At 62.4% G+C, this 110,342-nt stretch carries 123 protein-coding genes and 1 tRNA gene (1 of these 124 only partly in view); 63 read left to right on the forward strand and 61 right to left on the reverse strand.

All coding sequences use genetic code 11. The annotated features are described in order from the left end of the window. Positions 1-619, reverse strand: partial view of an ATP-dependent DNA helicase gene (locus tag LJF34_RS14020; RefSeq protein WP_231186325.1) — the start only. Its footprint begins 1,565 nt before the window's first position; 619 of the gene's 2,184 nt are visible here — the first part of the coding sequence; the start codon lies at positions 617-619; the stop codon falls past the left edge of the window. 89 nt (positions 620-708) lie between these two features. Then, complete coding sequence (locus LJF34_RS14025; RefSeq protein WP_231185635.1) at positions 709-1,677, reverse strand: cation diffusion facilitator family transporter; 969 nt, start codon at positions 1,675-1,677, stop codon at positions 709-711. A 144-nt stretch (positions 1,678-1,821) separates the two neighbouring features. Here LJF34_RS14025 and LJF34_RS14030 point away from each other — a divergent pair, with 144 nt between their 5' ends. After that, positions 1,822-2,340, forward strand: a complete 519-nt coding sequence (locus tag LJF34_RS14030; protein WP_231186326.1) for a metallophosphoesterase — start codon at positions 1,822-1,824, stop codon at positions 2,338-2,340. Positions 2,341-2,435: 95 nt separating this feature from the next. On the opposite strand, the gene LJF34_RS14035 is transcribed toward LJF34_RS14030, so the two are convergent. Continuing rightward, positions 2,436-3,080 (reverse strand): winged helix-turn-helix domain-containing protein, encoded by a 645-nt coding sequence (locus tag LJF34_RS14035; protein ID WP_231185636.1) that lies wholly within the window; start codon positions 3,078-3,080, stop codon positions 2,436-2,438. 84 nt (positions 3,081-3,164) lie between these two features. Between LJF34_RS14035 and LJF34_RS14040 the strand changes: the two genes are divergently transcribed. Next, complete coding sequence (locus LJF34_RS14040) at positions 3,165-3,317, forward strand: hypothetical protein (protein ID WP_231185637.1); 153 nt, start codon at positions 3,165-3,167, stop codon at positions 3,315-3,317. A gap of 243 nt (positions 3,318-3,560) precedes the next feature. On the opposite strand, the gene LJF34_RS14045 is transcribed toward LJF34_RS14040, so the two are convergent. Then, the gene (locus LJF34_RS14045) at positions 3,561-4,577 is read right to left on the reverse strand and encodes a low specificity L-threonine aldolase (protein ID WP_231185638.1); all 1,017 of its coding nucleotides are present in this window, start codon (positions 4,575-4,577) and stop codon (positions 3,561-3,563) included. 105 nt (positions 4,578-4,682) lie between these two features. Here LJF34_RS14045 and LJF34_RS14050 point away from each other — a divergent pair, with 105 nt between their 5' ends. Beyond that, positions 4,683-5,777, forward strand: a complete 1,095-nt coding sequence (locus LJF34_RS14050; protein ID WP_231185640.1) for an aminopeptidase — start codon at positions 4,683-4,685, stop codon at positions 5,775-5,777. Positions 5,778-6,194: 417 nt separating this feature from the next. After that, a complete protein-coding gene (locus LJF34_RS14055) occupies positions 6,195-6,344 on the forward strand; it encodes a hypothetical protein (protein ID WP_231185642.1) in 150 nt (49 codons plus the stop codon). A 134-nt stretch (positions 6,345-6,478) separates the two neighbouring features. Here LJF34_RS14055 and LJF34_RS14060 read toward each other — a convergent pair whose 3' ends face one another. Beyond that, entirely contained in the window at positions 6,479-6,820 is a 342-nt protein-coding gene (locus tag LJF34_RS14060) for a hypothetical protein (RefSeq protein WP_231185645.1), read from the reverse strand. A gap of 113 nt (positions 6,821-6,933) precedes the next feature. Between LJF34_RS14060 and ligA the strand changes: the two genes are divergently transcribed. Further along, positions 6,934-8,991 (forward strand): NAD-dependent DNA ligase LigA, encoded by a 2,058-nt coding sequence (gene ligA, locus LJF34_RS14065; RefSeq protein WP_231185647.1) that lies wholly within the window; start codon positions 6,934-6,936, stop codon positions 8,989-8,991. Here ligA and LJF34_RS14070 read toward each other — a convergent pair. From LJF34_RS14070 to LJF34_RS14080, 3 genes are read right to left on the reverse strand one after another with little or no spacing between them, the layout of a single operon-like run. Next, positions 8,988-9,875: an ABC transporter permease gene (locus LJF34_RS14070; protein WP_231185649.1), complete on the reverse strand. Its 888-nt coding sequence runs from the start codon at positions 9,873-9,875 to the stop codon at positions 8,988-8,990. The two genes, ligA and LJF34_RS14070, sit on opposite strands and share 4 nt — an antisense overlap. Further along, a complete protein-coding gene (locus tag LJF34_RS14075; protein WP_231185651.1) occupies positions 9,872-10,786 on the reverse strand; it encodes an ABC transporter ATP-binding protein in 915 nt (304 codons plus the stop codon). The genes LJF34_RS14070 and LJF34_RS14075 overlap by 4 nt, the downstream gene beginning before the upstream one ends. A 44-nt stretch (positions 10,787-10,830) precedes the next feature. Then, the gene (locus tag LJF34_RS14080) at positions 10,831-11,085 is read right to left on the reverse strand and encodes a hypothetical protein (RefSeq protein ID WP_231185653.1); all 255 of its coding nucleotides are present in this window, start codon (positions 11,083-11,085) and stop codon (positions 10,831-10,833) included. Positions 11,086-11,174: 89 nt separating this feature from the next. Here LJF34_RS14080 and LJF34_RS14085 point away from each other — a divergent pair, with 89 nt between their 5' ends. Beyond that, positions 11,175-11,783, forward strand: a complete 609-nt coding sequence (locus LJF34_RS14085) for a hypothetical protein (RefSeq protein ID WP_231185655.1) — start codon at positions 11,175-11,177, stop codon at positions 11,781-11,783. A 9-nt stretch (positions 11,784-11,792) separates the two neighbouring features. Further along, positions 11,793-13,526 (forward strand): excinuclease ABC subunit C, encoded by a 1,734-nt coding sequence (locus LJF34_RS14090; RefSeq protein ID WP_231185657.1) that lies wholly within the window; start codon positions 11,793-11,795, stop codon positions 13,524-13,526. A 51-nt stretch (positions 13,527-13,577) separates the two neighbouring features. Here the strand turns inward: LJF34_RS14090 and LJF34_RS14095 are convergent, their stop codons facing one another. Beyond that, entirely contained in the window at positions 13,578-13,889 is a 312-nt protein-coding gene (locus LJF34_RS14095) for an antibiotic biosynthesis monooxygenase (RefSeq protein WP_231185659.1), read from the reverse strand. Positions 13,890-14,029: 140 nt separating this feature from the next. Between LJF34_RS14095 and LJF34_RS14100 the strand changes: the two genes are divergently transcribed. Next, positions 14,030-15,154 carry an SPFH domain-containing protein gene (locus LJF34_RS14100; RefSeq protein WP_231185661.1) on the forward strand — a complete coding sequence of 375 codons (1,125 nt, stop codon included), beginning with the start codon at positions 14,030-14,032 and terminating at the stop codon, positions 15,152-15,154. Positions 15,155-15,648: 494 nt separating this feature from the next. Here the strand turns inward: LJF34_RS14100 and uvrB are convergent, their stop codons facing one another. From uvrB to LJF34_RS14130, 6 genes are all read right to left on the reverse strand, one after another. Continuing rightward, the gene (gene uvrB / locus LJF34_RS14105; RefSeq protein ID WP_231185663.1) at positions 15,649-17,706 is read right to left on the reverse strand and encodes an excinuclease ABC subunit UvrB; all 2,058 of its coding nucleotides are present in this window, start codon (positions 17,704-17,706) and stop codon (positions 15,649-15,651) included. 275 nt (positions 17,707-17,981) lie between these two features. Then, positions 17,982-18,680 carry a hypothetical protein gene (locus tag LJF34_RS14110; protein ID WP_231185665.1) on the reverse strand — a complete coding sequence of 233 codons (699 nt, stop codon included), beginning with the start codon at positions 18,678-18,680 and terminating at the stop codon, positions 17,982-17,984. Positions 18,681-18,759: 79 nt separating this feature from the next. Then, positions 18,760-19,890: an ORC1-type DNA replication protein gene (locus tag LJF34_RS14115; protein WP_231185666.1), complete on the reverse strand. Its 1,131-nt coding sequence runs from the start codon at positions 19,888-19,890 to the stop codon at positions 18,760-18,762. Between the two features lie 72 nt (positions 19,891-19,962). After that, entirely contained in the window at positions 19,963-20,121 is a 159-nt protein-coding gene (locus tag LJF34_RS14120) for a DUF1059 domain-containing protein (protein ID WP_231185668.1), read from the reverse strand. Positions 20,122-20,234: 113 nt separating this feature from the next. Beyond that, a complete protein-coding gene (locus tag LJF34_RS14125) occupies positions 20,235-20,432 on the reverse strand; it encodes a hypothetical protein (RefSeq protein WP_231185670.1) in 198 nt (65 codons plus the stop codon). Positions 20,433-20,581: 149 nt separating this feature from the next. Next, a complete protein-coding gene (locus LJF34_RS14130) occupies positions 20,582-22,555 on the reverse strand; it encodes an endonuclease MutS2 (RefSeq protein WP_231185672.1) in 1,974 nt (657 codons plus the stop codon). Positions 22,556-22,681: 126 nt separating this feature from the next. Between LJF34_RS14130 and larE the strand changes: the two genes are divergently transcribed. Next, on the forward strand, positions 22,682-23,623 hold the full coding sequence (gene larE / locus LJF34_RS14135; protein WP_231185674.1) for an ATP-dependent sacrificial sulfur transferase LarE: 942 nt from the start codon (positions 22,682-22,684) through the stop codon (positions 23,621-23,623). 213 nt (positions 23,624-23,836) lie between these two features. On the opposite strand, the gene LJF34_RS14140 is transcribed toward larE, so the two are convergent. Then, positions 23,837-24,688, reverse strand: a complete 852-nt coding sequence (locus LJF34_RS14140) for a twin-arginine translocase subunit TatC (RefSeq protein WP_303646681.1) — start codon at positions 24,686-24,688, stop codon at positions 23,837-23,839. Positions 24,689-24,782: 94 nt separating this feature from the next. Between LJF34_RS14140 and LJF34_RS14145 the strand changes: the two genes are divergently transcribed. The 3 genes from LJF34_RS14145 to LJF34_RS14155 are packed head-to-tail and all read left to right on the forward strand — an operon-like array spanning position 24,783 to position 27,951. Beyond that, positions 24,783-27,017 carry a twin-arginine translocase subunit TatC gene (locus tag LJF34_RS14145; RefSeq protein WP_231185676.1) on the forward strand — a complete coding sequence of 745 codons (2,235 nt, stop codon included), beginning with the start codon at positions 24,783-24,785 and terminating at the stop codon, positions 27,015-27,017. 36 nt (positions 27,018-27,053) lie between these two features. After that, the gene (locus LJF34_RS14150; RefSeq protein ID WP_231185679.1) at positions 27,054-27,227 is read left to right on the forward strand and encodes a ribbon-helix-helix domain-containing protein; all 174 of its coding nucleotides are present in this window, start codon (positions 27,054-27,056) and stop codon (positions 27,225-27,227) included. Beyond that, entirely contained in the window at positions 27,220-27,951 is a 732-nt protein-coding gene (locus tag LJF34_RS14155; protein WP_231185681.1) for a queuosine precursor transporter, read from the forward strand. Before LJF34_RS14150 ends, LJF34_RS14155 begins: the two co-directional genes overlap by 8 nt. A gap of 9 nt (positions 27,952-27,960) precedes the next feature. On the opposite strand, the gene LJF34_RS14160 is transcribed toward LJF34_RS14155, so the two are convergent. Beyond that, on the reverse strand, positions 27,961-28,725 hold the full coding sequence (locus tag LJF34_RS14160) for a 23S rRNA (uridine(2552)-2'-O)-methyltransferase (RefSeq protein ID WP_231185684.1): 765 nt from the start codon (positions 28,723-28,725) through the stop codon (positions 27,961-27,963). Positions 28,726-28,817: 92 nt separating this feature from the next. Beyond that, on the reverse strand, positions 28,818-28,973 hold the full coding sequence (locus tag LJF34_RS14165) for a hypothetical protein (protein ID WP_231185686.1): 156 nt from the start codon (positions 28,971-28,973) through the stop codon (positions 28,818-28,820). Between the two features lie 169 nt (positions 28,974-29,142). On the opposite strand from LJF34_RS14165, the gene LJF34_RS14170 reads away from it, so the two are divergent. After that, a complete protein-coding gene (locus LJF34_RS14170; protein WP_231185688.1) occupies positions 29,143-29,886 on the forward strand; it encodes a DNA polymerase sliding clamp in 744 nt (247 codons plus the stop codon). 23 nt (positions 29,887-29,909) lie between these two features. On the opposite strand, the gene LJF34_RS14175 is transcribed toward LJF34_RS14170, so the two are convergent. Further along, entirely contained in the window at positions 29,910-30,497 is a 588-nt protein-coding gene (locus LJF34_RS14175; protein WP_231185690.1) for a hypothetical protein, read from the reverse strand. A gap of 144 nt (positions 30,498-30,641) precedes the next feature. Between LJF34_RS14175 and LJF34_RS14180 the strand changes: the two genes are divergently transcribed. Beyond that, the gene (locus LJF34_RS14180; protein WP_231185692.1) at positions 30,642-31,706 is read left to right on the forward strand and encodes a DNA primase large subunit PriL; all 1,065 of its coding nucleotides are present in this window, start codon (positions 30,642-30,644) and stop codon (positions 31,704-31,706) included. A 52-nt stretch (positions 31,707-31,758) separates the two neighbouring features. Here the strand turns inward: LJF34_RS14180 and LJF34_RS14185 are convergent, their stop codons facing one another. After that, on the reverse strand, positions 31,759-31,962 hold the full coding sequence (locus LJF34_RS14185; protein ID WP_069450295.1) for a transporter: 204 nt from the start codon (positions 31,960-31,962) through the stop codon (positions 31,759-31,761). Positions 31,963-32,288: 326 nt separating this feature from the next. On the opposite strand from LJF34_RS14185, the gene LJF34_RS14190 reads away from it, so the two are divergent. Next, the gene (locus LJF34_RS14190) at positions 32,289-32,972 is read left to right on the forward strand and encodes an SWIM zinc finger family protein (RefSeq protein WP_231185694.1); all 684 of its coding nucleotides are present in this window, start codon (positions 32,289-32,291) and stop codon (positions 32,970-32,972) included. Between the two features lie 5 nt (positions 32,973-32,977). On the opposite strand, the gene LJF34_RS14195 is transcribed toward LJF34_RS14190, so the two are convergent. After that, positions 32,978-33,529, reverse strand: coding sequence for a hypothetical protein (locus LJF34_RS14195; protein ID WP_231185696.1), 552 nt, complete (start codon positions 33,527-33,529; stop codon positions 32,978-32,980). Positions 33,530-33,703: 174 nt separating this feature from the next. Between LJF34_RS14195 and LJF34_RS14200 the strand changes: the two genes are divergently transcribed. Further along, positions 33,704-34,117: a winged helix-turn-helix domain-containing protein gene (locus LJF34_RS14200; protein WP_231185698.1), complete on the forward strand. Its 414-nt coding sequence runs from the start codon at positions 33,704-33,706 to the stop codon at positions 34,115-34,117. Positions 34,118-34,126: 9 nt separating this feature from the next. Here the strand turns inward: LJF34_RS14200 and hjc are convergent, their stop codons facing one another. The 4 genes from hjc to LJF34_RS14220 form a co-directional block, all read right to left on the reverse strand. Continuing rightward, entirely contained in the window at positions 34,127-34,615 is a 489-nt protein-coding gene (gene hjc, locus LJF34_RS14205; protein WP_231185700.1) for a Holliday junction resolvase Hjc, read from the reverse strand. Positions 34,616-34,685: 70 nt separating this feature from the next. Further along, positions 34,686-35,630, reverse strand: a complete 945-nt coding sequence (locus tag LJF34_RS14210) for an alpha/beta hydrolase (protein ID WP_231185702.1) — start codon at positions 35,628-35,630, stop codon at positions 34,686-34,688. An 89-nt stretch (positions 35,631-35,719) separates the two neighbouring features. Further along, the gene (locus LJF34_RS14215) at positions 35,720-37,003 is read right to left on the reverse strand and encodes an adenosylhomocysteinase (protein WP_231185704.1); all 1,284 of its coding nucleotides are present in this window, start codon (positions 37,001-37,003) and stop codon (positions 35,720-35,722) included. A 53-nt stretch (positions 37,004-37,056) separates the two neighbouring features. Then, entirely contained in the window at positions 37,057-38,349 is a 1,293-nt protein-coding gene (locus tag LJF34_RS14220; protein WP_231185706.1) for an amidohydrolase, read from the reverse strand. A gap of 128 nt (positions 38,350-38,477) precedes the next feature. Between LJF34_RS14220 and hisG the strand changes: the two genes are divergently transcribed. Beyond that, the gene (gene hisG, locus LJF34_RS14225; RefSeq protein ID WP_231185708.1) at positions 38,478-39,326 is read left to right on the forward strand and encodes an ATP phosphoribosyltransferase; all 849 of its coding nucleotides are present in this window, start codon (positions 38,478-38,480) and stop codon (positions 39,324-39,326) included. Positions 39,327-39,422: 96 nt separating this feature from the next. Further along, the gene (locus LJF34_RS14230; RefSeq protein WP_231185710.1) at positions 39,423-40,199 is read left to right on the forward strand and encodes a nucleoside phosphorylase; all 777 of its coding nucleotides are present in this window, start codon (positions 39,423-39,425) and stop codon (positions 40,197-40,199) included. A gap of 38 nt (positions 40,200-40,237) precedes the next feature. Here LJF34_RS14230 and LJF34_RS14235 read toward each other — a convergent pair whose 3' ends face one another. Together LJF34_RS14235 and LJF34_RS14240 are read right to left on the reverse strand one after the other, a co-directional pair. Then, the gene (locus LJF34_RS14235; protein WP_231185713.1) at positions 40,238-41,287 is read right to left on the reverse strand and encodes an AAA family ATPase; all 1,050 of its coding nucleotides are present in this window, start codon (positions 41,285-41,287) and stop codon (positions 40,238-40,240) included. Between the two features lie 100 nt (positions 41,288-41,387). Next, positions 41,388-43,469 (reverse strand): hypothetical protein, encoded by a 2,082-nt coding sequence (locus LJF34_RS14240; protein WP_231185715.1) that lies wholly within the window; start codon positions 43,467-43,469, stop codon positions 41,388-41,390. 359 nt (positions 43,470-43,828) lie between these two features. Between LJF34_RS14240 and rnz the strand changes: the two genes are divergently transcribed. After that, positions 43,829-44,755 carry a ribonuclease Z gene (rnz, locus tag LJF34_RS14245; protein ID WP_231185717.1) on the forward strand — a complete coding sequence of 309 codons (927 nt, stop codon included), beginning with the start codon at positions 43,829-43,831 and terminating at the stop codon, positions 44,753-44,755. Positions 44,756-44,822: 67 nt separating this feature from the next. On the opposite strand, the gene LJF34_RS14250 is transcribed toward rnz, so the two are convergent. The 3 genes from LJF34_RS14250 to LJF34_RS14260 form a co-directional block, all read right to left on the reverse strand. Then, positions 44,823-45,992 carry an alanine--glyoxylate aminotransferase family protein gene (locus tag LJF34_RS14250; RefSeq protein ID WP_231185719.1) on the reverse strand — a complete coding sequence of 390 codons (1,170 nt, stop codon included), beginning with the start codon at positions 45,990-45,992 and terminating at the stop codon, positions 44,823-44,825. Positions 45,993-46,114: 122 nt separating this feature from the next. Continuing rightward, positions 46,115-46,774 carry a TIGR00266 family protein gene (locus tag LJF34_RS14255; protein ID WP_231185721.1) on the reverse strand — a complete coding sequence of 220 codons (660 nt, stop codon included), beginning with the start codon at positions 46,772-46,774 and terminating at the stop codon, positions 46,115-46,117. A 513-nt stretch (positions 46,775-47,287) separates the two neighbouring features. Next, positions 47,288-47,362, reverse strand: a tRNA-Arg gene (locus LJF34_RS14260). A gap of 93 nt (positions 47,363-47,455) precedes the next feature. Here LJF34_RS14260 and LJF34_RS14265 point away from each other — a divergent pair. Both LJF34_RS14265 and LJF34_RS14270 read left to right on the forward strand, forming a co-directional pair. Further along, positions 47,456-48,037, forward strand: a complete 582-nt coding sequence (locus tag LJF34_RS14265; RefSeq protein WP_231185723.1) for an AAA family ATPase — start codon at positions 47,456-47,458, stop codon at positions 48,035-48,037. Next, on the forward strand, positions 48,034-48,453 hold the full coding sequence (locus LJF34_RS14270; protein ID WP_231185725.1) for an RNA-binding domain-containing protein: 420 nt from the start codon (positions 48,034-48,036) through the stop codon (positions 48,451-48,453). Before LJF34_RS14265 ends, LJF34_RS14270 begins: the two co-directional genes overlap by 4 nt. A gap of 12 nt (positions 48,454-48,465) precedes the next feature. Here LJF34_RS14270 and LJF34_RS14275 read toward each other — a convergent pair whose 3' ends face one another. From LJF34_RS14275 to fer, 4 genes are all read right to left on the reverse strand, one after another. Then, complete coding sequence (locus tag LJF34_RS14275) at positions 48,466-49,023, reverse strand: magnesium transporter (protein ID WP_231185727.1); 558 nt, start codon at positions 49,021-49,023, stop codon at positions 48,466-48,468. Continuing rightward, entirely contained in the window at positions 49,024-49,602 is a 579-nt protein-coding gene (locus LJF34_RS14280; protein WP_231185730.1) for a magnesium transporter, read from the reverse strand. 97 nt (positions 49,603-49,699) lie between these two features. Next, a complete protein-coding gene (locus LJF34_RS14285; RefSeq protein ID WP_231185732.1) occupies positions 49,700-51,091 on the reverse strand; it encodes a signal recognition particle protein Srp54 in 1,392 nt (463 codons plus the stop codon). Between the two features lie 56 nt (positions 51,092-51,147). Next, positions 51,148-51,810: a ferredoxin Fer gene (fer, locus tag LJF34_RS14290; RefSeq protein WP_231185734.1), complete on the reverse strand. Its 663-nt coding sequence runs from the start codon at positions 51,808-51,810 to the stop codon at positions 51,148-51,150. A 126-nt stretch (positions 51,811-51,936) separates the two neighbouring features. Between fer and thpR the strand changes: the two genes are divergently transcribed. The 9 genes from thpR (at position 51,937) to LJF34_RS14335 (ending at position 58,223) form a co-directional block, all read left to right on the forward strand. Further along, a complete protein-coding gene (gene thpR, locus LJF34_RS14295) occupies positions 51,937-52,494 on the forward strand; it encodes an RNA 2',3'-cyclic phosphodiesterase (RefSeq protein WP_231185736.1) in 558 nt (185 codons plus the stop codon). Between the two features lie 53 nt (positions 52,495-52,547). Beyond that, positions 52,548-52,700: a 50S ribosomal protein L39e gene (locus LJF34_RS14300; RefSeq protein ID WP_026177798.1), complete on the forward strand. Its 153-nt coding sequence runs from the start codon at positions 52,548-52,550 to the stop codon at positions 52,698-52,700. After that, positions 52,700-52,978, forward strand: a complete 279-nt coding sequence (locus tag LJF34_RS14305; RefSeq protein WP_231185738.1) for a 50S ribosomal protein L31e — start codon at positions 52,700-52,702, stop codon at positions 52,976-52,978. Before LJF34_RS14300 ends, LJF34_RS14305 begins: the two co-directional genes overlap by 1 nt. Before the next feature lie 4 nt (positions 52,979-52,982). Continuing rightward, positions 52,983-53,648, forward strand: a complete 666-nt coding sequence (locus tag LJF34_RS14310) for a translation initiation factor IF-6 (protein ID WP_231185739.1) — start codon at positions 52,983-52,985, stop codon at positions 53,646-53,648. A 106-nt stretch (positions 53,649-53,754) separates the two neighbouring features. Then, positions 53,755-54,213 (forward strand): prefoldin subunit alpha, encoded by a 459-nt coding sequence (gene pfdA, locus LJF34_RS14315; RefSeq protein ID WP_231185741.1) that lies wholly within the window; start codon positions 53,755-53,757, stop codon positions 54,211-54,213. 6 nt (positions 54,214-54,219) lie between these two features. Beyond that, the gene (ftsY, locus tag LJF34_RS14320; RefSeq protein WP_231185743.1) at positions 54,220-55,359 is read left to right on the forward strand and encodes a signal recognition particle-docking protein FtsY; all 1,140 of its coding nucleotides are present in this window, start codon (positions 54,220-54,222) and stop codon (positions 55,357-55,359) included. A gap of 363 nt (positions 55,360-55,722) precedes the next feature. Then, on the forward strand, positions 55,723-56,691 hold the full coding sequence (locus LJF34_RS14325; protein WP_231185745.1) for a methyltransferase domain-containing protein: 969 nt from the start codon (positions 55,723-55,725) through the stop codon (positions 56,689-56,691). A gap of 63 nt (positions 56,692-56,754) precedes the next feature. Continuing rightward, complete coding sequence (thyA, locus tag LJF34_RS14330) at positions 56,755-57,747, forward strand: thymidylate synthase (protein ID WP_231185747.1); 993 nt, start codon at positions 56,755-56,757, stop codon at positions 57,745-57,747. Further along, positions 57,744-58,223, forward strand: a complete 480-nt coding sequence (locus LJF34_RS14335) for a dihydrofolate reductase (RefSeq protein ID WP_231185749.1) — start codon at positions 57,744-57,746, stop codon at positions 58,221-58,223. The genes thyA and LJF34_RS14335 overlap by 4 nt, the downstream gene beginning before the upstream one ends. Here LJF34_RS14335 and LJF34_RS14340 read toward each other — a convergent pair. From LJF34_RS14340 to LJF34_RS14355, 4 genes are all read right to left on the reverse strand, one after another. Continuing rightward, positions 58,211-58,594, reverse strand: a complete 384-nt coding sequence (locus LJF34_RS14340; RefSeq protein WP_231185751.1) for a hypothetical protein — start codon at positions 58,592-58,594, stop codon at positions 58,211-58,213. The genes LJF34_RS14335 and LJF34_RS14340 overlap by 13 nt on opposite strands. Continuing rightward, positions 58,595-58,969, reverse strand: coding sequence for a hypothetical protein (locus LJF34_RS14345; RefSeq protein WP_231185753.1), 375 nt, complete (start codon positions 58,967-58,969; stop codon positions 58,595-58,597). 43 nt (positions 58,970-59,012) lie between these two features. Beyond that, positions 59,013-59,372, reverse strand: coding sequence for a hypothetical protein (locus LJF34_RS14350; RefSeq protein WP_231185755.1), 360 nt, complete (start codon positions 59,370-59,372; stop codon positions 59,013-59,015). Positions 59,373-59,454: 82 nt separating this feature from the next. Next, positions 59,455-60,015 carry a TATA-box-binding protein gene (locus LJF34_RS14355; RefSeq protein WP_231185757.1) on the reverse strand — a complete coding sequence of 187 codons (561 nt, stop codon included), beginning with the start codon at positions 60,013-60,015 and terminating at the stop codon, positions 59,455-59,457. Between the two features lie 201 nt (positions 60,016-60,216). On the opposite strand from LJF34_RS14355, the gene LJF34_RS14360 reads away from it, so the two are divergent. Together LJF34_RS14360 and LJF34_RS14365 are read left to right on the forward strand one after the other, a co-directional pair. Continuing rightward, a complete protein-coding gene (locus LJF34_RS14360; RefSeq protein WP_231185759.1) occupies positions 60,217-60,948 on the forward strand; it encodes a tetratricopeptide repeat protein in 732 nt (243 codons plus the stop codon). Continuing rightward, positions 60,945-61,235, forward strand: a complete 291-nt coding sequence (locus tag LJF34_RS14365; protein ID WP_231185760.1) for a DUF424 family protein — start codon at positions 60,945-60,947, stop codon at positions 61,233-61,235. The genes LJF34_RS14360 and LJF34_RS14365 overlap by 4 nt, the downstream gene beginning before the upstream one ends. Positions 61,236-61,266: 31 nt before the next feature. On the opposite strand, the gene LJF34_RS14370 is transcribed toward LJF34_RS14365, so the two are convergent. Together LJF34_RS14370 and LJF34_RS14375 are read right to left on the reverse strand one after the other, a co-directional pair. After that, positions 61,267-61,611, reverse strand: a complete 345-nt coding sequence (locus tag LJF34_RS14370; protein ID WP_231185762.1) for a DUF6176 family protein — start codon at positions 61,609-61,611, stop codon at positions 61,267-61,269. A 71-nt stretch (positions 61,612-61,682) separates the two neighbouring features. Next, positions 61,683-61,862 carry a hypothetical protein gene (locus LJF34_RS14375; RefSeq protein WP_231185764.1) on the reverse strand — a complete coding sequence of 60 codons (180 nt, stop codon included), beginning with the start codon at positions 61,860-61,862 and terminating at the stop codon, positions 61,683-61,685. Positions 61,863-61,977: 115 nt separating this feature from the next. Between LJF34_RS14375 and LJF34_RS14380 the strand changes: the two genes are divergently transcribed. From LJF34_RS14380 to LJF34_RS14410, 7 genes are all read left to right on the forward strand, one after another. Then, the gene (locus LJF34_RS14380; RefSeq protein ID WP_231185766.1) at positions 61,978-63,222 is read left to right on the forward strand and encodes a cysteine desulfurase; all 1,245 of its coding nucleotides are present in this window, start codon (positions 61,978-61,980) and stop codon (positions 63,220-63,222) included. A 100-nt stretch (positions 63,223-63,322) separates the two neighbouring features. Further along, entirely contained in the window at positions 63,323-63,859 is a 537-nt protein-coding gene (locus tag LJF34_RS14385; protein WP_231185768.1) for a DsbA family protein, read from the forward strand. Between the two features lie 68 nt (positions 63,860-63,927). Then, positions 63,928-64,572, forward strand: a complete 645-nt coding sequence (locus LJF34_RS14390; protein WP_231185770.1) for an HD domain-containing protein — start codon at positions 63,928-63,930, stop codon at positions 64,570-64,572. 112 nt (positions 64,573-64,684) lie between these two features. Further along, positions 64,685-65,533: a helix-turn-helix domain-containing protein gene (locus tag LJF34_RS14395; RefSeq protein WP_231185772.1), complete on the forward strand. Its 849-nt coding sequence runs from the start codon at positions 64,685-64,687 to the stop codon at positions 65,531-65,533. A 91-nt stretch (positions 65,534-65,624) separates the two neighbouring features. Then, positions 65,625-66,980 (forward strand): MFS transporter, encoded by a 1,356-nt coding sequence (locus LJF34_RS14400; RefSeq protein WP_231185774.1) that lies wholly within the window; start codon positions 65,625-65,627, stop codon positions 66,978-66,980. Between the two features lie 27 nt (positions 66,981-67,007). Next, positions 67,008-67,424, forward strand: a complete 417-nt coding sequence (locus LJF34_RS14405) for an iron-sulfur cluster assembly scaffold protein (RefSeq protein WP_231185776.1) — start codon at positions 67,008-67,010, stop codon at positions 67,422-67,424. A gap of 195 nt (positions 67,425-67,619) precedes the next feature. After that, positions 67,620-68,156, forward strand: a complete 537-nt coding sequence (locus LJF34_RS14410; RefSeq protein ID WP_231185778.1) for a hypothetical protein — start codon at positions 67,620-67,622, stop codon at positions 68,154-68,156. A gap of 70 nt (positions 68,157-68,226) precedes the next feature. Here LJF34_RS14410 and radA read toward each other — a convergent pair whose 3' ends face one another. Continuing rightward, on the reverse strand, positions 68,227-69,258 hold the full coding sequence (gene radA / locus LJF34_RS14415; protein ID WP_231185780.1) for a DNA repair and recombination protein RadA: 1,032 nt from the start codon (positions 69,256-69,258) through the stop codon (positions 68,227-68,229). A gap of 133 nt (positions 69,259-69,391) precedes the next feature. Next, on the reverse strand, positions 69,392-69,997 hold the full coding sequence (locus LJF34_RS14420) for a hypothetical protein (RefSeq protein WP_231185782.1): 606 nt from the start codon (positions 69,995-69,997) through the stop codon (positions 69,392-69,394). An 87-nt stretch (positions 69,998-70,084) separates the two neighbouring features. Here LJF34_RS14420 and LJF34_RS14425 point away from each other — a divergent pair, with 87 nt between their 5' ends. Next, a complete protein-coding gene (locus tag LJF34_RS14425) occupies positions 70,085-70,615 on the forward strand; it encodes a DsrE family protein (RefSeq protein ID WP_231185784.1) in 531 nt (176 codons plus the stop codon). Between the two features lie 14 nt (positions 70,616-70,629). On the opposite strand, the gene htpX is transcribed toward LJF34_RS14425, so the two are convergent. After that, positions 70,630-71,520 (reverse strand): zinc metalloprotease HtpX, encoded by an 891-nt coding sequence (gene htpX, locus LJF34_RS14430; RefSeq protein WP_231185786.1) that lies wholly within the window; start codon positions 71,518-71,520, stop codon positions 70,630-70,632. A 198-nt stretch (positions 71,521-71,718) separates the two neighbouring features. On the opposite strand from htpX, the gene LJF34_RS14435 reads away from it, so the two are divergent. Genes LJF34_RS14435 through LJF34_RS14445 form a run of 3 tightly spaced genes read left to right on the forward strand, consistent with a single transcriptional unit; the run spans position 71,719 to position 74,746 of the window. Then, on the forward strand, positions 71,719-72,600 hold the full coding sequence (locus LJF34_RS14435) for an NAD(P)-dependent oxidoreductase (protein ID WP_231185788.1): 882 nt from the start codon (positions 71,719-71,721) through the stop codon (positions 72,598-72,600). Between the two features lie 42 nt (positions 72,601-72,642). Next, positions 72,643-73,752, forward strand: a complete 1,110-nt coding sequence (locus tag LJF34_RS14440; RefSeq protein ID WP_231185790.1) for a 60S ribosomal export protein NMD3 — start codon at positions 72,643-72,645, stop codon at positions 73,750-73,752. Continuing rightward, positions 73,745-74,746 (forward strand): class I SAM-dependent methyltransferase family protein, encoded by a 1,002-nt coding sequence (locus tag LJF34_RS14445; RefSeq protein WP_231185792.1) that lies wholly within the window; start codon positions 73,745-73,747, stop codon positions 74,744-74,746. Before LJF34_RS14440 ends, LJF34_RS14445 begins: the two co-directional genes overlap by 8 nt. Before the next feature lie 177 nt (positions 74,747-74,923). Here the strand turns inward: LJF34_RS14445 and LJF34_RS14450 are convergent, their stop codons facing one another. From LJF34_RS14450 to LJF34_RS14460, 3 genes are all read right to left on the reverse strand, one after another. After that, a complete protein-coding gene (locus LJF34_RS14450; protein WP_231185795.1) occupies positions 74,924-76,747 on the reverse strand; it encodes an ATP-dependent DNA helicase in 1,824 nt (607 codons plus the stop codon). Between the two features lie 80 nt (positions 76,748-76,827). Continuing rightward, positions 76,828-77,988, reverse strand: coding sequence for a hypothetical protein (locus LJF34_RS14455; RefSeq protein WP_231185797.1), 1,161 nt, complete (start codon positions 77,986-77,988; stop codon positions 76,828-76,830). A 67-nt stretch (positions 77,989-78,055) separates the two neighbouring features. Next, positions 78,056-78,265, reverse strand: a complete 210-nt coding sequence (locus LJF34_RS14460; protein ID WP_231185799.1) for a hypothetical protein — start codon at positions 78,263-78,265, stop codon at positions 78,056-78,058. A gap of 425 nt (positions 78,266-78,690) precedes the next feature. On the opposite strand from LJF34_RS14460, the gene LJF34_RS14465 reads away from it, so the two are divergent. Beyond that, positions 78,691-79,986, forward strand: a complete 1,296-nt coding sequence (locus LJF34_RS14465; protein ID WP_231185800.1) for an MFS transporter — start codon at positions 78,691-78,693, stop codon at positions 79,984-79,986. 73 nt (positions 79,987-80,059) lie between these two features. Here the strand turns inward: LJF34_RS14465 and LJF34_RS14470 are convergent, their stop codons facing one another. From LJF34_RS14470 to LJF34_RS14480, 3 genes are all read right to left on the reverse strand, one after another. After that, entirely contained in the window at positions 80,060-81,385 is a 1,326-nt protein-coding gene (locus LJF34_RS14470; protein WP_231185802.1) for an ABC transporter substrate-binding protein, read from the reverse strand. A 290-nt stretch (positions 81,386-81,675) separates the two neighbouring features. Beyond that, positions 81,676-84,096 (reverse strand): DUF4350 domain-containing protein, encoded by a 2,421-nt coding sequence (locus tag LJF34_RS14475; protein ID WP_231185804.1) that lies wholly within the window; start codon positions 84,094-84,096, stop codon positions 81,676-81,678. 116 nt (positions 84,097-84,212) lie between these two features. Beyond that, positions 84,213-84,491 (reverse strand): hypothetical protein, encoded by a 279-nt coding sequence (locus LJF34_RS14480; protein WP_231185806.1) that lies wholly within the window; start codon positions 84,489-84,491, stop codon positions 84,213-84,215. Positions 84,492-84,564: 73 nt separating this feature from the next. Between LJF34_RS14480 and LJF34_RS14485 the strand changes: the two genes are divergently transcribed. Further along, positions 84,565-85,419 (forward strand): YkgJ family cysteine cluster protein, encoded by an 855-nt coding sequence (locus tag LJF34_RS14485; RefSeq protein ID WP_231185808.1) that lies wholly within the window; start codon positions 84,565-84,567, stop codon positions 85,417-85,419. Positions 85,420-85,442: 23 nt separating this feature from the next. Here the strand turns inward: LJF34_RS14485 and LJF34_RS14490 are convergent, their stop codons facing one another. Continuing rightward, the gene (locus LJF34_RS14490) at positions 85,443-85,616 is read right to left on the reverse strand and encodes a DUF5786 family protein (protein WP_231186327.1); all 174 of its coding nucleotides are present in this window, start codon (positions 85,614-85,616) and stop codon (positions 85,443-85,445) included. A gap of 215 nt (positions 85,617-85,831) precedes the next feature. On the opposite strand from LJF34_RS14490, the gene LJF34_RS14495 reads away from it, so the two are divergent. Further along, positions 85,832-86,842, forward strand: a complete 1,011-nt coding sequence (locus tag LJF34_RS14495) for a DUF5784 family protein (protein ID WP_231185810.1) — start codon at positions 85,832-85,834, stop codon at positions 86,840-86,842. Positions 86,843-86,846: 4 nt separating this feature from the next. On the opposite strand, the gene LJF34_RS14500 is transcribed toward LJF34_RS14495, so the two are convergent. Then, on the reverse strand, positions 86,847-87,131 hold the full coding sequence (locus LJF34_RS14500; RefSeq protein ID WP_231185812.1) for a DUF2795 domain-containing protein: 285 nt from the start codon (positions 87,129-87,131) through the stop codon (positions 86,847-86,849). Positions 87,132-87,296: 165 nt separating this feature from the next. Here LJF34_RS14500 and LJF34_RS14505 point away from each other — a divergent pair, with 165 nt between their 5' ends. Further along, the gene (locus tag LJF34_RS14505) at positions 87,297-88,085 is read left to right on the forward strand and encodes a PHP domain-containing protein (protein WP_231185814.1); all 789 of its coding nucleotides are present in this window, start codon (positions 87,297-87,299) and stop codon (positions 88,083-88,085) included. A gap of 56 nt (positions 88,086-88,141) precedes the next feature. After that, complete coding sequence (locus LJF34_RS14510) at positions 88,142-88,330, forward strand: DUF6757 family protein (RefSeq protein ID WP_231185816.1); 189 nt, start codon at positions 88,142-88,144, stop codon at positions 88,328-88,330. On the opposite strand, the gene LJF34_RS14515 is transcribed toward LJF34_RS14510, so the two are convergent. Together LJF34_RS14515 and LJF34_RS14520 are read right to left on the reverse strand one after the other, a co-directional pair. After that, positions 88,327-88,707, reverse strand: coding sequence for a hypothetical protein (locus LJF34_RS14515; protein WP_231185818.1), 381 nt, complete (start codon positions 88,705-88,707; stop codon positions 88,327-88,329). The two genes, LJF34_RS14510 and LJF34_RS14515, sit on opposite strands and share 4 nt — an antisense overlap. A 104-nt stretch (positions 88,708-88,811) precedes the next feature. After that, positions 88,812-89,132 carry a ferredoxin family protein gene (locus LJF34_RS14520; RefSeq protein WP_231185820.1) on the reverse strand — a complete coding sequence of 107 codons (321 nt, stop codon included), beginning with the start codon at positions 89,130-89,132 and terminating at the stop codon, positions 88,812-88,814. A gap of 207 nt (positions 89,133-89,339) precedes the next feature. Between LJF34_RS14520 and LJF34_RS14525 the strand changes: the two genes are divergently transcribed. Together LJF34_RS14525 and LJF34_RS14530 are read left to right on the forward strand one after the other, a co-directional pair. Then, entirely contained in the window at positions 89,340-89,807 is a 468-nt protein-coding gene (locus LJF34_RS14525) for a cupin domain-containing protein (protein WP_231185822.1), read from the forward strand. Positions 89,808-90,213: 406 nt separating this feature from the next. Then, positions 90,214-91,005 carry an aldo/keto reductase gene (locus LJF34_RS14530; RefSeq protein ID WP_231185824.1) on the forward strand — a complete coding sequence of 264 codons (792 nt, stop codon included), beginning with the start codon at positions 90,214-90,216 and terminating at the stop codon, positions 91,003-91,005. Here LJF34_RS14530 and LJF34_RS14535 read toward each other — a convergent pair. Beyond that, positions 91,002-91,922, reverse strand: a complete 921-nt coding sequence (locus LJF34_RS14535; protein WP_231185826.1) for a DUF4352 domain-containing protein — start codon at positions 91,920-91,922, stop codon at positions 91,002-91,004. The genes LJF34_RS14530 and LJF34_RS14535 overlap by 4 nt on opposite strands. A 162-nt stretch (positions 91,923-92,084) precedes the next feature. Here LJF34_RS14535 and LJF34_RS14540 point away from each other — a divergent pair, with 162 nt between their 5' ends. Then, on the forward strand, positions 92,085-92,444 hold the full coding sequence (locus tag LJF34_RS14540; RefSeq protein ID WP_231185828.1) for a DCC1-like thiol-disulfide oxidoreductase family protein: 360 nt from the start codon (positions 92,085-92,087) through the stop codon (positions 92,442-92,444). Between the two features lie 9 nt (positions 92,445-92,453). On the opposite strand, the gene LJF34_RS14545 is transcribed toward LJF34_RS14540, so the two are convergent. Next, complete coding sequence (locus LJF34_RS14545) at positions 92,454-92,909, reverse strand: MOSC domain-containing protein (protein WP_231185830.1); 456 nt, start codon at positions 92,907-92,909, stop codon at positions 92,454-92,456. Positions 92,910-93,034: 125 nt separating this feature from the next. On the opposite strand from LJF34_RS14545, the gene LJF34_RS14550 reads away from it, so the two are divergent. Genes LJF34_RS14550 through LJF34_RS14560 form a run of 3 tightly spaced genes read left to right on the forward strand, consistent with a single transcriptional unit; the run spans position 93,035 to position 94,038 of the window. Further along, positions 93,035-93,241: a hypothetical protein gene (locus tag LJF34_RS14550; protein ID WP_231185832.1), complete on the forward strand. Its 207-nt coding sequence runs from the start codon at positions 93,035-93,037 to the stop codon at positions 93,239-93,241. A gap of 52 nt (positions 93,242-93,293) precedes the next feature. Continuing rightward, positions 93,294-93,578, forward strand: a complete 285-nt coding sequence (locus tag LJF34_RS14555) for an AbrB/MazE/SpoVT family DNA-binding domain-containing protein (RefSeq protein ID WP_231185833.1) — start codon at positions 93,294-93,296, stop codon at positions 93,576-93,578. Beyond that, a complete protein-coding gene (locus tag LJF34_RS14560; protein WP_231185835.1) occupies positions 93,571-94,038 on the forward strand; it encodes a hypothetical protein in 468 nt (155 codons plus the stop codon). Before LJF34_RS14555 ends, LJF34_RS14560 begins: the two co-directional genes overlap by 8 nt. 135 nt (positions 94,039-94,173) lie before the next feature. Here the strand turns inward: LJF34_RS14560 and LJF34_RS14565 are convergent, their stop codons facing one another. The 5 genes from LJF34_RS14565 to LJF34_RS14585 form a co-directional block, all read right to left on the reverse strand. Further along, positions 94,174-95,337, reverse strand: a complete 1,164-nt coding sequence (locus LJF34_RS14565; protein ID WP_231185837.1) for an acyl-CoA dehydrogenase family protein — start codon at positions 95,335-95,337, stop codon at positions 94,174-94,176. Between the two features lie 144 nt (positions 95,338-95,481). Further along, positions 95,482-95,904, reverse strand: coding sequence for a hypothetical protein (locus tag LJF34_RS14570; protein ID WP_231185839.1), 423 nt, complete (start codon positions 95,902-95,904; stop codon positions 95,482-95,484). Between the two features lie 80 nt (positions 95,905-95,984). Beyond that, the gene (locus LJF34_RS14575; protein ID WP_231185841.1) at positions 95,985-96,677 is read right to left on the reverse strand and encodes a type 1 glutamine amidotransferase; all 693 of its coding nucleotides are present in this window, start codon (positions 96,675-96,677) and stop codon (positions 95,985-95,987) included. A 103-nt stretch (positions 96,678-96,780) separates the two neighbouring features. Next, the gene (locus LJF34_RS14580; RefSeq protein WP_231185843.1) at positions 96,781-98,199 is read right to left on the reverse strand and encodes an AMP-binding protein; all 1,419 of its coding nucleotides are present in this window, start codon (positions 98,197-98,199) and stop codon (positions 96,781-96,783) included. 318 nt (positions 98,200-98,517) lie between these two features. Next, a complete protein-coding gene (locus tag LJF34_RS14585) occupies positions 98,518-99,309 on the reverse strand; it encodes an alpha/beta hydrolase (RefSeq protein ID WP_231185845.1) in 792 nt (263 codons plus the stop codon). A 655-nt stretch (positions 99,310-99,964) separates the two neighbouring features. Here LJF34_RS14585 and LJF34_RS14590 point away from each other — a divergent pair. The 9 genes from LJF34_RS14590 to LJF34_RS14630 all read left to right on the forward strand — a co-directional run bounded on the left by LJF34_RS14590 (position 99,965) and on the right by LJF34_RS14630 (position 107,182). Then, on the forward strand, positions 99,965-101,515 hold the full coding sequence (locus LJF34_RS14590) for a hypothetical protein (RefSeq protein WP_231185847.1): 1,551 nt from the start codon (positions 99,965-99,967) through the stop codon (positions 101,513-101,515). Positions 101,516-101,610: 95 nt separating this feature from the next. Then, positions 101,611-102,012: a helix-turn-helix domain-containing protein gene (locus LJF34_RS14595; protein ID WP_231185849.1), complete on the forward strand. Its 402-nt coding sequence runs from the start codon at positions 101,611-101,613 to the stop codon at positions 102,010-102,012. A 146-nt stretch (positions 102,013-102,158) separates the two neighbouring features. Further along, entirely contained in the window at positions 102,159-103,139 is a 981-nt protein-coding gene (locus LJF34_RS14600; protein WP_231185851.1) for an ATP-binding cassette domain-containing protein, read from the forward strand. Continuing rightward, on the forward strand, positions 103,136-103,969 hold the full coding sequence (locus LJF34_RS14605) for an ABC transporter permease (protein WP_231185853.1): 834 nt from the start codon (positions 103,136-103,138) through the stop codon (positions 103,967-103,969). Before LJF34_RS14600 ends, LJF34_RS14605 begins: the two co-directional genes overlap by 4 nt. 104 nt (positions 103,970-104,073) lie before the next feature. Beyond that, positions 104,074-104,619 carry a halocyanin domain-containing protein gene (locus LJF34_RS14610; protein ID WP_231185855.1) on the forward strand — a complete coding sequence of 182 codons (546 nt, stop codon included), beginning with the start codon at positions 104,074-104,076 and terminating at the stop codon, positions 104,617-104,619. Positions 104,620-104,631: 12 nt separating this feature from the next. Beyond that, positions 104,632-105,246 (forward strand): hypothetical protein, encoded by a 615-nt coding sequence (locus LJF34_RS14615; protein ID WP_231185857.1) that lies wholly within the window; start codon positions 104,632-104,634, stop codon positions 105,244-105,246. Between the two features lie 87 nt (positions 105,247-105,333). Continuing rightward, positions 105,334-106,002 (forward strand): SCO family protein, encoded by a 669-nt coding sequence (locus LJF34_RS14620; RefSeq protein WP_231185859.1) that lies wholly within the window; start codon positions 105,334-105,336, stop codon positions 106,000-106,002. Next, positions 105,999-106,520: a TlpA disulfide reductase family protein gene (locus tag LJF34_RS14625; protein ID WP_231185861.1), complete on the forward strand. Its 522-nt coding sequence runs from the start codon at positions 105,999-106,001 to the stop codon at positions 106,518-106,520. The genes LJF34_RS14620 and LJF34_RS14625 overlap by 4 nt, the downstream gene beginning before the upstream one ends. After that, on the forward strand, positions 106,517-107,182 hold the full coding sequence (locus LJF34_RS14630; RefSeq protein ID WP_231185863.1) for a cytochrome c biogenesis protein CcdA: 666 nt from the start codon (positions 106,517-106,519) through the stop codon (positions 107,180-107,182). Before LJF34_RS14625 ends, LJF34_RS14630 begins: the two co-directional genes overlap by 4 nt. A gap of 308 nt (positions 107,183-107,490) precedes the next feature. Here LJF34_RS14630 and alaS read toward each other — a convergent pair whose 3' ends face one another. Then, complete coding sequence (alaS, locus tag LJF34_RS14635) at positions 107,491-110,271, reverse strand: alanine--tRNA ligase (RefSeq protein ID WP_231185865.1); 2,781 nt, start codon at positions 110,269-110,271, stop codon at positions 107,491-107,493. Positions 110,272-110,342 lie beyond the last annotated feature (71 nt).

A 110,342-nucleotide genomic window follows, 5' to 3' on the forward strand; every position in this document is an offset into this window, starting at 1 on the left:
TGTCGTCGGGCGTTCGAACCCCGTCGTAGAGCCACTGATAGAACTCCTCGGTATTTTGGGTGAGGTTGTTGTAGTAGTGTTCACAGACGTTCTTCTCCTTCAGATTCTCGACCTCGTCCTGAATCTGCTCGAGTTCGTCCATCACCGCGCTTCTGGCCTCGGCGGCGGTCGAGTCACCTTCCTGCATGTCCGAAAGCAGTTCGCTCTGGCGCTGTTCGAGTTCCTGCTTGTCGCGTTCCTTGTCGACGACTTCGTAGGTGTTGTCCCGGAGCACCTGACACTCCTGATAATCCACGTCGATGTGGCACATCGACCCCTTCCCCCGAAAGACGACCGCACGAAGCGGTTCCTTGCGCGTTATCTCGCGCGCTTCCGTGACGAACTGGCGCATCTGCTGGTGGACGTTGGTCGTGATGACGACGGTTTTGTCCTCCTCGCGCGCGAACTCCAGTGCGGGAACGAGCGACGAGAGCGTCTTTCCCGTTCCGCACGCGCCCTCGAAGAGTACGTCCTGTCCGCGTGAAAGTCCGTTGTAGATGCGGTCCATCGCCTCCTGCTGATTGTCGTAGGGGGCGTCGTACGGGAAGAACCGCATGTACTCGTTCGTCGTGGACACGATACGGGATATTCGCGGCTTGGTTCAAAAACCCTTGCCTACGTGAGAGAAACGCGTGTTTTCCACCCGAAGCAAACCGTTTTCGAGTGGACTTAGACCACCGATTCCGATGGCGTCTTCAGCACTTCCGGTTCGATGTACACCTTCTTCACGCTCTCGTTGGTTTCGAACAGTTCGTTTTCGATGTCGGTGATGTGTTCGTCGATTTCGCCGGTGTCGAGCGTCGGGTCGAAGGCCACGTCGGCAGTGACGATGATTCGGTCCGGGCCGAAGTAGACGGTTCGGAAGTCGATGATTTCGGTGACGCCGTCCCATCCCTCCAACTGGGAGCGCAGTCGGTCCTCGTCCTCTTTCGGGAGACTTTCGCCGAGCAGGAGGCGCTTGTTCTCCCACGCCAGCGCGATGGCGAAGGACATCAACAGAATCCCGATGAGGAGCGCCGCGCTGGCGTCGTAAATCGGATTCTCGGTGACCTGCGACAGCCAAATCCCGACCAAGGCGATACCGGCCCCGCTGAGGGCGATGGTATCCTCCGTGAGCGCCGTCAGCGTCGAGACGTTGCTCGTCTTGTGGAACGCCTCACGAAACCCGCTCCACTCCCGGCGTTCTATCTCCAGTTTCATCGAGCGATACGCCTGCAGAAAGGCGTAGGATTCGAAGATGATTGCCCCGATGAGGACTGCGTAGTTCACGTAGACCGGTGGGAACGACTGACCGAACAAGTGGACCGTTTCACCTGTGACCGTCTCGTGGTGAACCAGCGCTTCGTAGCCGTGTTTCGCGCTCTCCCACCCCGCAATGCCGAAGAGCAGGACGCTCACCAGAAAACTGTAGAAGAACTGCGCCTTGCCGTAGCCGAAGGGATGGGCACGGGTCGGTTTCCGGTCGCCGAACCGGATACCGAAGAGGAGAAACACCTGATTTCCGGTGTCTGAGATGGAGTGAAAGGTCTCCGAGAGCATGGCAGGACTCCGGGTGAGAACGAAACCGACGAACTTCATCACGGCAATCGCAGCGTTCGCCACGAGAGCGGCGATCACGACGGACTTGCTTTCGGCCATTATCCCACTAGCGGCGTGGAGGTGTCAAAGTCCTTACGACGGAGCGACGGGATGGGGGGGCAGCAGTTCAGTGATGTAGCGCTGAGCCAGCGGACGGCGGGGTTCGACGCAAGAGGGAAAGCGAACGGCTTCCAACGTCGTCCCGTGATAACGATAGTTTCGGATACGCACAGCGCGACGGGCCACGAGTTGACGGGGCGAACGCTCAACGCCGTTCGGAACGCGGACCTCGTCGTCCACGCGGGCGACTTCACGACGGCGGCGGCGCTCGACGCGTTCGAAGCTGAAAGCTCGCGGTTGGTAGCAGTCCGGGGCAACAACGCGAGCGAAGCAGTCGAGGACCGCCTTCCGGCGGACCGAACGTTCGAGGAGAACGGGGTTCGGTTCGCGCTCACGCATCGGCGACGGGGCGGAGGCACGGGACTCGAACTGTTCGGGAGGGAGCGGGGAGCGGATGTGGTGGTGTCCGGGCACACGCACCGATACCTCGCCGAGAAAGCCGGTGAGGTGTTGTTGTTGAACCCGGGGAGCCACGCACAACCACGAGGGCATCGGCCCACGCACATCGAACTCGAACCGACCGCGGAGGGCTTTGCTGGGAGGGTGTACGATCGGAATGGGGAAATCGTGGAGGAGTTCCCCGTTGAAGGGCTGGAAAGTTGATGGCGTATCGGGGGAGGGCCGAAGCAGGGCGGCTCCGTTTCATCCGATGCGGGGAGACATAATGTACTCACCGTAAGCTCAAAAAAGCGTTTTAGTTATCGATTTCGCACGAAATACACCCACGCAGAACCGAGCGCGAGGACGACCAGACCGCCAGCAAAGAACAGCACGCCCGGCGGAATCGTCGCCAGCACGTTGCCCGTGGCGTCCGCCGCGGTGGCCGTCGATTCGGACGACGTTGAGAAGGTCCCCATCCCTCCACCGGACGATTCGGCGGCCCTCTCGCCGATTCGCAACAGGCCTTCGGAGACGGCGAACTGAACCGCGGCGCTGATGAGTCCGAGGAGGACGGCGACGCCGAGGACGCGCGAGAGGACGTCTTTCAGTCCGGTCGTCTCTTCTTCCTTGCCGGCGAAGAGGATGAGCGGGCCGTCGGACGGGGCGTACACCGTCATCTCGCGGCCCTTCTCGGAGTAGATGGTATCGAGAGGGGAGATGAGGTCCGCATCTTCGAGCTTTTTCAGGTGATACTGAGCGTTCTGAAGCGACGTATCGGCACGGTCGCTCAGCTCGGACGCCGTCGCGGGTTCGTCGTGCAGTTCGGAGAGGAGGCTTCGCGCCGTGTCGGACGAGAGCGCGCTGAGTAAATCGTCGGCGTCATCACTGTCCACCCCGAGCACTCGGGGAGTTCCACCCGAAGGAGGTTCCACGTCGGAACTGGAGGGCAAGAGGTCGGCCATATTTGTGCATATGAATCCGCTCGTCAATCAACTTTGTCACTAGGACGGCGAAACGAATTTGGTTCGTGGACTGATAGACGTTGTATGGAACCACTCGGAATCATCGGGAACACGCTGAACGACCCGCTGTTCGTCGCGCTTCTCGTCATTTTGCTCGGATTCGTCTTCTTCGTCTACCTCTTCATTCGCCGGACGCTCACGGGGTTTCAGGAAGGGATGCAAAAGGGTCAACGATAGACATTTGTCTGACAGTTTTCATCGGTTCGCCTATCGGCTGGTCGAAACGAATTCGTCGTAAACTGTCCCACCGATACCCACGACGAGTCCGATCCACATCATCGCCACCGCCCATTCGGCGGAAAGAACGGCGTGGCCGAGAAGTGCGATTCCGCCGAACAGAGTCAACGAGATTCCGAGCAAGGGATAATCGGTCGTTTGCCTACACCGACGTCATATTCCGACGGTAAACGTTTTTGGAGGTTAGAGCGCGTCTCGAACCCGTTCCGCCGCCGTCTCAACATCCTCGCGGTTCACGTTCCAGTGGGTACAGAACCGGACGACGTACGTACCGAACTCCGACCCGAGAACGTCGCGTTCTTCGCATGCGTCGAGGAGTTCCGCGGCGGTGAGTCCCGCGTCCTCGGTGTCCACGAGGACGATGTTGGTTTCCGGGGATTGGACCGTGAGGCCGTCCACGTCGGCGAGATGCTCCGCGAGAACGCGGGCGTTCTCGTGGTCCTCTTCGAGCCGAGAAACGTTTTCGAGTGCGAGCAGACCCGGCGCGCCCACCACGCCCGCCTGTCGCATCCCGCCGCCGAGCAGTTTGCGCACCCGCCGGGCACGAGCGATGAACTCCTCGTCCCCGGCGAGCATCGACCCGACGGGCGCTCCCAACCCCTTCGAGAGACAGAACATCACGGAATCGACGTTCTCGACGATTCGGGACGGCGGCACGTCTAGCGCCACCGCTGCGTTGCACACGCGGGCACCGTCGAGGTGGATCGGAACGTCGAGTTCGTGAGCCGCCTCCGCCGCGGAATCGATTTTCTCGGGGGCGATTGCGACCCCGCCCTTGCTGTTGTGCGTGTTTTCGAGGGTCAGCAGGCCGGTTCCGGGTCGGTGGGCGTCCTCCTCGACGTAGCCGTCGCGGACCTGCTCGGGCGTCGGAATCCCGCGCTCGCCACCGTCGAGGGTCCGCACCTGAAGCGCCGAGTGTTGGGCTAATCCGCCGAGTTCCCATTTGTAGATGTGGCTCTCGCGTTCGACCAGTATTTCCTGCCCCCGTTCAGTATGAACGCGTGCCGCGATCTGGTTGCCCATCGTCCCCGTCGGCACGTAGAGGGCCGCCTCCGTTCCCATCAGTTCGGCCGCCGCCGCTTCCAACTCGTTTATCGTCGGGTCCTCGCCGTACACGTCGTCGCCGACGTCGGCCTCGCTGGCCGCGTTTCGCATCTCCTCGTTCGGTTTCGTTACCGTGTCGCTCCGCAAGTCTAGCATGTCCGCTCCTTTCGCACCGCCGGACAAATAGTCGTGGGTAGGAGCAGAGTATCCCCGAAGAAATCACATCGAAAGTGGTACCCAGTATTGGCGAAATTTTCCACCATGGACCAACGAATTCGGGACCACGCCGAGACGATAGTTGACCATTCCCTCGACATCGAAGCGGGCGATACGGTCGTCGTTCGTGCACCCTCGGGAACGGACGACCTCGCCGTCGCACTCTCGGAACTTCTCGGAAAACGCGGCGCGTTCCCGCTCGTCACCGCCGGTCGGCGGGACAGGAAACGGGCGGCGTTCCTGCGCTCCATCGACCCGGACGACCTCGAAACGCCCGAACACGAGCGCGCGCTGTTCGAAGCGGCGGACGCCATCGTCCACATCCGCGCACACGAGAACGCCTCCGACATGAGCGACGTGGACGCCGAAACGCACGCGGCGTACAATCAGGCGTACCAGCCCATACAGCAGGAGATCCTCTCGTCCCGCTGGTGTCTCACGCAGTACCCGTCGCCCGGAAGCGCGCAGCTCGCCGAGATGAGTACGGAGTCCTTCGAGGAGTTCGTCTACAGCGCGATGAACAAGGACTGGGACGAACAACGCGAGTTCCAAGCGCAGATGGTCGAGATTCTCGACCCCGCCGACGAGGTACGCATCGTCTCCGGCGACACGACGGACCTCACCATGTCCGTCGAGGGAATGAAAACCATCAACGACGAAGGGAAGAACAACCTCCCCGGCGGGGAAGTGTTCACCGCGCCGGTCCCCGATTCCGTCGAGGGCGAGGTGCTGTTCGACAAACCGCTGGTCCACCAAGGCAACATCGTGGAGAACGTGTGGCTGAAGTTCGAGGAGGGCGAGGTCGTCGATTTCAGCGCCGAGAAGAACGAGGAGGTCCTCTCCGGGGTCCTCGATACCGACGACGGCGCGCGGCGACTCGGCGAACTCGGTATCGGCATGAACCGCGACATCGACAGATTCACCTACAACATGCTCTTCGACGAGAAGATGGGCGACACCGTTCACCTCGCCGTCGGCATGGCCTACGACATCTGTGTGCCCGACGACCGGGAACCGAACGAGAGCGCGGTCCACGTGGACATCATCGTCGACATGAGCGAGGACTCGTTCATCGAAGTCGACGGCGAAATCGTCCAGCGAAACGGCACGTTCCGGTTCGAAGACGGGTTCGAGGGATAGTTCCGCGAGGGAGCACCGTGACCGAGCGGGGAGTTTCTAGTGTCTCCGTGAGCGACGAAGGAGCGAACGGATGGCTCGTCAGAGCACTGCTCTGACGGTGCAGGTTTTTACGAGGAGTGGTCAGCGAGCATTTATATACTAAGCCGGAACCAACTCCGGCGTGACCTGACAACCGCCGCGCGAGTGGTCGAGGCGGGAGTGTGGCGCTCCCTCGCGCGAAGCCAACTGTGCCATCTGTTCGCATCCGTTTACTGATAGGACACTCACGAGTACGACGGACGAAAAACGTCGTTTCGACTCACCGGGACGGCCGTCGAAACGTCCGCTCGACGCCGTGTCGCGGCGCGCGATAGCTACAACCTATATATCTGTTGTGGCCCTGTGAAGTTAAGTGGATACGGTCGGAACGCAACAAACGTGCCAAAAGTATCCTGTCCGGATTGCCGGCGGAAAATCGGGTTCCACGAACTGGAAACGAGAACCGTCGCCCAGTCCAGCGGATTCTCGACGAACTATCGCTGTCCGTTCTGCCGGAACGCTATCGAGAACGTCGCCGAGTTGCTGTGACTACGCTCCCGAAAACGGACGTTTCAGGTGACTGCGAACCGGTTCGTTCGCACGCAAACATGCCTCGTCAGTTCCGTAGTGTTTGCTTCGCACTGAATTCGCTGGACAGTGATCGGTGATACTCGACGGGCCGCTCAGTCGTCCAAATCCAGATCGTCGAAATGGTCCGCGAGGTCCGAGAGTACGTCTTTTGCATCCGATTTCGTGTCGTCGTCGATGCCGTCCATCTGCTCGACACTGTGGCCGCCGCTGTAGGCGGTTTGGATGGCGTTCTCGTTCAACTGACCGTCCGGACCGACAACGGGGAGGTTCAGGTCCTTGTACCGTTCCGGGTCGTCGAAACCGGACGCGGAGAGTACGAAGTGACTGGCGATGTCGGACAAGTCGTCGGTGTCGAAATCATTCTCTTCCGGAGCGCTCCAGTCGTCCCGGGTCGTTCCACCGAACATCGGTTCGTGAACGCTGTAGTCCGTCATCATCCATCGTTCCAACGAGGAGGCGTGTGAGAACGAGGGTTGCTACTGCAGGCCCGTTTCCCGTACGGTGGAGGCACCGAGGTATTTACCGAGCGACGAACAATGCCTGAACGATGGCAGAGGTGAGTCCGGACGAGAATCCGTACGTCGAGGAACCGGAGACCGATTTCGAACCCGTGGCGGAGATGGACGAAGCCAGAGCGAGCGAGCAGGCAGCGCTGCTTCGAGAGGCGATTCGCCACCACGATTACCGCTACTACGTCGAAAACGACCCGCGAATCGGCGACCGGACGTACGACGAACTCTTCACGCGACTCCAGGCGTTGGAGGACGCCTTCGACATTCAAACGCCGGACAGTCCGACCCAACGAGTCGGGGGTGAGCCGCAGGACGAACTCGACACGGTGGAACACGTCGCGCCGATGCTCTCCATCGAGTCGAGCGGCGAGGCGGAGGACATCCGCGGATTCGACGACCGAGTTCGACGGGAAGTCGGCGACGTCGAGTACGTCTGTGATCCGAAGTTCGACGGGTTATCGCTGGAAGTCGTCTACGAGGAGGGCGAGTACGTTCGGGCCGCGACGCGCGGCGACGGCGAGACTGGGGAAGACGTGACCGAGAACGTTCGTACGATTGCGAGCATCCCACACCACCTCCGTGGTGACTACCCCGACTATCTCGCGGTTCGCGGCGAGGTGTACCTCCCGCTGGACGCGTTCACCGAGTTCAACCGCGAGCGGGTCGAGCGCGGCGAGGACCCGTTCGCCAACCCGCGAAACGCAGCGGCGGGGTCGCTGCGGCAACTCGACCCGTCGGTGACGGCCGAGCGCCCGCTCGACTGTTTCTTCTACGACGTGCTGGGTTCGAGCGGCGAGTTCCCGACTCACTGGTCCGAATACGAGGCGTTACCGGAGTTCGGTCTGAAGGTGAACGACCGCACGGAACACGTGGAGGACATCGACGACTGCATCGAGTATCGCGACGAATTGATGGCCGAGCGCGAGGAGTTGAACTACGAAATCGACGGCGTGGTTATCAAGGTGAACGATCGGGAGAAGTGCGAGGAACTCGGGATGACCGCACGCTCGTACCGCTGGGCGTACGCCTACAAGTTCCCGGCACGCACCGAGCGGACGACGATTATGGACGTGACGGTGCAGGTGGGACGGACGGGGCGGCTCACCCCCGTCGCGCTTCTCGAACCCGTCGACGTCGGCGGTGTGACCGTCTCACGCGCCAGCCTCCACAACCCCGATGAAATCGCGGAGAAGGACATCAACATCGGCGACGAGGTGCAGATAAAGCGCGCCGGGGACGTGATTCCCTACGTCTCCGAAGTCGTCGAAAAGCACAGCGAGGGGCACTACGAACTGCCCGACGAGTGCCCGGTCTGTGGAAGTCCGGTCGAGCGCGACGGCCCCATCGCCTACTGCACGGGAGAATTGGCCTGCGATGCACAACTTCGACAGGCGGTGGCGTATTACGGGAGCGACGACGGCCTCGATATCGAGGGGTTGGGCGAGGAACGGGTGGATCAACTCCTCGACGCGGACCTCGTCGAGTCCTTGCCCGACCTCTACGAACTGGAAGAGGAGGATCTGCTCGAACTGGAGGGATGGGGGGAGAAGAGCGCGGAGAACCTGCTCACTGAAATCGAGGACACGAGACGACCCTCGCTCGGGGATTTCCTCTCGGCGATCGGCATCCCACGCGTCGGGACCGAAACGGCCCACGAGTTGGCACGCCACTTCGAGTCCATGCGAGACCTGATGAACGCGAGCGTCGACGAACTCGAATCCGTCCCGGACATCGGTCCGAAAGTCGCCGCCGGGATTCGGGAGTTCTTCGACTCCGAACGTAACCGGTCGGTCGTCGAGGAACTGTTGGAACACGTCGAACCCGAGCGGGAGGAAACGCCAGGGGGCGACGAACTCGACGGGTTGACGTTCGTGTTCACGGGGTCGCTCTCCGAACCGCGGTCGGACATCTCGGCGCTCGTGGAGCGACACGGCGCGAACGCGACGGGGAGCGTCTCGGGCAACACGGATTACCTCGTCGTCGGGGAAGATCCGGGACAGTCGAAGCCGAACGACGCGGAGGAAAACGACGTCCCGATACTCGACGAATCGGAGTTCCGGTCCCTGCTTTCGGAGAGGGGAATCGACCACTAGAGGTCGGTGCGCTCGAAAACGTAGTATCCGACCGCGACGGGGACGAACAGCCAGAAGAGGAGGTAGACGACCACGAAGGCGTCGCTAAAGTAGATGGGGAGGGGTTTACCGAGTACGTTGGCGACGGCGCTTTGGTAGAGTCGGTTGAACAGCACGACCCGTGCGTTGAACTGACTCGGGAGGAGCAGGGTATCGACCAGCGTTTTGTACGCGGTTATCGGGTTGAGCAGTCTGATGAGGAGGATGGTCTTCACCTGTCCGGCGGTCCCCATACCGGCGGACGATCCGAGGAAACTGGCGAAGCGATCGGCGAGACCGCTCCAGAAGACGAGGAAGGCGAAGTAGAGCGTGACCGCCGTGACCATCGCACGGCGACCGGTCTTCGCGGCCGCGGAGATTCCGACCGAGAGGCCGACGAAGACGAGGCCGAGGAGGATCGTGAGGAGTGCAAAGAGGAGGTAGTTGACGAGTCTGAACTGAAGGCTGGTCAACAGGAGGATGACCGCGGCGACGACGAAGCCGAGGAGGGTGGCGATGCCCACGACACTGCTCCGACCGAGAACTTTCCCGAACACCACGTCCTCGCGGGAGTGCGGAAGCGAGAGCATGAGTTTGAGCGTCCCCGACTCCCGTTCGCCGGTGATGGCGGCGTAGCCGATGACGATGGAGATGAGCGGGATGAGGATGGCCGTTCCCTGTTTCATCAGGTAGAGGTATTGGTCGGTGTTCTGCCCGGCGGCCCCGCTTCCGGATCCGCGCTCGATGAAGAAAGCGAAAATCGGCGGAACGGCGAACACCACGACGAACAGCGCCGTCAGTACCCACAGCCACCGGGACCGAAGCGAATCGCGGAAATCCTTGCGGGCGACGGACCGCCACGTCATCGTACCACCCCGTCCTGCGTGTAGGCCATGAAGAGGTCTTCGAGCGACGCCTCCTCGGTGCCGAAGTCCTCGACGGTCACCCCGGCGGCTTCGAGCGTGGTGATGACCGTGGTCTTGTCCCCCGTTTCACAGTTCACGAACAGCACGTCGCCGTCCCGTTCGACGCCCGTCACGCCGTCGATGTCGCGGATCTGCTGGACCGCCGCCGGAGAAAGCGAGGTGGTCCGGATTCGGAAGGTTCCGTCGCTGCCGACGTTCCGCCGAAGCCCGTCGATGGAATCTTCGGCGACGAGTTCTCCGTCGCGGAGGATTCCCACGCGGTCACAGACGGCCTCGACTTGCCCGAGAAGGTGGCTGGAGAAGAACACGGTCGCCCCCCTGACCCGCTCCTCGCGGATGATCTCCCGCATCGCGAGCGCGCCGTTCGGGTCGAGTCCCGAGGACGGTTCGTCGAGGATGAGCAGGTCCGGGTCGCCGACGAGCGCCATCGCGAGTCCGAGGCGTTGGGCCATTCCCTTCGAGTAGCCCCCCGCCTTTCGGTCGGCGGCGTCGAGGAGCGAAACCCTATCGAGAAGCCCGTCAGGGTCGTCATCCGCGTCCTTGGCTTCGATGGCGAATTCGAGGTGTTGCCTGCCCGTCAGGCGATGATACACCGAAAATCCCTCCGGAAGGACGCCGGTTCTGTCGCGGATGGCGACGCTTTCGGCTCGGGCGTCGCGGCCGAGGACGGTGACGGCCCCGCTCGTCGGCCGAACGAAATCGAGAACGAGGTCGATGGTCGTCGATTTTCCCGCGCCGTTCGGGCCGAGAAAGCCGAACACCTCCCCCTCTTCGACGTCGAGGGAGAGGTCGTTGACGGCGGTGACGTCACCATACCGCTTCGTCACGCCGTCGAGTCGGATGGCGGTCATGGTTTCGGGTTTCGCCAACGCGCTTATAGCACTGTTGTTCCGTGCTACACGGTGTCACTTGGTTCACGTTTTTCCATTATCCGCGTCGCTTCGGCGGCGTATCGCTCCCGCTCCGCGTCGTCGGTGACAGGTGCTAATCGTTCGGCATCGACTTCGATCGCGGCGGTCGTCTCACCGCCGAGTCGTCCCGCCCGTTCCTTCCTGAGGTACTGCTCGCCGTCGGGTGTCGCATACACCAAGGTCAGCAGGTCACGGTCGTTGTACGTCCGCTCGACCAGCCACACTCGTACGTCATCCATGTCGGGGCGTTCGCGGGTATCGGATTTGTATCTGGCGAGCGAATACGTAGCCGCAACCTTATTTATCGCGGTGATTGTCCCGGTAAACGATGGAACAGTCCCCGCTGTCACAGGCGTCGGACGATCGCCTGCTCGACATGCTCTTTGCGGGAGAAGAAATCGAGGAGGAAATCGAGTTGGAGGGCGCACGAATCGCGGTGACGAGTCATCGTCTGCTCGCGTTCATGCCCGACGGGGGTGAGAGACGATTCGATCACGAGGACCGACCGAACGTTCTCGATGCACGCGTCCAAGCCGCCGGTCGCCCGGATTACCTCTCGTGGAGCGTCAAGAGCTTCGTCTACGGCCTGCTCCTCGTGGGTTGTGGATACCTGCTCAACAGCAGCGGCCTGCTCACCGCATTCGATAGCGCGCGCTCGGCCGACCAACAGGCCCTCCTCGCCGTCCAGCAGATGGTCGGAACCATGGTGAGTGCGTTCTCCCTACTGGCAAGCATTCTGCTGCCCGTAGGAGGCGTGTTGATACTCGTCGCTCTCGTCTTCGCCGTCCTCTACTTCATGACGCGCTCGGACGAGTTGATAATCGAGCGTGCGGGGCGTGACCCGATACGAATCCCCGTCGATAGCTCCGAGGCGGAGGACGCCGCACACCGGATTCGAGCGGCGGTAGGGACAAGTTCAAAGCCGAGCGCCGACTAGTCGAAATCGATGGACGCGGCCACTGTCAGGGAGCGTGCAAGCGAGTTACCGCGCGAACCCGGCGTGTATCAGTTCTTGGAAGGGGAGACGGTTCGCTACGTCGGGAAAGCCGTCGACCTTCGGTCGCGTGTTCGGTCGTACGCCGACCCGCGGAGCAACCGCATCGGGCGGATGGTCGAGCGCGCCGACGCGCTGGATTTCGCGGTCACGGACACCGAGACGCAGGCGCTCCTGCTGGAAGCGAACCTCATCAAACGCTACCAGCCGCGGTACAACGTCCGCCTGAAGGACGACAAATCCTATCCGCTGGTGCAAGTGACCGGCCACGAGTTCCCGCGAATCGAAATCACGCGTGACCCGGACCGCGCCGGAGCCACGGTGTTCGGCCCGTTCACGAACAAATCGACGGTCGAAACGGTCGTCAAGGCGCTCCGTGAGACGTACGGCATCCGCGGCTGTTCGGACCACAAGTTCGCGAACCGCGACCGGCCCTGTCTCGACTACGACATCGGCCTCTGCACCGCGCCGTGTACGGGAGAAATCGGGGAAGCGGCGTACCTCGGCGACGTGGAAAGCGTCGAGCGATTCCTGGGCGGCGAGGATGGCGTGCTGACCGCGCCGCTCCGACGCGAGATGGAGGACGCCGCCCAAAACCGTGAGTTCGAACGCGCGGCCAACCTCCGCGACCGGTTGGAAGCCGTCGAATCGTTCCACGGCGGGGAGGCGGGAGCGATTTCCTCGCCGACGGACGAACGAACCGTGGACGTCCTCGGCGCCGCCGTCGAGGGAGAACGCGGGACGGTGGCCCGGTTGCACAGCGAGCGCGGACAACTCGTGGACCGCGACCACCACTCGCTCTCGGTGCCGGACGGCGACGACGCGGCGGCGGTCTTCGGCGGGTTCATCCCGCAGTTCTACGCCGAGCGCGAGTTGCCCGACGCGCTCCTCCTCTCCGAGCGACCCGACGACGCCGACGTTCTCGATTGGTTGGAAGCCGAAGGGGTCGCGGTTCGCGTACCGGGTGCGGGCCGGGAGGCGACGCTCGTGGACTTGGCGCTGAAAAACGCCCGCCGCGGTGCTGGCGACCCGGACGAACTCGGGGCGCTCGCGGACGCGCTCTCGCTGGACTCGGCCGAACGAATCGAGGGGTTCGACGTGAGCCACGCTCAAGGGACTTCGGTGGTCGGCAGCAACGTCGTCCTCGTCGGCGGTGCGCCCGAGAAAAGCGACTATCGGCGGAAGAAACTGACCGAGGCGAACGACGACTACGCGAACATGCACGACCTCATCCGCTGGCGTGCGACGCGAGCAATGGAGGGTCGCGACGAGCGACCCGACCCCGACCTGCTCCTCATCGACGGGGGAAAGGGCCAACTCGCCGCGGCCCGTGAAGCCCTCGACGAAGTCGGATGGGACGTGCCCGCCGTCGGCCTCGCCAAGGCGGAAGAAATCGTCGTCACACCCACCGGAACCTACGACTGGCCGAAGGACGCGCCGCAACTCCACGTCCTCCAGCGGGTTCGGGACGAGGCACACCGCTTCGCGGTGCAGTACCACCAGACGCTCCGCGACGACGTTTCGACGGAACTCGACGACGTGTCCGGCGTCGGCCCGCAGATGAGGCGGAAACTGTTCCGCCGGTTCGGGAGTTTGGCGGGGATTCGCGCCGCCTCCGACGACGAACTGCGGGACGTGGACGGCGTCGGCGAGAAGACGGTAGCGGCGTTACGCCGTCGGTTGTAAGTCGAGCGTCGGTGGGTGGTGAGTGATGAGCGGTGAACGCCGAGCACGCGACTACTCGCTCGTCCGTTCGAACGCGACCTCATGAACTTCTAATTCATGAGGTGCGGTGAACATCTCCTTCGGCGGGTGGTCCGAGTGTGCCTCCTCGAACGCCTCGGTGTCGGTCCACGCCTCGAAATCCGCCATCGATTCCCAGTACGTCTGGGAGATGTAGGAATCGGTGTCGGCGTTGGCTGGCGTCAGCAACTCGAACTTGACGAACCCCGGTTGGGACTCCACTTTCCCCATGCTGTCTCGGAATCGTTCCACGAACTGGTCGGCGTACTCCTCGGCCACGAAGAGTCTATTTTCCACGACTATCATTGCGAGCGAAGCTTCACCGCATTTCGATGTAACTCTGTCCTCTGAAACTGACTCGATTAGTCTGAAACGGGACATATTTCTCGACAGCGAACCGTTCGGGGTGGGGAACTGTTATGCGAACGGAACGACAATCGAGTAGCATGGATAACCCGTTCTACACCCTCGGCAAGACGACGGCGGGAGTGAGCGCGGGGAAGACCCTCCTCGCAATCGGTTTCGCCGTGTTCTTCGTCCTCGCCCTTCCGTTTCTCGATCCGGCGGCGATAGCGGGACTCCTCCTGCTCGCCCTCGCGGTCGTAACCGTCAACAGCGCCGTGGAGATCGTCGGCCCGTACGAGAAACGCGCGCTGACCATCTTCGGCGAGTACCGCCGCCTCCTCGACCCCGGTATTCACTTCGTTCCACCGTTCGTGAGCGCCACGCGGCGTTTCGACATGCGAACGCGGGTGTTCGACGTGCCGAAACAGGAGGCCATCACGCAGGACAACTCGCCGGTCATCGCCGACGCCGTTCTCTACGTTCGCGTCATGGACCCCGAACGGGCGTTCCTCGGCGTGGACGACTACGAACGCGCCGTCTCGAACCTCGGACAGACCACCCTCCGCGCCGTCATCGGCGACATGAAACTGGACGAGACGCTGTCGCGGCGGGACGTCATCAACACGCGAATCCGCGAGGAAATCGACCCGCCGACGGACGAGTGGGGCGTCCGAGTCGAAAGCGTCGAGGTTCGTGAAGTGATGCCGAGTCAGGCCGTCACCGGCGCGATGGAGCAACAGACGAGCGCGGAGCGGAAACGCCGTGCCATGATTCTCGAAGCACAAGGTGAACGCCGCAGTGCAATCGAGAAGGCGGAGGGTGACAAGTCCTCGAACATCATCCGCGCACAGGGCGAAAAGCAGAGTCAGATTCTCGAAGCGCAGGGTGACGCCGTTTCGACCGTGCTTCGTGCGAAGTCGGCCCAGTCGATGGGCGAACGTGCCGTCATCGAGAAGGGTATGGAGACGCTCCAGAGCATCGGCGAGGGTGAGTCCACGACGTTCGTCCTGCCGCAGGAACTCTCCTCGCTCGTCGGACGATACGGCAAACACCTCACCGGCAGCGACGTGCGCGAAGACGAGGAGGTCCTCGAATCGAACGATTTCGACCCCGAAACCCGAGAACTGCTCGGACTGGACGACATCGAGGAGACGCTTTCCGAACTCGACAACGACGTGGACGAAATTCCGCAAGTCGGTGCGGAAGTCGAACCCGAGTCGAACTGATTCGGGCGAAAACGACCCCGATGGTGCCTATTTATCGGATATAGCGCGGAGATGGTTATTCGTCCGACGACGACTGTTTTCGGGTAGCGAAGTAATAGAGCGGTACGAATCCCGGAACTATGAACGGATAGAACAAGGGTCCAGCGATAGCTGACTCCGTTCTGGCCATGCCTCCTATTCCCACTGTCGTGATGACGAGATATCCGATACACGACGCAAGAAAACCATCGACGACCCCGAGAAACCAGAAGACCACCGCGAGAGCGATAATAACGACCTGACCCCACGCTCCGAAGCGAAGTAAAGCGGTTGAATCGGCTCTCATGCCCGTATGATTGACATCGAGGATAATTACTGTCCCGAATTCAACCGTTGTATCGACCGCCTCAAGCGGTCAGTGCGGTATTTCAGACCGATATCGTGACTGCTGTACGCACGATTGCGGTGAAAAAGTCGGTGTTCGGTCCGATTCCGGAGGAGATACAAATCCCCGATCAGAACTCGTCCAATTCGGGTTCGACCCCGCCGATTTCCGTCCCCACGTCGAACTCCTCACGCAAGTCCCGAATCCTGTCGCGGATGTCGGCGGCGAGTTCGAACTCCAGATTGTTGGCCGCCTCCTCCATCCGGTCTTCGAGTTGTGTTATCTGTTCGAGCGCCTCCTCGTCCGTCTCCGGCGCGTTTCGAGTGACGCCGCCGGTGTCGGTCTTGCTCCCCGGCAGGTTCGCCTCCGAGACGGCCTTTTCGATGGTCCGCGGTTCGTAGCCGTGTTCCTCGTTGAACTCCCGTTGAATCCGCCGCCTGCGCCGTGTTTCGTCCATCGCGTCGTCCATCGCGTCCGTCACCTCGTCGGCGTAGAGGATCACCTCCCCGTTGACGTTACGGGCCGCACGACCCATCGTCTGAACGAGCGCGGTTTCCGAGCGAAGGAAGCCCTGCTGGTCGGCGTCGAGGATGGCGACCATCGACACCTCGGGGATGTCCAACCCTTCGCGGAGGAGGTTGATACCGACGAGTACGTCGAACTCGCCCAACCGAAGTCCCCGGACGAGTTCGTGGCGTTCGAGCGTGTCCGTCTCGTCGTGCATGTACTCGACGGCGACGCCCGCCTCCTCCAGATACTCGGTCAGGTCTTCCGCCATCCGTTTCGTCAGCGTCGTGACGAGGACGCGCTCGTCGCGTTCGATTCGACCGTCGATTCGCGCCATCAGGTCGTCGATTTGGCCGGAGGCGTCGGCGACTTCGACCTTCGGGTCCACGAGGTGCGTCGGGCGAACGATCTGCTCCACGATCTGCTCACTCACCTCGCGCTCGTAGTCGGCGGGCGTCGCGGAGATGTAGAGCGTCTTCGCGCTCTTCTCCTCGAACTCCTCGAACGTGAGCGGACGGTTGTCGTAGGCCGTCGGGAGTCGGAACCCGTTCTCTACGAGCGAATCCTTGCGCGACTTGTCGCCCGCGAACTGGCCCCGAATCTGGGGCACCGTCTGGTGGGACTCGTCGATGACACAGAGGAAGTCGTCCGGGAAGTAATCGAGGAGGGTGTACGGCGCGTCACCTACCTCGCGGTCGGAGAAGTACACCGAGTAGTTCTCGATGCCGGAACAGTAGCCCGCCTCCTTCATCATTTCGAGGTCGAAGGTGGTTCGCTCCTCGATTCGCTGGGCGGCCACCAAGTCGCCGTTCCGCTCGAAGTAGCGGATTCGACGCTCCAAATCGGCCTCGATTTCGGCGATGGCCTCGGCCATCGTCTCCTCCGGAATCGAGTAGTGTTCCGCCGGGTGGACCAGCACGGCGGGTTCCTGTGATTTCACCTCGCCTTCGAGCGGATCGATCTTCACCATTCGGTCGATTTCGTCGCCCCAGAGTTCCACTCGAACCGCGTAGCGACCGTACATCGGGAATATTTCGACGGTGTCGCCTCGAACGCGGAACGTCCCCTGCGTGAAGTCCATGTCGTTCCGGTCGTAGTTCAGGTCCACGAGACGCGCGAGGAGATCGTCGCGCTCGATGGTCTCGCCGACTTCCAGTCGCAGGCGCATGTCCTCGTAGTTCTGCGGGTCACCCAAGCCGTAAATCGACGACACCGACGCCACGACGATGACGTCGTCCCGAGTCAGCAGGGAGCGCGTCGCGGAGTGGCGAAGGCGGTCGATTTCCTCGTTGATGGACGCGTCCTTGTCGATGTAGGTGTCCGTCTGTTCGACGTACGCTTCGGGTTGGTAGTAGTCGTAGTAGGAGACGAAGTACTCCACCGCGTTGTCCGGGAAGAGGTTCCGGAACTCCTCGTACAACTGCGCCGCCAGCGTCTTGTTGTGCGCGATGACGAGCGTCGGTTTCTGGACCTCCTCCATCGTCCACGAAACCGTGTTCGTCTTCCCCGACCCCGTGACGCCCAACAGGGTCTGTTTTTCCATTCCCTCGTTGAACCCCTCGGCCAACTGCTCGATGGCCTCGGGTTGGTCCCCCGCGGGGTCGAACGGCGCGTCGACTCGAAACTCGGTTTCGGCGTCCGGGTTGTCCGGTCGAAGCGGACCGGACCGGGTGTCGCTCATGGTGAAATGGCATACGGACTGTAGCTACTTGAGATGGTCGTTAGCGGGAATCAAAAGAGACGGTGACTACTCAAACTGGCGGGAAATCCATCCTACGATACGGCGACCCAATTGAGGACGATGTGAGAGGGTTTCGCCCTCAAATTCGAGCGCCTCATCGTTAGCACCAGCGTTTGTAGAGCGCCACGAATCAACGCTATTCGCTGGATTCTGCTTCATATTTGGTTGTATGTGTGTGTGATATATAAACGACGGGGTTCAGTCAGACAACTAGACTATATAATCAAGGAGAGAACGGTGACGATGAAGAGGCCGAGATACGCGATGTACTCCACCGTTGTCGGCACTCCGTGTAGAAGTGCGGAGGTGATGCCGAGCGAAAAGAATACGAGTGAATAAATCATGGTTAAAATAGTCAGTGTCACTGCCACCGTGTTCCAAAAAATCGTTTTCTTGTTGGACTGTATCCACCCAGCATAACTGTTGACCAGCGTGTCGTGAACCTGCCTGTCCGTGAGGTCACGCTCGTCAGCAGTTCGTATATCACCCGCTGAAACACCCGCTTCGAGACTTGACGACGTGTACGTCACTCCTGCCAGTGCCGTCGAGGTAATGAGACACCCGATTCCAATACCGGTATTCACCGTATAGAATGCGTTTATCCGTTCGACTACATCATACTTGACTGCAAAAGAAAAGGCGGGGAGAATGAGTCCGAGAAGGATGGTATTGAACCGAACCGTTTTCATCGCCTTATTGTCTATCTCTCGGATCCACTTCACTTGCCCTTCGACCGTTTTCCGTGCCTCTCGTTGTATCGTACGGTTCCGATACCACGACTGATGATATTTCGGTAATCCCTGCTCGGGATAGGAGATACGTTTGAGAAACTCCGTTGCCCACTGTTTGCGGGCTACTGGTCGTTGTTCGGTCCGTTCGTCGTTTCCTACAGAAGCCCGTTCTCCGTCATTCATGAAATAGTCGTGCTTACCTATTCATTGGAGACGTGACTATCATAAATATGTCGTGGGATGGACTTATCACCGCACTGTCTCAGTCGTCCAACCGCGCCAACACGGCTTCGGGGTCGTATCGCAGCGACAGCGATCGCGACCGTCCGCGGCCGTCGACGTTGGTGTAGGTGGCGTCGATGATGCCGAGTTGGTCGAGTTTGTTGATGATTTCCGAGTAGCGGGTGTAGCCCAAATCGGTCTCCTCGTGGAACACGTCGTACACCTCGCCCGCCTGTTCGCCGTCGTGTTCGGCGATGACGCGGACGAGCGCGACTTCGTTGTCGCTCAAGGCGTGCAGGCTGTGGGAGAGGTGGACGAACTTCGATTTCTCGTAGGCGTCTTCCACGTCCTGCAGGCTCACGGTTCGGCTGGCGCGCATCTCGGCGTTCAGACCCGCCCGTCGCAGGAGGTCGATGCCAACGCGAAGGTCGCCGCTCTCGGTGGTGAGTTCGGCGACGCGTTCCAGCACCTCCCTGGCGATGACGCCCTCGTGGAAGCCGCGTTTGACGCGCTCGCCGAGGATGCTAACGATTTCCTCCCAGTCGTACACCGGGAAGTACACGTCCTCGGGTCTGAAGACGCTCTGGACGCGGGTGTCCAGTTCCTCGATGACGTCGAGGTTGAGGTCGGAGGAGATGACGATGACGCCGATTTTCGCCCCGCTGTGTGCCTCGTGGGCGCGGAGGAGCGAATAGAGCGTATCGGAGGCTTCCCCCTCGTAGAACAGGTAGTTCACGTCGTCCAGCGCGACGACGAGGACCTCGTTCTCCTCGACCAGTTTGTCCGTGATTTGGCGGAACAACTTCTTGAACGAGATGCCGCTGGACGGCGGTTCGTAGTCGAATATCCCCTCGAAGATGCGCGAAAAAATGGCGTATCGCGTCGAGTCCACCTGACAGTTGACGCGAACCGTCCGAACGTCGGTCTGGGCCGAGAGTTCGTCGAACAACTTCTGAACCGACGTCGTCTTGCCAGTTCCCGGCGGACCGCGCGCCATGACGTTGAGTGGGCGCGACCCGCGGACTGCCGGCCGAAGCGCGTATTGGAGACTCTGTGTCTGGGATTCGCGGTGTTTGAACGTCTCCGGAACGTAGTCGATTTCGAAGACGTGCTCCTCGCGGAACACCGACTCGTCCCACGACAACATCCCCTCCTCGGGGTCGTCTGCCATCACTTTCACCACGCTCCCGTAGGTACTTAATCCTTCGCCAGCGACAAAAGAGCCGAGAAACGACGCGAGAGCTTAGCGTTGCTCTATCGCACCCTGCACGTCGTTCCGATCCATCGACATACCGTGTTTTTCGCGGGCGTGTTCCTGCACCATATCGACGATTTCTTGCTCGTCGTTCGCCCGTACCATAAACTCACAATCCTGCTGTGTGCATTCGAACTGTTGTGCCATATTGAATCTCTCCTCCCCCGCGTCGGGGCACAAACGGGAACGACAGCCTCGTAAGTAACAGTTCTGGCTGTTCGGCAGACGGCGGTCTGTGGAAACCGACGGAATTCGGTCGATTAACGCACCGTGATCAGGAGATTGGAGACGGACAGTACGGCGGCCAAAACGGCGCAGTAAGTGAGCGGGCTTTTAGCATTCGGACCTCCCGCATCGTCGGGTCGAAGCGTTCCGTAAGCGGCGATTAGCGTCATCCCGACAGCGGCGACGCCACCGACGAGCGATACCGTACTTCGGGACCCGGAACCGTCTGCCATGATCCATCTGATCGCCGAGCTAAGGGCGAATATTCCGAACGAAAGCCAGAAAACGCGAGACGAGGACATACATCGGAGACGATGGTAGTGGCAAAAAACGTTCCGAGGGGTGAACTGCTCGGTTCGCCGCGATCCGGTCGAAAACGGCGCTACTCGAACTTCTCCAGCAACCGCTCGTAGAAGCCGTTTTCGCCGCCGTCGGCGAGTTTCTCGACGATGAGTTCCGGCGTCGAACGGGCCAGGTGGTCCTTTACCGGCGAGCGTTCGACCACCAGTTCGCCGTCGACCAATCCCTTCGCCTCGATTCCGTCCACCGCCACGTCGTTGTCCGCCACGTCCCGAATCCCGTCGGCGAGGTGGGAGACGAACACGCCGGTCACGTCGCGTTCGCCCAACTCCTCCAAAATCCCCGCGATGATTTTCGCGCTCGCACCGGGTTCGGTGATGCTTTCGAGTTCGTCCACGAGGACGAGACGGCCTGCCTGCCCGTCAGCGAGGGACGCGAACTCCCGGAGCGTGCTCTCGAACGCGCCCGCATCGAGCGTGCCCTGTGTCTTGCCGTGATAGTGGAGTTCCTCGAATCGTCGCAGACGAACCGCCTCCGCGGGCACCGGCAGGCCCATGTGGGCGAGGATGACCACGAGCGCCACGAGGTCGAGCGTCGACGTCTTTCCGCCGCTGTTGACCCCCGAGAGGAGGGCCACGCCCGAGACACCGTAATCGACGGGTTCGACCGAGGAGAACTCCACGTCGAGGAGCGGCGAACGTCCGCCCGCGATATCGAACCCGTCGCCGTCGAACTCGGGCATGACGCACTCGAAATCGCGGGCGAACCGCGCGACGGCGAGTTCCACGTCCAGTTCGAGCGCGGCGCGAACGAGTTCCGTTGCCGCCTCGCGTTCGTCCGCGAGTTCCCGTGCGAGTTCGCGCTTGTGTCGCGCCGCCCGTCGCGATTTTTCGGCCTCCAGTTGCTCGCGGAGTCGCGAGATCACGCTCTCGTCGCGTTCGACTGGAAACGTCGGGTCGTCGGGAAACGCCTGCCGGGCGACCTCGGACTCCCCGGCGTCCAGCGCCAACGTCTCGACCAGTTGCTCGCGGGCGGCGGCGATGGCCGCGTCGTACTCGTCGCCCAACTCGCGTGAGAGAAGCGAATCCACGCCCGCGCCGCGTTCGACCAACGAGAGCAGGTCCGAGCCTTCGATGGTCACGTCGCGCTCCCGAATCGCCTCGCGGAGTCGGTCGTTGGCGACGTTCTCCGCCATCGAGACGGCGGCGTCCAAATCCGACACCGCGTCCGTCAACCGGGCGAGTTCCTCGTCGCCCGTCACGCCGCCGTCGGCCGTGACGCGAGCCAACGCGGATTCCAACCCGTCGATGTCCAGCGGCGCGTCGAGTCCCGCGACGCGGTGTACCTCCGCGGCGGCGAGCAAGGTCCTCCGATTTTCGGCGAAGAAGGCGAGCGGCCGCTCGGGGACGAGTTCCACCGGCGTTTCGAGCGCGTCGGGTTCGACGCGAACGTCGCCGTCCAGCGCGACGCCCGTGAACGCCTCGTCCAGCGCGACGACGGTGGAGTAGCCGCGCGCGAGTTCCGCTAGCTCCCGCGTGTCCTCGACGACTTCGACCGGCAGTTCCGGAATCGCCTCGCGCGCCTTCGCGTACCGTTCGGCGTCCGTCGTCGCCAGACAGCGGTCGGAGACGCGAACGCCTCGGGGGGAAGAGAGCGGTTCGACGCCCGTCAACGCCTCCCGAACCGCGTCCGTCGGCGTGCGCTCCATCGCCCGGCGGGTGAACTCGCGCACCTCCTCGATTCGGGAGGCGGACGAACTGGGGTACAGCGTTTCGAGGCGTTTCTCGGCGTACGTCGTGACGGCCCGCGCTTTCACGAGCGAGAGGGCGTCGCGGTACAACTCCCGCGCCCTGTCGGTGGCGAGAAAGCCGCCGTCGTCCTCGTGTCGAATCCTGATGGCACCGCGCGCGATGGCGGCGGCCCGCCCTTCCGTGATGCCCGGCGCTCGTGCCAGCGTGGCGACGTCGCCGGTTTCCAGCGCTCGCTCGGCGTTATCGAGTTCCGCGAGCGCGTCCGCGGTCTTCGCGCCGACGCCGGGTACCGCCTCGAGGTCCATTCGCTCCGTGATATTGCGTCGTACATAAAAAACGTTCCCGACGCGCGCCGAGGAGTCGAACTCGACGGACGGTGAAATCCGCGTTCGGGACGGGACGCTTTTGCCCGTCCGCAACAACCACGAGGTATGTCAACCGTCTCGGAGAAACTGGCCGCCGCGAAGGCGGACCTTGCGAAGCGCGACGGCGTGCTCGTCGCGTTCAGCGGCGGGGTCGATTCGAGCGTCGTCGCCGCCATCGCACACGACGCGCTGGGCGACGACGCCGTCGCGTGTACCGCGAAGAGCGAAACCCTGCCCGAAGCCGAACTCGGGGACGCGAAACGGGTCGCCGAGGAAATCGGGATTCGCCACGTCATCGCCGAGTTCAGCGAGTTGGACGACCCGAACTTCGTCGAGAACGACGACGACAGGTGTTATCACTGCCGGACGATGCGACTCGGCGCGATGTTCGACCGGGCGGCCGAACTGGATATCGGGGTCGTCTGCGACGGGACGAACGCCGACGACGTGTCGGCGGGCCACCGCCCCGGCCTCCGTGCTGTCGAGGAACTGGACGCCTACTCGCCGCTCCTCCAACACGACATCTCCAAGAACGAAGTCCGCGAAATCGCGGAGCGATACGACCTCTCGGTCGCCGACAAGCCCGCGATGGCCTGTCTCTCGTCGCGCATCCCGACCGGTCTGGAAGTGACCGAGGAGCGTCTCTCACGGATCGAACGCGCCGAGACGGTGCTTCGCCAGTGGGGGTTCACCCAGTTCCGGGTGCGGGACCACGACGGATTGGCGCGCATCGAAATCGGCGAGGACGAACTGCCACGAGCGCTGGACGAGGAGTTCGTTCGCGCCGCTCGGGACCATCTGACGGAAATCGGATTCGACCACGTCACGCTCGATTTGCACGGGTATCGGACGGGAAGTGTTAGTCCGGAAGGCGATGCGCGCGAGTCGGTAGACGAGCGGGCATCGCATAGTGAGCGGGGAGGGACGACCCGCGAGCGAGCATCCGACTCGGACGAACCGCTGGTCGAAGACGTGTTCAGTACCGACTATCCGACGGGAAGCCAGTAGAAAGGAGCGTCGGGCGTTCGCACCCAAAGGGTGGCAGTCTGCTGGCACGCGAACTGCGGTCTGTAGCTGCTGGCACGCGAGCTAAGGGCAGGTGCGAACGCTACATCCACACTGGCGACAAACTCCCTTAGTTATAACCCGGTTACGAATATCGAAAGGTACCGTTTCGTGATTCCGAGGGGTTGGGGACGACGCGAGAACGGTCCTAAACCGTCACTTGCCCGTCCATTTGAGGAGGAGCAGCGTCCCCTCGAACAGGCCGACCATCGTGATCGCGACGAGGAACGGGGCCATGCCGGTCGGGTCGGGGCTGAACAGGAACGCGAACCCGGCGAACCCGCCCCAGAAGTACAGTCGACGGTTCGCCATCCACTGGCGCGTCGTCAAGCCCATCATGATGGCGAGCATGATGAGGAGCGGAATCTGGAACACGACGGCCAGGACGCCCATCATCATCAGAATGAGGTTGAACGTCTTCGTCAGGCCGAACGCGATCGCGACGTTCGCCTGCTGTGAGTACGACAGGAAGTAGGTGAAGATGGCGGGGAGGATGAGGAAGTAGGCGAAACTGACGCCGACAAAGGCGAGGACGAGGCTCGTCGGCACCGCCGCGAGGTAGTACCGGCGCTCATTCGGGTAGAGTCCGGGACGCATGAAGAGGTACGTCTGATACACCATGACGGGGAGTGCGATGATGAGGCCCGCGAGGCTGGCGACCTTGAGTTTCGTCATGACGAGCGCCAGCGGCGCGTAAAGCCGGGGACGGGCTTTTTGGACCGGCAGTATCTGATTCCAGAGGAAGTTGATGACGTGGTCCGCGGCGGGCAGCGTGAGGAGACTGACGGCTCCCGCGACGACGAGGACGATGGCGAGCCGCTTTATCATCTCCTCGACGTGGTCGGCGAGGGGCATCTCCTCGTCGTCCGTCGGCTGGCTCGGCCGCTCCACTGCTGGTTCCGGATCCTCGGGCGCGTACAGGTCCTCGTCCGGCGGCTCCGGCGCTTCGTCCGACGCCGAAACGTTCGAGATATTACTGCCTGCCGTCGCCTCCGATTCTTCGCCCATTCACCCGAGGATAAGCAGCCGAGTTATTATAGGCTTTCTTCATCCTGCGAGACGGGAAGATTGATAACTGGCAGGAGGTTACCATCCGCAAGCAATGTCTACCTCGGGGAACAGTCTCATCGACGAGGATACCGCCAACACCGTCGCTTCCGGACGAGAAACCATCGGAGCGATGCTTTCGACGGCACAGACACACCTTCAGAAGGTCTTCATCGTATTCGTCATCGGCTTCATCGGCACGTTTTACGCCATGTCGTGGAAGGTGTGGCCGTTCCTGCGCGACGTGACGAAAGCTAGCATGCCACCGGCCGTTAGCGAGCAGGTCCAGATCGTCGCGGTGACGCCGTTCGACGTCGTCCTCCTCCAAGCGAAGATAGCGATGTTCTCCGGCGCGGTTTTGGCGCTCCCCGTTCTCCTCTACCTCGGTCGTGATTCGATTCGGCAACGCGAATGGTATCCCGAATTCTCCATCTCCTACTGGAAGATCGTTCCCCTCGTCGTCCTCGCGGTGGCGCTGTTCCTCGGCGGACTCGCATACGGGTACTCCGTCTATCTCCCCCTGATGTTCCAGTTCCTCGCGAAGAACGCGGTGCAGGCGAACTTGAGTCCGAAGTACGGCATCGTCCAGTGGACCGAGTTCATCCTCATCATCTCGCTTTCGTTCGGTCTGGCCGCGGAACTGCCGCTCATGATGAGCGGGTTGAGCTACTCCGGCATCGTCAAATACGAGACGTTCCGTGACAAGTGGCGCTACGCCATCCTCGTCATCTTCGTCTTCGGGGCAGTGGCGTCCCCGCCGGACCCGTTCACGCAGGTCATGTGGGCGATTCCGCTCATCGTCCTCTACGGGTTCAGCCTCTATCTGTCGAAGATACTCGTCACCATCAAGCGCGGCAGTAGCGAGGTGGGCATCAGAAAAACGGTGGCGGAGCGGTGGAATTACCTCCTCGGTATCGCGTTCATCGCGGGCGGCGCGACGTACCTGTTCTTCACCCGAGCGGGCGTCAGTTACGTGAACACCCGACTCCTTCCGGCGTTTCCGGCGGAGTACCGACCCGCGGCGCTTTCGCCCGTCGAGCAGATGGTCGGGATGCCGCGCGGAACGGCCATCCTCCTCGTCGCGGGAGCCGTCGGGCTGGTAGCACTCGTCCTCGCCGCCCTCTACTACCTCTTCGTATCACTCGAATCGAACGCCGGAATCGGGCAAGAAGGCGGCGCACCCGCCGCGATCGACATCGACGAACTCGACGCCGCGGGCGTCCGGGCCGCCCCGCCCGAAGTGTTCGCGGAGATGGACGAGGGCGAATCGCTCGACCACGCCCGCGCCGCGATGGAGGCGGACCAACCCGAGAAGGCACAGGCCATCTTCGACCGCTTCGACGAAGCGAACCCGGAGGAAGAGGAAGCGGCCGAGGAGGACGGCGAAATCCGGAAGGACGAAGACGGCACACCCCTCGCCGAGGACGTTGCTCGGCAACCGAAAGAGACCCAAGAGGAAGGCAACGTCCTCCAGCGCACCGCCGCGGGTATGACGAACGCGTTCACCGAGGAGGAGACGACGGAGGACGACATCGGCGGCTACTACTACGACTTCGCGTTCATCCTCCAGAGCCTCACGTCGAAGCTCTTCCGCATCGTCGGCGTGTTCATGCTCGTCCTCGCGGGCGTGTTCGTCTACCTCTACAACGGCGGCATCGGCTACATCAACGAGGACTTCACGAGCCGCGTCCCGCAGTCGATACTGGCGAACGGCCAACAGCTCAACGTCGTCACCCTCCATCCGGTCGAGGCGCTCATCTTCGAGGTGAAGATAAGTACGCTACTCGCCGCCGTGTCGGTACTCCCGATGGTGCTCTACTACAGTTGGCCCGCGATGAAGGAGCGCAAACTCGTCAGGGGGAACCGCAACGTGTTCTTCCTGTGGGGCGGAACGCTGTTCGTCGGCCTCATCGCCGGGAGTTACATCGGTTACACCATCGTCGCTCCGAACATCATCTCGTGGCTCGTCGTGGACGCTCACAACGCCGAGATGCTCATCTACTACCGGGTGAAGGCGTTCTTCTGGCTCGTGTTCCTCACCACGGTGGGAATCGGCCTCCTCGCCGACGTCCCGGTGACGATGTTCCTGTTCCACTGGGCGGGCATCGTCAAATTCGGTTCGATGTTCGAATACTGGCGTGGAGTCGTCATCGGCATCTTCGCCGTCGCCGCGCTGGTGACGCCGGACAGCCTCTACACGATGTTCCTCGTCGCCATCCCGGTCGCCGTCGCGTACGTCTTCGGACTTAGCGTCCTCTGGGTGGGAACGCTCGGCGGGCGACGCGCGTGACGCTGGGATTAAGTATTCTTCGCGGAATATCACGGTATGACCAAGATAAGCGTCGAAGTTCCCGACGAACTCCTCTCCGATTTGGACGACCACGTCGGTGACGACGGCAAGTTCGTCAACAGGAGCGAAGCGATTCGCGCGTCGGTCCGGAAGATGCTCGACATCCTCGACGAGATAGACGAACGGCACGGGAGACTCGAAGATGACTGAGGTGAGGAGTGAACCGCACTCGGCCCTCGCCACCGGACAACTCGTCCTCACCGCGCTGTTCGTGACGGCGCTCGTGACGGCACAGCTCACGGCGGCGAAGGTGCTCCAGTTCACCATCCCGCTCGGTCTCCCGATTACGGGCGACGCGCTCGTCCTTCCGGGGGCGGCGCTGGCCTACGCGTTGACCTTCTTCGCCTCCGATTGCTACGCCGAGGTGTACGGCCGGAAGGCAGCCCAGCGGCTCGTGAACGTCGCCTTCGTCATGATATTCGTCATGCTGGCCCTCGTCTGGTCCACCATCGAAGCGCCCGCCGCCCAGTCCAGCGTGGACCCCGGAAAGTTCCGGACCGTCCTCAGCGCGAGCACGAACATCGTCGTCGGAAGCCTCTGTGCGTACGTCGTCAGCCAGAACTGGGACGTCGTCGTCTTCCACAAGATCCGCGACTTCACCGACGGCGACCACCTCTGGGCGCGCAACATCGGTTCGACGGCGAGCAGTCAGGCCATCGACACCGTCATCTTCGTCGGCGTGGCGTTCTTCGCGCTACCGCGGTTCGTCGGTATCGGGCCACAACTCCCGATGGACGTCGTCCTCTCGCTCGTCGTCGGCCAGTACGTCTTCAAACTGCTCGTCGCGCTCCTCGACACACCGTTCGTCTACGCCGTCGTCGGGTTCCTGCGGTCGCAGACGTCCGCCGGTCGAGTGCCCAGTTCGGCGGACTGAATTCGAAACTCAGTCTCGGTCCAGTCGCTGTGCGAAACCGAACTTCGGCTTCACGTCGTCGACGCGGATTTCGACCGTCTCTCCCTCCTCGGTGTTCGGAACGAACAGCGTGTACTCCTCGACTTTCGCCACGCCGTCGCCTTCGCTTCCCACGCCTTCGATGGTCACTTCGAGGGTGTCGCCGGGTCTGACGGGCGCGGTGAGGCGTTTCCGAGCGACGAGGTACACTTCGGAGGACTCGTCGCGCGAGGCGTCGGGACTCATGGTTCGGACGTATTCGAACTCCGGTTCCATGTCGTCGCGCAGGTCGTTCAAGTCCGGTCCCTGAAACACCTTGACGACGAAATCGCCGCCGGAATCGAGGAGTTCGAGCGCCGTCTCGAACGCCTGTCGGGCGAGGTACACCGAGCGGGCGTGGTCGAGGCTGTACTCGCCGGTCATGTTCGGTGCCATGTCCGAGAGGACGACGTCGGCGGACCCCGCGACGTCGATGACTTCCTGCTGGGTGTCTTCCTCCGTCATGTCGCCGCGGATGGTTTCGACGCCGTCGATGTCCTTGATTCGCTGGAGGTCCACGCCGATGACGGTCCCGCCGTCGCCGACCTCCTCGGCGGCGACTTGAAGCCAACCGCCGGGGGCGGCCCCGAGGTCCACGACGGTCTCGCCCTCGTGGAGGAGATGTGCGGATTCGTCCAACTGCTTGAGTTTGTAGGCCGCCCGCGAGCGGTAGCCTTGCTGCTTGGATTTGTTGTAGTAGTGGTCTTTACGGGCCATTCGTTGGGACACGGTAGTCTATGCGGATGTTTACGCCCTTCGTTCGGCGTCCCGGCGGTTTCGGTCGGGATCGAAAAGGCTGGTAACGGACGCTACCCGTCCCGGTACTCACACTCGGTCTGATGGCGAACGAGGTCGGATTTGTTCTTTCCACCGACGAAGACCTTCTTCTTACAGTGGTTGCAGATTCCCCATCGCGGGTCGTCTTCGTCGAGCGTGTACTCTTCAGGCCGCCACTCCTGCGACATATTTGTTCAAAGAATCTTCTATCGTAAAAAGTTTATCAATATTATGTATATTATCACGATCGGTGGAGAAAAGAAAGAAGCGGTGTGAGGGCGTCACTCGCGGACTGACCGTACGTCGCGCGCGCGAACGGGTGACTTTTTATGCCAGCCTTTCATAGCCATCAGCAACATGTTCAAGGCTATCGTGAGCGCGGATACGCTCCGGACGACGATCGATTCCGTGGGCGTTCTTGTGGATGAATCCAAAATCCACCTCGAGGAGGATGGCCTCACCATCAAGGCGGTCGACCCGGCCAACGTCGGGATGGTGGACCTTCAACTCGATGCCGAAGCGTTCGAATCCTACGAAGCGGACGGCGGCGTCCTCGGCGTCAACCTCGACCGCCTCGAAAGCATCGCGGGGATGGCGAGTTCCGACCAACTCATCGAGATGGGGTTGGACGAGGAAACGCGCAAACTCCACATCAAAATCGACGGGTTGGAGTACACCCTCGCGCTCATCGACCCCGATTCCATCCGCCAAGAACCCGACATCCCTGACCTCGACCTCTCCGCGACTATCGTCGTTGAAGGATCCGACATCAACCGAGCGGTCAAGGCCGCCGACATGGTGTCCGACCACATCGCGCTCGGCGTGAACGAGGACGACGAAGTGTTCTACGTCGAAGCCGAGGGCGACACGGACAACGTCGACCTGAAACTCGACCGCGACGACCTCATCGACCTCACGGCCGGCCCCGCACACTCCCTGTTCAGCCTCGATTACCTGAAAGATATGGACAAGGCGATTCCGAAGGACAGCGAAGTGAGCATCGACCTCGGCGAGGAGTTCCCCCTCAAGCTTCACTTCGAGATCGCGGAAGGGAAGGGCCAAGTGACGTACATGCTCGCACCGCGCATCCAGAGCGACTGACGAACGATTTTCGAATTTCGGTTCTACAAGTTTCGGTCGATGACCGCTTTCGCCGACTGCGCTTTCTCCTTCCACCCGTAGCCCGCCTCGTAGACGTGTCGTTTGCTTTCGGCCAACTCCTCGGGCGTGGATTCCTCGAACCCGCCGCGGCCCCACGTACCGCTCTTATGGAGCCATTCGACGACGTTCTCGCGCGTCTCCGGCCACGACAGGCCGACCATCTCGTACCACGCGATCATGGCGAAGACGGCGTTGTCGTGGCATCCGGGCACGCTTCCCTTCTCGTAAATCGTACTCATCGGCTCGAAACTCGGCTCGGAGACGGTTTCGCGGAACTCGTCGGCGGTGAGGAGGCGCAACGCGCCGTCGCTCTCGACGACCCGCTTTTCGTGGCGGAGTCGGTCGAGCGCCGCGACGTGGGTGGCGTCCCAGCGTCCGTGGACCGCCTCGCGGAGTTCCTCCTCGGTCAGCGAGTCGGCCGAAAGCAGGGCGATGATGTCCGTGTACGCTTTTTCGATGTCCGTCCACGGCTCGCCGTCGAACCGACAGTCCGGGCCGTGAAGGTTCGTCGTGGTTCGACAGTCGGGACACGGATATGCGAAGCGTGGCACGAAACCCGTTTCTCACGCGTCGGTAATAGGTGATTGGATTCGACCGAATCGAGGAAACGCGGCATTTCCCGCGAACCGGGGGCGGGAAATGCACCGTTACCGCCGACCGTCGCGTTTATCGGGCATCGCTCGTAACGTCGATTAATGAACTCGCTTCACGCCCGATACCCGTTCCTCGCGTCCGCACGTGAGGCGGTTCGGGACGCGAACCTCGACCTCGCGGAAGTCATCGCGGGGGAGGGCGACCGCCACCCGGCAGTCGAACGCGGCGTGGAGCGCGTGCGTCGAGCACTCCTCGACGGAACCGTGCGCGCGCCGGACGACGGCCGACGGTGGGCGACGACGGCGGAGGTGCTCTCCTATCCCATCGCCCGGATGCTGGTCTCGCTCCTCGACGCGCCGGGTGCTGTCGAAAAGTACGCCAACGCCGAGGCGACGACGGCCTACGAACGGTTCACCGCCGACTTCGAGACGCCGGACGACGGACTGAGGAGTACGCAGGGAGCGTCGCTCACGCTCGATGCGTTCCTCGCCGATTTCGACCTCGCCGGCGACATCACGACGCGCGAGGACGGGTTCGGCGTCGCCGTTTCGACCTACATCTCGCTCGTCGGTGAGTTCGGGGACGGATGGCGACTCGTCACGCGCCAACTCGAAGACGGCGTTGTGGTCGTCTCGCAGGGAGAACTACACGAACTGCTTCGAACGGCGGTGGAGACGCGCATCGCCGCGGACCTCCCGCTTTCCGTTCCCGATGAAATCGGCGAGGAACTCGCCGAAGAACTCTCGGAACTGGAATCGTCGTTCACCGACGCCGACTTCTCTCACGACATCGACACGCTGGTCCCGGAGCTGTTCCCGCCGTGCATGACGGCGCTCCTCTCGCGGGCACGCGACGCGGAGACGCTTCCCGCACACTCCGAGTTCACGCTGGTCTCGTTTCTCACCAGTATCGGACTCGACGCCGACGAAATCCTCTCGCTCTGTGAAGTCCGATCGTCGGGACGGGGGGACCGTCTCCGCGCCAGAATCGAACGACTCCGGGACGAACGGACGACGCAGTTCGCGCCGCCGAGCTGCGCGACGCTCCAAGCGTACGGCGACTGCGTGAACAAGGACCAGCGTTGTGAGACGGTGACGCATCCGCTCGTCTACTACGAGGATGCGCTGGACGAAAACGGAACCGCGACGGATTGGCGAGACCGGTAGAAATCGGGCGATCGATACGGATCGGTACGATCTGTCGGAGTCGGTTCGAACGTCAGTGTTGATTCGCCAGCCAGAAGCCGACGCCGGTCATGACGAGGACGAAGAGCGTGATGACGCCGACCATTTCGAGCGCGCCAGTGCCGGTGATCCCGCCGCTTTCGAACTGCGACCCCACGACGAACATCGCTACGATAAAGACGCCGACCGACACGACGGAGACGACGATGTCGCGGACCGTGTCGTCCTCGAGATTCATGCTCTTCGTTTTCCGGGGTTGCGTCAAAAGTTCTCCGCTTCGAAGTCGCCGTCCGAATTTCTCCGCGTTCGCGGGATGTACGCCGTTTCAGCGGGGAATCGACACCGAACGCGAACGTCACGGACGGTTCCCGAAGAGGGGGAACGTTCCCTCGACACGGAAACGAGCCATTACCGGCGTTCCGCGGGGCGAGCAACCCGAAGACTCGCGTCGACGGGTGAAAGCCTTAGGGTCGCTCGGCACGTACGGTAATACGTCGAAACCGGCGCTGAGTGGCCGGAACGAGTCGATTTTCGTCGTTCGGTTTCACGTCGGAGGAAGCACCCATGATAGACACAGCCGCTTCCGGAAAAGTATCGCTGGCTCCACTGGCGGAGACCGAGGAGATGAATCCTCGCTCGCAACGTGCCAGAGCGGAGCGCATGTCCGTCACGCCGCTCGGTGGCGGACTGTACGAAGTCGAAAGCCAGAGCGACAACACGTACTTCGTGGACCTGCTCGGCGGGCGCTGTACCTGCCCCGACCACATGATGCGGGGCGTTCGGTGTAAGCACCTCCGCCGGGTCGCCATCGAAATCAACGAGGGTCGCGCCCCGCCGCCGGGAAAGGAAGCAGTCGAGTGTGCCCGCTGTCAGTCCGTCATCTTCGTGGACGAGAAGACGGCGGCCGCGGGACCGCACTACTGTGACCACTGCGAACTCCAACCCGGCGAACCCGTCGTGGACCGCGCGACCGGCGACCTGCTGGTGGTCGTCGGAATGACGGACCACCGGGCCGACCAAGTCGAGGTTCCGGGCCGCGACTGCACCGTCGCGACGTACCCGGCGAACGAGGGCTACCCCGCGGACGACCCGGTCGTCGAAGTGCTCTACCCGATTCCGTCGGGGCTTCGACCCGAGCAGGTCGAAGCGCGGCACGTTCGGCGCTACTCGTTCCCGCGCTCGCGACTCCAGCGTCCCGAGCGTCCGGGCGACCAGTCGGAACTGACCGACTTTCGGGAAGCGGAGTAGTCGAACTACGGTATTTTATCCGTGGTTTTCGAAAGTTCGTCCTCGTCTTCCCACCTGTAGAGCCGTCCATCGCGTTCAAGCAGTTCGAAGACGCTTTCTTGCATCCAACTGTAGGGCCATTCGTCACTGTACGTCCGCTGGAGGACGTGCGTTTTCTCGAAGTAGGACTCTTCGGCGACGAACAGCCCTTGTTCGACGAGAAATCCGCTCTGGTCGTGTTCCACGACACCGACGATGTGATCCGAAAAATCCGCGAGAACACGAAATTTGAACACGCCGTTTTTCCACTCCCCACGGACATCGACCATCAGAAATGCATAGCTGTTCGGACGACGGTTGAACCTGTCTTTGACGAGTTGAAGGCGTCGAATTTCTTCCCGTCCATAACTACCGAGGACGAAATACGTTGAACCCGTTCGGACGAGAGGAGTCAGTTCGCTAATCGCGTTCGAGAGATTCTCGTAGTCTTCGAGCGACAGCGTCTCATCGTGAAGATATTCCGTTGCTTTCTCCGAAATTTCGGTGAGGGATGGGAGCGTATCGGAATCCGTGGTCATACATTTCTCGACAGATCCGGAAGTCAAATGATTTATTCATCGAATCGATTATCGAATTAGCTGTAGCGGGAATGATACCTCTTTCGGGGATACCGTCATCTCACAACCCTTTCGGTCACAATCGATTCGATTCACGCCGAAACAGTTACGTCCAACCATGAACGATACTCCTGTATGAGTATCGATACTGGGGACGCCACAATCGAGTCGGAACGGGAGACCCTCCACGCCATCACTCAGGAGACTCGGTTTACCCTTCTTCAGAACATTCTCGGCCATCCGCAACAACTCCCTTCGTTCAACGAACTAACGATGGTCAACCCCAGCAAGAGCGAGAGTACGGTTCACACCCATCTCAAAGTACTCCGCGACCACGGCATCGTTCGTGCGGTGCGCCTTCCGGCAGGGGAACGCCGCCGTGATTTACCGCATACGTTTTACGGACTCACCGACGCGGGTCGAGAATTTCTCGACCGTCACAACGTCCTCCGTGCCGAAGAAACGTTCCAAACCATCTACGAACAGATTGAGAAACCGAAGGAGTTGTTGAAATACGAAAACGCACCACGACCCGAACGAGTCCCGTAGCGTTCTCTGCTACTCCAAAATTTCCGTCGCCTCCTCCACCGAGAGGACGCCCTGTTCGACGGCGTGGAGGACGTCCGAGACGCCGTGTTTCGACCCCTCGTCGTTGTCCGCTTTCCACAAGTCGTCCATCGACTCGCCCTCATCCAGCGCGGTTTCCTTCTTCACTCGGTAGTTGCCGCCTTTCGTCTGGTGAACGTCCGCCGGGTGGAAGAAGTACCAGTCCTCCCGGTCGAACCGAACGCCGATCTTGGGCTTCGCGCCGAAGTTCTGCGAGAAGTAAACGAGGGCTTCGACTTCCTCCCCCGTGAGATAGATCGGGTCCCCCGAACTCGATTTCGCCTCGATAGCGTAGAAAACCGTCCCGTTTCCGGCCAGCACGTCCGGCAGTTCGCGCTGGGTCGCACCCCCGCTGGCGGGAGCGCGCATGACCGCGAAGCCCGCGTCGTCCAGTCTGTTGACGAGTTCGCGCTCCCGTCTGTCGCCTTTCCGATTCGCCATGTGTTCGGTCGATGGTCGGCGGGGGCGGGCAATAAAACGGCCGATAGCGCGGTGAATGTGGTTCGCGAGTTCACGTCTCGTCGGCGGTCAGAAACGCCACGGTCGCTTCTTCGGCGGCGTTGCCCGGTTCGAGCCACGGAACGTGTCCGTAGCCGTCCAGCACCACCATGTCGGCGTTCCCCATCTCACCCACGACGGGACGGCCGACCGCCGGTTTCCAGAAGTAGTCCTCGGTCCCCCAGACGAACCGCGTCGGAACTCCGGTCGGGAGGTCGTCCCGGAGGTCGAATTGAGGGGCCATTCCGCGAACCGACCCGAGCGACTCCAACAGCGTCCAGAGGCTCTCGCGCTGACCGGGCACCGCTTCGGTTCGAATCTCGGGGCCGAAGTAGCAGTCGGGGAGCGCCGAATCGTCCTCGACGTTCATCTGGCGGTTCGTCCTCCGAGCGTCCGCCACCGTCGTCGCCTCCGAGTAGTCGAACAGCCAGCGACCGACCACCGGCACGCCGAACAGTCGGAAACCGAACGGGACGCTCCGCGAGAGACCGGCGGGCGCGCCGACGAGACAGAGACGTTTTACGCGGTCCGGGTGGTCGCTGGCGAGCGCGAGCGCCTGAAATCCGCCGAGCGAATTGCCGACGACCCTCGTTTCCTCGATTCCGAGTTCGTCCAGCAGGTCCACGACGTACTCGACGCCGAACGTCCGGAGGTCCGTCTCGCGGTAATCCGTCGGCGTCGAGAGACCTCTTCCGGGGCGGTCGGGAGCGATCACGGTGAAGCGGTCGGTGAGCGCGTCGAGGAGCGGAAACCAGACGGCCGAGGTGCTGCCGAGGCCGTGCAGGAGGACGAGCGGCGGGCCGTCGCCCGCGGTCAGGTAGTGAACCCGAACCGCCGGGTTCGAGAAGTGGACGTACTCCGACTCGGCGTCGACGTCGTAGTGGTCACAGGCCATCGAGAGCGCGTCGAGATACGCCTCCTCCTCGTCGTTGCCCGGCGCGACGTGGTCGAGACTCATGGTTCCCCTGTCGGTCCGTCGAGAAGAAAACGTTTGGTCGGGCACGGCGGGGGTCCTCGAAAGCGGGTCGAAGCTTCGAACGGACCCGACTACGTTCCGTGCTGCCAGCTACCCAGGTACTCTTCCTGTTCGTCCGTGAGCGAGTCGAACTCCACGCCGTCCGCGTCGAGTTTGATCTCCGCGATTTCCTTGTCGAGTTCGTCCGGCACGTCGTGGACGCCGGCGTCGTACTGCTCGCCGTTCTCCACCATCTCGCGGACGCAGACGGACTGCACGCCGAAGCTCTGGTCCATGACCTCGACTGGGTGGCCCAGCGCGATGGGCGCGGCGAGGTTGACGAGGCGGCCTTCCGCGATGACGTTGAGTCGGCGGCCGTCCTTCATCTCGTACTCGTGGACGCCGTCGCGGGCGTCGCGTTCGGCGACCGCGAGGTCGGCGAGTTCGTTGAGGTTGACCTCCACGTCGAAGTGCCCCGCGTTGGCGAGGAGGACGCCGTCCTTCATGACCTCGAAGTGCTCTCCCGTGATGACGTCGCGGTTGCCCGTCGTCGTGATGAACACGTCGCCGACTTCGGCGGCCTCGGCCATCGGCATCACGTCGTAGCCCTCCATGTGGGCTTCAAGGGCGCGGCGCGGTTCGACTTCCGTGACGATGACGTTCGCGTTCTGGCCCGCCGCCTTCTTCGCGACGCCCTTGCCGCAGTAGCCGTAACCGCCGACGACGACGTTCTTCCCGGCCCACGAGAGGTTGGTCGTCATGGCGATGGTCGCCAAGGAGGACTCGCCGGTGCCGTGCACGTTGTCGAACAGGCGCTTCATCGGCGTGTCGTTGACGGCGAAGACGGGGTAATCGAGCGCGCCGTCCGCGTCCATCGCGCGGAGTCGGTGGACGCCGGTGGTCGTCTCCTCACACCCGCCGACGACGGTTTCGATGAGTTCGGGGTGGTCCTCGTGGATGGCCGCGACCATGTCCATCCCGTCGTCCACCGTGATGGTGGGTTCGAGGTCGATGACGGACTCGATGGCCTCGTAGTAGCCCTCGTCGTCGACGCCGCGCTTCGCGTAGCAGGTGATGTTCGGATGCTCGTCCAAGGCCGCGCTCACGTCGTCGTGGGTCGAGAGCGGGTTACATCCGGTGACGGCGACTTCCGCGCCCCCCTCGGCGAGCGTCTCCACGAGAACGGCGGTCTTCGCCTCGACGTGCATCGCCATGCCGATTCGCTGGCCGGAAAGCGGCTTGTCGGCGACGAACTCCTCCTGAATCGTCGTCATGATCGGCATGTGCTGGCGCGCCCAGTCCATCTTGCGGTGCCCCTCGACGCGAGCGGACTCCAAATCGTCCAACTGCTCGCTGATGGGCGGATAGTCTGCCATACTTTCGAAATTGGCGAGGATGTTCAAAACGGTACCGAAAACGGGGTTCGCCGTCACTCGGTCGCACGCGCGACCAGTTCGTGTGCCTTCCCCTCCGCGGTCTCACGAACCGATTCCTCGTCCAGCGTCAGCACTTCGCGGTCCTCCATGAGAACCCGCCCGTCACAAATCGTGTGTCTCACGTCGCTGCCGCGGGCAGCGTAGGCGAGATGGCTCACGAGGTCGTGGTGGGGAACGAGGTGGGCCGCGGAGAGGTCGACGACGGCGAGGTCCGCGTTCGCGCCCGCCTCGATCCGGCCGCTGTCGAACCCGAGCGCCGTGGCGCTTCCGCGGGTCGCCATCTCCACGACCGATTCGGCGGGGACGGCGCTGGCGTCGTTCGCGGCGAGTTTCCCGAGCATGGCCGCGTCCCGTATCTCGCCGAACATGTCGAGGTCGTTGTTCGACGCCGCGCCGTCCGTTCCGATTCCGACCGTGACGCCCGCATCCAACATCGCCTGCACGGGGGCCATCCCGCTGGCGAGTTTCATGTTCGAGGCAGGGCAGTGAACGACCGCGGTGCCCGTCTCCGCCAGCAACTCGATTTCGGTCGTGTTGACGTGAACGCCGTGGGCGACGAAATCGGACGAGTCGGTCATGTCCTTCTCCCGGGCGTATTCGAGCGGTCGCTTCCCCCGTTCGTCGACGATGGGGGCGACCTCGTCCCGCGTTTCGTTCGCGTGGTAGTGGAGCGGGACGCCCGCCTCGCGCGCTTCGGGGACGAACTCGTCCAGATACTCCTCGCCGACCGTGGTGAGGCTGTGGGGCATCACGGCCGTCGTGATTCGGCCGTTCGCCGCGCCGTCGAACTCCGTGGCGATATCGAGACTCGTCCTGAAGTCCTCGCGTGCGGCGTCCTCGTCCTTTCCGATCGTGACGACGCCGTGACCGATTCGAGCGCGAAGCCCGGCCTCCTCGACCGCCTCGGCGACTCGGTCCACCTCAAAGTACATGTCCGCGAAGCCCGTGGTTCCCGATTGTATCATCTCCAGCGCGCCGAGTTCGGTTCCGGCACGCACGTCCTCGGGCGTCAAAGCGGCCTCGACGGGCCACACGGACTCCCGGAGCCACGTTTCGAGCGGCTCGTCGTCCGCGTAGCCGCGAAGGAGCGTCATCGCGGCGTGACAGTGTGCGTTTACGAACCCCGGAATCACGAGGCCGTCGCTCGCGTCCAGCGTCTCGTCCGCGTCCGCGACGTCGCCGACGGAGAGAACGGTTCCGTCGTCCTGATCCACCAGCACGTCCGCGCGTTCGACGGTCATGTCCGGTCGCAGTACCCGCCCACCGGAGATTTTGAGCGTCGTCATGGGCCGAAATAGTTCGCCCCCTCGCATGACTCTGCTGGATTCAGCCGTGATACGGTACGGTGTGGCACAATTTGCAGTTTGAACCGGGAAAGCAAGAGTAATCCGTCTGGCCGACCGAAGCCGAGATAATGCGAATCGCGGTCCCTAACAAGGGCAGGTTGCACGACCCGTCGATGGAATTGCTCGAACACGCCGGGCTGCATGTCGTGGACGGTGCGGACCGCAAACTGTACGCGAGCACCGTCGACCCGAACGTGACGCTGTTGTTCGCCCGGGCCGCCGACATCCCGGAGTACGTGAGCGACGGTGCCGCCGACATCGGCATTACAGGCCTCGACCAGATGCAGGAGGCGAACCCGGGCAACGTCTCCGATATCCTCGATTTGGGGTACGGTCAGTGCCGTCTCGTGCTGGCCGCACCCGAGGAGGGAGACATCACGGAGGTGACCGACCTCGCGGGCAAAACGGTCGCCACGGAGTTCCCGAACGTCGCGAAGCAGTACTTCGCCGAAACCGAGGTGTCGCCCGAAATCGTGGAGGTGTCGGGCGCGACGGAACTCACTCCGCACGTCGATATGGCCGACGCCATCATCGACATCACGAGTACCGGGACGACGCTGAAGGTCAACCGCCTCGGCATCATCGACGAGGTGCTGTCGAGTTCGGTTCGGCTGTTCGCCCGCGAGGACATGGTCGGCGACGAGAAGGTCGAACAGGTCACGATGGCGCTCCAGTCGGTCATCTCGGCCGAGGGCAAACGCTACCTCATGATGAACGCCCCCGAGGACAAACTCGACGAGATTCGGGACGTGATGCCGGGTCTCGGCGGTCCGACGGTCATGGATATCGCGGGGAACGGCAAGGTCGCCGTCCATACCGTCGTCGACGAGCGGGACGTGTTCGAGACCATCAACGAGGTCAAGGGACTCGGTGCCAGCGGCATCCTCGTGACGGAAATCGAACGCCTCGTGGACTGACGACCGTTTCGGTGGGACGACAGAGCGACTACTTCGATACCATTTCTCACGGCGACAAAACGTATTTCACGGCGCTATCGGTAGTTTTGCAGACAGATGCCGTTTCCGAATCACCCGACGAAACACGATTCAACGCCGCTCGTCACCCCGCAACGGAGTTCGGAGTACAAGACTGAGCGGAGCGACGAGGAATTGGAGAAGCCGCCGAAAGCGGTCATCCTCGTCTACAGTCGTTCGCTGATGAAGTATCTGGTCGAAACACACGACGGGAGAGCCATCGACCACTACTTCGGGGACTGCTACGCCTTCGCCGACACGGACCACACCGTCGGCGTCGTAGGCAACTTCGGCATCGGTGCACCCACCACCGCGATGCTGATGGACGACTTGATCGCCGACGGCGTCGAAGCGTTCCTCTCCGTCGGGTTCGCGGGCAGCCTCGACGAGTCGATAGCGATGGGCGACCTCATCGTCTGCGAGGAGGCGATACGCGACGAGGGGACCTCACACCACTACGCCGAATCCGAGAAGTACGCGTTCCCCAGCGACTCGCTCACGACGGAGACGAAGCGACTGCTGGAGCGCCGCGACGACCGGTTTCACGCCGGGACTTCGTGGACCATCGACGCCATCTACCGGGAGACGGAGGCCGAGGTCCGTCGGTACGCCGAGGAGGGCGTTCTCACCGTGGAGATGGAGGCGTCGGCGGTCTTCGCCGTCGCCGACTACCGCGGCGTGGAGGCGGGGTCGATGTTCGTCATCAGCGACTACCTTGGACTCTCGGAGTGGGAACCGAGGTTCCACTTGACCGCGGAGGACATGCACCACCTCGGCGAGACGGCGAAAGAGATACTCGCGTCGTACGTGGACTGACGGTAGGAGAAAACGGGAAAGGGAACGGCCGAGTTTCGTTACGCGCCCAACTCGGCCAGCAAATGTGAAATCTGTAACCGGTCGCTCGTTCCGCGCGCCAAGTCCATGTCGATTTCCGCCGCGAGGACGACCAGTTCGGCGAGTTCGTCGCCGGAGTAGCGGTTCTGACGGAACGCATCCATGATCGCTTCGAGCACCTCCTCGCCGCTGTAGCCGTCGTCCACGAGCAGGTCGTCCAAGTCCTTGCGGGCGTCGTTGAAATCGCCCCGTTCCGCCTTGTCGAGCATGTCGTTGATACGCCCGCTGATGCCGAACTCGCGGATGACCTCGTAGTCCTCGCTGTGAACTCGGCCCTCCTGTTCGTACAGCAACTGCGCGAAGAGGATGGCCTTCCGCACGTCGCCTTTCACGTACCCGGAAATAAGCTGAACCCCACCTTCGTCGTATTCGACCTCCTCGTCGTCCAAAATCGACCGGAGGACGGTCTCGATTTCCCCGCTGGTCGGTTTGCGCATCGAGACGGGGAAACACCGCGATTTGATGGGCGGGATGAGCTTCGTCGGTTGGCGCGTGGTGATGACGAACTGCGTCGTCTCGTGGTACTGTTCCATCACGCGGCGGAGCGCCTGCTGGAAGTCCTCGCGGATGGACTCGGCGTTGTCGAGGACGATGGTCTTGTACGACCCCGACGACGGCGCGTAGCCGGCGTACTCCTTGAGGACGTGGTTTATCATCTCCCGTTTCGACCAGTTTCGCTTGTACTTCCTCTTGCCCGAGCCTCGTCGGTACTGTTTGGAAAACTCGGTCTGGCCCTGCAGGAAGTTGGAAAATCGCGGGTCGTCACGAATCTCCTTTTTCGTCCGGTCGAAGAAGTCCGCGACGTTGATCTCCACGAGGTCGTTGTCCGGGTCGTCGTGTGCCTCGCGAGCCAATGCGCGCACGGCGGCGGTTTTCCCGCTCCCCTCCGGGCCGTGAAGAACGAGATTTATCGGCTCGTTCACCGCCCGCTCCAGATAGTCGCGTACCTCCGGTTGGGGCAGGTCGGCGAGGGCGGGCGCGTGCGTTTCGGTCCACAGCGGCGACTCCATTTGGTATCGGTAGGGAGTCGTCGGACAAGAATCGGTCGGTTGCGTCGCGGCGAAAAAAGCGGCTGATGAACGCACCCGTCGAAAGAAACGACAGAGGACGTTATACGAGGTCCCCGAATGCGTCGAGAACCGAGGCGACGACGCTCGCGTTCGTCGTGTCGGTTCCGGCGCTCGTCGCGGTTCCGGCTTGGGTCGTCTCGTTTCCGGCGCTGGTCGTCGTTTCGGCCTGGGTCGTCGCAGCTCCGACCGTCGTCGTTTCAGCCTGGGTCGTCTCGTTTCCGGCGCTGGTCGTCGTTTCCGCTTGCGTCGCATTTTCGACGGTCGTCGTCTGCGATGCGGCCGTCGTGGTTCCTGCACTCGTCGTCTCTGCACTCGTCGTGGTTCCGGCTTGCGTCGTCGTCCCCGTCGTAGTCGTCGCGTTTTCACCGGCCCCCAGCGTTGTCGTCGCGTTTTCACCGGCCCCCAGCGTTATCGTCGCTAGTTGACCGAAGTTGCGGGCGTACACGCCGTGCGGGTACGTCCCGGGTGCAACACCGGTCGTGGGAATCTCGAAGGTAACGGTCGTACTCTGGTCCGCGTCCAACGTGACGTTCTGGCGCTGAACCACCGTCCCCGCCAACCGGAAGTCCACGGGTTGCGTGAGTTGCTGGCTGGTCGGGTTGGTGATGGTCGCGCTGACGGATATCGTGTCACCGACCGTCGCGTTCGACGGTGCTTCGAGGTTGCTCACCGAGAACGACGGTCCGAGGTCGCTGACGTTCTCCACGGTGGCGTTTCCGGCTTGAGTCGTGGTAGTCGTACCCTCTGCCGACGTGCCCTGCGCGGCCGTGGTTTGGGTCGTACTCGTCGACTGTGTCGTCGTTTCTGCCGCCGTCGTGGTGTTCGCACAGCCACAACCGCTCGTGGTGGTCGTTCCGGTCGCCGACGTGGTGGTCGTGGCCGCTCCACCGCCACCGACCTGCGTCGTGGTCGACGTGCCCGTCGTGGGCGCTGCTGTCGTCGTGGACGTGGTCGTCGCACCGCCACCGCTCTCGACGGTCACGTACGCCGAGTCGGCGACGATGTTGTTGTCCACCACGTACGGCAGGTCAGCGCTGCCGCCCGACGTCACGAAGTCGTACACCTGATTGTCGTTGGTGTCGAGGTGCGGCATCGCAATGAGCGTCTGGCTCTCGGTCAGCGGTTCGTTGAGCGTCACGCTGACGTTCTCGTGCGTCCCCGGTTCGAGGTATTCCGACGTTCCGACGACGCTCCCGACGACGTTGCCGTCGAGGAGGCTCGAATCGTGGATGGTGACGAAGCCACCCTCCGACAGGGTAGCTGAATCGACCGTCACCGTCTGTCCGTCACTGGTCTGGTTGTCGAACGTGACGTCCGCGTCCAGATTCGACATCGTCGGTTGTTCGGGAACACCCGGTCCTCCCGGCATGTGCGGGAGGTTGGGTAGGCTCACGTTCCGCGGTGCGTCCACGATGAACGTCGTGTTCTGAATCGTGATGTCGCGGAGTACCACGCGGACGGTATCGATGTCGTCCGTCGAAGTCGCGTTGGCCTGTTCCGCAACGTCGTTCACATCGCTCTGTGAGACGTCCGGTCCGCGTTGGACGACGTCCGACGCCGACCCGTTCTGGAGCAGCTCGGTCGTGTTGACGTGAACCGTCTCGTCTTCCAAGTCGACGCCGCTCACGACTTCGGTGCGGTCGGGTTGGGTACTGTCACCAACCACGAACGACCACTCGGCGATGGAGAGCGATTCGATACGGAACACGAACTGCTGTCCCGTCTGGTTCGTCTCGTTGCCCATCGCGGGGCCTTCCTCGCCCACCGAAATCTGCGCGTCGTCGACGACGGCTTCGCCGTTTGCGGTGTACGGTCCGTCAACGGTGCCGTTTCCGATAACGAAGTCGTAGACGCCGTTCGAATTCGTGTCCATGTGCGGCATCGCGATGAGCGTCTCCGTGTCGTTGATGGGTCGCGCGAGCGTCACGCTGACGTTCTCGTGCGTCCCCGGTTCGAGATATACGGAGTTGCCCAACACGCTGCCGACGACGTTCCCGTCGAGCAGGCTTTGGTCGTGGATGGCGACGAAGCCACCCTCTTGCATGGTCACGGACGAGATGACGAGCGTCTCGCCGTCACTTTGTTGGTCGTTTATCGTTACGTTTGCCTCCGATGTGTTCATCTGTGACACATCGTTCAGGCCCGTAACCTGCGTTTCAGATGCCGTATTCGACCCCCCTCCGCCCGACGTCGCTAGCGATGTCGCAACACCGCCGGCGAAGACGACGAGAAGGGACACGAATACAGCACTCACTGTTCTCGGGATTCGTGTCATGTCTCTCCCATTCCGCGACCGATTTGACGACGAGATAACCGATAAACGGCGTCCACCGTTCACGGGTTAAGACGCCGATTCGACGGGTTAAGTCGCTCCTTCGCGCACCGGCCCGTCCGACGACGACGAGAACAACACTCACTTTCCACACGCACCAGCGACGCTTTCGAAGGCTGTTTAATCGTCGGCCTTCGATTTGCGGGTAGATGTCGATGCGCGTTACCTTCCTCGGAACCAGTGGGGCAGTGCCGACGACGGAACGAAACCCGAGCTCTATCCTCGTCAACCGGGAAGGCGACCGCCTGCTCTTCGACGCCGGAGAGGGGACCCAGCGCCAGATGATGCGCTTTGGAACCGGGTTCACCGTCTCCGACCTCTTCATCACGCACCTTCACGGCGACCACATCCTCGGAATCCCCGGCCTGGTTCAGACGTGGGATTTCAACGACCGCGACGACCCGCTCACGATATACACGCCGCGCGGAACCGGGGAGGACGTCCACGCGCTCGTTCACGCGGCGGGCCACCAACCGTCGTTCCCCGTCCACATCACGGAGGTCGCACCCGGCGAGGTCGCGGTCCGCCGCGACGAGTACGAGGTCCGCGCCTTCCGTACGGACCACGACGCGAACTCCGTCGGCTACGCGCTGGTCGAAGACGAGCGAAAGGGTCGCTTCGACCGCGAACGGGCCGAGGAACTCGGCGTCCCCGTCGGCCCGAAGTTCCAGCAGCTCCACGGCGGGGACCCCGTCGAACTCGACGACGGTTCCGTCGTCCGCCCCGAGCAAGTCGTCGGCGAACCGCGACCCGGCCGCCGGTTCGTCTACACCGGCGACACCCGACCCACCGAGCAGGTCGTCTCGGCCGCCGAAAACGCCGACCTGCTCGTCCACGACGCGACGTTCGCCGACGACAGAAAGGACCGCGCGCAGAAGACCGCTCACTCGACCGCGAGGCAGGCCGCGAACGTCGCCCGCCGCGCCGATGCGGCCCGACTCGCCATCACACACGTCTCCTCGCGCTACGCCGGAAACGTCTCCGCGCATCTGAACGAGGCCGGCGCGGAGTTCGAGGGCGAGATCTTCGCCCCCGACGACGGCGACCTCATCGACGTTCCGTTCCCGGACGAGTAGGGCAACTCGGGCGATACTTCGAACGCCATCGCACCGTCTCAAAAAAGGCCGACTTACACCGTCAATTCTATCGAAGCTGTTCGCGGGCGGCGGCCATACCGGCCTCCAAGTCCACGTCCTCGCCGACGTCGAGGAACGCCTCGCCGATGGTTCGAACGCCGCGCAGGACCTGCTCCGACGAGAGGTTGCCCATGTTGCTCACGCGGAATATCTCGCCGCCGAGGTGGGCCTGTCCGCCGCTGATGCTCGCGCCGCGTTCGGTCACGGCGTCGAAGAAGTCGTCCGGGTTCTCCCGGACGCCGACGGGGAGCGACACCGCCGTCAGGGTGTTCGAGTACTCCGAGGCGTCGTTTCGCTCGGGGAACATCGACAGCCCCATCGCGGTGAACGCCGCTCGGAACGCGGCGGACTGTCGGCGATGGCGCGCGATGCGTTCCGGCATGCCCTCCTCCTCGATGTGGCCGACGGCCAGTGCGAGGCCACGGAACAGCGGCACAGCGCTGGTAAAGGGCGTCTGATGGGAGTCAGCCTTACGAAGGTGCCAGTCCAAATCCTCGTAGAACGGCGCGCTCTCGCCGTCGAATGCCTCCTGTGCGCGGGGCGTGGCGTACATCGCGCTCGTTCCCGGCGGGGCCGCGAGGGCCTTCTGTGCGTCCGTCACCGCGACATCGACGTTCCACTCGTCCACGAGGAACTCGTCGCCGCCGAGGGACGTCACGCCGTCCACGACGAAGTAGGCGTCGTGTTCCGCCGCGATTTCGCCGACTTCCGCGACGGGGTTCACCAGTCCCGTACTCGTCTCGTTGTGGACCATCGTCACGACTTTCGTGTCGTCCGTTACGGCCTCGGCGACGGCCTCGGGGTCTATGGAGTGACCCCACTCGGACGTGACCGGCGTCACGTCCGCGTACCGGTCGGCGATTCGCTTGAATCGCCGACCGAACTTGCCGTTCACGACGGCGACCACTTCGTCGTCTTCACCGGCGAGGTTGGCGACGGCGGCCTCCATCGCCATCGTCGCCGTCCCGTTGAAGATGAGGCTGGTACCGCCGTTCGTCGTCGGCGTTCCGTCGAGCGAAGAGCGTTCGAAGACGTAATCGAGGCCGTCTTGGGCGTCCTCGTACACCGACTCGAACTCCGCGGAGCGGTGTGACACCATCGGCTCGCTCATCACTTGTCGAACGTCGCGCGCGAGGGGTACCGGACCCGGGTTGAGTAGGAGAAAATCCTCTCGCATACTCACCCGTTCTACCTCCCCATAAATAAGCGTCGTGCGCCGCGCAAATTCCGCCACTTGTCGTCAACCGCCTGTTAGCTACCCCGACCGAATCGGGAACGTTCGAGCAAGCAACTTCGGATTCACTCGTCGCTCGGCACGTTCGGGAGAAGCCACCTGAGGAGCGCCACCGGACTTCGGGACTGCGTCCAGATCGTCCCCGGCCCTTCGAGTTCACAGAGGAGGCCGCCCCTGCCGCCCGTCGACGACTGGACGCTATCGGACCGCGTCACCTCGAACTCCACCGACCCCTCGAACGCGACGACGTGTCCGGTGTCCACGAGGTACGTCTCTCCGGGGTCGAGGCTGACGACCGACACGGCCCCGTAACTGGAGAGGAACGCGAGTCCCGCGCCCGAGAGTTCGAGGAGGAAGTCGCCGGAGCACTCCATGAACGTCTCCCCCTCGTCTAACGGCGCGTCGAAGTCGATACCGGGTTCCGCCGCGAGAAACGAACACGACTGGACGTACAGCGTCTCGTCGCGGAGTTCGTAATGAAAGATATCGCCCGGAAACGGCGGCGCGAGCCTGACCATCCCGGGGTTGTTCGTGGCAAACGTGGTCGAAAACGCCGCGTTCCCATCGGAAACGGAGCGTTCGAGCGCCGGTGTCGTATCCGAGGGAACGTCCACCGTCGCCGAATGGCTGACCAGCGACCCCGACTCGGCCCGAATCTCCTCGCCCGCGTCCAGTGTCAGTACGAGTTCGGCGAACGCTGGCTGGTTCGTGATTTCGTACTCCATGCTCGACTAAGCCACGACGCCACGACGGATAGCCCTCCCGGCCTCCTCCTCGGTTCGTGACCTGCTTTTTCGATGATGGGCTTTCGACTGGATACTGGGCCGGTTTCTGCGCTCGGGAGTCTCAAAAATCGAACTGCGAGCGACGTTCTCGTGAGCGACTGAAAGGAGCGAACGAGAACGAGCAAGCGTGGTTCGAAAATCGGAGATTTTCGTCATCGCGAAAGAGCTTTGCTCTTTCGAACGACAGCAAAAGGTTGACGAGTACGATGGGAGTCACGCGAGTGTAGCGAGGGTGACTCCATCGTGCGAGCGAGACGAGCGTAACCGAAGTCGAGCGAGCACGATGGGATTCGAATCCTGTGCTCGTCTCTCGTCTTCGGTAGCGGTAGCGGTAGTCGCTAGAGATAGAACTGCGAGCGTAAGCGAGCAGGCCAAGGAACCCCCGAAGGGGGTGACGCAGAGCTTTTCATGAACGTTTTGCCAGCGAACGAAGTGAGCGCAGCAAAAGGTTCACGAGCACGATGGGATTCGAACCCACGGCCGTCGGATTAGAAGTCCGACGCTCTATCCAGACTGAGCTACGTGCCCTCGGTACAGCATTATCGGCGAACCTTCATAAGAAGGTGGGATTCCTCCCCGCAAACACAGCCCTTAAGCACGGTTCACGAGAAAATCAAACCGATGCGAGTAATCGGAACCGTCGGCCTTCCGGGGAGCGGCAAAGGCGAGGCCGCCACCGTCGCCGAGGAGATGGACATCCCGGTCGTCACGATGGGCGACGTCATCCGCGCGGCGTGTCGCAAGCGCGGTCTCGACCCGGCGAAACACCACGGCGAAATCGCCAAGGCGCTCCGGGAGGAGAACGGCCCGGACGCCATCGCACAGGCATCTCTCCCGCAGATAGATGAGGCACTGACGGCGAGCGACACCGTCCTCGTCGACGGGATTCGGTCGGGCGTCGAAGTCGAGCGGTTCGAGGACGCCTTCGGCGACGATTTCGTGCTGGTGAGCATCGAAGCGCCGTTCGACGTTCGCGCGGACCGATTGAGCGAGCGGGGGCGCGACCACTCCGATGCCGACGAAGCGCGACTGCGAGAACGCGACGAACGGGAACTCGGGTTCGGTCTCGACCGTGCGATGGCGCGGTCCGACGCCGTCATCGACAACACCGGGACGCTCGACGGGTTTCGTCGTCGAATTCGCGCGCTCCTCGAAGCCGGAGTTTCGGGCCTTGAGAACGTAGAATCGGAGGAGAACGCATGATTTACAGCGTCGATATCCGGATTACGGCACCGGTAAACGGCACGGAGATAGCGGCGCGAATCGAGGACGCAATCGAGAACGTCTTTCCCGGTGCGGAAGTGGAATCGGACGGCGAAGAGCTCGTCGCCGAGGCCCACAGCGTCGAACACTTCTCGGAACTCCTCCATCGACAGGAAATCCTCGACACGGCGCGGGGCGAGTTCTTCTCGGGGCGGGAGGGGAACACGCTTTCGTTCGACCTGAAAAAACAGGCCGCGTTTCAGGGCGTGGTCAACTTCGCCGTCGGCAACCCGGACGAACTCGGCGAACTCCACGTTCGAATGCGGGTCGACGACCCGACCGTCAAGGAGTTCGTGGATTACGTCGCACCGCAGACAAAGGACGGAAAGCCGATAGAGGCCGACGACGAGCGGTAATCGGCTCGTTTTTCAGACCAGTAGTTGCACCACGACGAACAGGACGATGACGCCCAGCACGTCACAGGCGTTCGTCACGACCGGAATCACGACGTCGTCGGGGTCCAACTCGAACCGGTAGGCGACGTACGTGGCGACGAGCGTCACGAGTATCGCGACGAACGCCAGCACGATGCCGCTGACCAGCGAGACGAGGACGACGATGGGCAATCCGAGTTTCGTCCCGCCGATGACCCACGTCAACGTCCACGCACCGAATCCGACCACCGGGAAAATCGTGACCGCGAGGAGAATAGTGGCGACGGCGTTTCCGGTGAGCACCTCGTCTTCACGTCCGAACGAGAGCGTCCCGAGGTGAAACGCGGTGGAGAGTCGCGCGGCGAGAATGCTCCCGAGGTTACCCGCCGTTCCGATGGTCACGGGCACCAACGCGAGCAACGTCGGATACTGTAACAGGGTGCTCTCGAACGATCCGAGGACGAGTCCGCTTCCGATTTCGACCATCGTTAGCGCGAGCAACACCGGGAGCATCGCTCGCATGATGGACCGAATCGTCCAGCGCGTCGGCATCTAGCCGCCCCCGAGCGCGACGACGATTCGGACGGCGAGCAGGAGAAACGAGATGCCGAACACGTCGCCCGTCGTCGTCACGAGCGGACCGACGAGCGTGTCCGGGTTTTGCCCGCGGCGATACCCCGCAAAGACGACGAGGACGACGGCAACCGTCAGCGCTACGCCCGACAACAGTCCCGCGATGAGCGCGATCGCGAGAAGGGTCGGAAGCGGCGCGACGGAGTCCGAGAGGGCTTTGAGAATCACGAACGCGGCCACCGACGCGAACAGACTGGCGAGGATGCCGTTCGCCAGCGAGGCTACGATCGCCGCCCATACCCGTTCGTCGTCCGGAACGAACGACGGTTCGACCAGCCCCTGATGGAGGCCGGACGCGAGACGCGCGCCGAGGGACCCGTAGACGTTCCCGCGGGTAGCCAGCAGCGCGGGGACGAGAACCAACAACCCCGGAATTTGGCGGAGTTCGGCGCGCATCCCGCCGAGAACGACGCCCGCGAACAGGCCGCCGACCATGCTCGCCGCAAGCGCAGGGAGGGCCTCTCGGTATGCCTCGGCGGCGACTTCCCGGACGGTCATCTACTGCTGTGAAAGGTGGCACGGGACAAAAAAGCGGTGTGTTGCGGTTTCACTTGCGGCGAGACATCGTATCCGACGAAATCGAACGAAAAGGCGGTTATCCGAACGGGCCCATGCCGCCCATACCGCCACCGCCGCCACCGCCACCGCCCTGCATCTTCTTCATCATCCGCTCCATGTCGCCGCCCTGTCCCATCCCTTGGAATTGCTTGAGGGTCTGGGCCATCATCTTGTGCTGCTGGAGCAGTTCGCGGATTCGCTCCTCGTCCTGTCCGCTCCCGCGAGCGATGCGGCGAATCTGACTCGCGCCGATGGAACGCGGGTTTTCGAGTTCCTTGTCCGTCATCGAGTCCATGATGATCTCGAAACTCCGCATCCGGTCCTTCGTCACGTCCATCGCGTCGTCCGGCAGTTCGTCCATGATTCCGCCGCCGAACCCGGGAATCATGTCCATGACCTGGTCGAGCGGCCCCATCTTGTTCATGGCGTTCATCTGATGGCGCATGTCGGTCAGGGTGAACTGACCCTTCATCATGTCCTCGGGGTCCCAGTCCTCTTCCTCCTCCGTCTCGGACATTGCGCGTTCGACGCGCTCGGTGAGTTGTTTCAGATCGCCCATCCCGAGCAGCCGCGAGATGAAGCCATTGGGTTCGAACCGTTCCACGTCTTGGACCGTCTCACCGGACCCGAGGAAGGCGATGGACGAGTCCGTCTCGTTGACCGCCGTCAGCGCGCCGCCACCTTTCGCCGTCCCGTCGAGTTTCGTGATGACGACGCCGTCGATGCCGATGGAGGTGTCGAACTGCTGGGCTTGGTCCTTCGCACCCTGCCCGATAGCGGCGTCGAGAACGAGCAGGTTTCGGTCGGGGTCTACGACCGACTCTATCTCCTCGATTTCGTCGATGAGGTCGTCTTCGAGCGCGTGGCGGCCCGCCGTGTCCACGATGTGGATGTCGGCGTCGGCCGTCTCTTCGAGGCCCTTTCGCGCGATGTCCACCGGATCCTCGTTGTCCGGGTCGCCGTAGAAGTCGACTTCCGCGCGCGAACACATCTCCTTTGCCTGGTCGTACGCGCCGGGCCGGAAGGTGTCCGTCTGGATGACGGCGGGGCGAAGCCCCTTCTTCGAGAACCACCACGCCATCTTGGCGGCGGTGGTCGTCTTCCCCGACCCCTGCAACCCGGCGAGGAGGATGGTCTGGTTTTCGAGCGGGAGTTCCGTACTCTCGCCGACGAGGCCGACGAGTTCCTCGTAGACGATACTGAGGACGTGGTCGCGGGCCGTCGTCCCGCCCGGCGGTTCTTCCTCCAGCGCGCGCTCCTTGATGGACGAGGACAGGTCCATGACGAGACTCACGTCCACGTCGGCTTGGAGGAGGGAACGCTGAATTTCCTTCACAATTTCCTCGACATCGTCTTCGCTGACGCGTGATTTCCCACTCAGTTTGTCGAGTGAGCCGCGAAGAGAGCTGCCGAGATCATCGAGCACCATCGTTGTGCTCCCTTGGGTTCGTAGTCGTTTAAAGCCTTTTTCTAGTCCGTCGGGCGTCAATCGCTGGACCGAACCTGCCCGAACTGCTGTGGCGGCAATCGGAGTTCATCCAAGCCCGGCAGGTGTTTGATGTTGTAGATGACCTGCATGTGGTCCGTGACGGGCGCGCCGAGACAGGAGAGTCGGATCCCGCGGTCCATCATCTCGGACGAGAGGACGTGATTCGAGGGCATGCTCATCTCGCCCTCGACGACCGCCACCGCACAGTTCGCACACGCGCCGCCGCGGCAGGCAAAGGGCCACTCGTATCCCCTGTTTTCGGCCGCTTCGAGGAGCGTTTCGTTGGGACGGACGCGAAACTCCCCGAAATCTTCGTCGTCGAGTCCCACCGCAGCGGCCTTCTCGAACAGTCTGTCGTCGTCCACGCTCCATCCGTAATCGTCGATGACCTCATAGTTGAGGAACTCGACCACGGGGTACTTCGGTCTGCGGTCTCGCGCTCGCTCCTCGACGTCTTCGGTGTCGGTGGTTTCCTCGTCGTCCTCGCCACCGACGTCTCCCGCCTGAATCGCTTGATACGCGGCTCGGACCCGCTGGAACTCGCGGTGAGACCCACCGTGGTCCGGGTGGGCTTCCTTTATCCGTCGTCGGTAGGCCTCGACGACTTCCTCGTCATCCGCATCCGAATCGAGTCCGAGAACGCTGAACGGGGAGTCCACGTGTAAACGATAGGAAATGGAGCGCATAAATCCTCTTCCCCTACAGTGAGGTCCACCGCGTTACGGAGGGTCTGTCCCGGTATCGGGGCGTCAACGTTCAAGCCCACCGGCGACGAAGGGTCGCGTATGCGACTGTTCGTGAGCATCGACCTGCCCGACGACCTCGCGGAGAGCGTCGAAGGCGTTCAAGACCGGTTCCGCGACGCCGACGGCCTCTCGTTTACCGACCCGAAACAGGCCCACGTGACGCTCTCGTTCCTCGGCGAGGTGGACGAAGACCGCCTGCCCGAAATCGAGGACGCGCTCCGAGCGGCCGTCGAGGACGACATCGACTTCGGACCCTTCGAGGCGGAAATCGAGGGCGTGGGCGTGTTCCCGAATACGGAGTACATCCGGGTCCTGTGGATCGGCGTGGGGGATGGCGCGGAGGAGATGACGCTCCTCAACGATGCCGTCGAATCGCGCCTGTACGACCTCGGCTTCTCGCCCGACGAGAACGACTTCGTTCCGCACGTCACCATCGCCAGAATGCAACACGCAGGCGGGAAGGAACTGGTCCAACGGAACGTCCGCGAACTCGAACCGACGGTCGGGAAGATGGAGGTCGAGGAGGTTCGACTGACGAAAAGCGAACTCGGCGCGGACGGCCCGAGCTATTCGACCGTTGCGGCGTTCCCCCTGTGAGGCCGTTTGAAAGGAACAAGATTTTATGCGACGGCGGAAAAGTGGCAACCACTATGGGCAAGAAGTCGAAGGCCAAGAAGAAGCGACTGGCCAAGCTGGAACGGCAGAACAGCCGCATCCCTGCGTGGGTCATCATGAAGACGGACCGCGACGTAATGCGAAACCCGAAGCGCCGCAGCTGGCGGCGTAGCGACACTGACGAATAATGAGCGCAAGTGATTTCGAGGAGCGAGTCGTGACGGTTCCGCTCCGAGACGTGACGGCGGAGGCAAAGCACAAACGAGCGAACAAGGCGATGAAATTGGTGCGCGGGCATCTCGCCCAGCACTTCAAGGTGGACGAGGACGACGTGCGTCTCGACCCCTCCATCAACGAGGCTATCTGGTCGCGCGGCCAGAAGAACCCGCCGCGAAAGCTCCGTGTTCACGCCGCCCGCTTCGAAGAAGAGGGCGAATCCGTCGTCGAGGCGGAATACGAAGAGTAGAGCGGTGCTTCGTACCGCGTTCAACGGCTCGGCGTATGTCGGCGTCTTCGCACGCGTGACTGACGAGTATCTCCTCGTCCGTCCGGATTTGGACGACGAACTGGTCGACTCCCTCCGAACGGAGTTGGAAGTCGACGCCGTCGGAACGACGCTCGGTGGATCGTCCACCGTCGGCGCGCTCGTGGTGGGCAACGAAAACGGACTGCTCGTCAGCAGTCGGACCACCGACCACGAGCGCGAGCGAATCGAGGACGTCGTGGACGTTCCGCTCACGGAGTTCCCGGGGCGTATCAACGCCGCCGGAAACGTCGTCCTCGCGAACGATACCGGGGCGTACGTCCACCCGGACCTCCCTCGGGAGGCCGTGCAAGCGGTTTCGGACGGGCTCGACGTTCCGGTCGAACGCGGCACCATCGCCGGCGTTCAAACGGTCGGAACGGCCGGTGTGGCGACGAACCGCGGCGTTCTCTGCCACCCGAAAGCCACCGACTCGGAACTCGATGCCATCGAGGAAGTCCTCGGCGTCCCGGCCGACATCGGCACCATCAACTACGGTGGTCCGCTGGTCGGGTCGGGACTCCTCGCCAACGCCCACGGCTACGTGGTCGGGCAGGAGACGACCGGCCCCGAACTCGGCCGTATCGAGGACGCACTGGGCTACATCGACTGATTTTCGGCCTATCGGTTTTTCGGTCCGAGTTAGCAACATTCTTCCCGCTTGCTCACGCACGTGTGGACATGAGCACGATTACTCGCGGAACGGAGCGTGGAGCACAATGATGGGCGGCGGCAATCAGCAGATGCAGCAGATGCAACAGCAGCTCCAGCAGTTGGAAGCCGAGAAGGAAGAACTGAACGGCGAAGTCGAAGACCTTCGCGGCGAGAAGGGCGAAGTCGACGAGGCCATCGAGGCCATCGAGACGCTCGACACCGATTCCACCGTGCAAGTTCCGCTCGGCGGCGGCGCGTTCATCCGCGCGAACGTCGAGGACATCGACGAAATCGTCGTCGAACTCGGCGGCGGCTACGCCGCGGAACGCGACCAAGAGGGCGCCGTCGCCTCGCTCAAGAGCCGCAAGGACCTTCTGGACGACCAGATCGCCGACCTGCAGGAGGAGATCGGTGAGGTCGAAGCGGAAAGCGACCAGTTGGAGCAGAAGGCACAGCAGATGCAACAACAGCAGATGCAACAGCAGATGCAGCAGATGCAACAGCAGGAAGACGAGGACGAGTAACCGCGGATGTTCGACAGTCTGAAGGATAAGCTGAGCGGGTTCCGTAAGGACGTCGAAGAGACGACCGAAGAGAAGGCCGAAGAGAAGGCCGAAGAGGCCGACGAAGCCGAGGCTGACGCGGTCGAGGAGACGGCCGAAACGGAACCCGCGGAGACCGAGACGGAAACGAGAACCGAACCGGAGCCCGAATCGGCGGAGACAGCCGACGACGACTCCGAGTCGGAGGACGAAGAGTCCAGCAACGGGCGGGGCGGATTCACGCAGAAGGCGAGGTCGTTCGCCCGCGGTGAGATCATCATCGAGGAGCAGGACGTCGAAGACCCGCTCTGGGAACTCGAAATGGCGCTCCTCGAAAGCGACGTGGAGATGAGCGTCGCCGGCGAGATGCTCGAAGGCATCCGCAACGACCTCGTCGGCGCGACTCGCAAGTTCAACGCCGAAACGGGCGACGTCGTCGAGGACGCACTACGTGACTCCCTGCTGTCGGTCATCAGCGTCGGGCAGTTCGACTTCGACAAGCGCGTCGCCGAGGCCGACAAACCGCTCGTCATCATCTTCACCGGCGTCAACGGCGTCGGGAAGACGACGAGCATCGCCAAGCTATCGCGGTACTTCGAGGAGCGCGGTTACTCCTCCGTGATGGCGAACGGCGACACCTACCGTGCCGGCGCGAACCAGCAGATTCGAGAGCACGCCGACGCACTCGACACGAAACTCATCGCCCACGAACAGGGCGGCGACCCCGCCGCCGTCATCTACGACGCGGTGGAGTACGCCGACGCCCACGACATCGACATCGTGCTGGGCGACACCGCGGGTCGCCTGCACACCAGCGAGGGCCTGATGGACCAGTTGGAGAAGATAGGGCGCGTCGTGGACCCGGACATGACCCTCTTCGTTGACGAGGCCGTGGCCGGACAGGACGCGGTCCAGCGCGCGAAGGAGTTCGACGACGCCGCCGAAATCGACGGCACGATTCTGACGAAGGCCGACGCTGACTCGAAGGGCGGTGCCGCGATTTCCATCTCCCACGTCACGGGCAAACCCATCCTGTTCCTCGGAACCGGACAGGGCTACGACGACATCGAGCAGTTCGACCCCGAACGGATGGTCGAACGGCTTCTCGGCGACGAAGAAGAGGAGTAATCGACCTCGAATTTTTTCGAAACCACCATCCGAGAGTGGCGACACGACCGCTTTCGGGACGCGCGACGAGTGTGCCGAGCCAGCGGTCGGCGAGGCACACGAGTTCCGGGGAGGCATGGGGACGCCGAGGAAGGGTGGTCGTGCGGTTCCGACCACCCTTCCGCATGCGGTTGCGGTCATGGTCCCTAGCAGTTGGGGTCACAGAATCGGCGTCAAAAGCGGTCGTGACAGTCGTGAAAACACCGTCGAGTAAGCAGTAGCGGTCTCGATTTCGGAAACGGACCGTTTCGACGTGCGATTCGGAATCCCCAAGACGACGGCACTACTCCCCTCGAACGAAACCGGACGACGGAGATATCACTCGTGTACGTACTGGAACTCGGCGGACAAGACGACGAATTCGCGGCGTGCGAAGCGGCGAGCGCGGCGACCGGGGTCGAACTCCTCGCGCCCGGTATCGCGCGGGCGGCGACTGTCACGGAGCGCGTTTCCACCCTCGCGTACACCCACCGGGCGAACGAACTGGTCGGGACGACCGATGCAGACGTGGCGAGCGCGCGGGCGTTGCTTTCCGCCGCGCCGATGGACCGCGAGGGGACCGTCGCGGTGCGCGCACGGACGGTCCGCGAGACGGCCGACATCAGCACCCAGCAGGCCGAGCGCGAGTTGGGGCAGGTCCTCGTCGACCGCGGCTTCGCGGTCGATTTGGACGACCCCGACCACGAACTCCGAGCGACGTTCTCGGGGGGCGTCTGCGCGCTGGGATGGACCGCAGTCGAGAGCGTGCGCGACTACGGAACGCGCCGGCCGACCGACCGGCCGTTCTTCCAACCGGGGAGCATGGACCCGCTCCTCGCCCGCGCGCTGGTGAACATCGCGGGAGCGAGGGAGGGAACGACGGTTCTCGACCCGATGTGCGGGACGGGCGGCGTCCTCATCGAGGCGGCGCTGGTCGGTGCCCGACCGCTCGGGGCCGACGCACAGGACAAGATGGTTCGCGGCGCGGCGAGGAACCTCGCTCGCTACGCACCGGACGCCGACGCGGCCACGGTTCGCGGCGACGCGACCCACCTGCCGCTCGCGGACGACACCATCGACGGCGTGGTGTTCGACGCGCCCTACGGCCGCCAGTCGAAGATAGCCAACCTCGACCTCGACGACCTCGTTTCGGGTGCGCTCGCGGAGGCGCACCGGGTCGCCTCCCGCGCCGTCGTCGTCGGCGACCGCTCGTGGGCGGGTGAAGCGAGGAACGCGGGATGGAACGTCGAAGACGAGTTCGAGCGTCGCGTTCATCGGTCGCTGACGCGGTACGTGGTAGTGTTGTCAGACTGATAGACTGAGGAATCGAGTCATCGAGAGGGTCTTTTATATATCGTTGGGCGGGAACACCCACCCATGAAGCAGTACCTCGGACTCGTCGAGGACGTCCTCCGGGACGGGACGTACAAGCCCAATCGAACCGGCGTGGACACGATTTCGACCTTCAGCCAGCACTACGAGGTGGACCTGCGCGAGGGGTTCCCGCTCCTGACCACGAAGCGGATGGACGGGTTTCGCTGGGACTCGATGCTCCACGAACTCCTCTGGTATCTCTCCGGCGAGGAACACGTCCGCAACCTCCGCGAAAAGACCGGCATCTGGGACGAGTGGGCCGACGAGGACGGCACCCTCGACACGGCCTACGGTCGATTCTGGCGACGATTCCCGGTTCCCAAGGAGGGGCTTCCGGGCGAATCGTGGCCCGAAGCGGACCACCGCTGGATGAACGAGGACGGAACGTTCGACCAGATCCGATACGTCATCGACGGCCTGAACGAGAACCCGAACTCCCGCCGGTTCGTCGTCTCGGCGTGGCATCCCGCGAACGCGACCGTTTCGACGCTCCCGCCGTGTCACTACACGTTCGTCGTCAACGTGCAGGGCGACACCCTCAACCTCCATCTCACCCAGCGCTCGGGCGACGTGGCGCTCGGAATCCCGTTCAACATCGCGGCCTACGCCCTCATGGCAACTGTACTCGCCCGACAAACCGGATTTGAGGTCGGCAAATTCGCCCACACCATCGTGGACGCACACGTCTACTGCGGCGAGGGCGAGCGCGGCGAGTGGTACCGCGACAACCTCGAAGAACTCCGGACGCGCCTCGCCGGCGTCACCCAAAAGTCCGAGTACGAGGAGGTCCGCGAATGGCTCGAATCCGAAGCACCCGAGGAGGAGACGGAGGCGATGGACCACGTTCCGGGCCTGCTGACCCAACTCTCGCGGACCCCCAAATCCCGTCCAGAAATCGAGATTACGGCGGATTCCATCGACGAGTTGACCTACGACGACATCACGCTCCGGGAGTACGACGCCCATCCCGGCATCAAATTCAGCGTGGCCGAATGACCCGCTTCGTCTGCATCGCGGCGGTCGCCGAAAACGGCGTCATCGGCCGCGACGGCGGCATGCCGTGGCACTACTCGGAGGACATGCGCCACTTCAAGGAGACCACGATGGGCCATCCGGTCATCATGGGTCGGACGACCTACGAGAGCATCGCGGGGCGACTGGACGGGCCGCTGCCGGGCCGGACGAACGTCGTGTTGAGTCGGTCGAACCCCGACCTGCCCGACGAAGTCGTCCTCGTCCACAGCGTCGAGGAAGCGATGACCGAGGTCGAAAAACTGGACGACGTCGCGTTCGTCACCGGCGGCGCGACGGTGTACGAGCAGTTCCTTCCGCACGCCGACGAACTGTTGCTCACCGAGATTCACGAGGCGTACGACGGCGACACCCGCTTTCCAGAATGGAACGGAGAAGAGTGGCACGAAGTCGAACGCGACGAGCGCGGCGAGTTCGATTTCGTTCGCTACGAGCGGTGAGGAATCGCCGCACGAAGTTTTTTGTCGATCTGAAACCGCACGACGAGGAACGCGAACAGCATTCCAGCGGCCCATTTGGCGAGCGTCGGATCGGGCGCTCGAACGCCCTCGGTGCCGGTGAGGATGCCGAGAACCGAGATTCCGAGGACGGTGAGCAGGCCGAACAGCGCGACGCGTTTCGGTTTTTCCGGACGACAGTACAGACAGAGGCAGGTCATCAGAATCGTCGCTCCGAGCGAGAGGTCGTACAGCGAACTACCGTATCCACGTCCGGATTCGATGAAGAGTAGCGGGGTGAACACCGCACCGGCACCGACGTAATACCAGAAGAGGTCGGCGAATTTCCCCATCTCATCGGCGAACTCCCCCATCTACGCCCCGCTCCGTCGGAGTCGCAAGCGTGGCTTCGCCCACACGACCGCCGCGCCGACGAGAAGGGCGACGACCCACGCGCCGAGTAGCGTCGGTTGGTTTTCCGTGATGTCTGCGGCTCCGAGAACCCACCAGAGAGCGTAGGTTGCCAGCCAACTGACGATGGAGAACAGCCAAACTTGTCCGTACGACACCGGGAGCTTCCGGAGCGCGACGAGCACGCCGACGACGAATCCGGGCACGTACAACAGCAGGCCGTTCAGCCACCCGTATCCGTGGGGGAGGAAGGTCCAGAGGAAAGAGAACGGAAACGTTACCATCAGCACGCTCCCGACGACGATGCCGACCTGTTCGAAACGGCGGGGGAGGTCCATACCGTTTGGAAGGAAGTTCGAAGATAAATGCTTTCTCGGGGGGTCACTGCGGCGACGGCGGCCCGATTGAGATGAGATAGAAGAGCCCGCCGATGACGATGCCGCCAAGCATGGTGACGACGACGTGGATGAAGGTGACGAACCCGGCGGTGCGCCACTTCAGGCGGAAGACGACGTGGAAGAGCGAGAGGTCCAGCGCGAGGGCGATGAGGATCACGAGCGGCGGGAAGTACTGTTGGAGGAGAAACGGCAGGGCGGCTATCGGCGGGCCGATGACGAGGGCGCGCCTGAACGGGACGCTCCCGAGGACGTTTCGCGCGGCGATGAACCCCGTCACCGAGAGGAACCCCGCCAGCAGGAGGTACGTTCCGACGAGCGGCGTCAAGTCACCCAGCAGTGCCATACCCGTGGTTCGGGAGCGAATCGGCTTGTGTATGGCGATGTTACTCCGGGGTCGAAAACCGCGAAAGGAAAGAGAGGAGACGTTATTCCAGCAGACCGAGTTCTTCGAGGCGGTCGGTGATTTTATCGACGGCCTGTTCGGCGTCCTCGGGCTTCTTGCCGCCGGTGATGACGAGTTTGCCGGAGCCGAACAGAAGGGCGACGACTTCGGGTTCATCGAGACGATAAACGAGGCCGGGGAACTGCTCGGGTTCGTACTCGATGTTCTCCAGACCGAGACCGATGGCGATGGCGTTGAGGTTCAGGTTGCGTCCGAGGTCCGCGCTCGTGACGATGTTCTGGACGACGATTTCGGGGTCGTCGTTGACCTGAATGTTGAGTTCGCGAAGCTTGTCGAAGACGATTTCGAGACTCTCGTGTACGTCCGCGGTGCTCTTCGCGCCGGTACAGACGATTTTGCCGGAGCGGAAGATGAGTGCGGCCGATTTGGGATTCTGGGTACGGTAGACGAGACCGGGGAACTGCTCGGGGTCGTAATCCGCGCCCTCCAAGTCCATAGCGACACTTTGAAGGTCGAGTTCCTGCCCGATGCCCGTCGAGGCGACCACGTTTTCAATGTTGATGGTTTCCTTGGGGTCGGTCATAGCGCGACTTAAATGACGTATTTAAGGTTTATAAAGGTTGGTAGTCCAGACTGACACGACGAAATGCCCCTTTATCACCGGTCGACGAACGAAACCCTGATGTAGAAGCTTCTTCGGGCGGTTTTTGGATATTTCGAAACGAATGGGCTCGACGAGTCACGTGCGCAGACCTTAACAGTGCGCCGCTCCAATCGGCGGGTAATGACCGACGAGCGAAGTCACAAGTTCTCCGAGGGAGAAGGCTTCGGCGACCCGTACGACGAGTTCGACCTAGACCCGCCCGAACTCGAAGTGAACCCGGACGAGGTGGACCCGGTCGACTCCCGCGTCGTCACCGACCTCCTCGACCAGCAGGCGATTCCGCGGGACAGGGTGTCCGTCGCCGACCTCATGGAAGTCGGCTTGAGCTACATGCAGATCAACCGCTTCGAACAGGCGACCGAGACGTTCGAGCGGGCGGCCCGATTCGCCGACGAGGATACCCTCGACGCACAGGAAGCGTGGACCAACAAGGGCGTCGCCCACGCCGAACTCGAAGAGTGGGACGCGGCCATCGGCGCGTACCGCGAAGCGCTCCACATCGACGACGACAGCGAACACGCAGCGACGGCGGAGACGAACCTCGCCTACGCGCTCTGGGAGTCCGGGCGAACCGAACAGGCGCTCGAACACTCCGAGCGCGCCGTCGAAATCGATCAGCGGTTCCCGCAGGCGTGGTTCAACCGCGGATTCTTCCTCCTCGAACGCGGCCTCGTTGAGGACGCCGTGAACTGCTTCGACAACGCGATCCGCCTCGGCTTCCGGAACGCACAGGTCATCGAGGAGAAGGCCCGCGCGTTGGAGGAACTGGGCGAGGACGAAGAGGCGGAGAAGTTGGCCGAAGAAGCAGAAGAGATGCGTCGGGAGGCGGAGGAAGAACTGATTCAGGAATGATACTCAAGGAGCGCGACACCGGAGAGGGTCTGTTGGTCGCGGTCTGTGACACCGACGTACTCGGGGAGACGTTCGAGACGGACGAGTTGACGTTCACCGTCACCGAGGAGTTCTACGGCGGCGACGAGGTCGACGAGGACGAAATCGTCAACAGTCTCAACCGTGCGGACGTGGCGAACATCGTCGGTGCCGACGCCGTGGCGCTGGCAGTCGACGCCGGGTTCGTGGACGAGGCGAACGTCCTCGAACTGGATTCGACCCGGCACGCACAGTTCTTGCGGATGTGATTTTGCGAACGTGCGCCCGCGGGCGGAGCATTCACGGACGGTTCGGGGCGGTGAGATGGTACAGCAGTTCGTACTCACCGACGTTTCGTTCGTCTTCGAGCGTCTCCGCCATCACCTTCTTGTGTTTCCTGTCGATTTCGTGGGTCGAATCCGTATAGGCATCGTATGCTTTGTGCGCGTCCTCGGACTCCATGTAGTACACCAGAAAATCACCGTTGTCGGTTCGCTCAATGAAGGCGGACTCGCTGTACATCCCCTCGTTCTCGTACGTCTCGATGGCTTCGTCCTCACGTCGACGGATTTCGGCCATCCACTCCTTCAGTTGTTCCGTCTTTCCCGGTTTTATCTTTCGTTTCGTCAACACGACGTCGGACATAACCGAACGGTAGTAAACCGGACAGTTATAGGTACTGAATTGACAGAATCGGCAGTTGGATAACGATTTCACTAATCGAGATACGCCGGGACGTTCACCGCGACCAGACACAGCACCGACCCGACTATCGTTCCGATAGCAACTGACAGCAGTCCGGTGTGGAAAGCGACGGAGACGAACGCGTGAAAGACGCCGACGAACGCGAGGGCGAGAAAGATCATGCTCGCGCCGAGTCGTCGTTTGGAGACCATACGAAAAACGAGGGGCCAAAGGTCCTTAATCCGCATCGCCCCGGACGTAACCGATTTCGGTTTCGGTTCTCCCAGACCGAAGAAGTGTTCCCACTCGAAACCCAATTCGTACACAATGGAGCCACAACAATCCGATGCGCTGGACGTGGCGCGTATCCGCGAGGAGTTCCCCATCCTCCAGCGGGAGTTCAACGGGAATCAAGTGGTGTACCTCGATAACGCGGCGACCACGCAGACGCCGGAAGCCGTCATCGAGAGCATCAGCGACTACTACCGGAACTACAACGCGAACGTCCACCGCGGCATCCACCAGTTGAGTCAGGAGGCCTCCATCGCCTACGAGGAGGCTCACGACAAACTCGCCGAGTTCATCGGCGCGAACGGACGCGAGGAGATGGTGTTCACGAAGAACACGACCGAAGCCGAGAACCTCGTCGCCTACGCGTGGGGACTCAACGAACTCGGCCCCGGCGACGAAGTCGTCCTCTCGGAGATGGAACATCACGCGTCGCTCGTGACGTGGCAGCAACTCGGGAAGAAGACCGGCGCGGACGTGAAGTACATCCCCGTGACCGAGGACGGCTACCTCGACATGGAGGCCGCAGAAGAGATGATCACGGACGATACGAAGATGGTCAGCGTCGTCCACGTCTCGAACACGCTCGGGACGGCGAACCCCGTCGGCGAACTCGCCGACATCGCACACGACCACGACGCCTACATCTTCGTGGACGGCGCACAGGCCGTCCCGAACCGGCCGGTGGACGTGCAGTCCATCGACGCCGACTTCTACGCCTTCTCGGGTCACAAGATGGTCGGCCCGACCGGCATCGGCGGCCTGTACGGCAAGGAACACATCCTCGAAGAGATGGAACCGTACCTCTTCGGCGGCGACATGATTCGGAAGGTCACCTACGACGACTCGACGTGGGAGGACCTGCCGTGGAAGTTCGAGGCCGGAACGCCGAACATCGCACAGGGAGTCGGACTCGCGGCCGCCGTGGACTATCTGGAGGATATCGGCATGGAGCGCGTGCAGCGCCACGAGGAGCGACTCGCCGAGTACGCCTACGACCGCCTGACCGAGGAGGGCGACGTGGAGATCTACGGCCCGCCGGGCGACGACCGCGGCGGACTCGTCTCGTTCAACGTGGACGGCGTCCACGCCCACGACCTCTCCAGCATCCTCAACGACCACGCCGTGGCCATCCGCGCGGGCGACCACTGTACGCAACCGCTCCACGACAAACTCGGCATCGCGGCCTCCGCGCGGGCCTCCTTCTACATCTACAACACGCGCGAGGAAATCGACAAACTCGTCGACGCCGTGGACGACGCCCGGCAGTTGTTCGCCCAGTAAGCGTCGGTTTCGTTTTCGAGGAGTTTGGAGTCGATCGTCGAATCCTTCGATAGGATAGGTCTATGACCGATGGTGACGGTAGTTCTATGTGGGGGAATGAATGAGCCAATCACGCGTTTCTCAGCTTGCTGTGCCGGTAAATCAGAACGATCACGTCGACGGGGATGATGGTGCACCCGTCACACTCGTCGAATACGGTGATTACGAATGCTCGTACTGTGAAGGCGCACATCAGGCGGTGAAAGAACTGCGACGAACGATGGACGACCAAGTGCGGTTCGTCTTTCGGCATTTCCCGCTTTCACAGCTGCATCCGCGTGCGGAAGAGGCGGCAGAAGCGGCGGAAGCGGCGGCGGCACAGGGGAAATTTTGGGAGATGCACGACCTGCTCTTCGAGCATCCGAGCGAGATAACGGGGACCGAGCTACGGGATAACGCCGCGGCTCTCGACCTCGACCTCGCTCGGTTCGACGACGAACTCGAACGACACGTCTACCGTGACCGAGTTCACGACGACATCGTCTCGGGCGCTCAGAGCGGCGTTATCGGGACACCCACGTTCTTCATCAACGGGGAACGCTACGACGAGCAGTGGGACGTCACTCCCCTTCGAGCGGAACTCGAAGACGCGATGTGATCCCGTCAGTGGGAATCGAAAGCGACGACTACATGGCATCGTCGCTACCAGTAGCGGTAGGGACAAACATGGCGGAAACCCTTCCGGAGGCGGTCCGACCCCGGGCGAAATCCTACTTCGAAAACGTCGCACCTGCACACGACTGGCATCACGTCCAGCGGGTGGCCGCCCTCGCCGAAACGCTCGCCGAGGAGTACGACCCCGACGAGCGAATCCTGTTTTCCGCGGTGTGGTTGCACGATGTCGGCCGCGGACGCGAGGACCGCGGCGAAATCGACGACCATTCCGAGTGGGGCGCGGAGGAAGCGGCCCGCCTCCTCGGCGGGAGCGGGTTCGACGTGACGGATGCGGAAATCGGCGCAGTCCAGCACTGCATCCGGGCGCATCGGTTCTCGAACGACGTGGACGCCGAGACGCTGGAAGCGAAACTGCTCTCCGACGCCGACAACCTCGACGCGCTCGGTGCGGTCGGAATCGGTCGCGTCTTCTGCTACGGTGCGGAACGCGGCCAACCCATGCACGACCCCGCCGTACCGATCGACGCCGACGAGACGCGGGCGGGTGCGACGTCGGTGAACCACTTCCACAAGAAGATACTCCGACTCCCGGAACGGATGTACACCGACGCGGGACGACGGTTGGCCGAGGAGCGCCGGGAGTTCGTCGAGACGTTCATCGAGCAGTTCGAAGGCGAGGCCGCGGGCGACCGCTGAGGCGGCCACTGACGTGCTGAGGCGGCCGACGGTGGGTATGGAGACGAACGTGTGGTATCGGGAGACGGACACGAGTTGAAAGCTATTTCACACGTCCCGTCCATCACCGGGCATGGACGCGGACGAACGGGATTTGTCCCCCGAAGACGCCTTCTCCCTCCTCGGCAACGACACGCGAATCGATATCATACAAGCCCTGTGGGACGCGGACGACCCGCTTTCGTTCTCGGAACTGCACGACCGAGTGGGGATTCGAGACAGCGGGCAGTTCAACTACCATCTGAACAAACTGGTCGGCCTGTTCGTCCGGGGAAAGGAAGGAAAGTACGAACTCACCTACGCGGGGTTCCGAATCATGGGCGCGATTTTCTCGGGGACCTACACCCAACGCGCCGAAGCCGAGACGTTCGAACTCGACGCGTACTGTCCTGACTGCGGAACGGAACTCATCGCGGAGTACGAAGAGGAGACGGTTACGGTTCGCTGTGAGACGTGCGAGCGCAACCGCTCGACGTTCGGGTTGCCGCCGGGCGCGTTCGAGGGACGCGACGAGTCGGAGCTACGGCGAACGTTCGAGCGGTGGCTCCGCAACGTGTTTTCGCTGATGGCGGACGGCGTCTGTCTGAACTGCTCGGGGAAAACGGTCGGGTCGCTCGTCACCGAATCCGAGTACTTCGACGAAAAACAGGAGGTGGGCATCGAGTTTCGCTGTGAGCGCTGCGGGGATTATGCGACCGGCAACGTCGGAACGTACCTCCTGCAACATCCGGCGATCATCGCGTTCCACTACGACCACGGCATCGATCTCACGAAAGACCCCGTGTGGGAACTCGAATGGCCCCGACCGGAGAACGCCACGATACTCTCCGAAGAGCCACTGGTGGCGGCGTGTACGGTTACGCTCGACGGCGACGAACTCACGCTAACGGTCGACGAGGAACTGGCAGTCAGTGTCGAATGACTAATCGCCAACAGAACCGGATTTCGGTCGTTTTTACAACAGAAATGTAGTTCTGGAATCATATATTTGGCTCCCACTCCTGTCTCGTTTCATGCGCTCTCTATTCGGGAATCGGACGTTCCGTCGCCTGTTTATCGGTCGGTTGATAACGAATGCGGGGGACAGCGCGTACGCCGTCGCGGCGATGTGGCTCGCCTTCGAACTCGGCGGGTCGTCGTTTTACACGGGTCTCGCGGGGTTTCTCACCATGCTTCCGCAGACGCTCCAGTTCCTCGCCGGGCCGTTGGTCGACCGCTGGCAACTCCGGCGGATTCTGGTCGTCACGCAAGTCGCGGAAGGTCTCCTCGTCCTCTGCGTTCCCGCCGCGTACGTGATGGGGTGGCTCTCCGTCTGGGTCGTCCTCGTCGTGATGCCCCTGCTCTCGCTCATCAACCAGTTCGTCTACCCAGCACAGCAGGCCGCCCTCCCCCGCGTCGTCGAGAAAGACGACCTCGTGGAGGCCAACTCGGCGTTCTCGTTCGCCTATCAAGGCGTCGATTTCGCCTTCACCGCGCTCGGCGGCATCGTCGTCGCGCTGGTCGGCGCGATCGCGCTCTACGTCCTCGATTCCGTGACCTTCCTCGCCGCGACGCTGGTCTTCCTCGGCGTTCGAATCCCGCCTGCCGAGTCCGAATCCGAATCCGAATCTGAATCTGAATCTGAATTCGAGTCCGAGTTCGACACGGAGACAGAGTCAGATACAGAGTCCGATGCCGGCCAAACCGACGGTCTCAGCGCCGCCATCGGGGAGTATCGCACCCAACTCCGCGACGGAATCGGGTACGTCCGCGGGTCGGTCCTCGTCTGGGTCCTCGCCGGGAGCCTCGTCGTCAACGCCACCATCGGCAGCACCCTCGCGGTGTTGCCCGCCTACGCACAGGCCAACGGCGGGTCGGACGCGTACGGGTTCCTCCTCGCCACGGTGGTCGGCGGGATGCTCGTCGGGTCGCTCGCCGCGACGCCGCTCAAGCGGTTTTCGCTCGCCAAACTGAGCATCGGCGGGTTCGTCTTCAGCGGCATCACGTGGCTCGCCGCGGTCCTCATCGGTTGGTTTTCGGCCACGATGGCCCTGTTTTTCCTCGCGTGGATTCCGGTCGGCGCGACGAACGTCATCTTCGCGGCGATGATACAGTCCGTCGTCCCCGAAGAACTCATGGGCCGCGTCTCTTCGGTCCTGTCGAGTGCGTCCGTGGGAGCGATGCCGCTCGGGTCCCTCCTCGGCGGCATCGGCGGAGACGCCCTCGGAACGATGCCGGTCATGACGACTGCGGGGTTCGGATTCCTCTGCATCGCGTTCTGTTGGCTCGCACACCCGTTGCTCCGGAACATCGCGAAGGCCGACGAGTTAGACGCCGAGAAGCACGGTCTCACGACGGCGACAGGGGCCGAATCGTCGGAATCCTTTTAGGTGACTCTCTCCTATTCGGATTCAACTATGAGCATGGGTTCGGACATGTACCGGCAGCAGATTCTCGACCACTATCGGAACCCGCGAAACTACGGGGAGTTGGCCGACGCCCAGTTCAGCCACGAGGGGGTCAATCCGTCCTGTGGCGACGAACTGGAGTTCGACGTTTCCCTCGAAGACGACGGCGAAACCATCGAACGCGTCGCGTTCCGCGGCGACGGTTGTGCCATCAGCCAAGCCAGCGCCAGCATGCTCTCACAGAAGCTTCCCGGCATGACGCTCGACGAGGTGGAGGCGATGGACCGCGACGACGTTATCGACATGCTCGGCGTCGAAATCAGCCCGATGCGTGTCAAGTGCGCCGTGCTGGCCGAGAAGGTCGTGCAGGACGGAGCGGAGATTTACGAGGGCGAGAAGGACGACGGACAGACGACGACCGAATAACCGGCCACGTCCGTCGGTGGGGACGACTTATTTCGATCCGTTCGAATCCGATTTTCCGTGCCGATACCGAAACGAGCAGTCACAACGGGGATACGAATCGGAATTCCCGCGACCATCTCGAAGATTTATATAACCAGTCGGACTCATCACGAACGAGTGAAAACACGTCCCGTTTCCGCTCAGGAGTTCTAACGGATGACAAACGACGAAATCACGGTCGAACAGTTGCGAGAATCAGCCGAACTGCGAATGGTATGGCCCGGCCTCGTCGCCCTGTCGCTTTTCCTTCCGTGGGTCAGCGTTTCCGGACTGTTCAGCGCACAGGTCACGGGTATGAAGATGGATTTGGGTATCGTCATGTTCGTTCTCGCCGTCGGAATCGCGATTTCGACCCCGTTTCTGGAGAAACGACAGGAGCGATTGGTGTGGTTGATCGGCGGAATCCTCCTCCTCTTGCTCGTCCTCGGGACGACGGCGAACATCTACGATTCCATCGACCAGTACGATACCCGGATGCAGGGCAACATATTCCAAGACGCGGTGTCGATAGATTTCGCGTACGGTGCCTACATCGCCATCGTCGGGTCGCTTGCGGCAGTCGTCGTCGGCTACCGTATGGACGGGTCCGAAACGGGAACGGAAACGGTATCGGAGGAATCCATCGACGAGGAGGATCCACGGGAAGTAGTCGAATCGGGGACCGGTACCCGATCGGAAGAGCAGATGCGGTAGACGCTGTCCGGATTTTGAAGAGCGAAATCGAAGGAGAATAAAAGTCGCGGTCGGATGACGGTACGGCCGTCTATTCCGGCTTCAGACCGCCGTCCTGAACGCGCATGACCGCTTCGCCGTCCGCGAGGTTCGGCGCGTCCACGAGTCGAACGATACGCTTGTCACCCTTCGATTTGCGGAGGTACATGCGGAACGTCGACTTGTGTCCGAGGATGTTCCCACCGATGGGTTGAGTCGGGTCGCCGAAGAACGAGTCGGGGTTGGACGAAACCTGATTCGTCACCACGACTGCGGTGTTGTACAGGTTGCCGACCTTGTCGATGTCGTGCAGGTGCTTGTTGAGTTTCTGCTGGCGAGTGGCGAGCTGTCCACGGCCGACGTACTCGGCGCGGAAGTGGGCCGTGAGGCTGTCGATACAGACCAGTCGGACGGGCCAGTCGCCGTCCTCGTGTTCGCCCGCGAGTTCCTGTGCCTTCTCCGCGAGGAGCATCTGGTGGTTGGAGTTGAACGCCTTCGCCACGTGAATCTTTTCCAGTATGTCGGCAATGAGTTCGTCCATCGCCTCGTCGTCGTCCGGCGAGCCCTCGATTTCGCGGTCGTCCATCGTGGCCTGAATGGCCTCGTCCGGCAGGCCGCGAACCATGTCGTCGATACGCTCAGGACGGAACGTGTCTTCGGAGTCGATGAAGATGACGCTGCCGTGCAGGCCGCCCTGCTCGGACGGCAACTGGACGTTCACGGAAAGCTGGTGGGTGATCTGGGACTTCCCCGAGCCGAACTCACCGTACACTTCGGTGATGGACTGCGTCTCGACGCCGCCGCCGAGGAGTTCGTCCACCTCGTCGATCTGCCAGCTGAGCTTGCCGATTCGCTCACGTCGTTCGAGCACCTGAGAGCCGGTTTCGAACCCGCCGATATCGGCTTCCTTTCGGGCGGCCTGAATGATGTCGGCGGACGTGCTCTCGCCGACGTCGGCGGTGTTGCTGAGTTCGCCGGGACTCGCGACGGCGAGGCTCTGATAGGAATCGAATCCCGCTTCGTTGAGTTTCTCTGCCGTTGCTGGACCGACGCCGGGGAGTGCTTCGAGGTCTACGTCTGCCATTGTACTCCTGTCTTGTTCCCCTCATCATATAAACCCCCGTTAACAGCAGAGTGAAAGTGAAAATGGAGGGCGGAATCGGGGTTCACGAATCGGAAGGAAAGCCTTTAGATACGAAGAAGAGTCGGCGTGCGAACTACTCCCACGGGTGCTCGTGGGAGGAGTCAGGCCAGAGCGGATACCAGTACTGTTCGTCGGATTCGATTTCGAGTTCCCCGTCCATGTTGCTCCGGAGTTTGAACTCGGCGGCGGAGTCGCGCTCGTGGCCGCGCTGCGGTGCGAACGGGTAGTACGCCCCGCGGCGAAACGAGTACAGCCAATAGACGTAGTTCCCGTCGCGTTCGAACCCGAATATCGCGGCGAGGAGGCGCGACCCGTAGCCCTCCTCGACGAACGTGTCCGCCGCGAAGTGGACGCTCGTCACGAGGTCCTCCGGGTCGTCGTCTTCGAGGACGAACCACGAGTAGCCGTGACTGTCCACGTGCGCGGTCGCCTCGGTTCCGGTCTCCTCCTTTCCCGCGTCGAGGATGGCGTGTACTTCGTCGACCGCGGCCTGAAAGTCGGTGCTATCGACCTCGGAGAAACACAGGGCTGCCTGCCCGACCGACTCGTAGCCGAGGTCAGCTTCCATGGTGACGTAGGCCGTACTCATCCCGAAGAGGTCCTCCGGGTCGGCCGCACGTCCCGCGTCCGTCTCGGCACGGATGCCGAGCACCTCACGGATGCCGTCGAATAATCCCATACCGAGGTGTACGGAGTCGGAGCGGAAAAAGGGAAGCGATGTTTATGTGGCAGTTAATAAAGAGTATTCCAGCCGTCCGTAAAACCGATGGGAACGCATTCCCGGCGCCGGTTTCTCGAACTGGCAGGTGTCGGCACGGCCGTCGCGCTCGCGGGGTGCTCGAACATGCCCGCCGAGAGCGAGGGCACTGCCACCACGACGGAAACCACGACGTCGACAGCGACGACCGAGACCGACGACGAAACCACGGGGACGGAAGAACCCACGGAGACCACGATGAGTTCAGTATTTCACTTCAGTGAAGGGGACGAGTATCAGAAACACGCGGTGGCGAACGTCGCCAACCTGTTGAACGACGACTCGACGGACACGGAAACCATCGCGCTCGTCGCGAACGGCGTGGGCGTCAAACTCCTCACGACCGACTCCACCGAGGCGGAGAAGGTGAAATCGCTCGCGGAGAAGGGCGTGACGTTCAAGGCATGTCACAACAGCATGAACAAGCTCAACTACGCGAAATCGGACCTCCTCTCCGGCGTCGAAGTCGTCCCCGCGGGCGTCGGTGAACTCACGAAGCTACAGGCGAAAAAAGGATACGCCTACATCAAGACGCCGTAGCGTCGATCGTAGCGTCAGTACGACTCCATCTCGCGTTCCATGTCGCGGAGTCGCTCGACCCGCGCTTCGGTGCTCGGGTGCGTGCTGAACAGTTTGCTGATGAACCCGGCCTTCGCGGGGATGATGAAGAACGCGTTCATCTCCGACTGCTCGCGCAGGTCCTCCTTCGGAACCCTGTCCATCCCGCCGTCGATGGTCAGCAGGGCCGACGCGAGCGCGGACGGCTTGCCCGTAATCGACGCCCCGCCGCGGTCGGCGGCGAACTCGCGGTAGCGCGAGAGCGCGCGGATGAGGAAGTAGCTGATAATCCACACCGCGAGCGACGCGAGGATGGCGACGAAGACGGGAACTTGGTTGTTACCCCGGTTGTCACCGCCGCCGCCACCGAACAGCCAACCCCAGCGGACGATCATGAACGCGATGGTCGAGAGGAACGACGCGATGGTCATCACCATCACGTCGCGGTTCTTGACGTGGGCGAGTTCGTGTGCGAGTACGCCCTCCAGTTCCTCCTGATTCAGCGTCTGGAGAAGTCCCGTCGTCACGCAGACGGCGGAGTTTTTCTGCGAACGCCCGGTCGCAAAGGCGTTCGGCACGCGCGTGTCGGCGACGGCGACCTTCGGCTTCGGCAGGTCGGCCTGCTGGCAGAGCCGACTAACCGTCGCGTGGAGGTCCGGACGTTCTTCTTCGCTCACTTCGTGGGCACCCATGCTCCACAGCGCCAGTTTGTCGCTGAAGAACAGTTGGCTGAACGCAAATGCGAACATGCCGATGAGTATCAGGGGAAGAGCACCCTTTCCGAAAACAACAGACAGTGCTCCGATGAACACGATATACAGCGCGAACAGGAGGAACATCGTTAGGCCCATCCGGGCTCGAAGTCCCCAATCTGCCTTCCATTTCATGCTTCAGTCTAGGCATTCCGACCGTTTAAAGATTCGTTGACCCATGTGAATCAGTAGCAATCGAAGTCACACGCTTTTATTCGTCACTCGATATGTGACACAAAGATCGATTATTCCATTTCGTAGAGGCCAGAACGCTTACCCCCGGAGACGGATTACAGGGAGTATGTTCTCGTTTGAACCGGCGAGGGTATCTCGATGACCGGCACGGTCGTTTTAGCCGGTAGCCTCGACCGGACCGGTCGCTGGCTCGCCAAACACCTCACCGAAACGGGGTGGGACGTTACTTGCATCAGTCTCTCGCGGGCGAACTGGGAGCTTGGAGGATATCGGGGGATTTCCTTTCGCGCGGCGGATTTGACCGAACAGGTCGAAACAGCGGAGGCGATTTCGACGGAGGATCCCGACGCGGTCGTCCACTGGGCGACGCTGCCGTCGCCGGAGCGCCACAGCGGGATGCGAATCTTCGAGAACAACGTCATCGGAGCCTACAACGTCCTCACCGCCGCGGGACGGGCGAACGCCCGCATCGCGTGGGCGTCGAACGAGAGCGCCTACGGCTTCCAACTCGCGGGGGAACCGACCCTCCCCGAGTATCTTCCGTTGGACGAGGAACATCCGCTTCGGCCGCAGGACCCGTACGGAACCTCGAAGGCCGTCGGCGAGCAGATCGGTGCGATGGTCGCCCGACGATACGGCGTCCCCGTCGCCTCGATTCGGGGGTCGTGGGTGCAGTTCCCCACGAAGTACGACTGTCTCGACGCCCGGGACAACCTCGCGACCGGCGCGGGGAACTTCTGGTCCTACGTGGACGTTCGAGACGTCGTGACGGCAATCGAGCGGGCCATCACGGTGGACTTCGACGGACACGAACCGTTCATCGTCTCGGCGGCGGACAACTACCTCGACGAACCCATCGAAGACGCCCTGACCGAGTTCTTCGGCGGGGTTCCGGAACGGAGTACCATTTCGGGGGCGGATTCGGCGCTTTCGACCGAGAAAGCCGAGTCGATGCTCGGATGGACGCCGACCCATTCGTGGCGCGATTCCGTCGATGAGGACGAGTTCGTCATGCCGTGAGCCTTCTACAGGCTTAAAAGCGAGAACGACATAGAACCGTCAATGACCGATTCTGGCGAATTCTGCCCGAACTGTGGCGACCCCATCGAGGTCGACATCACGGAACGGGACTATCCGACCTCCGCCTCCCCGCGCGAGCGAAAGCTCTGTGATTCGTGTTACTTCGATCGATTCGACCTCGTGGACGCGCCGGAGCGAATCGAAGTCCGGGTGTGTGCACAGTGCGGTGCGGTGTACCGCGGCCGACGCTGGGTGGACGTGGGCGCGCGAGATTACACCGACATCGCCATCGAAGAGGTGAGCGAAGCGCTCGCGGTCCACGTCGACGCCCGCGACGTGTCGTGGCAGGTGGAACCCGAACAGATAGACCCGAACACGATTCGGATGCACTGTTACTTCTCCGGCGTCGTCCGCGACACGCTGATGGAGGAGGAGATCATGGTACCCGTGATGATCGCCCGACAGACGTGTACCCGCTGTGGGCGAATCGCGGGCGACTACTACGCCAGCATCGTGCAAGTACGCGGCGTGGACCGAACGCCGACACCGGAGGAGGAGAAGCGCGCCCGCGAAATCGCCAACGAAATCGTCGCGGACATGGAGGCGACGGGCGACCGGAACGCCTTCGTTACCGAGATGGACGAGACGCCAGACGGCCTGAACATCAAGGTCTCGACCACCAACATCGGCAAGAAGATTTCGAGCAAACTGGTCGAGGAATTCGGCGGGAGCTTTTCCGATGCTGAAACCCTCGTCACGGAGGACGAGGACGGCAACGGAGTGTATCGCGTGACCTACGCCGTCCGCCTGCCGCCGTTCACGCCCGGCGATATCATCAGTCCCGACGACGATGGGCCGGTCCTCGTCAGGAGCGTGCAAGGAAACCTGAAGGGCCGACGGATTACCACCGGCGAGGAGTACGAGGCCAAGTTCGGAAACGAGGACGCCGCCGACGCCCGCAAATTGGGGACCATCGACGACGCCGAGGAGACGACGCTCGTCGCGGTGACGGACGAACGCGCGGTACAGGTGCTGGACCCGGAGACCTACCGGACCGAGACGATTTCCAAACCGTCGTACATGGACGAGGACGCGGAGACGGTTCCGGTGTTCAAGGGTCGGTCGGGACTGTACGTGGTCCCTGATGCGTAACCTCGCCGTCCTCGTGGCGAAACCGCGCGCCGAGGACACCATCGCGGAACTGGAAGCGGACGGCGTCTACGACGCCTCCCGGAAGGTTCGCGAACACGACGACGAACTGGTCGAACTGCCCGTGACCGCGCGGCCGACCGAAACGGGGTTCGAGGGGATACTCGAACAGTCCGATCCGGAGTTCCGACACACCGACCTCGACTCCCTGCTTCGGGAACGCGGCTGGACGGACGACGAAATCGACCGCGCCCCGAAGTCGTGGGCCGTCATCGGGGACGTGATTCTCGTCCAGTGCGACGACTGCCCGCGTCCCGAGGAGGTCGGCGAGGAACTCCTCGCCATTCACGGGGAAGCCGGAACCGTCCTCGCCCGCTGCGGGATTTCCGGCGAACACCGGGAACCCGACGTGACCGTCATCGCGGGGGCGGGCGACACCGAAACCGTCCACACCGAACACGGGACGAAGTACGCCCTCGACCTTCGCGAGGTGATGTTCGCCCCCGGCAACCAGCGCGAGCGGTCACGGATGGGAAACATCGTCTCCCCCGACGAACGCGTCTTCGACATGTTCGCCGGAATCGGCTACTTCGCGCTCCCGATGGCCCGCGCCGGGGCGCGGGTGACGGCCGTCGAGCGCAACCCGGCGTCGTTCAAGTACCTCGTGGAGAACACCATGCTGAACGACGTTCCGCACCGCATCGACGCCTACCGCGCCGACTGCCGGGAGATGACGGACGTGAGCGCGGAGCGCGTCGTCATGGGCTACTACGACGCCCACGAGTATCTCGACACGGCGTTGCGCGCCCTCGAACCCGGCGGAGTCGTCCACATGCACGAGACGACGCCGGAAAACCGACTGTGGGAGCGTCCGGTTTCGCGACTCGAATCGGCGGCCAGCGAACGCGGCCGCGAGATCGAACTCCTCGACAAACGTCGCGTCAAAAGCCACAGCGAGGGCGTGTGGCACGTCGTCATCGATGCGCGGGTCGATTGAGAGAGTGTAGTGGCGAAGCGGATCGAGCTGTTGGGGGGAAAACCTATTAAAGATGAAGCGTTCGTTGACGTATGGACAGACAAAAGTGGATTTCGCTGTTCTTCGTCCTGCTGATGCTGAGTTCGGGCGTCGCTTACGCCGTCACGCTCATATAGCCGCGGTGAACGGAATCGCGGGCTATTCCGTGTCCCACACGTCCGCCATCGGACTCTTCTTTCGGGAGCGACGCGAGCGGGAGTTTTGACGCGAGTTCGATCCGGAATCGGAGTCGCCGGATTCGTTTTCATCGGATGAATCGTCGTGTCCATCGTCGCCGCCGCTACCGAACTGCCGGGCGCTACCGTGGCCGATGCTCCCGCCGGATCCGCCCGCCGAGCGCGGGTCGAACTCGGGTAACTCGGGAGACGCCGTGCGGTCCACCTGTTCTTCGAACCAGTCTGGCATGTCGGTTCGAGCGCGGTCGAACAGTTGAAGGAGGCTCGAATCGGCGAGGTACGTCGCGCCGTAATCGTCCGGCGCACGAATCACCCGTCCGCACGCTTGAATGACGGTTCGGAGCGCGGCGCGGTAGTACCACGCCCACTGCCCGTGTTCGAGTCGGTGGGCGACCCGCGAGTCGCTCGTGTTCAGGAAGGGCGCTTTGCAGAGCACCTGCCAGCGGGCGAGGTCGCCCTTCAAGTCCAGCGCCTCCTCCATCTTCACCGAGAGGAACACGTCCGGGTCATCGGTGGCCTTCCAAGAATCGAGGTCGGCGTCGCGGGAGTCCCGACCGTGGGCGCGCACTCGCCCGCCGACGCCGAACGCCTCCAGTTGTTCCGCGAGTTTTTTCTGGATGTGATAGGAGTGAGCGTGAACGATTCCCTTCTCGTCGGGGTGTTCCTGCATGATTCTGACGACCGTTCGCGCGATTTTGGGAATCGTTTCCTCGCGGTGTTCGTAGGTCATCTTCCCCTGCGTCACGTCGTACAGCGGTCGGTTTTCGACCGGGAAGGTGTGTCCCACGTCCACGAGGGCGACGCGTTCCGGGTCGAGGCCGACCTGCCGACAGAACGCCCCCTTGTTCAGAATCGTCGCCGAGAGGAGCGCGAACGCGTTACCCCGCTCCCAGACGGTGTGGGCGAGGTAACGTTCGGGGTTCATCGGCTTGATGGTCATCGGCCCGCCCGCGCCGTCGGGTTGGTCCACCACCCACTCCGTCGCGCTGTCCGGGTCGCGGTAGTCCTCCACGAACCAGTCCAACTCGGAAACGAGTTCCTGAAACCGGTCCCGTCGTGCCACCTCGCCGGGGGTGAGTTCCGGTTGCGCGACGAGGTCGTCCTTCCGTCGTTTGCAGGTACCGGCGAGTCGCTCGGCGTACTCCACCGCCCTGTCGAGGCCGGTGATTTCGGGCACCTTCAGGTCGTCCCAGATGGGCACCGTCCGGGGATTCAGGTCGATGGCCGCGTACATCTCCGCCCACTCGGCGAGTCCGTGCGCCTCGTCGATGACCACCACGTCCCGCTTGCGGAACACCTCCGACCCAGCGGTCCGCATGAAGTACGCCAGCGTCATCGCCGCGATTTCCCGGTTGCTGGCGATGGCGCGGTCGGAGAAGTACGGACAGCGATGTTTCACCGAACAGTCGTAGCCTTTCTCCCGAGCGCAGGGCGCTCGGTTGACCGGCGTGTCGTGTTCGCCGGGCAGGATACAGGAGTAGTTTCGCTTCCCGCGGATGATTTTGAGGTCGTCGAGCAGGGGTTCCTCGGCCACGTCGTCCAACTGCGACACCTGCGGCGTCGTGTAGTACGCGCCAGTCGAATCGCTCGGGTCCGCCTCGTCCACGCGCCGAGCGCATCCCGCGATCGCCCGAGCGAGCAGGGACTTGCCGCTCCCCGTCGGTGCCCGCACCAACACCACGTCGTTGTCCCCCTCGAACGCCGACCGAACGTCGGCGAGCGCCTCCCGTTGGTTGCCACGGAAGGAGGGCGCGGGGAACTCGTCAAAAATCCGCTCGGGGTTCACTGTTGGTAGAACGGGAAGGAGGGTCGTAAAACCCGCCGGTCTGGCGGGGCAAAGAACGGAGGCGGTCGGAGAAAAGGGACCTACGGGAGCCTTCGTAGATGGACGCCCGCTATCTGCTGGCGAACGCCGAGCATGTGGAGGAACTCCGACGCCGTCAGCACGCCGATATCGTCCGAATACGAGACGAGGACGTACTTCGTCCCCTCCCGGAACAGCAGGTACGCCGTGAGAGCGGTTTCGTCTTCGGGAATCGAGGCGACGTCTTCGGAAACGAGTTTTCCGACGTTCGTCGTCGCCGAGACACCCGTTCGGTCCGTCCACGATCGCAACGCGTCGGTCGTGAGGACGCCGACCGGCGCGCCGTCCCCGTCGCAGACCGGAAACGCCCGTTCGTCGCTCAGGTCGAGTCGTTCCTCGGCGAGGAAGTCGTCCACCAACGTCTTCGACGGGACGCACGGTTCCCGCCGTCGGACGAACTCCGAGACGGACGTGTCGGCGAGAAACAGCCGGTTTCTCACGAACTGCCGTTCGTCCATCGCCGAGAAGAAGAAGAACACCGCGACGAGGCCGAAGAGCAGGTGGTCGAGAACGAACGCGGCGTAGAAGATTATCACCACCGCCAGGACCTGCCCGAGGACGCTGACGATTCGCGTCGCCTGCATGGTCGAAGTGACCCGGCGGAGGAGGGACCGAAGCAGGAGCGCGCCGTCGAAGGGGAAGATGGGCAACAGGTTGGCGAGCCAAACGACGCCGTTGAACATGGCCAACAGACCCACCGACACCACCACGACCTGCGGGTCGCCCGGAATCGCCCACAGGACCGCCGTGAAGAGACCGGTGAGAAGCGCGCTGGTCAGCAATCCGGCGAGCGCGATGGGAGTTTCCCGCTCGAAGTACCGCGTGCTGTAATCGAACTGCGAGAGGCTGCCGAACACCCAGAGCATGATGTATCGCGTCTCGACCCCGTATCGGCGGGCCAACCACGTCTGCACCAAGTCGTGAACGAGGAGACTCGCAAGGAAGCCGAAGAACACCACCGCGCCGACCAACCACGGGGTCAGTCCGACGTCGATGGCCGAATAGCGGACCGTGTGCGGCGAAATTTCCGTGAGGACGTCTATCCACACGCGGACCGAGACGCCGCGCTGAATCCACCACCCGACGACGGGAAGTGCCAACAGGAGGCTGATATCGACGAGGACCGGAATCCCCCAAATCGAACCGATTCGACTACCCCGCATCCTACCCTAGCCAAGGTCCGAACAATCGTCAATATTGTGTCCAGTTTCCGCTCGATCCGCACGCGGTTCACTCGCCGGCCCTGAGCGCCGCCACGTCCGCCGCCGAGGGGTAGTCCGGCAACTCCTCGATACAGGCGTAGCAGAGGAAGTGTTCGCTCCCGTCCTCGAACTCCAACGTCATCCCGCCCGTCGTCTGCGGGTTCGAACTCCAGAGGTTGGCGATACCGCCCGCAATCGGCACGTCCGCCCCACACCCGTCGCACTTGTCGGTCGTCATTGGTATCGGTTGGTCGTTCACGGGGAAAGAACGTTCGGGGAGTTCGACGAGAAAAACCGTCGAGTGGGCGAGTGGCGGTTCGTGACGGGATGTCACACCGCCGTCAGAGCTAAATACACTACGGCGTACAGTTCGGAACGAACCGTTCTATGATGTTCCGGCTTGCGTATCGTCCGGTGTTCGAACCGCTCGCGCTCACGCCGAGGAGCGAGGCCCGATAGCCGCAGCACTCGGGTTTCGTTCCGCTACATCCCGTAGCCGCAGTTTCTCGACCGAACACGCACGCATATGCCGACATCCACGGAGTCGCAGGCACGCGGCCGCGACTCGCCGATCCACGCATCGCCTTTCGAACGACAGACGCATCGCTCGCGGTCCCACGGACCGCTCGAACGACGACTGACGACCACCGGAGGTGGTCGGAAATGACCACGGCCGGCGCGGACGGGAGCGCGCCGTCGCTGTGGCGGAACCGCGATTTCCGGCGGTTCTTCGCCGGGGAGTTCGTGACGAACGCCGGGGACAGCCTCTACACCGTCGCCGTCCTGTGGCTCGTCTTCGAACTCAGCGGCTCGACGGTTCTCACGGGTATCGCGAACTCGCTGTTGTTGCTCCCGTGGCTCCTGCAGATACTCGCCGGACCGATAGTCGACCGATTCCCGCTCAAACCCGTGCTCGTGGGGGCACAGGTTCTGCAGGGCGTCGTCGTTCTCGTCCTCCCGCTCGCCGCGTCGATGGGGTGGATGAGCGTCGACGTTCTGCTCGCCGTGGTTCCGATACTGACGCTGGCGACGCTGCTGACGTCGCCGATGCAGACGACGCTCGTCCCCCGAATCGTGGCCGATTCGCGGCTATCGAGGGCGAACTCCGCGCTCGCAACCGTCACGCTCGGTCTCGACATGGTGTTCGACGCGCTCGGCGGCGCGTTCATCGCCGTCTTCGGCGCGACGACGCTGTTCCTGTTCGACTCGGCCACGTTCGCCGTCGCGGGACTGTTGTTCGCCGGTATCGCGGTCCCGAAGGACACGGCGAAGAACGAACCGGAGCGAACCGACGGGTCGATACTCGGGTCGTACATCGATGACCTGCGAGCGGGGAGCGACGTCCTCCGTGGAACCGTCTTCGTCGAACTGATACTCACGACGGCGGTAGCAAACTTGGCGACCGGCGTGACGCTCGCGATCCTCCCGGCGTTCGGCGATGCGCTGGGTGGCCCTGCCGTCTACGGTTTGCTGCTCGGTGCGCTCGGCATCGGGCGGCTCGTCGGGTCGCTCGTCGCGCCCTATTTCGAAGGCATCGCGTACGGCCGGTTGTTGCTCGTCGGGAATTCGGTGGCCGCGTGCTGCTGGTTCGCCGCGGTGTACGTGCAGTCGCCCGTGCTCACCGTCGTCCTCTTCGGGCTCGCATGGGTGCCAGCGGGCACCAACGGCGTACTCATGGCGACGCTGAACCAGACCATGTTTCCGTCCGACCTCCTCGGTCGCGTGTCCTCCATCAAGGGGACGGCTTCCGGGGCCACGCTGCCGCTCGGGTCGCTCATCGGCGGCGTGGTCGCCGCGGTGATAGGAACGACGACGACGATGGGAATAGCCGCGTTTGGCTTCGGGTTCACGGGACTGTACGTCCTCGTGCGACCGCGACTCCGGCGACTCCCCGCCGTCGCGGACGCCGACCCGGCGACGTTCGACGTGACGGCCCCGTCGGACCACAGCGAGGAGTAACGAGCCACGCGCTCGTACGCGGTTCAACGCGGCCCGGGTGTGAAAACGGTCGAGCGGCGATCGAGCGCTTCGGTCAGAAGTCGCCGTCGACGACGTTCACGACGCGCTGGCGGTCGAACAGCCGTTCCGCTTCGGGAATCTCCGGGTACGGTTCGCCGTCGGCGTAGCCCGGCCATTCGCCGAACTGCTCCGGGTAGAATTGCTTTGCGGTCATCTCCAACTGGAAGAGGTTCATGACGGGACCCTGACGCGGGTTGCCGGACGCGTAGAGGCGGTCGTTCTTCACGGCGGTCAGTTCCGAACCCACGCTGTGATTCCGGATGGACTCCTTGGTGTCAGCGACGTCGTAGTACGCCGAGATACCGTGGTTCATGATGATGACGTCCGGGTCGGCTTCGAGCATCGCCTCGTAATCGACGAGTTTGCCGCCGTACTCGTCCGTCGCGATGTCCGCGAAGACGTCGGGAGCCTCCAACGGACGAGTGTGGGAGAAGAAGTACCCGGGTTGGTTGAGTTTGTGGACGTAAAACGCGTTCTCCGAAATCCGGGGGTACACCATTCCGACCGTGGGTCGGTCGTTCCGCGACGGAAGCTTCGACTGAATGTCCGACAGGAGGGCCTTCCTGATCGAATTCAGTTCCTCGAATCGGTCCCGCTCCCGGAACACCGCCGCGAACTTCTCGGTGAGTTCCCACAGGGTGTAATACCGGTAGGAGTCGCGGTAGGCTTCGGGCGGTTGCCGGTGTTTTCGACTGTACATGTTGCCGAAAACCGGCCCGATGTTCTTCTCGACCTCCTGGACGTCCGATGTACTCCAGCCGTCGAGCGTGCCGAGATACACCGGGTCGATGAAGTGAACGTCGCTGTCCAGTTCGTACAGCGTTTCCTTGTTGTACCCGCCCGTCTCCGTGAAATCGAGCCACTCGTCCGAGATTCCGAGCCGAGAGTAGAAGAACGTCAGCGACGGAACGGTGTACGACGGATACGCCGTCGATTTCACCGCGGTGCGGTGGCCGAGAGCCGCCGCGATGTCGATGTAGTTCGTCGAACTCCCCAACACGTTCTTCGGGACGGTCTCGAACTCAACCGCACCCATCGGCGACATCGTCACCGAGTAGGGCCCGTCTTCGGACGTGGTCGTCTCGGCTGTCGTCTCCGTTCCCGAATCCGTCTCCGTGTCGGTCTCGGTCCCCGCTTCGGTCGTGGTCGAGGTCGAACCGCTCGTGTCGCTCGAACAGCCTGCAAGTAGCCCGCCACCGACCACCGCAGCGCCGTACTTCACGTACTCCCGTCGGGTCCGTTCGACCGTCGACCTCTCTTTCCCGACGGTTTCCCCCTCGATTCGCTCGCGAGAATCCCGCCGCGTCGGACCGTCACGTTCCGTTTCGTCGTTTGCCATGGATTTTAGGCTCGCCTAAACAATAATAGAGTTTCCGATTTTTAGGCCTGCCAAAAAGTCGGGAGAAGTTCGAAAGTCGAACCCGGGAGGAATACAAAACCGGAATCGCAGGAACCGTCCGGTCGCAAGCAGTGGTGGCGAAATATCCTCATTCGATATAGCGCTATTCGATACATATCAGAGTCCGCTAGACACATCGATTTCCATCCAACAGCGGCCGTTCCCTTCGAAAGCAGGCGATCACTCCTCGAAACGTCTCAAAAATAAAACATCGAAACGAAGCGTCCCTTTCAGTACGACTCGCTCGTGTACAGCACGCCGCTGTCGTCGTAGACGGACACCGTGTCGCCGCCGTTGTTCCACACCGCGGAACCGGTGTTGCCCCAGTAGAGGTCGGAACTCGTGTCCGAACCGGTTCCGGTGTGGAGCGTCACCTGCGCGCCGGCGTCCAGCGTGAAGCCGCTCGGGAAGGCGTAGGTGTGGGAGGCCTCGTCCTCAACGGTAAACCCGGTGAGGTCGATGGAACCCGTTCCGGAGTTCTCGAAGACGACGTACTCGTCGTTGAGGTTGTCGTTGTCGTTGCCCGACGCGTCCGCGTGGATTTGGACGATGGAAATGTCGCCGCTGCCACTGCCGCCGTCGCCGTCGCCGGTCGAACCGTCGTAGGCGTCGAACAGCGGGAAGGACGTGTCGAAGACGGTCGTCGTCGGGATTCCGGCGTCATCGTTGACGTTGTTCGTGCCGTCGGTGACGTGGTCGCCGTTGATTCGCAGGTCGGTGCCCAGCGAGGAGGCGAGGTCGTTCAGGTTGGTGCGAGCGCTCGACGGTGCCGTACCAGCACCGACGAGGACCACCGCGCCGTCGTCCGCGACGAACGAGGTGAGCACGTCGATTTCCGCCTGCGTGAACGCGTCGGCGGGCGTGGTGACGACGATTGCCCGCCAGCGCGAGAGGTCGAACGTGTCGAGGTCGTTCGCCTGGTCGAACGAGAGGTCCACGCCTTCGAGGTAGCGCTGATAGTAGGCCGCGTCGTCGTTCGAGACGGCGTAGCTCGCGTCGAACTGGCCGTGACCCCCGTCGATGAGGATATCCCCGCTTCGGTCGCTCACGTAGTCGATGAGGTTCGTGAGGAAGGCGAAGTTCCCGTAGCCCGACGTATCGACGGCGAAGCCCTCGGAACTCTCGTAGCTCTCGTCGATGAGCGGACTCCCGACCACGGCGACGTTGGCGGACTGGTCAACCGCCGCGAGCGGGATGTCACCGCTGTAGGCGTAGCCGCCGGACTGCGTGGCGGTGCTTTCCGCGTAAATCGGAACGCGGGAATCGCTCACGCCGCCTGAGGCGGTCTTGACGCTGGCGGCTTGCGGGAGGAACAGGTCGTCCACTGCACGGTTTCGAATCTCCGAGGAAGCGTCGGGGTCACTCTGGCCCCACACGCCGGTGCCGTTCGACCGTGCGGTGTCCTCGGCACGCCAGAAGTCGTCGTGGTAGGAGGAACCGGAACCGTACACGCGGGCGTGGCCGGTTTCGACGGCGCGCAGGTTGTAGAAGTCGTCGCGGGTGTCGTCGCCCGTCGCGTCGTAGTGGAGGTAGCCGAGGACGCGGCCGTAGGTGTCCCGAAGCGGTTCGTTCGGGTCGAACGAGAGTTCGACGGTCGCACCGTTTAGCTCGTTCTTCCCGAAGTCGGTGGCGTTCGACCCCCACGTCTGGAGGTAGCTCAGCGTCTCGATTCCCTCCCACTCTTGAATCCGTTCGGCGGAACTGTTCGCCGCCTTCTCGGGCGTGTCGATGCCGAGGATTCGGATGCTCTCGGTGGACCCGTCGTCGAACTCGACCGTCGCCGTGTCGCCGTCCGCGACCTCGGTGACGTCGACGGTGTACGTCTCGCTCTTGTCCAGTCCGAGTCCCTCGCGGTCCGTAAAGTAGTCGAAGGACGTGTTGAACCGACTCGTGAGCGGTTTGTAGTCCGCGCCGCCGTTGTTCGAGGCGTCGAGCACCTCGTCGTCGTTGAACCGGAACGGGAGGCCGAGCGAACTCGCGATGTCGTTCAGGTTCGCCGTCGTGTCGTTGTCGTTGTAGTCCGATTGGTCGTGGACGAACAGCGTTCCGCCGCCGGAAACGAAGTTCCGGAGATCGGCGAGTTCCGAGGAGGAAAACGCCGTCGCGGGCGACGTGATGACCGCCGCGTCAGTGCTTCCGAGATCCGCCGAGAGGGAGGACGTCGCCGTCACCGTATAGCCGTTGTTCTCGGCGTAGCTCTCGAACGTGGAGAAGGAAGCGAGGTCGTAGTACTGGTCGTGCCCTTCGTCGAAGAGAACGGTACCCGAACCGCCGAGTTCGGCGTCCCACACGTTGAGGACGAACTCCTCGTTACTGTTCTGCCAGTTGGTGTCGTCCTCGACGAGCATCGAACCGAACGCGACGACGTTCGAGTCGGAAACGACCAGCGGAATCGACGTTTCGCTGCCGTAAAGGGTCGCGTCGCCGTTCGAGTCGGCGTCGTGGTTCGTGGCGGTGTCTTCCGCCCACACCGCGATGACTGAACTGTCGGTCAGTTCACCGCCCGCGGCATCGAGAAAGCTCGCCGTCGAGTGACATTCGAGCGGCGAAATATCGCCCGAAGCGGCGCGTACGTCGGAGCTGAGGGTTGCGGTTATCGGTCCCGTTGCGGTCGCTGCCGCGAGCACGGACATGAACGTTCGTCTTCGCATCGGTTAGAACAGGCCACTGGCAGGACATAAATTATTGCATTCTTTTGTATATTTTTATTCTTTTCCAGTGCATATATTCACGTGTTTGCTCAATATACGTCTCGGTACACAGACGTTCACACGGCTTCGGTGGGTTCGTATTCGGTCGCCATGCGGCCGGCTTCCGTCGCGTATCGGTCGCGGGTTTCCTCGTCCTCGACGGTCCCCAACTGGTCCGCCGAAACGTCGAGCGCGGCGGTGGTCTTCCGCGCTGTTCCCGTGAAACTCGGGAGCGCACGTTCCTTTCGGAAGTAACGCGACCCGTCGGGCGTCGCGTAGACGAGGATGATGAGGTTCTGTTCGTCGTCCGAGTACGTTCGTTCGACCAACCAGACGCGCACAGTGTCGGTGTCCATACGCGGGTTTCGTCGTGAAGCCGGATAGTTCCACCAGACCGTTTATGCGACAGAGTACCGTACTTCGGTCGGTATGGAGGTGAACTGCGAGGGGTGTGCAGGCTGTTGTATCGACTGGCGCGACGTCGCTCCCGAAACCACGGACCACGAGCGACGCGGACCGCGAAAACCGCTCGACGACGCGTACAACTTCGTTCCACTCATGCGCGGGGAAGTGCAGGCTTTCGTGGAAGCGGGACTCGCCGACGCGCTGACGCCGCGTCTCTGGCGGGACGAATCCGGGCCGGAAGTGGACGGCGTGACGCTGGCAGCCATCGACGGAAATCCGGCGTTCTTCCTCGGGATTCGGAAACCACCCAAGCCGGTTGCGCCGTTCGAAACCGAGCCGAGATGGCTCCCGGCCTGTGCCTTCCTCGACCCGGAAACGCTCCAGTGCCGGATTCACGGCGACGAGTTGTATCCCACGGAATGCGCGGAGTATCCCGGTCACAATCTCAAATTAGGACGGGAAACCGAGTGTGAACGGGTCGAAACGTCGTTCGACGGAAATCGGTTAGTGGACGACGAACCGCCGCGAACGCTCTCCGGGTTGCTGCTCGGGCCGCAAGCCATCGGCGAAAAGGTGTTCGTCCATCCCGACCCCGACGAGTTGGCGGGAGTCGTTGAGCGTCTGCTCGCGGACGAGTTGACCGACGACGACAGATTTCGGTTCGTCGCCACGGCCGTCGCTAATCGACCCGGCACGACGTCCATCGACGACGAAACGTACGAATCCGTCCTGACGACGGCACGCGACGCCGACTCGTGGGTCGGTCGCTCGATTCGCCGGTTGGAGGCGATGGCGCGAACCGAATCGGACGTTCCGAACGCATCGATCGCAGAACGGGTCGAAACGGATTTCGGCGCACCGGAGACTCCCGGTTGGTAAATTCGCCGCGAAGAAGAGCCGTGCTACTCGGATTTCATCTTCTCGAACTGCTTGAGCAAATCTTCGGCAGAGTCGCCGGAGTCGTACTCGACAGTCCCGTGATAATCCGATCGTACGTCATCGAAGGTCGTATCGACGGTACTGTTCTTCCGCTCACGGCGTTCGTGTTCTTCTTCGTCATAGGCACCCATTGACATGACAACCACACTCATACCTTGGCGTGGGGCAGTTATTAATGTAACGGATAATCACATTATTCGTTCAGGATGTACCATCGTCAGACGCAAGGGGGAAGCAGGAAAAACGGACCGAGCAGGAAGTCGGGAAAAACGACGGGGAAGGAGGTGACGACGGTCGGAGACGACCCGTGAGGTGCATAACACGTAAACATTCTCGGTTACTAGGTTCCTCCGTGGCAAGCCCGCTCCGCTTTCGCCGCTCTACGGAGCGGTGGGACGACGACCGCATAACGACGGAGTTGTACTCGCACCTCGATTCGAACCTCGGGGCGCGTTCGACGACCCCCCACTACGTGGAACCGAACGGCTTCGACGCCCGACGGTTCGAGATGGACAACGGCGACGTGGCGCTGTTCCTCTGGAACGACGAACTCGCCTATTGGCTCGGCAACACCGAGACACCCCCCGCACTATGGCGAACGAACAAGTTCACCTTCGACGAGGTTCCGTACCCCATCGCGCGGTGGAGTCAGCGCGAACTCCTCGCCGATTTGGCCGTCGAGTCGCCATGGCTGGCCGAATACGACTACCTCTCGTGGTTCTTCCTTCCCGTTTTCTTCTCGAAGGACGGCCGCGAGACCTCGCGGGCGTTCTTCCGCAAGTACGCAGCGGGCTTTCCCGACGCGACGCGGGACGAAGCCCTCTCGTTTTACGAGCGGTTCCTCAGCACCGGCGCGTTGGACGGTTATCGGTACACGATGGCCTCGAAACTCGGGACGAGCGAGTATTTCGACGAGAACCGGATGAGTTCCACGATGAGCGAGTTCACCGTGGCGAAGGTGTTGACCGACGCCGGATACGGCGTCGAACCCGAAATCGAAGTGACGACCGGTCACTCGCTCGACTTCCGCGCCGACCCGCCCGACGGCAACCAATCGTCGTTGGTCGAAGTGACGCGCCCGCGGCCGCCGACGCGCCGGGCGGCGGATACGCCCGTCGCGGCGGTGCGCGAGACGGCCGAGACGAAGACGAACGGACAGTTGAGCGAACACGGCGGCGGGGCCGTGCTGTTCGTCGATTGCACCGGCTTCAGGGACGACGAATGGGCGGCCGTCGTCGGCGAACAACCCGGCGTGCGCCACCGTCCGGCGGTCGTCTTTCGTGCTCGTCCGTCGGGACGCATCGAAGCCTACGAAAAGGGGTCGGTTCCGCTCTCGCTAAATCGGGCCCTCGAATGGGTCTGATAGATTAGAAGGAGATCTGGTCGGGGCCGAACGTCCCCATCGTCGTCGGGTCGCGGTCGCTGTAGTGGCGGCGACCGATTGCCTTGCTGCTGAGGCCGTTGTACATCGCCTCTTGGGCCTGTTGTGACGAATCGTACGTCTCGTTTCCGACCCGTGCGAGCACTTCTTCCAGCGTCTCGGTCCCGTTCGGAAGGTCGATAACGTAGTCGCCGTGGGATGCGATCAACTGTTCCGTGTCGGTCGGATAGTTGTGTGAGTCGAGCAGTTCACTTGCTTGCTTCAACGTCATTACGAATCAACATACCTCAAAGTTCATTATAAACTTTGTCGCCAAGGTATAGGGTCGAATATAAGGATGTACAATCAGTATAGTCTCATCCGTAGTCGCCGTCCCAATCCGCACAATCCCCGGTCAAACCACAAACCCCTTCGTCCGAGATGACCGACATGGGGTATGAGCGTTTTTGCGGACCTTCACGTCCACACGACCAACTCCGACGGATCGATGGAACTCGCCGAGGTTCCGTCGGCCGCCAGGTCGGCGGGCGCTTCGGTCGTCGCCATCACGGACCACGACCGACTCCATCCGGACCTCCCGACGCCGGTCTCCGTCGTGGACGGTATCACCGTCGTCCACGGCATCGAACTCCGGGTCGAAGCTCCCGGCGGACAGCACGTGGACCTCCTCGGCTACGGCGTCTATCCGACGCCCGAACTCGCCGAGGAACTGGAGCGACTACAAACCGACCGCAAGGAGCGCGGACAGACGATCATCGACTGCGTGGAAGAGCGCCTCGGAATCACCCTCGGCCTCGAATCGCGCGAGGGGTTGGGACGACCGCACATCGCCCGTGCCATCGCCGCACATCCGGAAACGGAGTACGACTTTTCCGGCGCGTTCGAGAACCTCATCGGCGCGGACGAGCCGTGTTACGTCGCCCGTGACGTGCCGAGTTTCGAGCGTGGCGCGGCCCTCCTCTCGGACGCGAGCGGCCTCGTCGGGCTGGCCCACCCGTACCGCTACGATGACCCGACGGCGGCGCTCGCACTGACGAGCGAGCTGGACGCCGTCGAGCGATACTATCCCTACGGTCGTGAAGTGGATACGCGGCCGATAGAACGGGCGATCGCCGACCACAACCTCGTGCCGACGGGCGGGAGCGACGCCCACGAGGACATCCTCGGAAAGGCCGGACTCTCGAAGGAGGAGTACCGACATTTCAGAAGCGCGGTGACACTCTGATATCGACGGCGACGAAGAGCGGTGGGTTCAATTTCGTCGAAGCCATACGTTACCCCATGCGGTGTCATTACTGTAGCCGAGAAGCGACGTTCGCGCCGGAAGTGGGTGGCGTACAGGTCGGCCTCTGCGACACCCATTTTCGGGAGCAGTTCGAATCGCTGTCGGATTCGGACGTGATGCAAAAGCTACGGAGCGAACTCGACGTAGACGGTATGGACGGGGCCGACGGCGGAGAGGGAAACTAGTTCCCGGTACACGCCGTGAACCGTAGTTCGTCGTACTGATACAGGGAAGCAGTGCCGAGTGTCGACAGCGCGTCGATAACCGACTCCGGGCTTGCCCGGACGCGAACGGTTCGGATGCCCTCCCGAAAGAGGTAGGAAAGGCCCGTTCTAACCAGCGTCGTCAGCTCCCTCTCGTCTACTGAAACGGGACGCGGACGGGTCTCCTCGCTGGCGGACAGAACGAGGGATGCGCCGCCGCCGTTCACGGTATAGACGGTGAGCGTATCGCCTTCGTGTTCCGTTCCGAGAACGTCGGTGGGGTCGAACGGGGGTTCCGCTTCGTCCAAATCGAGGTCGAGGACGTCGTCCTCTTTTCGCCCGATGGTGTGGTTCACCACCGTCGCCACCTCCCGGGCATTGGAGAGCTTCGGGGATTCATACAACTAGTTGAGAACCGATATATAAATAACGCGCGGATAGCACAAAGAAGGGTTTTGCTTACTCAGGCGCGGCCTGCATCGACGTCGATGGCATCGACCGGGCACACGTCCACACAGAGCATGCAGTCGATACACTGTGCTTCGTTGGTGGGGTCCGCCTTCTCCTCGCTCTCTGGGTGCCCCGGCGAGTCTACCCATTCGAAGACGTCGACCGGGCAGTCTTCGAGGCAGGCCCCGTCAGCGATACAGAGGTCGAAGTCCACCGCGACGTGGGTGCCGTGGATGCCGAGCTTGTCCGGTTCGTCCACCGGACCCCAAACATCGTGGCCCTCGTGGTCGTCTACCTTTTCGCGGTTTTCGTGAAATTGTGGGTCAATAGCCATGGTCTCTCACCTATCGGAGTAGACGCGAAAGGAGTACTTAAAACCAAGTCCTTTACTTAAGTTTTTTCATCACCAGAAATTTTTAGGTTGGGCTAAAAACACGCGAGAGAGGCCTCGAAAGCACCGTGTGGGTTTTTCGCTTTGCAATGGGTTTAAATACCACCGTTCGTCAGCGGGGTTTTACGGCACCACCTGCGAAGAAACCCCATGGAGAAAGTTCACGTCGACGATGTCGACGGGCAGATGAGCGCGGGCGACGTTCGGCGGCCGATTTCGAAGGCGCTCGGTGCGGACAACCTCGCCATCAACTACTACGAGCTCGCGCCCGGCGACAGTTTCGCGTTCGGCTATCACGCACACGACGACCAAGAGGAGGTCTTTTACGTCCAATCCGGCACGACGACGTTCGAGACGGAGAACGGGGACGTCGTCGTTTCGGCGGGCGAACTGATTCGCTTCGCACCCGGTGAGTTCCAGCGCGGCGTCAACGAGGGCGACGAACGCGTTACCGCCCTCGCACTGGGCGCACCACGGGACACCGAGAACGTGGAGATGTATCGCCGCTGTGAGGAATGTGGCGAACGGACGCAGAACGAGATCGAGATGGCGGACAGCGAGGAGGAACTCGTCACCTACTGCCTCGACTGCGGGGCGGAAACCGGCCGTTTCGACTGATTGCGTTCACGTTGGGAGGGAAACCCCTCCGTCATCACTGGCGACCACCGAACGCCCGACGTCCGTTTTCCGAATTTCCACCGGAAACGGTCCCCTACCATAACTGAGCGCTGTTTGATGGGGAACGCAACTCCTCCAAAACCCCCGTGTAACTTTTCCACCGGAAATAGAGGGGTTCGAGAAGGATTCACAAACCCTCCCACTGCGGTCGAAATTCTGACTCCGAAAGGGGAGTTTTCGAGGGTGCGCGCCAAGCGGCAGACACATGTCAGACGTGAGGGTTGGTGACGTGCCGACAACCCCCATCGTTTCCGGTGGAACTTCGGACACGGGTCGAACAGTGCGTGAATCAGCCAACGCTTCCGCGATACCGACCTTTTTCGCGTTCGCCCCCGTTTTCAGGTCCATGACGGAGATTCCATCGCCCGGCTTGGGAACGTCCGGCAACGAGGACCGGGACCAGTGTGCGAAAACGGTACGGACCGCGCTCTCGCTCGGCTATCGACACATCGACACCGCACAGATGTACGACAACGAATCGGGGGTCGGCGACGGAATCGCCGACGCGGACGTTCCGCGCGAGGAGGTCTTTCTCGCCACGAAGGTCCTCCCGGACAACCTCGCACGCGACGACGTGCTTTCCAGTACGGAAGAAAGCCTCGACAGGCTCGGCACCGACTACGTGGACCTGCTCTACGTCCACTGGCCGATGAAGGCCTACGACGCCGCGGACACCCTCCCGGCGTTCGACACGCTGTACGACGAGGGAACGGCGCGCAACGTCGCCGTGAGCAACTACACGCCCGAACTGCTCGACGAGGCGCGTGACATTCTCGACGCACCCGTCACCGCCAATCAGGTCGAGATGCATCCGCTGTTTCGACAGGACGAACTACACGACTACGCGACGGAACACGACATAACGCTGGTCGCTTACGCTCCCATCATGCAGGGCGATGCCGACGACGTTCCCGAACTCCGCGACATCGCGGCGAAGTACGATGCGACGCCGACGCAGATCAGCATCGCGTGGTTACAAGGGTTGGAGAACGTCGTTCCCATCCCGAAAGCCACGGGTGAGAGCCACCTCCGAGAGAACTTCTCGGCCCCCGAATTGGACGAGGAGGACATGGCGAAAATAGCCGCCATCGACCGCGAGGAGCGACTCGTGGACCCGGACGGGGCCGCGTGGAACTAGTTACCGTTCCAGCGCACCCACCACGACCCGTTGCCGTCGCTGCCTTTCCACTCGACGGTCAAATCGTCGACCGTCTTATCGGCGGCAAGTTCGTAGGCGAGCCACCCGGATAGACTTTCGCCGGACGCGACGGTTCTGTCGCCGAACCGGTTGACTTTATACTGCCCATCTTCCTTCGTGATGTCCGTTGGTGAAATCTCTTTGCCGCCGACCACCAAGTGAATCTGTTCGCCCTTCGGAAGGGTCTGTTTCATACGGAACTTGTTCTCGGCTTTGACGGTTACGAAGGCCCACTGTTTTCCATCGCTCGCCTCCACCATCTCGGACCCACCGCTGCCCGTCTCGTATCGGTAGTGGTCGGTGAGGGTGATGTCCTGTATCGTCACGACGACCTCCGTCGGACTGCGGAAGGTCTGGCCGAGCGAGAGTTTCTCGCCGACGATGTCGATGGTGAACGTCTTTTTCAACTTCTCGATATGGTATTTGACCGTCGCCACGTACGGATACGTGAGTTTGGTGGACCACTTCGTCGTCTCTCCGGGGGCGATTTTGTCGGTCTTTAGCTGCCCCATCTGCTGTGAACCCGGCGTGTTACCGTTCACCTGAACCGGAGACGTGAACGCCTTCTTCTTATCGCCGACGTTCTTGAGGGTCAACGAGAGCATGAACTCCTGACCCATGGTGACCTTGTTGGGCACGTTCGCCGCGACGAGTTGGAAACCGCCAACGGTGGCTTTTCCATCACCCCCGTCGTCCCCACCCGAGGTCGTTTTGTTCGACGGTCCCGACCCATCCGTTTGTTTCTTGTTCGAATCGTCCCCATTCCCGCCGTTCTTCGGCCCGGAACCGGTACACCCCGCCAAGGCCCCCCCGGCGAGTGTCGTTCCAGACGCCAGCAGAAATCTTCTACGGCGCATGGGTAATTTATATACGACCATGTAAATAAAGACTCGGGAAGTCATTCGTTTACTGAGATATCAGGTAAGCGTTCGGAGTTTTTGCGTGTGGATTGCTGACACATATGTCGGGAAAGGAGCGTCGCCGGAACTCGTATTCGAACGAAGTGCCAACGGATAGCCATGGAAACGGCGACACCCCGTCTCGTCTACGACGACGACTGCGGATTCTGTACGTGGGTCGCGGAGTACGCGGACGACCACGGCGACTTCGAACTCGTCGGCTTCTCGGACCTCACGCCGGACCAGCGTGCACGCCTGCCTGCGGGTTTCGAAGAGTGTGCACACCTCCTCACCGACGAGCGAGTGTACTCCTGTGGCGCGGCGATGGAGGAAGTCATCGCGCGACTCGACGACCCGTCCCGTCACGTCGTCACCCTCTTTCGATACCTACCGGAGTCGGCCCGCGCCCGAATCCGTGAACCGGTGTACCGATGGAACGCGGACCGCAGGGCGTGGTGGGGCAAACTCCTCAGTCGCTGAGCGGGCCCCTCAGGACAGTTGCTCGATACCGTCGCCGACCCGAATCTCTCCGGATTCGACGATGCTGGCTCGGAGTCCGCCGCGATGGACGAGCGCCGAGAGCGTCCCGTCCTCGGTCAGCGACTCCAGATGCGAACAGGGTTCACAGAGTTCGACGCCCTCACAGACCGCCTCGCCGACGCGAAACCGCTCGCCGACGAGGTGGTTCAGCGCCGCGTTCCGCGTCGTCACGTTCCGACGATGGGCACCCGGTTCGAGCGCGATTTCGGCCTCTTCCTCGATTGCGTCGAGCGCTTCAGCCTCGATGAGCGTGATGTCGTCGCCCGAAAACGTTCCTTCGTCGCTGAAATAGCGGTCGCCGCGCAGTCCGCGTCCCGCGACCGCCTCTACCTCTGGAACTCCTTCCGGTTCTGTTTCCGCCTCGTCGGCGACGTGAATCGCCTCGATTTCGCCCGTTCCGTTCATGCACGTCGATTGTGAGGTGAGAGCATAAAATCGTGGGTGACGGCGATTCGGTTCGTTCCGTTCGCGGCGAATTGATATCGTCGGGGAGGAACTGATAAATAAAAAGGAAGACGAACGAACCGATAATGACCGAAATCACGCTGGCCGACCTCCGGAAGGTGTTCGCCACTGCCATTCTACTTGTCGTCGTTCAGTGGGTCGTACGGTCCGGCGGCGACCTTCACGCTATCGTCCCGACGTTCGGTGGGCTCATCGGCTTTGTCGGCTTCTTCGCCGCTCTCTTCCTCGTCGGCCTGCTGTTTCTCTACCTGCAACGACAGAGTGCGTGGTGAAGGCGGTAGTTCGACCAAAGCACTTACTCTTGTTCCCACCGAATGTGGGAACATGACGACAGTGGATTCGAAAGGGCGGATCGTTCTCCCACAGGAGGTACGGGAACGTCTCGGTATTACTCCCGGTACGGAAGTGGAGATACACGACGAAGACGGGAAAGCAGTGGTCGAACCCGAGAAGAATCCCGAACAGATTATCGACCGTATGGAACAACTCGTGGCGGAAACGGCTTCGGGTCAGAGGGAAGGGACCGCAGTCGACGACACGATGGACCCTATCGCCCGGAAGCATAGAGACGCCGTTCGGAGAGGAGCGGAGAAAAACGGCGATGAGTGATACGAACGGTCCGTATCTTTTCGACGTCGGAGTGGTTGCACTCGCACACACGGATGCTCCCGTTCGTGATGCCGCGCTCGCATACGTTCGAGACGCCATCGTTGGCGACATCGACGCGGTCGTTCCATATCCTACGCTGTTCGGAGCGCATACCGTCCTGACGACCTACTACGGGCGTTCAAACGCGGATGCATCCAGATTGCTAGCAAATTTCATGGACGCAAAGCGAATCCATTGGTACGACAGGATGCCGGAAACCGTCGTGAGAGGTGGATTTACTCAGGCAGGTGACGCAAACATCGGAGGGTGGGACGGATATTATGCTCAGGTAGCAATCGACGAAGGAGTAAACACGGTTTTGACTATCGACGATGACTTCGAACGAGTCGATGCGTTCGATACCGAGATCATCCTCTCGTCCGACGAATTTAGCGAACTGAACCGGTTCCTTGGAAACTGATTCCTCGCTCCGAGAGAGCGAAGCTCTCCCGTGCTCCCGTTCGTTCCTCCGTCACTCACGAGCACTCCGCTCACTCGAACGCCGCAATACCCGTCGGCTCACTGGCATCGCCACATTTCTCGTGCCGCTATCGCGTCATTCGAAGGCGGCGATGCCAGTGAGATCCTGCCCCAGAACCAGCGTGTGAATGTCGTGGGTTCCCTCGTAGGTGTACACCGTCTCCATGTTCGCCATGTGACGCATCGGCGGGTAGTCCGTCGTGATGCCGTTGCCACCGAGCATCTCGCGGGCGACGCGGGCCTGATCGCGGGCCATGCTGACGTTGTTCCGCTTCGCCATCGAGACGTGCTGGGGTCGCATGTCGCCGCGCTCTTTCAACTCCGCGAGGCGGTGGGCAAGCAGTTGGGCCGTGGTGATTTGAGTTGCCATCTCGGCCAGTTTTCCTTGTTGCAACTGGAACCGCGCGATTGGGCCGCCGAACTGCTCGCGGTCGGTCGCGTACTGGCGGGCCGTCTCGAAGCAGTCGCGGGCCGCGCCGACCGCTCCCCACGCGATGCCGTAGCGGGCCTGCGTGAGACAGGAGAGCGGCCCCTTCATGCCGGTGACGCCCGGCAGGACGGCGTCCTCGGGAACGGCGACGTTCTGGAGGCTGATTTCGCCCGTGATGGACGCACGGAGGGAAAGTTTGTCGTCGATCTTGTTCGTCGTCACGCCGTCGCGGTCGGTCTCCACGAGGAAGCCGCGAACCGGCGAGTCCTCGGCGGAGCGGTCGCGCGCCCAGACGACCGCCACGTCCGAAATCGGGGAGTTCGTTATCCACGTCTTCGACCCGTTGAGGACGTACTCGTCGCCCTCTTTCTCCGCGTAGGTCTCCATCGCCGACGGGTTCGACCCGTGCTCGGGTTCCGTCAGGCCGAAACAGCCGACCGCCTTCCCCTCGCCGAGGTCGGGGAGCCACCGCTCTTTCTGCGCTTCGGAGCCGAAGGCGTGAATCGGATACATCACGAGCGCGCCCTGCACGCTCGCCATCGAGCGCAGACCGGAGTCACAGGCTTCGAGTTCCTGCATCAACAGGCCGTAGGCCGTCTCGCTCAGGTTCGGCAGGCCGTAGCCGTCGAGGTTGGGCGCGTAAAAGCCGAGTTCGCCCATCTCGGGGATGACCTCCTTCGGGAACGTTCCCGCTTCGTAATGCTCCCCGATGTCGGGTTTCACGTTTTCTTCGACGAACTCACGGGCGGTGTCCCGGACCATCCGCTCTTCCTGTCCGAGGTCGGCTTCCAATTCCAGGTAATCGAGCATGCAAAACCCTCCGGAGGGAACGTTAAAAAGCCCTCCTACTCCGGGGAATCGAACGACAAAAAACGACGCGCGGTAGAGTTGAAACGAATGGTTACCGCCGTACGCGCCGCTACCGTACAGTTCTTCTTCATCGGCAAAATGGCATTACTCCGGCGTCTGAACTGCGTCGTCTCGTGCAACCGCGATGTCGAGGTAGGCGTCGGCCTGTTCCGAGTGGATTCCCGAATCGACGAGTTTTCGCTCGTCGTCGTACTGGACGAGTCCGGCCATCGCCAGTTTCGGGAGTTGCGTGTGTTGCAGCGACATGAGGACGTTGCGGCGGTGTTCGTCGGAGACGAGGTCGATGGATTTGTCCGTCTCCCACGCGGCGACGGTGTCGACGATGTCTTCGAGCGTGACCGGCGTGTCTTCGGACCGCAACTCGTGAAGGATGTATCGGCTCCGACGGGACGAAAGGGCATCGAAAAGGGCGTCCTGTGAAAGCGGAGGGACGTCAGTACTCGGCCCGGCAGGCGAAGCGGTAGCGCGTGATGAGCCACCGTCGTCGTTTGTCGTCTGGTCTGCCATGGAGTGAAAACACTCGTTCTACGGGGGTGACTCTGGTGGTTCAGTATTCAGGTTATTTATCACCCTATCGGAAAATCGTGTCAGTCCGCGGCGGGATCCTGCACCGTGCGGACGTAGTCGGTGAAGTTGTCGAACACCGTTTTCGCCTCGCACGCGGCCGTGTAGTTTTCGTCGTTGATACCGTCCAAGACCGCTTGGAGGCGTTCCTTCGCGAGGTCCTTGCCGCGGGTGACTTTCTCCGCCGTCTTCGTATCGTACTCGGGGTGAAACTGGACGCCGAACACGTCACCTTTTCGGAAGCCATGATTGGAGTAGTCGTTTTCCGCGATCGGTTTCGCGCCCGGCGGGAGTTCCGCCACTTCGTCGGAGTGGGTCGTAAACGCGGTAAACTGACGGTCGATTCCCTCGAACAGCACCGAGTCGCCGGAGTGTTCGACCGCTCGGTAGCCGATTTCGTACTCGCCCATGTCACGAACGTCGCCGCCGAGAACGTCGGCGAGCAGTTGATGGCCGTAGCAGATTCCGAGCATCGGCATGCCGGTTTCGGCGGCGTCGCCGACCCACGATTTGAGGGGCGGAATCCAACTTTCGTCCCAATACACTGATGCCCGCGAACCGGAGATGACCGCCGCGTCGAAGTCGAAGCTGTCGGGGAGATGATGTTCTGTCGCGTCGAACTCCACGAGGTCCGCATCGAGTTCGCGACGGAAGTTTCGCCGCGTGTTTTCGTCGCCGTGTGAAGCGTTCAAAAATGCGATTCTGAGCCGATCCATTCGGGTGACACTAGTAATCCGCAGCATAAAATGAGTTTCGCTACAGGGGATTTCGGCGTCGATGACACAGTAGAACATGATTAATCACTGCTAATTCTATGCATCAATCACGTGTCACGAATCGCTCGCGCAGTGCCGCCCGGTCGAGTTCGCCCGTCGGACGCCGCGGAAGCGACGGAACCGGTTCGATGGCCCGCGGAACTTCGTACGGCGCGAGTCGCTCCTCCGCGAACTCGCGGAGTTGGCCCGGAGACACGTCACCGACGACCAACGCCTTCGGTGCCGTTCCACCCGTCTCCGAGACGGTTTCGACGATGCCGACCTCCCGCACGTCGGGGTGTGATTCCAGTACGGTTTCGACCGCCCGCGGATGGACGCGCGGACGCCGCTTTCCGTTCTCGGACGAATCGTCACCGTCGCCGACGAGGAGATACCCACCCGTGTCGTTCGCTTCGCGTCGAAAGACGCCTTCCATCGCCACCCAGTCGCCGAACGCCTCGCCGTCGAGGTGGCCGGTCGCCGTCGCCGGACTCCGAACGAGGAGTTCGCCCATCTCGGTTCCGTCGTCCCCGTCGTTCGCCTCGTCCACGGTATCCACGTCGCCCCCATCGATTCGCACCGTACAGTTCGGAAACGGGTACGCCACCTCGCCCGAACCCGGCGTTCCGTGGAGGACGTTGACGCCGGTTTCCTCGCGGCCGTGGACGGGGAGGAGAGGAACCGAAAACGCTTCCCGAACGTCCGGCGGGACGCGGCCGCGGGCAGCCATCCATTCGAGCGCCGCCGAAGTCCCGTCGAAACCGGCGTCAGCCAGTTCGCGGAACTCGGTCGGACCGGCGACGAGACAGGTCACATCGTGTTCCTCGATTGCGGTCGTGGCGTCGTCCGGGTCGAACGCACGCCGAGTCACGACCCGGCCGCCGACGGTGAGAAGCGGGAGCACGAATCCGAGCAGGCAGTCCGGACGCGACAACGGCCGCAGGGCGATGGTGCAATCGTTCCTGCCGAGTCCCCACCCCGCGGTCGCGATTCGGCAGTTCCATTCGACGGCTCGGGTCGACAGTTCGACGACCCGCGTACCGTCCTCGGTATGGACGTGGAGAGCGGCTTCCCCGTCCGCACGCTCGGCCGGGCGAAAATCGGCCGGCGAGACGTGTTCGACCTCCTCGAACGAGTGGGCGTCGAACTCCCGAACGAGGTCGCGCTGCGCCGACTCGAACAACACGAGGTCCGGGTCGATTCGGTCCATCGGTCGCGAGACGGTGGCGGGCGTCAGTCGGTGTGAGACGGGCGCGAACACGCCGCCGACCCGCCAAACTGCGAGCATGGAAACCAGTGACTCCGCGCGGTTTCGCGAGACGAGAGCGACCGAACCGCCCGGTTCGACGCCGAGGGCCGCGAGTCGTCCCGCCATCGATCCGACTCGTGCGTCGAGTTCGGCGTACGAAACCCGCTCGCCCTCGTCCACGATGGCCGTCCGGTTCCCCCAGCGATCCGCGTGTTGCGCCGAGAGGAGTGACATACCTCGTCTGCGACGTGCACGGGGTTAGCCGTTCGGGCGACGTACACGGGTGGTATTACTACGAACACCTATCGGGCTATATAAAATAGTTTGATATGCAAGCATCACAATGTCACGACCGAGGTGACGAACGGTGAGTGAGAACGACCCCGACCCGGAGGAGGTACTCGTCGAGTGCGAACAGTGTGGACGAAAGACCCTCAGCGTCTACGTCGAGAACGGCGCGTGCCAGAAGTGCCGGGACGGGTAGCCGCAGACGATTCGTCCGAGATGTGTAGCTTGTAGAAGCGTACGAGCGATTCGATTTCGAAGCGGAAATCAGTCGAACGTTTTCTCCGCGTTCGCGGCCAGAAAGTCGACCAGTTCGTCGTTGACCGCCTTCGACCGTTCGACGTGAACGAGGTGCGGTGCCCCCTCGAAGGTCCGTAATTCTCCGCGCGGCAACCCGTCGGCCAGCGATTTTCCCGCGTCGACGGGCACCACGCGGTCGTCGGTCCCGTGAATCACCAGCGTCGGCGTCGTGATTTCGTAGAGGCTATCACTCACGTCGAATCCCTCCATCGCCGCGAACTGGGCGCGTTGGGCCGGACGGTCGGCGTCGTCCGCGAGTCGCCACTCCACCACCTCGTCCAGTCCGTCTGCGAAGACATCCTCGCTCACGACGGGGCGGAGCGAGTCGGACAGCGCGTCGGGGGTCTTCTCGGCGAGTAGTCGTTCCCGAACGTCCGGGGCGATTCGGTCCCCGCTCGCCGCCGTACCGATGAGCGTCAGCGTCTTCGCGCGCGAGAACCGCTTTGCGTACTGGAGCGCGACCATCCCGCCCAGTCCCGCACCGACGAGGTGGGCCTTCCGAACGCCGTGGTCGACCAACACCGCCTCCAAATCGCCCGCCAGTTCCGCGACGGAATACGGGCCATCCGGCGCGGACGAGCGCCCCGTCCCTCGAAAGTCCCAGACCAGCGATTCGAACGGGCCAGCCACCGCCGCGTGTTGCCAGCCCCATTGCCACGCACCAAACGCGACGTCCCCGACGAACGCCACCGTGTCGTGATCCGTCGGCCCGTCCGTTTCGTAGTAGAGCGAAATTCCGTCGTTTTCAGTGAACGGCATTTGTGGTCGATGGTACGGGGTTGGAGCGTTTCAAAGCGTCCGTTTCGAGTTCGGCGAGGAGTGCGGCACGGAGATGTCGATTTTGGTGACGGTGGAGCGGCCCAAAAAGTGCCGTAGAAAGCCTTCTCCGTCAACGCGTGCCAATCGGCACGACGGTTGCGCGAGTGCTGACCAGCCGCTCGGCGCGCGTGTGCCACCCGAAGGCGAGGACGTTTCGTCCGAGGATTCGGGGATTCCCGTTCGAGGGGCGAGCATCGTAGCGAGTGTAACGAGCGAGAAGCACAGTCGGTTGGGGAGGGAGTGGCCGTCGCGGTGTGGTTGCGGTGTGGGTAGATTGAAAGAAGCTGGACGTTCGGATCGAAGCGAAATTCCGTTTTTTCCAGCCGTCTCGTGGCCTTGATCCACCATTTACGCGTTCGAATTCGGAAGCCGTGGTTGAAGGGAATAAACTAGATTTTGCTATATCAAATCGGGGAATGGAGGACCTCACAGATTCTGCGTTTGGGTTCCAATAAACCACCAATTAGGAGATACAGGCCAGCTACCTGACCACGGAATCCCAATATGGAGAAGGCACAGCGCAGCTGAGACAACAGCGTTCGTCTCGACCGCCCATGACGGAAAGTTTTTGTTTTTACCATTACACCTTTTTCGCGTGCCCTCTCGCCTTCGTAGCGCAGCGCGATTCACCCGCAACCGCCCGCGCGTTGTCTCCTTCGTTCTCGCCGTCGTCGTCGCTGAAACCGCCCTCCGCCTCGTTCTCGGGATGGCCGAACCACTCGCAGTCGTCCTCTGTCCACCCGTTGTCGCCGTTCCACTCCTCGGTGCGGCGGCCCCAGCGGTCCGCGCTGCCGTCCGCGACCCGATGGTCACGCCCGACTGGCACCTTACTGCCCGTCTCCGCACCGTCGGTCCGCATCTCCTCATCGCCGCCGTCCTCGGCCAAGTCGCCGCCGTCGCGCTCGGTTCGGCGTTATTAACCCTCGTTGACACGCCGATCCGCTTTTCCGTCTACGCGCTCGGTGGGTCGGTCCCGTACGGCGTCGTGGCCCTCGCACCGCTCGTCGGCGTCGCCGTCGGCACCCTGCTCACGTGGGGTGCGCTTGTTCCCAGCCTCGCCCACGTCGCTGCCGGCGAGGGCCTCCGCAACGCTGCCCGGGCGTCCGTGGAAACCGCGCTCTCCGACACGCGACGGACCGCCACCCTCGTTGGCGTCGCTCTCGTCTACGAGGCCGTCGTGGCCGACGCTGGCGTCGCAGGTTTCTTTTACGCCGACGGCTCGCTCGTCACCTTCCTCGTCGTTGTCGGCCTGCTCATCCTCGCCGGTGTGCTCACCGTACCCGTCAGCTACGCGGCAGTGACCGTTGTCGATGGTGCGACGACCGGAACGAGAGGAATGGACGGGGAACGGTCGAGGCCGCCTCGCGTCCCGGTTCGACGAGCGGCCGCCGCCTGCATAATCGTCCTCGGCCTCGTCGCTGGCGCAAGCGCGGTCCGGGTGACCGAGACGCGGCCGACGCCGAACGCGGCAACGACGCTGCCGAGCGGTCCCACGGCGGCGTACGAGGCGGCCGTCTCGAACACCATCGCGTCGAACAATCGAATCGAGTACCGGATGAGTGACGGGAACCACACGTTGTACAACATGCGCGTCCTCGACCGCACGGACAGACGCCTCCGCTATTCGTACCGGAGCGAGAAGGAAAACAACACCGCCTACTTCGACGCTGGCGTCAAGTACGGCGGTGAGGGCACCCGTTTCATCGCGCTCGGTACCCGGCGTATCGGCCGCTACGCCAAGGTGTGGGCGTATCCCGGCTACTGGTTCTTCAACCAGAACTACGACCCGACGGGTTGGCTCGGCGTCCCGAAGCCGAACACAGGAACGTGGAAGGTTGTTTCGCACAGCAATGGCACCGAAACGCTCGAAATCGACGGTCCCGCGGCGTTCCGCGCCGCCGGAGTGGGCACGCCGACAAACGCCATGTATCACACCGCGTGGGTCCAAATGCGCGTTGACATCGACCGGGGTGTCCTCCTCGGCGGACGCGCCCGCCTGAACGCGACGTCCCCGGACTCGGATTTCGATCCCGACGTCTCAGTGCGCTACAAGGTGAAAACGGGACCCGACGTGACCGCCTATCGACCGGCCGAACTCGGCCCGCGAACGTCCGGCGAGTGGCTCTGGAAGCTGTTCGCCTACTGATTCGGACTTAAGCAAAGATGAGCGAAAAGTGGAGTTCTCCGATTTCGGTTCGAAACGGCGAGAACGCTATTACTACAGAATGCGAAGTGTACACCATGAGCGACGACGACTTCCCCGACCCGGAAGCGGTCCTCGAACGTGGACGGCGGTATCGCGCAAAACTCGACGAGTATGGGGAGGCGAAGGAGAAAGAGACCATCACGGAACTGTTCACGCTCCTCGGTCGCGCCTACGCACTTCCCGTCCTCCACACGTTCTCGTGGAGCGACGAACCCCTGCGGTTCAGCGACCTCGAAGATCACCTCGACGTGTCGCCGACGACGCTTTCAAAGCGACTCTCGGAACTCACGGAGGCGGGATTGTTGACACGACGGTCGTACGACGAGATTCCGCCGCGTGTCGAGTACGAACCCACGGCCGCGGCCGACGACCTCGCGCCCGTGTTCATCCACCTCTACGAATGGGCCTCCGTTCACGACCTCGATGGAGAGGAGTGATAGCCGTTGGGAAACAACGATACAGATTCCGTAGTAGATACAAGACTACTGACTCGATAGTATATGACTACAGAAACGAAAGCAGGATATATGTTCCAACATTTCGTCACGTCACTGATGATGGAGAGTGCAGACGGGGGTGAACGATGAGCGAAGCCATCTGTGCGGACGGCGTTCGTGTCGTCTATCCCGACGGTACGAAAGCGGTTGACGGCGTGGACCTTCGGGTACCGAAGGGCGAGTTCTTCGGCTTCCTCGGCCCGAACGGCGCGGGGAAGACGACGACAATCAGGACGCTCGTGACGCTGTTGCGACCGACCGAGGGGTCCGTCACGGTGAACGGCTACGACGTCGGAGACGACCCGAAGAGCGTGCGTCGCTCCGTGGGCTACATGGCACAGGAGACGAGCATCGACGAGGAGTTGACCGCGCGCGAGAACGTCGAGTACATGGCGGCCGCGTACGGCATTCCGAAGGCGGAGCGAGCCGACCGCGCCGACGAACTCCTCGATCTCGCGGACCTGCGGGACGTGGCCGACAAGTCGGCAAAGACGTTCTCCGGCGGGATGAAGAAACGACTCGACGCCGTCACAGCGCTGGTCCACCGCCCGCCGGTCGTCTTCCTCGACGAACCGACCACGGGACTGGACCCGAAGGCGCGAAACCGCCTCTGGGACTACTTCCGCGAGATAAACCGCGAGGGGACCACCGTGTTCCTGACGACCCAGTACTTGGAGGAGGCCGACCAACTCTGTGACCGCATTTCACTCATCAAGGACGGTAAAATCGCGCTGACCGGTTCCCCGAACGAACTCAAAAACGAGGTCGGCGGCGACATCCTCGAACTCGAAATCGCGCCGTCGGACGTGGACGTTGCGACGCGCCTCGCCGAATCGGGCGACGTGTTCCACGATGCGGTCGTGACCGAGACGGACACCGGAATTTCGGTGGGTGCGACGACGATTCGAACGCACGGGGCGGAGTATTTCGCCGAACTGCGTGATGCGGGCGTCGAGGTGGACGGCTTCGATGTGCGGTCACCGACGCTCGACGACGTGTTCCTCGCGGTCACCGGCGAGGGCGTCGAAGCGGAGGAGTCCGAGTCGGACACGGAGGTGGTCGCATGAGTTCCGACACGGGAACGAGCGAGGACCAGACGCTCGCGCCGGGCAACGGCTTCCTCGGCGACACGTGGGTGAACATGCGCCGCTGGCTCCTCAAGTCGATTCGAAACCCGTTCATCGTCACTTCCTCCATCGTGCAACCGCTCATCTTCCTCGTGCTGTTCTCGCAGGTGTTCGGCCAAGTCACCGGCGGCGCTATCGGCGGTCCCGGCGGGGATATCAAGTACATCAGTTTCCTCCTCCCGGCCATCATCATTCAGGTGTCGCTCGTCGCGGCGGCGAGTTCCGGCATCGGCTTGGTCAACGACATCGAGACGGGGATGTTCGCCAAGGCGCTCGTCTCGCCGATGAACCGCGGTGCCGTGTTTTTGGGGAAGACGCTCGCCGAAGTCGCCCGCATCTGCGTTCAGATAATCATCGTCGTCGTCGTCGGCGTCCTCCTCGGCGCGAACATCGCCACGGGATTCCTCGGCGTCCTCGCGCTGATGGTCATCGGCATCCTGTTTTCCATCTGGTTCACGGCGCTCTCGAACGTCGTCGGCATCCAGACCGGCGACACGGAATCGACCATCATCGCCGTGAACTTCCTGCAACTCCCGCTGCTGTTCGTCTCCAGCGCGTTCCTCCCGGTGGATCGACTGCCGCAGTGGATTCAGTACATCAGCGCCGTCAACCCCATCACCTACGGTGTCGATGCCGCACGGGCGCTCGTCATCACCGGCTGGGAGTGGGGCACGATTCTGCCGTCCATCGCCATCCTCATCGCCCTCGACCTCGTGCTGACCGGCATCGCGTTGGTCGTGATCAAACGGGCGACCAGCGCGAACGCGTAATAGCGCCGTCTACGCCACATTCGTGGCGAATCTGTAGCGAATTTGTGCCCGATTTCGGGCAACGCTTTTGCTATTTTCACGGAGATATCGGGGCACAGATAGAGATGAGTCCCAACCCCTCCGACGAGTCACGGCGGACGTATATCAAAGCGAGTTCGGCGCTCCTCACCGGCGGTTTCCTCGCCGGCTGTACGAGCGGCGAAGCGGAAACAGAAGACAGCAAAGAAACGGAAGATGACAAGGAAACCGAAGACGGGAATTCGACGTCGAACGACACCGCAACGGAGAGCGGTTCGTCGCTCTCCGACGACGCGGTGGAGTACCTGAGCGACGCGAGAAGCTACTCTGGTGACGGGCCGGAGGATTACACCGGCCGGACGGAGGTCGAAGTCGAAAACGGCGGCGGCAGTCGTGGAAAGGCATTCGACCCGGCTGCGATCCGAATCGACGCCGGAACGACCGTCGTCTGGAAATGGACCGGACGCGGCGGCAAACACGACGTCGTCGCGGTGGACGGGTCGTTCGAAAGCGAACTGGTCGAAAGCAGTTCGAAGACGTTCTCACACACGTTCGAGGAGACGGGCGAAACGCTGTACAACTGCAGTGAACACGAGGACAAGGGCATGAAAGGCGTCGTTGTCGTCGTCTGAGCCGACCAGTTCATGAACACCATCGAGACACGGACGCAGCGGTCGTTGCTCTACGTCGCTATCGGCGGTGCCATCGGGTGGTCCGGGACCTACGGCGTCGACGAGGTGGGCCCGTTTTCGCTGGAACTGGACATCTACTTCGTCGTCGCCATCTGGGCGGTTCTGCTCCTCGCCGGCGTGCTTTGGATGCGAACGGCACCGACGATTCGACGCGCGAACGCGTGGCGAATCTGGGTGTACCTGTCCGCCGCCGCCCTCGCCATCAACGCCGTCGCCAACACGCCACGACTCGTCCCGAATCCCGACCTCTTCATGCTCTTGCAGGAGTACGCGTACTACCATCCGTGGTTCGCCGTGTACGCCATCGGCTACGTCGCCACGGCGCGGTACGAACCCGAGAGCGGATTGATGGGTGGGACCGAGCGAAGGATGTACGTCGTTTCCGGCGCGTTCAGCCTCGCGTTCCTCGTCGCCCTACTCGCGGTTTCGATTTCGGACGAACACGTGATACTGGTCGGTGGAGCCCTCAACGTCCTCCCGCCGCTACTCGCGGTTTACATTCGACGGTGGGAAGCGAGGTCCGCTACGCGCGAGCGGACACGAGTTACCAGTGGAGAACGGCCGTAGGAACGACGCCAAACGGTTAGGAAACCCACAACCGCCTTCGATGATTGAACCAGACCGCCTTTGCTCCTTCCGTCGTAACCGTCGAACATGCATCGACGGACGTACCTCCGTTCCGTTGCGGCGACGGGAGCGGTGGTCAGTGCGGCCGGATGTCTGGGGTCGTTCGGCGATTCAAATCCGAACGTGGCGCTCGGCGAACCCGACAGGGAAGTCAGCAGTTCGGACCTCCCGTATCCGGCATGGGGACAAAAGATTCCGAACGTGACGATTCCCGCACCGCTCGAAAACCGAACCGTCTCGCTTCGAGAGGTCGAAACGCCGAGCGTCCTCACGTTCTTCTACACTCACTGCAAGACCATCTGTCCGGTACTCATCTCGACGCTCCGAAACGTCCAGACCCACGCATCACAGAACGGGTACGAAAACGACGTGACCTTCCTTCCCGTGACGTTCGACCCCAAACGCGACGACGCCGAGCAGTTACAGGCGTACGCGGAGAAGATGAACGTGGACCTGTCCGTCGGAGACTGGGACTTCCTCCGGCCGGAGTCGAAATCGAGGGCGAAAAGCGTCATCACGGACGAGTTCGGCGTCCATTTCGAACCGACGAAACAGCAGTCGAAGGACAAGTACATGTTCACCCACTCCGCGCTCATCATACTCGTCAACGGGGAGGGATACGTCGAGCGGGCGTACAGGGGCAAATCGCCGAAGCAACAGCAGATAATCGACGACCTCGAAACCGTCCGGAAATGAACCGACGCCGCCTCCTCACCGGACTCGCGGGACTGGGCATCACCGGCGGGAGTGCGTGGGTCGCGCTGAACGGCCTCTCCGAGGACGACGGACTGCCGAAACGCGTCGAGACGATACGCGCGCGGGGTTCGACGGCCGGAACAGTGCAGGTACCGGTTTCCGATACCGTCACCGTCATCGACCTCTTCGCGACGTGGTGTACGCCCTGCAAAAAGCAGATGACGGCGCTCACGAGACTGCACGACGAGTACGACGACGAGGTTCGCTTCGTCTCCATCACGAACGAGCGGATCGGCGGTACGCTGACGAAAGAGGACGTCCGTTCGTGGTGGACGGAAAACGACGGAAACTGGACCCTCGGCCTCGACCCGGATTCGTCGGTGATGGCCGCCCTGAATGCGGGCGGACTTCCGTTCGTCGGCGTCGCGGCACCGGACGGAACGGTCACGTGGACGCATCACGGCGTGGCGGGCATCGACGCGCTTCGCACGCAAATCGCTGCGGCCGAAAAGGGATGAGTGCCTCCGCGCTCCTGCCGACGATAGCCTTCGCGGCGAGCGCGGGGCTAGCCACCTTCTTCGCACCGTGTGCGTTTCCCCTGCTTCCCGGCTACATCGGCTACTACCTGCAACAGCAGGACGACGAAACGGTTTCGTCGGCGCTGCTGCCCGCTATCGGCACAGCAATCGGCGCGCTCGCCACCCTCAGCGCGGTCGGACTCGCCGTCTTCGTGGCGGGGCAGGAACTCGTCCGGTATCTCACGTGGTTCGAACCCGTCGCGGGCGTCGTCCTCCTCGTCGTCGGCCTCCTCGTCGTCGCGGGAAAACAGCCGACGATTCGCGTTCCGCTGCCGGAACGTCCCGCATCGACAACGGGGTTCGTCGTCTTCGGCGGCGGATACGCCCTCGCGGCGGCGGGATGCGTCGCACCGGTCTTCCTCGGCGTCGTCGCCCAGACGTTGACGCTCCCGCTTTCCGGACGCGTTCTCTCCTTCGGGAGTTACGCGCTGGGAGTCGTGATTCCGCTCTGCGGCGTGACGCTGCTGATGGCGGTGGGCGTCGATTGGTGGCGCGAACTGGGAAGGTATTCGTACGCCTTGGAACGCGTCGCGGGCGGACTGATGATACTGGCCGGCATCGGGCAACTGTACCTCTCGTTCGTCGTCCTCGACGGGTTCTGACGCCGGACGGCGACCCATTTTCGCGATTTCCGTCCGTTCGACGCTCGAACCGCCGGAAACACTCGAACATCGTTGCGCCTCCATCGGCGACCGTCCGAACCCGATATTCCCAATTCAGTATAGCTGAATGTGATTTATTGGGGGCGAAAGCGCGAGTCGTATCGACGGGAAAATAATTCACCAATCGGCGCAAAACGTCGTGTCGCTCGGGTTTTCGGGAGTTATCGAACGGTGGAGAAGAACTCACTCGTCACGAACACTGTAACACCAGCGTCAAAATCCGAACCGCAGAAAACGCAACCGCCGACTTAAGCGTTCTCGACCTGCTTCAGCACGTCCGGCGCGTTCTCCAACGCCTCGTCCAGTTTGTCGGTGTCGGGGCCGCCACCTTGGGCGAAGTTAGGGTCGGGGCCGCCGCCGCCACCGCCGACGAGTGAGGCGAGTTCGCCGACGACCGCACCGGCGTTCACCGACGAATCGTCCGGGATGGCGACGACGAACTGCGCGCCGTCGGCACCGCTGCCGATGACGGCGATTTTCCCGTCCTCGGCCATCGCGTTGGCCGTGGCGCGGAGTTCCTCCATGTCCGTGTCGATGCGCTGGATGACGGCCGTCGTGTCGCCGACTTCGATTTCCTCGCCGCCGCCCCCGCCGCTGGCGCGGGCCTCGGCGAGTTGCTCTTTGAGGTCCTCGATCTGTTTGCCTTGCGCCTTCCACTCCTCGAAGAAGCGTTCGGCCGTGTCGGGCACCTCCGCGGGCGAAACTGAGAGCGTGTCGGCGGCGGTCCGGAGGTAGTCCTCGGTTTCCTGCGTCGCCTCGATGGCGGCGTCGCCGGCGGCGAAGGTGAGCCGTTCGACCCCGTCCTGCACTCGCTCGGTGTTCAGAAGCTTGATTGCGCCGACGTCACCCGTACGGCGGACGTGAGTCCCGCCGCAGGCCTGCACGTCCTCGGCGACGTGGATGAGGCGGATGTTCGTCCCGCCGGGAATTCCGCCCTGATAGAGGTCGAAGCCGAACTCCTCTTCGGCCTCGTGGCGGTTGGGCCACTCCTGTTGGACCGTCGTGTTCTCCATGACGATTTCGTTCGCCAGCAGTTCGATCCGTTTGGCCGTCTCGCGGTCGATACGCTCGTAGTGGCGTACGTCGATGCGCGAACTGTCGGTTCCCTTCTGGGCACCGGCCTGTCGGATGTGGTCGCCGAGAACCTGTCGGGCCGCGTGGACGACGATGTGGGTCGCCGTGTGGTGGCGCATCAGCCTACGGCGACGCTGGGCGTCGATTTGTCCGCGAACGATGGACCCCTTGCCGACGGATTCGTCGGTGCGGTGGAGGACGACGCCGTTTTCGATTTGCGTGTCCGTGACCTGCACCGTCTTCTCGTCGGTCGAAAGCGACCCGTGGTCGCCGGGTTGGCCACCGCCTTCGGGGTAGAACATCGTCTGGTCGAGGACGACGTCGTAGCCCTCCTCGCGGTCGAACACGTCGAGTACGACGGCCTCGAAGTCGGTTCGATACTGGTCCTCGTAGTAGAGGCGTTCGGTCTTCGGCAGGTCGATGAATCGGTCGTCCTCCGATTCCTCCTCTTCGAAGGCCTCGCCGCTGTCGTGGCGTTCGGCCACGAGGCTGTAGAAGTCGTCGGGGACATCGACAGCGGTGCCGAACTCGTCGGCGATCTCCTCGACCATATCCGGTTGCAGGCCGTGGGAGTCGTACAACTCCACGAGCGTCTCGGTCGGGATGGGTTTGCCCTCCTCGGCGTGTTGTTTTGCGAGGCGACGAACGCGGCGGCCACCCTGTTCGAGCGTCTCGCGGTACTTTTCGACCTCCGTCCGAACGATGTCGCGGATGGTGTCGCGGTTCTCGTAGCCCAGTCGCTCTGCCTGCATGTCCACGAGTTCGTCCAACGGCGCATCGACACCGGCGGTGTCGGAGAGGCGCTTGGTCCGTCGGAGCACCATCCGGGCGAGGTATCCGGTCGCGACGTTGCTCGGGACGATGCCGTCGCCGAACATGTACGCGAGCGTCCGGCAGTGGTCGGCGATGGCGTAGATCGCTTCGAGCGGTTCCAGCAGTTCGACGAGTTCCGCGGTCGAGACGCCGATTTTGTCCGCGATGTTGTCGCGGGCGGCCTCCATGTCCTCGGCCTCGTCGATGTCCATGTGCCCCGCGAGCTTCGAGGCGCGGTGAACGAGTTCCTCCTCCTCTTCGGTGTGTTCGATTCCCGCATTCTCCTTGAGGAAGTCGATCATGTCGGGATAGACCGCCTCGTACACCGTCGGCGTTCCTTGGGACACCCACGTCCAGCGTTCGAGCCCGTATCCGGTGTCCACGATGTACGTGTCCATCGGGCTGTAGCGGTTGCCGTCCTTCATCTCGTACTCGCCCTCCGGATCCTGTTCCATCGACATGAAGACGAGCGTGGCGAGTTCGACGCCTCGATAGATGACTTCGATGGCGGGTCCGGCGTTGCCGCCGCCGACCCACGGGTCCTCGATATAGATCACTTCCTCGGGGTTCGCGCCCATCGACTCGAAGAACTCGTCGCAGTACGCGACCGTCTGGTCCTTCCAGTAAACCTCACCTTCGTACGCGTACTGCTCGGGGTCGTCGATGTCCTCCCGGGCGTTGAACGCGTGGTGGGCCATCATCTCGAAGGCCATCGTGTGCCGACCGGTCTTCCCGACGTTGTCGATGTCCTGCATCCGAATGCAAGGCTGACTGATGGTCAGCGGGTTGGCCGGCGGTGGCGTCTCACCCGACGTGACCAGCGGTTGGAAGTCGGCGATCGAGGCGATGGTGAGCAGCATGTCGTCCCGCCAGCGGTTCGCCGCCACCGGATACGGGTCGATCCGCTGGTGGTCGTGATCTTCGAAGAAGGACAGGAACGCTTCCCGCATCTCCGCCAGTGAGTACGTCTCGTCGAAACTCGGGTTGTCGATGAACCCGTACTCCTCGCAGGGCGGTTCCCCGCACGTCTCTCGGTCGTGGTCGCGCGTCCAGAAGTATGCTCCACACTCGGAGCATTCCTTTCGCACGAAGCCGTTTTCCTCGAAATAATCGAGGCGATACTCCTCCTCAAGTTGGCTCATTCTTGGTAGTTTGTCACCCATCAGTGCGTAAAACAGTTCCGCAAGGACGTTCAGACCGGGATACGTGGAAG

The sequence above is a fragment of the Haladaptatus sp. DYF46 genome (assembly GCF_021083305.1).
In the GTDB taxonomy this organism is placed as follows: Archaea; Halobacteriota; Halobacteria; order Halobacteriales; family Haladaptataceae; genus Haladaptatus.

Coding starts and splice junctions, on each gene's coding strand:
- LJF34_RS14280 (WP_231185730.1), bottom strand. CDS start 49,602: ATGACCGTCCGGGAAGTCGCCGCCGAGGCATACCGAGAGGCCCTCCCT.
- LJF34_RS14550 (WP_231185832.1), top strand. CDS start 93,035: ATGACCGAAATCACGCTGGCCGACCTCCGGAAGGTGTTCGCCACTGCC.
- LJF34_RS14400 (WP_231185774.1), top strand. CDS start 65,625: ATGCGCTCTCTATTCGGGAATCGGACGTTCCGTCGCCTGTTTATCGGT.
- LJF34_RS14410 (WP_231185778.1), top strand. CDS start 67,620: ATGACAAACGACGAAATCACGGTCGAACAGTTGCGAGAATCAGCCGAA.
- LJF34_RS14190 (WP_231185694.1), top strand. CDS start 32,289: ATGATAGACACAGCCGCTTCCGGAAAAGTATCGCTGGCTCCACTGGCG.
- LJF34_RS14625 (WP_231185861.1), top strand. CDS start 105,999: ATGAACCGACGCCGCCTCCTCACCGGACTCGCGGGACTGGGCATCACC.
- LJF34_RS14110 (WP_231185665.1), bottom strand. CDS start 18,680: ATGAATGACGGAGAACGGGCTTCTGTAGGAAACGACGAACGGACCGAA.
- LJF34_RS14050 (WP_231185640.1), top strand. CDS start 4,683: ATGGACCAACGAATTCGGGACCACGCCGAGACGATAGTTGACCATTCC.
- LJF34_RS14060 (WP_231185645.1), bottom strand. CDS start 6,820: ATGACGGACTACAGCGTTCACGAACCGATGTTCGGTGGAACGACCCGG.
- LJF34_RS14240 (WP_231185715.1), bottom strand. CDS start 43,469: ATGAACACATCGGAGGCAAACGTAACGATAAACGACCAACAAAGTGAC.
- LJF34_RS14250 (WP_231185719.1), bottom strand. CDS start 45,992: ATGCGAGAGGATTTTCTCCTACTCAACCCGGGTCCGGTACCCCTCGCG.
- LJF34_RS14505 (WP_231185814.1), top strand. CDS start 87,297: ATGAGCGTTTTTGCGGACCTTCACGTCCACACGACCAACTCCGACGGA.
- LJF34_RS14300 (WP_026177798.1), top strand. CDS start 52,548: ATGGGCAAGAAGTCGAAGGCCAAGAAGAAGCGACTGGCCAAGCTGGAA.
- LJF34_RS14530 (WP_231185824.1), top strand. CDS start 90,214: ATGACGGAGATTCCATCGCCCGGCTTGGGAACGTCCGGCAACGAGGAC.
- LJF34_RS14130 (WP_231185672.1), bottom strand. CDS start 22,555: ATGGACCTCGAGGCGGTACCCGGCGTCGGCGCGAAGACCGCGGACGCG.
- LJF34_RS14210 (WP_231185702.1), bottom strand. CDS start 35,630: ATGAGTCTCGACCACGTCGCGCCGGGCAACGACGAGGAGGAGGCGTAT.
- LJF34_RS14340 (WP_231185751.1), bottom strand. CDS start 58,594: ATGGGGGAGTTCGCCGATGAGATGGGGAAATTCGCCGACCTCTTCTGG.
- LJF34_RS14255 (WP_231185721.1), bottom strand. CDS start 46,774: ATGGAGTACGAAATCACGAACCAGCCAGCGTTCGCCGAACTCGTACTG.
- LJF34_RS14350 (WP_231185755.1), bottom strand. CDS start 59,372: ATGGCACTGCTGGGTGACTTGACGCCGCTCGTCGGAACGTACCTCCTG.
- LJF34_RS14265 (WP_231185723.1), top strand. CDS start 47,456: ATGCGAGTAATCGGAACCGTCGGCCTTCCGGGGAGCGGCAAAGGCGAG.
- LJF34_RS14565 (WP_231185837.1), bottom strand. CDS start 95,337: ATGCTCGATTACCTGGAATTGGAAGCCGACCTCGGACAGGAAGAGCGG.
- LJF34_RS14610 (WP_231185855.1), top strand. CDS start 104,074: ATGAGTCCCAACCCCTCCGACGAGTCACGGCGGACGTATATCAAAGCG.
- LJF34_RS14470 (WP_231185802.1), bottom strand. CDS start 81,385: ATGGCAAACGACGAAACGGAACGTGACGGTCCGACGCGGCGGGATTCT.
- LJF34_RS14600 (WP_231185851.1), top strand. CDS start 102,159: ATGAGCGAAGCCATCTGTGCGGACGGCGTTCGTGTCGTCTATCCCGAC.
- LJF34_RS14455 (WP_231185797.1), bottom strand. CDS start 77,988: ATGCGGGGTAGTCGAATCGGTTCGATTTGGGGGATTCCGGTCCTCGTC.
- LJF34_RS14305 (WP_231185738.1), top strand. CDS start 52,700: ATGAGCGCAAGTGATTTCGAGGAGCGAGTCGTGACGGTTCCGCTCCGA.
- uvrB (WP_231185663.1), bottom strand. CDS start 17,706: ATGAGCGACACCCGGTCCGGTCCGCTTCGACCGGACAACCCGGACGCC.
- LJF34_RS14115 (WP_231185666.1), bottom strand. CDS start 19,890: ATGGCAGACGACCCCGAGGAGGGGATGTTGTCGTGGGACGAGTCGGTG.
- LJF34_RS14440 (WP_231185790.1), top strand. CDS start 72,643: ATGACCGATTCTGGCGAATTCTGCCCGAACTGTGGCGACCCCATCGAG.
- LJF34_RS14145 (WP_231185676.1), top strand. CDS start 24,783: ATGTCTACCTCGGGGAACAGTCTCATCGACGAGGATACCGCCAACACC.
- LJF34_RS14095 (WP_231185659.1), bottom strand. CDS start 13,889: ATGATAGTCGTGGAAAATAGACTCTTCGTGGCCGAGGAGTACGCCGAC.
- ligA (WP_231185647.1), top strand. CDS start 6,934: ATGGCAGAGGTGAGTCCGGACGAGAATCCGTACGTCGAGGAACCGGAG.
- LJF34_RS14080 (WP_231185653.1), bottom strand. CDS start 11,085: ATGGATGACGTACGAGTGTGGCTGGTCGAGCGGACGTACAACGACCGT.
- pfdA (WP_231185741.1), top strand. CDS start 53,755: ATGATGGGCGGCGGCAATCAGCAGATGCAGCAGATGCAACAGCAGCTC.
- LJF34_RS14125 (WP_231185670.1), bottom strand. CDS start 20,432: ATGGCAGACGGTTCCGGGTCCCGAAGTACGGTATCGCTCGTCGGTGGC.
- LJF34_RS14160 (WP_231185684.1), bottom strand. CDS start 28,725: ATGGCCCGTAAAGACCACTACTACAACAAATCCAAGCAGCAAGGCTAC.
- LJF34_RS14465 (WP_231185800.1), top strand. CDS start 78,691: ATGACCACGGCCGGCGCGGACGGGAGCGCGCCGTCGCTGTGGCGGAAC.
- LJF34_RS14385 (WP_231185768.1), top strand. CDS start 63,323: ATGAGCCAATCACGCGTTTCTCAGCTTGCTGTGCCGGTAAATCAGAAC.
- LJF34_RS14170 (WP_231185688.1), top strand. CDS start 29,143: ATGTTCAAGGCTATCGTGAGCGCGGATACGCTCCGGACGACGATCGAT.
- LJF34_RS14235 (WP_231185713.1), bottom strand. CDS start 41,287: ATGGAGTCGCCGCTGTGGACCGAAACGCACGCGCCCGCCCTCGCCGAC.
- LJF34_RS14070 (WP_231185649.1), bottom strand. CDS start 9,875: ATGACGTGGCGGTCCGTCGCCCGCAAGGATTTCCGCGATTCGCTTCGG.
- LJF34_RS14480 (WP_231185806.1), bottom strand. CDS start 84,491: ATGGACACCGACACTGTGCGCGTCTGGTTGGTCGAACGAACGTACTCG.
- LJF34_RS14165 (WP_231185686.1), bottom strand. CDS start 28,973: ATGTCGCAGGAGTGGCGGCCTGAAGAGTACACGCTCGACGAAGACGAC.
- LJF34_RS14380 (WP_231185766.1), top strand. CDS start 61,978: ATGGAGCCACAACAATCCGATGCGCTGGACGTGGCGCGTATCCGCGAG.
- LJF34_RS14575 (WP_231185841.1), bottom strand. CDS start 96,677: ATGGATCGGCTCAGAATCGCATTTTTGAACGCTTCACACGGCGACGAA.
- LJF34_RS14525 (WP_231185822.1), top strand. CDS start 89,340: ATGGAGAAAGTTCACGTCGACGATGTCGACGGGCAGATGAGCGCGGGC.
- LJF34_RS14365 (WP_231185760.1), top strand. CDS start 60,945: ATGATACTCAAGGAGCGCGACACCGGAGAGGGTCTGTTGGTCGCGGTC.
- LJF34_RS14345 (WP_231185753.1), bottom strand. CDS start 58,969: ATGGACCTCCCCCGCCGTTTCGAACAGGTCGGCATCGTCGTCGGGAGC.
- LJF34_RS14335 (WP_231185749.1), top strand. CDS start 57,744: ATGACCCGCTTCGTCTGCATCGCGGCGGTCGCCGAAAACGGCGTCATC.
- LJF34_RS14390 (WP_231185770.1), top strand. CDS start 63,928: ATGGCGGAAACCCTTCCGGAGGCGGTCCGACCCCGGGCGAAATCCTAC.
- thyA (WP_231185747.1), top strand. CDS start 56,755: ATGAAGCAGTACCTCGGACTCGTCGAGGACGTCCTCCGGGACGGGACG.
- LJF34_RS14370 (WP_231185762.1), bottom strand. CDS start 61,611: ATGTCCGACGTCGTGTTGACGAAACGAAAGATAAAACCGGGAAAGACG.
- LJF34_RS14485 (WP_231185808.1), top strand. CDS start 84,565: ATGGAGGTGAACTGCGAGGGGTGTGCAGGCTGTTGTATCGACTGGCGC.
- LJF34_RS14150 (WP_231185679.1), top strand. CDS start 27,054: ATGACCAAGATAAGCGTCGAAGTTCCCGACGAACTCCTCTCCGATTTG.
- rnz (WP_231185717.1), top strand. CDS start 43,829: ATGTCGATGCGCGTTACCTTCCTCGGAACCAGTGGGGCAGTGCCGACG.
- LJF34_RS14025 (WP_231185635.1), bottom strand. CDS start 1,677: ATGGCCGAAAGCAAGTCCGTCGTGATCGCCGCTCTCGTGGCGAACGCT.
- LJF34_RS14605 (WP_231185853.1), top strand. CDS start 103,136: ATGAGTTCCGACACGGGAACGAGCGAGGACCAGACGCTCGCGCCGGGC.
- LJF34_RS14420 (WP_231185782.1), bottom strand. CDS start 69,997: ATGGGATTATTCGACGGCATCCGTGAGGTGCTCGGCATCCGTGCCGAG.
- LJF34_RS14555 (WP_231185833.1), top strand. CDS start 93,294: ATGACGACAGTGGATTCGAAAGGGCGGATCGTTCTCCCACAGGAGGTA.
- larE (WP_231185674.1), top strand. CDS start 22,682: ATGTCAACCGTCTCGGAGAAACTGGCCGCCGCGAAGGCGGACCTTGCG.
- LJF34_RS14360 (WP_231185759.1), top strand. CDS start 60,217: ATGACCGACGAGCGAAGTCACAAGTTCTCCGAGGGAGAAGGCTTCGGC.
- LJF34_RS14220 (WP_231185706.1), bottom strand. CDS start 38,349: ATGACGACGCTCAAAATCTCCGGTGGGCGGGTACTGCGACCGGACATG.
- LJF34_RS14180 (WP_231185692.1), top strand. CDS start 30,642: ATGAACTCGCTTCACGCCCGATACCCGTTCCTCGCGTCCGCACGTGAG.
- LJF34_RS14490 (WP_231186327.1), bottom strand. CDS start 85,616: ATGTCAATGGGTGCCTATGACGAAGAAGAACACGAACGCCGTGAGCGG.
- LJF34_RS14540 (WP_231185828.1), top strand. CDS start 92,085: ATGGAAACGGCGACACCCCGTCTCGTCTACGACGACGACTGCGGATTC.
- LJF34_RS14100 (WP_231185661.1), top strand. CDS start 14,030: ATGGATAACCCGTTCTACACCCTCGGCAAGACGACGGCGGGAGTGAGC.
- alaS (WP_231185865.1), bottom strand. CDS start 110,271: ATGAGCCAACTTGAGGAGGAGTATCGCCTCGATTATTTCGAGGAAAAC.
- htpX (WP_231185786.1), bottom strand. CDS start 71,520: ATGAAATGGAAGGCAGATTGGGGACTTCGAGCCCGGATGGGCCTAACG.
- LJF34_RS14230 (WP_231185710.1), top strand. CDS start 39,423: ATGCCGTTTCCGAATCACCCGACGAAACACGATTCAACGCCGCTCGTC.
- LJF34_RS14075 (WP_231185651.1), bottom strand. CDS start 10,786: ATGACCGCCATCCGACTCGACGGCGTGACGAAGCGGTATGGTGACGTC.
- thpR (WP_231185736.1), top strand. CDS start 51,937: ATGCGACTGTTCGTGAGCATCGACCTGCCCGACGACCTCGCGGAGAGC.
- LJF34_RS14120 (WP_231185668.1), bottom strand. CDS start 20,121: ATGGCACAACAGTTCGAATGCACACAGCAGGATTGTGAGTTTATGGTA.
- LJF34_RS14275 (WP_231185727.1), bottom strand. CDS start 49,023: ATGCCGACGCGCTGGACGATTCGGTCCATCATGCGAGCGATGCTCCCG.
- hisG (WP_231185708.1), top strand. CDS start 38,478: ATGCGAATCGCGGTCCCTAACAAGGGCAGGTTGCACGACCCGTCGATG.
- LJF34_RS14185 (WP_069450295.1), bottom strand. CDS start 31,962: ATGAATCTCGAGGACGACACGGTCCGCGACATCGTCGTCTCCGTCGTG.
- LJF34_RS14615 (WP_231185857.1), top strand. CDS start 104,632: ATGAACACCATCGAGACACGGACGCAGCGGTCGTTGCTCTACGTCGCT.
- LJF34_RS14045 (WP_231185638.1), bottom strand. CDS start 4,577: ATGCTAGACTTGCGGAGCGACACGGTAACGAAACCGAACGAGGAGATG.
- LJF34_RS14155 (WP_231185681.1), top strand. CDS start 27,220: ATGACTGAGGTGAGGAGTGAACCGCACTCGGCCCTCGCCACCGGACAA.
- LJF34_RS14200 (WP_231185698.1), top strand. CDS start 33,704: ATGAGTATCGATACTGGGGACGCCACAATCGAGTCGGAACGGGAGACC.
- LJF34_RS14500 (WP_231185812.1), bottom strand. CDS start 87,131: ATGACGTTGAAGCAAGCAAGTGAACTGCTCGACTCACACAACTATCCG.
- LJF34_RS14425 (WP_231185784.1), top strand. CDS start 70,085: ATGGGAACGCATTCCCGGCGCCGGTTTCTCGAACTGGCAGGTGTCGGC.
- radA (WP_231185780.1), bottom strand. CDS start 69,258: ATGGCAGACGTAGACCTCGAAGCACTCCCCGGCGTCGGTCCAGCAACG.
- LJF34_RS14270 (WP_231185725.1), top strand. CDS start 48,034: ATGATTTACAGCGTCGATATCCGGATTACGGCACCGGTAAACGGCACG.
- LJF34_RS14475 (WP_231185804.1), bottom strand. CDS start 84,096: ATGCGAAGACGAACGTTCATGTCCGTGCTCGCGGCAGCGACCGCAACG.
- LJF34_RS14355 (WP_231185757.1), bottom strand. CDS start 60,015: ATGACCGACCCCAAGGAAACCATCAACATTGAAAACGTGGTCGCCTCG.
- LJF34_RS14405 (WP_231185776.1), top strand. CDS start 67,008: ATGAGCATGGGTTCGGACATGTACCGGCAGCAGATTCTCGACCACTAT.
- LJF34_RS14285 (WP_231185732.1), bottom strand. CDS start 51,091: ATGGTGCTCGATGATCTCGGCAGCTCTCTTCGCGGCTCACTCGACAAA.
- LJF34_RS14620 (WP_231185859.1), top strand. CDS start 105,334: ATGCATCGACGGACGTACCTCCGTTCCGTTGCGGCGACGGGAGCGGTG.
- LJF34_RS14435 (WP_231185788.1), top strand. CDS start 71,719: ATGACCGGCACGGTCGTTTTAGCCGGTAGCCTCGACCGGACCGGTCGC.
- LJF34_RS14040 (WP_231185637.1), top strand. CDS start 3,165: ATGGAACCACTCGGAATCATCGGGAACACGCTGAACGACCCGCTGTTC.
- LJF34_RS14560 (WP_231185835.1), top strand. CDS start 93,571: ATGAGTGATACGAACGGTCCGTATCTTTTCGACGTCGGAGTGGTTGCA.
- LJF34_RS14140 (WP_303646681.1), bottom strand. CDS start 24,688: ATGGGCGAAGAATCGGAGGCGACGGCAGGCAGTAATATCTCGAACGTT.
- LJF34_RS14460 (WP_231185799.1), bottom strand. CDS start 78,265: ATGACGACCGACAAGTGCGACGGGTGTGGGGCGGACGTGCCGATTGCG.
- LJF34_RS14630 (WP_231185863.1), top strand. CDS start 106,517: ATGAGTGCCTCCGCGCTCCTGCCGACGATAGCCTTCGCGGCGAGCGCG.
- LJF34_RS14580 (WP_231185843.1), bottom strand. CDS start 98,199: ATGTCACTCCTCTCGGCGCAACACGCGGATCGCTGGGGGAACCGGACG.
- LJF34_RS14570 (WP_231185839.1), bottom strand. CDS start 95,904: ATGGCAGACCAGACGACAAACGACGACGGTGGCTCATCACGCGCTACC.
- LJF34_RS14585 (WP_231185845.1), bottom strand. CDS start 99,309: ATGCCGTTCACTGAAAACGACGGAATTTCGCTCTACTACGAAACGGAC.
- LJF34_RS14510 (WP_231185816.1), top strand. CDS start 88,142: ATGCGGTGTCATTACTGTAGCCGAGAAGCGACGTTCGCGCCGGAAGTG.
- LJF34_RS14535 (WP_231185826.1), bottom strand. CDS start 91,922: ATGCGCCGTAGAAGATTTCTGCTGGCGTCTGGAACGACACTCGCCGGG.
- LJF34_RS14595 (WP_231185849.1), top strand. CDS start 101,611: ATGAGCGACGACGACTTCCCCGACCCGGAAGCGGTCCTCGAACGTGGA.
- LJF34_RS14195 (WP_231185696.1), bottom strand. CDS start 33,529: ATGACCACGGATTCCGATACGCTCCCATCCCTCACCGAAATTTCGGAG.
- ftsY (WP_231185743.1), top strand. CDS start 54,220: ATGTTCGACAGTCTGAAGGATAAGCTGAGCGGGTTCCGTAAGGACGTC.
- LJF34_RS14445 (WP_231185792.1), top strand. CDS start 73,745: ATGCGTAACCTCGCCGTCCTCGTGGCGAAACCGCGCGCCGAGGACACC.
- LJF34_RS14395 (WP_231185772.1), top strand. CDS start 64,685: ATGGACGCGGACGAACGGGATTTGTCCCCCGAAGACGCCTTCTCCCTC.
- LJF34_RS14520 (WP_231185820.1), bottom strand. CDS start 89,132: ATGGCTATTGACCCACAATTTCACGAAAACCGCGAAAAGGTAGACGAC.
- LJF34_RS14545 (WP_231185830.1), bottom strand. CDS start 92,909: ATGAACGGAACGGGCGAAATCGAGGCGATTCACGTCGCCGACGAGGCG.
- LJF34_RS14085 (WP_231185655.1), top strand. CDS start 11,175: ATGGAACAGTCCCCGCTGTCACAGGCGTCGGACGATCGCCTGCTCGAC.
- LJF34_RS14035 (WP_231185636.1), bottom strand. CDS start 3,080: ATGGCCGACCTCTTGCCCTCCAGTTCCGACGTGGAACCTCCTTCGGGT.
- LJF34_RS14215 (WP_231185704.1), bottom strand. CDS start 37,003: ATGGCAGACTATCCGCCCATCAGCGAGCAGTTGGACGATTTGGAGTCC.
- LJF34_RS14090 (WP_231185657.1), top strand. CDS start 11,793: ATGGACGCGGCCACTGTCAGGGAGCGTGCAAGCGAGTTACCGCGCGAA.
- hjc (WP_231185700.1), bottom strand. CDS start 34,615: ATGGCGAATCGGAAAGGCGACAGACGGGAGCGCGAACTCGTCAACAGA.
- LJF34_RS14375 (WP_231185764.1), bottom strand. CDS start 61,862: ATGGTCTCCAAACGACGACTCGGCGCGAGCATGATCTTTCTCGCCCTC.